Here is a 114,875-nt window from a genome sequence, read left to right on the forward strand (position 1 = left end):
AAGTCACCGGCTACGGCCTTGAAAACGACCCGGACAATATTGCCGAGTGCGTGGCCAAGGGCATCAACGTGATCGAACAGGACCTGGACAAGGGCCTGGGCAACTTTGCCAGCAACAGCTTCGATATCGTGGTCATGACCCAGGCCCTGCAAGCCGTGCATTACCCGGACAGAATCCTCGACGAAATGCTGCGTGTCGGTCGCCAGTGCATCATTACGTTCCCGAACTTCGGTCACTGGCGCTGCCGCTGGTATCTGGCGAGCAAGGGCCGCATGCCGGTGTCCGAGTTCCTGCCTTATACCTGGTACAACACGCCGAACATTCACTTCTGCACCTTTGAAGACTTTGAAGAGCTGTGCCGCGAACGCGAGGCACAAGTGATCGACAGGCTTGCCGTCGATCAACAGCATCGTCACGGGTGGGCCAGCAAGCTATGGCCTAATCTGTTGGGTGAAATCGGCATTTACCGGGTCAGTAGCCCCGGCCTGCTCGACCATCAGATCGCTGTCTGATTCATGGAATGTGAAGGAGAACGAACATGAGCCGCCTGGCTATTTTCCTGCTGACTGCCTGTCTGGGCCTGCCTGCACTGGCAGCCGATGCCATCAAGGGTGAGCGACAGGAAAAGTTTGGCGACATCACCGTTCACTACTCCACCTTCAACTCGACCTTCCTGCAGCCGGAGATCGCCAAAGGCACCGAGCTGATCCGCAGCAAGAATCAGGGCGTGATCAATATCTCCGTGCTGAAGGATGGCAAACCGCAGGCGGCACAGGTCAGCGGCACGATCAAGGACCTGACCAGCGCTTCGATCCCCTTGAGTTTCAAGCAGATCACCGAGCGCGGCGCGGTCTACTACATTGCGCAATACCCTGTGCCACAGCAGGAAAACCGAACCTTCGACATCCACGTTAAAACTGGCAGCGATACCAATAGCTTCAGTTTCAACCAAGAGCTTTTCCCGGGCCAATGATGAACCTCACGCAACTTGTATTGGCCAGCCACAACGGCGGCAAACTCAAAGAACTCCAGGCCATGCTGGGCGACAGCGTGCAGTTGCGCTCCGTAGGCGAGTTCAGCCACATCGAGCCGGAAGAAACCGGCCTGTCCTTCGTCGAGAATGCGATCCTCAAGGCCCGCAACGCCTCGCGCCTTTCCGGCCTGCCGGCACTGGCCGACGACTCGGGGCTGGCAGTGGATTTTCTCGGCGGAGCGCCAGGCATCTATTCGGCACGCTACGCCGACGGCAAGGGTGACGCGGCCAATAACGCCAAGCTGCTGGATGTGTTGAAAGACGTGCCCGACGAGCAACGCGGCGCACAGTTCGTTTGCGTACTGGCGCTGGTTCGCCATGCCGACGACCCGCTGCCGATTCTCTGCGAAGGCCTGTGGCACGGGCGCATCCTGCATGCGGCCAGCGGCGAACATGGCTTCGGTTACGATCCGCTGTTCTGGGTGCCTGAGCGCAACTGCTCCAGCGCCGAACTCAGCCCGACCGAGAAAAACCAGCTCAGCCATCGCGCCCGCGCCATGGCCATACTGCGTCAGCGCCTGGGTCTGCAATGATCCACGATCCACCTGCGCAGCCCCTGTTTCTGGGTGAGGCTGGCTTTTCGTCCGAAAGCCCAAGGGCTGCCCTGCCGCAACTGCCACCGTTGTCGCTGTACATCCATATCCCGTGGTGCGTACGCAAATGCCCGTACTGCGACTTCAACTCTCACACTGCCAGCCCGGTGTTGCCGGAGCAGGAATATGTCGATGCGCTGCTGGCAGACCTGGATCAGGACCTGCCTCACGTCCATGGCCGGGAACTGCGTTCGATCTTCTTCGGCGGCGGTACGCCGAGCCTGTTCAGCGCCGAAGCCTTGGGCCGGCTGCTGGCCGGTGTCGAGCAGCGCATCCGCTTTGCCAGCGATATCGAAATAACTCTGGAAGCCAATCCAGGCACCTTCGAGCAGGTCAAGTTCAGCGCCTATCGCGGGCTGGGCATCAACAGGCTGTCCATCGGCATCCAGAGTTTCCAGGAAGCAAAGCTCAAGGCTCTGGGACGGATTCACAACGGTGACGAAGCGATTCGTGCTGCCGACATGGCGCGCATGGCCGGTTTCGACAACTTCAACCTGGACCTGATGCACGGCCTGCCGGACCAGTCTCAGGACGAAGCCCTGAACGACCTGCGTCAGGCCATCGCACTGGCACCGACACATCTGTCCTGGTATCAGTTGACGCTGGAGCCCAACACCGTTTTCTGGAACCAGCCGCCAGTCCTGCCCGAAGACGACATCCTCTGGGATATTCAGGAAACCGGTCAGCAACTGCTGGCTGACAGCGGCTATGCGCAGTACGAAGTCTCTGCCTATGCCCAGCCCGGCAAGGCAGCGCGACATAACCTCAATTACTGGAGTTTCGGGGACTTCATCGGTATCGGTGCAGGCGCCCATGGCAAACTCAGCCATCCGGACGGTCGCATTGTCCGCACCTGGAAAACACGCCTGCCCAAGGATTATCTCAATCCGAAAAAGCCGTTCCAGGCCGGTTCCAAGCTGTTGAGCGTCGAGGAATTGCCTTTTGAGTTCCTGATGAATGCACTGCGCCTCACAAATGGTGTGGACGCTGCATTATTTCGCGAAAGAACAGGTCTAAGCGTCGATTCACTGGCCAGCGCCCGCCGACAAGCCGAACAACGCGGCCTGCTGCAAGCCGACCCGACACGTCTGGTCGCAACCCCGCAAGGCCAGCTTTTTCTCAATGACTTGCTGCAATACTTTCTGACCTAAGGACCCTGCATGGATCTCATACTCGATCTGCTCGCCACCGTCTCGCGATGGAGTCGCAACAATCTGTCAGAAATTGCACTGGCACTTGTGGGCTGTTTGTTGGTGCTGTTCGGTTCGGACTTCAAGGTATGGATCGAGCAACGTATCAGCAGCATGACAGGCGCATTGCGCATCCCGCTTCTGGCGCTGCTGTGTACCATCGGCAGCGGCCTGGCGCTGATCTATGCAACACCCTGGGTCGTGCGTGGCCTGAGCCAGTTCAACAATTACAGTCTGGCGCCGGTCTTGTTGGTGGTGCTGGTGTTGATCGGTGTGATTGCGGATCGTAAATAGCTTTTCTTCGCGAATGAATTCGCTCCCACATCAGTCTGTGGAAGCGAATTCATTCGCTAACCGGTTTTAAGCCAGCTTCTCGAACTTCAGATCCCACACACCATGCCCCAGGCGCTCACCACGGCGCTCGAACTTGGTGATCGGGCGTTCGGCCGGGCGCGGGACATACTGGTTGTCTTCTGCCTGATTGCGATAACCAGGTGCAGCACTCATCACTTCCAGCATGTATTCAGCGTACGGGCCCCAGTCGGTAGCCATGTGGAACACGCCACCGACCTTCAGCTTGCTGCGCACCAGTGCCGCAAACTCGGGCTGCACGATGCGGCGCTTGTGGTGACGGCTCTTGTGCCATGGGTCCGGGAAAAACAGCATCAGGCGGTCGAGGCTGTTATCGGCGATGCACCGGTTCAGCACTTCGATCGCGTCGCAATCGTAGACCCGCACGTTGGTCAGGCCTTGAGTCAGCGCGCCATTGAGCAACGCACCCACACCCGGCGAATGCACTTCGACACCAATGAAGTCGTGCTCAGGCGCAGCCGCCGCCATTTCCAGCAGCGAGTGGCCCATGCCGAAGCCGATCTCCAGAGTACGCGGCGCTGAACGGCCAAACACCTGATCGAAATCCACAGGGGCGTCAGTCAGCTGCAAGCCGAACTTCGGCAAGCCCTGGTCCAGACCGCGCTGCTGGCCTTCGGTCATGCGACCGGCACGCATCACGAAGCTCTTGATGCGGCGGTGATGGCGCTCTTCGCCTTCTTCGGTAGCAGGCGACTCTGGGTGTGGAACGTGCGAATCAATCATCAACGGGCTCTTACTTGATCAGGCCATCCAGCGGCGAAGATGCGCTGGCATAGAGTTTTCTTGGCATACGCCCGGCGAGGTACGCCAGACGACCGGCAATTACAGCGTGCTTCATGGCCTCGGCCATCATGACCGGCTGCTGAGCATGGGCGATGGCCGAGTTCATCAGCACGGCTTCGCAACCCAGCTCCATGGCGATGGTTGCGTCGGAAGCAGTACCGACACCGGCATCCACCAGAACCGGAACCTTTGTTTCTTCCAGGATGATCTGCAGGTTGTACGGGTTGCAGATCCCCAGGCCACTCCCGATCAGACCCGCCAGCGGCATGATCGCGATACAGCCGATCTCCGCCAGTTGACGGGCGATGATCGGATCGTCGCTGGTGTAGACCATCACGTCGAAACCGTCCTTGACCAGCACCTCGGCAGCCTTGAGGGTTTCGATCACGTTAGGAAACAGGGTTTTCTGGTCAGCCAGCACTTCCAGCTTCACCAGATTGCGCCCGTCGAGCAGCTCGCGGGCCAGACGGCAGGTACGCACAGCTTCGACGGCATCGAAGCAACCGGCCGTGTTAGGCAGAATGGTGTAGCGATCCGGCGGCAGAACGTCCAGCAGGTTCGGCTCGCCCGGGTTCTGACCCAGGTTCGTGCGCCGCACGGCTACCGTGACGATTTCTGCACCCGAGGCTTCGATAGCCAGGCGGGTCTGTTCCATATCCGCGTACTTGCCAGTGCCTACCAGCAGACGCGACTCAAAGGTCCGACCGGCCAGGATGAATGGCTTGTCGCTGCGAACATTGCTCATCGGAAATCCTCTTTAACTAGCACAAGGGGTCATTGCTGTGCCGGGGCTAGCCGCCGCCGATGGCATGGACCACTTCGACCTGATCGCCTTCGCGCAGGACTGTGGATTCATGCTGGCTGCGGGGCACGATATCCAGGTTCAGCTCGACGGCTACCCGGCGTCCGGCAAGATCCAGACGAGCCAACAAAGCCGCGACGGTTTCACCATCGGGCAATTCAAAGGATTCACCGTTCAACTGAATGTGCATGCGAGACAGCAGCCATCATTTTAGGGGCCAGCATTCTAGCCCGATCAGCCGGTATGACCAAGGCAAAGCCGCGCCATTCGTCTCAAGCGCGGCTCGCGATCACTGGGATACGCCACCCAGACGCCAGGCCGCAACGCCCAGGGTCAGCCAACCGATCAGAAAGGCCAGCCCGCCGAAGGGCGTCACGATCCCCAGCTTGCTGATGCCGCTGAGGGTCAGCGCGTACAGGCTGCCGGAGAACAGCACGATACCAACGGCAAAGGAGAAACCGGCCCAGGTGACCAGCCGACCGGGAATCTGTGCCGCGAGCACAGCCACGCCGAGCAAAGCCAGTGCATGGACCAGTTGGTAAAGCACGCCGGTATGGAAAATCGCCAGATATTCGGGGCTCAACCGACCTTTCAGGCCGTGGGCAGCAAATGCACCGAGGGCCACGCCGGTAAAGCCGAAAAAGGCAGCAAGCATCAAAAAGCTACGAAGCATCAAGGATCTCCAGTCAAAAATCGTCCAATGGCGCACGGTCTGTATAATGGCCCGCTCAACGGGTTCGGCCAAGCCATCTCTATGCTGCGTTTTCTCTTGCATCGTGTCGCCAAAACCCTGCTGTGGTTTGCAGCAGGCAGTTTCATTCTGGTTCTTGTCCTGCGCTGGGTCCCGCCACCGGGCACGGCGTTGATGGTCGAGCGCAAGATTGAATCATGGATTGATGGCGAGCCCATTGACCTGCAGCGCACCTGGCAGCCGTGGAACAGGATTTCCGATAGCTTGAAAGTCGCGGTCATTGCTGGCGAGGACCAGAAATTCGCCGAGCACTGGGGTTTTGATATCAGCGCCATTCAGGCAGCGATCCTGCACAACGAGCGTGGCGGCTCGATACGCGGGGCCAGTACGCTGAGCCAGCAAGTTTCGAAAAACCTGTTTCTGTGGTCGGGCCGCAGCTATCTGCGCAAAGGGCTTGAAGCCTGGTTCACGGCCCTGATCGAGCTGCTGTGGTCCAAAGAGCGCATTCTTGAGGTGTACCTCAACAGCGTCGAGTGGGATGAAGGTGTATTCGGCGCACAAGCCGCAGCGCAGCATCACTTCGGCATCAACGCCAGCGCCCTGTCGACGCAGCAGGCCAGCTACCTCGCCGCCGTACTGCCCAACCCGCGCCAATGGAGCGCCAGCCATCCCAGCAGCTATGTCTCGCGCCGTGCGGGCTGGATTCGTCAGCAGATGCGTCAGTTGGGTGGAGACAGTTATCTGGCGGGGTTGAACAGTAGTCGCAAGCTGTAATTACTGCCTTCGCGAATGAATTCGCGACACAGATACAAAAACGCCCTGAGGTTATCAGGGCGTTTTGCGTATTACGCGGCTATCGATGTCTTGAGCTTGTTCATCGCGCTCTTTTCGAGCTGGCGAATACGCTCGGCGGAGACGTTGTACTTCTGCGCCAGGTCGTGCAGCGTGGCTTTCTCTTCTGCCAGCCAGCGCTGGTAGAGGATGTCGCGACTACGCTCGTCCAGTACGTCCAGGGCCTGATGCAGATTGGCCGTGGAGTTGTCGCTCCAGTCGGAATCTTCCAGCTGACGCGCAGGATCGTAACGGTGGTCTTCCAGGTAGTTGGCTGGCGACTGGAATGCGCTGTCGTCGTCAGCTTCCGACGCCGGATCGAACGCCATGTCCTGGCCGGTCAGACGGCTTTCCATCTCGCGAACTTCACGCGGTTCAACGCCAAGGCTTTCAGCCACACGATGTACTTCATCGTTGTTCAGCCACGCCAGACGCTTTTTCTGGCTGCGCAGGTTGAAAAACAGTTTGCGCTGGGCCTTGGTCGTGGCGACCTTGACGATACGCCAGTTGCGCAGGATGAATTCGTGGATTTCCGCCTTGATCCAGTGAACGGCGAACGACACCAGACGCACACCCATTTCCGGGTTGAAGCGCTTTACAGCCTTCATCAGGCCGACGTTACCTTCCTGGATCAGGTCGGACTGGGCCAGACCGTATCCCGAATAACTGCGTGCGATATGCACGACAAAACGCAGGTGGGCGAGGACCATCTGACGAGCCGCATCCAGATCCTGTTCATAGTAGAGACTCTCAGCCAGTTCACGCTCCTGCTCAGGCGTCAGCAAGGGAATGCTGTTCACCGTGTGCACGTAAGCCTCCAGGTTCGCACCCGGGACTAAGGCATATGCAGGTTGCAAAGAAGTGGTCATACGGGAAAAACCTCCAACTCATGACTCGTGCAGTTCAGCACTGCGAAATTGACCGGGAACCGCTAGACAAGTTCCCTGCGCTGAAAAGTCAATTGGTTAAACAAAATTCACTTTAACGTGGCGCCAGCTCTCGCAAATGGCGGGCGACCGCAATCCAAGCACCGATATACCCTAACAAGACCGCTCCAAGCAAGAGCGACAGACCATCGGCCAACGGAACACCCGCCAGCGCGAAGTCGCTGCCGTACAGGCCTGCCAGCCCGACGACCGAGTCATTCAGCCAGTCCAGACCGAACGCCAGCACGCCCCAGGACAGGAAACCCGCCCCAAAACCATACAGCGCGCCCATATAAAGGAAAGGCCTGCGCACATAGCTGTCTGTACCGCCGACCAGTTTGATGACTTCGATCTCGGTACGACGGTTTTCGATGTGCAGACGGATGGTGTTACCGATCACCAGCAGCAAAGCGGAAACCAGCAAGACCGTCAAGCCGAAGACAAAGCGGTCACCCAGCTTGAGAATCGCCGCCAGACGCTCCACCCAGACCAGATCGAGCTGGGCCTGTTCCACTTTAGGCAGGCCGGCCAGTCGGGAGCGCAGGGCTTCAAGTGCAGGCTTGTCGACCTCCGTTGGAGTGACAAGCACTACGCCCGGCAACGGGTTCTGCGGCAACTCCTTGAGCGCCTCGCCCAGGCCGGACTGCTGCTGGAACTCGCCCAGCGCCTGCTCGCTGCTTATGTACTCGGCATCGGCAACGCCCGGCATGGACTTGATTTCGTCACGCAAACGGGCGCCATCCGCCGCATTGGCGTTCAGATGCATATAGATCGATATCTGCGCCGCACGCTGCCACGACCCACCCAGACGCTCGACATTGCTCAACAGCAATGACAGGCCCATGGGCAGACTCAATGCAATGGCCATCACCAGACAGGTGAAGAAACTGCCGATTGGCTGTTTGCCCAGACGGCGCAGGCTGTCGAGCAGGCTGGAGCGATGGCTTTCCAGCCAGGCGGCCAGCAAAGTGCTGAAGTCCGGGCCATCATCATCGTGATCCTGGCGTTTATTCTGCTTCGGCGGGGAAGGATCGGCGGCCTTGGGCGCGACACGATCCGATACCTTGCGAGTGGCACTCATGCTCCGGCCTCCCCGTCACCGATCAGACGACCGCGTTGCAGGGTCAGCATGCGATGGCGCATACGCGCGATCAGTGCCAGGTCGTGACTGGCGATCAGCACGCTGGTCCCCAACCGGTTGATGTCTTCAAACACGCCCATGATTTCTGCGGCCAATCGAGGGTCGAGGTTACCGGTCGGTTCATCGGCCAGCAGCAAGGCCGGGCGATGGACGATGGCACGTGCAATACCGACACGCTGCTGTTGGCCTGTGGACAAGTCGCCAGGGTACAGATCCGCCTTGTCGGACAAGGCCACACGCTCCAGTGCCGAATCCACACGTTTGGCGATATCGACCTTGGACAGACCGAGAATCTGCAAGGGCAGCGCGATGTTGTTGAAAACGGTGCGGTCGAACAGCAACTGATGGTTCTGGAACACCACACCGATCTGACGCCGCAAAAACGGAATCTGGGCGTTGCTTATCTGCCCCAGATCCTGACCGGCCAGCATCAATTTGCCAGTTGTCGGGCGTTCCATGGCCAGCAACAGGCGCAGCAAGGTGCTTTTACCGGCACCGGAGTGGCCGGTAACGAACAGGAACTCACCGCGACGTACTCGAAAGCTCAGTTCATGCAATCCGACATGTCCATTCGGATAACGCTTACCGACCTGCTCGAAACGAATCATGTACGCTCCCGCTCCGCAAACAGAGCCTGAACAAAGGGTTCAGCTTCAAAGGTACGCAGATCGTCGATACCTTCACCCACGCCGATATAACGGATCGGCAAGCCAAACTGCTTGGCCAGAGCGAAGATCACACCGCCTTTTGCCGTGCCATCGAGTTTAGTGAGCGCCAGACCGGTCAGGGAGACCGTCTGGTTGAATTGTTTGGCCTGATTGATGGCGTTCTGACCGGTGCCGGCATCGAGTACCAGCAGGACTTCATGCGGCGCTTCGGCATCCAGCTTGCCGATCACACGACGAACCTTTTTCAGTTCTTCCATCAGGTTGTCTTTGGTGTGCAGACGGCCCGCAGTGTCAGCGATCAGCACATCGATGCCACGGGCCTTGGCGGCTTGCACGGCATCGAAGATCACCGAGGCCGAGTCGGCGCCCGTATGCTGGGCGATGACCGGAATATGGTTACGCTCGCCCCAGACCTGCAATTGCTCGACTGCCGCAGCGCGGAAGGTGTCACCCGCCGCCAGCATGACTTTCTTGCCTTCGAGTTGCAGCTTCTTGGCCAGCTTGCCGATGGTCGTGGTCTTGCCCGCGCCGTTGACGCCTACCACCAGAATCACGAACGGCTTGTGCTCGGCCTTGATAACCAGAGGCTGCTCGACAGGCTTGAGCATCGCCGCCAGTTCGCCTTGCAGCGAGGTGTACAGCGCCTGAGCGTCGGTCAACTGCTTGCGCGCAACCTTTTGGGTCAGGCTCTGGATAATCACCGATGTCGCTTCGACACCCACGTCGGCCGTCAGCAAACGGGTTTCGATTTCTTCAAGCAAGTCATCGTCGATTGCCTTTTTACCCAGGAACAGGCTGGCCATGCCCTCGCCAATGCTGGCGCTGGTTTTCGACAAACCCTGCTTGAGGCGGGCGAAGAAACCGACCTTGGGTGCTTCGGCCTGTGGCTCGGCGGGTGCGGCTTCAACAACAGGCTCGGCAACCTCGGCAACTGGCTGCTCCACTACAGGCGCGGCAACCGGCGGTATAACCGGGACAGGCTCAGGTACCACGGCTGGCACAACTTCCAGCACCGGCGCGGGCTCGATCACAGGCTCGGGAGCCGCATGCACGGGTTCCGGAATCGGCGGCGTGACATGAGCCTCACGCTCATCGGTCAAGGCCACCGGCTCTTCGGCCACAGGCAAGGTCAGCCAGGGCTGCGGAGCAGGCTCACCTGGTTGCACAGGAGCATGCACTTCTGGCGCGTGGGCTTCGAGAGAGGGCTCAGGAACTGGCGGCGCGAGTTGTGGCTCGACAGGCAGCGGCGCTTCGGCGACCGGCTCAGGCTGGGCTGTGGATAACTCTTGCGCCGGTTCTGCGGCTTCCTGCGGTTTTTTACGCAGCCATCCGAACAGGCCTTTCTTTTCTCCAGCCGCGGCTGGGGTCTTCTTGTCGTCGTTGGAACCAAACATGGAGGACGGCTATCTCAAGGTAGCGAAACGCCATAGGGCGCTTCGGAAAATTCTGACATGTACCAAGACTGCTTTTAGGGCTGCTTGTTCATTAGGCCGTTCTTTAATGGCCTGGTGTTTAACCGCGATTTGAACAGGTTTCACTCGCACTTGGCTAATGAAGGCTGTTTCTGTCGCAAACGGATCAGTATCCTAACACCCCCGCGCCCGCCGACGCTAAGTTCAAGCGGGCAGTCCTACAGGTTCAAATTACGAATGAATGCTCTAGCCCGCCGCGCCGCTGGCCTGCTGCTCAGCACGATTTGTCTGCCCCTGACAGCATTGGCCGCCGATCCACAGCCTACTCATGAATTCATGCTGGACAATGGCTTGAAAGTCATCGTCCGCGAAGACCACCGCGCACCGGTCGTGGTATCCCAGATCTGGTACAAGGTCGGCTCCAGCTACGAGACACCGGGCCAGACAGGTCTGTCCCACGCCCTTGAGCACATGATGTTCAAAGGCAGCAGCAAGACAGGTCCCGGTGAGTCTTCATTGATCCTGCGCGATCTGGGGGCCGAAGAAAACGCCTTCACCAGCGACGACTACACCGCCTATTACCAGCTTCTGGCCCGCGACCGCCTGAGCGTGGCCCTGGAGCTGGAAGCCGATCGCATGGCGACCCTGAAGCTGCCGGCAGACGAGTTCAGCCGCGAAATAGAAGTCATCAAGGAAGAGCGCCGCCTGCGCACCGATGACAAGCCCATGAGCAAGGTCTTCGAGCGCTTCAAGGCCATGGCCTACCCGGCCAGCGGCTATCACACGCCGACCATCGGCTGGATGAAAGACCTGAACCGCATGCAGATCGAGGATCTGCGCCACTGGTATCAATCCTGGTATACCCCGAACAACGCCACTCTGGTGGTGGTAGGCGATGTGAAGCCAGAAGAAGTCAAAGCCCTGGCCGAGCGCTTTTTCGGCCCGATCCCGCGCCGCGACGTGCCGCCTGCGAAAAAACCGCTGGAACTGGCCGAGCCTGGCGAGCGTCGCATCAGCATGCACGTCAAGACTCAGCAGCCGAGCCTGATTTTCGGCTTCAACGTGCCGAGCCTGAGCACTGCTGAGGACCAGCGTTCGATCAATGCCCTGCGCCTGATCTCCGCGCTGCTCGACGGCGGCTATAGCGCCCGCATCCCGACTCGTCTGGAACGCGGCGAAGAACTGGTTTCCAGCGCATCCTCCATGTACAACGCCTTCGTCCGCGGCGACAGCCTGTTCATGATCAGCGCGACACCCAACGTGCAGAAGAAAAAGACCCTGGCCGATGTCGAGGCTGGTATCTGGCGTCTGCTCAATGACCTGAAAACCAAGGCGCCTTCGGCAGAAGAGCTGGAGCGCGTACGGGCACAGGTCATTGCCGGTGTGGTCTACGAGCGCGATTCGATCACCAGCCAGGCCACCACCATCGGCCAACTGGAAACCGTCGGTTTGTCCTGGAAGCTGATCGACGAAGAACTGGCTGCTCTGCAAAGCGTGACCCCGGAAGACATTCAGAAAGCCGCCAACACCTACTTCACCCGTGAACGCCTCAGCGTTGCACACGCTCTGCCTGAGGAGAAAGCCAAATGATCAAGCGCAACACTCCCCGCAACGCCCTGCTGGGCCTGGCACTGAGCGCTTCGCTCGGCGCGTTCGTTGCCCAACCGGCTCTGGCAGACAATGCCGCAGGCAACGATGCTGCGCAGGCCACCCCGCAACTGGGCAGCCAACTGCAGACCCTCAAGGAACTGGACGGCAAAACCCCGGCCCGCCGCACGCTGAATATCCAGACCTGGAACACCGCCGAAGGCGCCAAGGTACTGTTCGTCGAGTCCCGCGAGCTGCCGATGTTCGACCTGCGCCTGATCTTCGCCGCAGGCAGCAGTCAGGATCAGGCGTCACCCGGCATCGCGCTGCTGACCAACGCCATGCTCAATGAAGGCGTCAAGGGCAAGGATGTCAGCGCCATCGCTCAAGGCTTTGAAGGCCTGGGTGCCGACTTCGGCAACGGCTCCTACCGCGACATGGCCGTGGCCTCGTTGCGCAGCCTCAGCGCAACGGACAAGCGCGAGCCTGCCCTGAAGCTGTTTGGCGAAGTCGTGGGCAAACCCACCTTCCCTGCCGACTCGCTGGCCCGAATCAAGAACCAGCTGCTGTCCAGCTTCGAGCAGAAGAAACAGAACCCTGGCGCCATTGCCGGTCAGGAACTGTTCAAGAAGCTGTACGGCGACCATCCTTACGGGCACCCAAGCGACGGCAATGCCAAAAGCATCAACGCCATCACCCTCGCGCAACTCAAGGCTTTTCACGCCAAAGGTTATGCGGCTGGCAACACGGTGATCGCACTGGTCGGCGACCTGTCACGTGACGAGGCGCAAACCATCGCCGCACAAGTCTCGGCCTCGCTGCCCAAAGGCCCGGCACTGGCGAAGATCGCCAAGGCTGTCGACCCCAAGCCCGGCAGCACGCACATCGAATTCCCGTCCAACCAGACACACCTGATGCTGGCGCAGATCGGTATCGATCGTAACGACCCGGACTACGCGGCACTGAGCATCGGCAACTCGATCCTGGGCGGTGGCGGTTTCGGCAGTCGCTTGATGACTGAAGTCCGCGAAAAGCGCGGCCTGACCTACGGCGTGTCGTCCGGGTTCTCCCCGATGCAGGCGCTGGGGCCTTTCACGATCGGCCTGCAAACCCGCGCCGACATGAGCGAAAACACCCTGAAACTGGTGCAGGACATCGTGCGTGACTTCCTCGCCAACGGCCCGACCCAGAAAGAACTCGACGACGTCAAACGCGAACTGACCGGCAGCTTCCCGCTGACGGCCGCCAACAACTCCGCGATTGTCGGCCAGTTGGGCTCCATCGGTTTCTATGACCTGCCGCTGACCTTCCTTGAGGACTACATGACTCAGGCCCAGAGCGTGACGGTCGAGCAGGTCAAGACCGCCATGAACAAACACCTGAGCGCCGACAAGATGGTGATCGTCACGGTCGGTCCGACCGTGCCACAGAAGCCACTGCCGCCTCCCACCGACAAACCCGTTCAACGACCTACAGGGGTTCCGGAGCACTAATGGCCAATCCACGTCCGAAGACCCATAACGGTCTGGGCCAACTTCGTATCATCGGGGGAGAATGGGGCAGCCGCCGCCTGACCTTCCCCGACGCCCCCGGCTTGCGCCCGACACCCGATCGCGTGCGTGAAACCCTGTTCAACTGGCTCGCGCCTTATATTGCAGGCGCCAAGGTGCTGGATGTCTTCACTGGCAGCGGCGCACTGTATTTCGAGGCCCTGTCGCGTGGCGCCAGCATGGGCCTGGCACTGGACAGCAACGCTGCTGCAATCGCCAGCCTGCGCCAGAACCTGAACCTGCTGAACTGCACGACAGGCCAGATCGCCCAGGCCGACGCCCTGCGCCACCTGGAAACAGCTGCCGCAACGCCGTTCGACGTAGTCTTCCTCGACCCGCCATTCCACCAGGGTCTGCTGGCCTCGGCCTGCACCCTGCTGGAATCCCGTGGCTGGCTGGCAGACAACGCCTGGATCTACACCGAAAGCGAAAACGCCCCCTCCACCACCGGCCTGCCGGGCAACTGGAGACTGCATCGCGAGAAAAAGGCCGGACAGGTTTATTACGCGCTTTGGCAGCGGGGGTAGGCCCCCGCTCGCGAATGAATTCGCTCCTACGCGGGATTGTGTAGGGGCGAATTCATTCGCGAAGTCCACCCAACCACTCAGCCAAAAACCCCTTACATCTCGCATCACTTAATGGCAACTTACGGATCTGCATTCATTGATGAGCAAGACCGTGTCAGCCAGCCCTATTCACAGTTCCTTCGCGAATCATTTCGTCCCGGCTTCAGGTCTGGGTAATCCGCACCTGCAAACATTGTGGGGGCCGTTATGGCGCAGGCGGACATTGCTTGCTCGTACGCGGGAGCGCATGTGGCTGGAGGATGGGGATTTTCTCGATATGGACTGGCATGGTCCGCATGAAGCTGATGCGCCATTGGTGCTGGTCCTGCACGGGTTGACCGGGTCCTCGAATTCGCCTTATGTGGCAGGTTTGCAAAAGGCGCTGGCCGCACAGGGCTGGGCCAGTGTGGCGTTGAACTGGCGTGGCTGTTCCGGCGAACCGAATCTGTTGTCGCGCAGCTACCATTCTGGCGCCAGCGAGGACCTGGCTGAAGTCATTGCCCACCTACGGGCCTTGCGCCCGCTGGCTCCGCTGTATGCCGTGGGTTATTCGCTGGGTGGCAACGTTCTGCTCAAATATCTGGGCGAATCAGGTTCAGAGAGCGGATTACTGGGTGCGGTGGCGGTCTCGGTGCCCTTTCGGCTGGATGAATGCGCCAACCGTATCGGTCAGGGGTTTTCCAAGGTCTATCAACGGCATTTCATGCGTGAAATGCTGGCCTACATCCGGGACAAGCAACGACGCTTCCAGCATGAGGGGATGAGCGAAGGGCTGGCAGAACTGGCTGCTCTGGGCTCGCTGGAAAACATGCGCACGTTCTGGGATTTCGATGGCCGGGTCACAGCGCCTCTGCATGGTTTCGCCAATGCAGAGGACTATTATCGCAAGGCGTCGAGCCGGTATTTTCTGGGGCAGATTCGCACACCGACGCTGATTATCCAGGCGGCCGACGACCCGTTCGTATTTATCCACAGCCTGCCGGAGCCCGATGAGCTTTCAGCGTGCACGGAGTTCGAGTTACAGGCCAGGGGCGGCCATGTGGGTTTTGTCGATGGTTCGCTGAAGAATCCCGGTTACTACCTGGAGCGGCGCATTCCGCTCTGGTTGGGGATGGCCTATGAACGGGACAAGGCCGTTCGCGGATGAATCCACTCCAGCAGACTGGCCTGCGCAGGGTTCGAGCGGATTCATTCGCGAAATCTCAAGCGCCGGTCGCGACCTCGCGAGCAGGATCGGTGATCCACTCACTCCAGGACCCGGCATACAAAGTGCCCAGTGGATAACCCGCCAGGCACAAGGCGAACAGGTTATGGCAGGCCGTCACACCCGAACCGCAATAGGCAACCAGGTCCGTCGCAGAGCGGCCCTGTAGCGCCTCGGCAAAACGCTGCTTGAGTTGATCGGCTGGCAGGAAGCGCCCGTCCGGCCCCAGGTTTTCATTGAAGGCGACGCATTGCGCACCCGGAATATGGCCCGCAACCGGGTCGATGGGTTCGACTTCGCCACGAAAGCGGGCTTCGGCGCGAGCATCGATCAGCGTCATTTCCGGGCGTCCGAGGCGGCCCTGCAAGCGGCTGGCGCTGAGCAGCAGCGACATGTCGGGCTCACCCGTGAACGTGCCCGGTTTGTTGCCCGGCGAATCGAGGCTCAGCGGCAGACCCGCCGCATGCCAGGCCTTCAAACCGCCATCGAGCAGATAAACACCATCGCGCTTGCCCAGCCACGCCAGCAGCCACCAGGCACGAGCGGCAAAAGCTCCGGGACCGTCGTCATACAGCACGATTTCACTGTCCGGGTTGATGCCCCATGCCTGGAAACGCTGCAACAAGGCTTGCGGGTCGGGCAAGGGGTGACGCCCGGTCTTGCCCTTGGTGACAGGGCCACTGAGATCACGCTCCAGATCCGCGAAAGACGCCCGGTCGATATGGCCTTGAGCGTAACTGCGTTGCCCATGATCGGGATCTTCAAGGGCAAAACGGCAATCGAGGATCACCAGCCCAGGCTCTCGTTGGCGGGCAGCCAATTGCTGAGGGCTGATCAGTTGCGCAATGGACATGACTCACTCCTGTAGGCAGAAAACCGAATATGGATTGCTGATGATTGCTCTCAGCCGCTTTCCCCAAGCACCTTGGGCAGGGGCGTGTAGAAAGCCTCACACAAGACACTGAACTCGTCGCGGGCCTTGGCGCTGATATAGCCGGACTCCAGCATAAGCACCTGATAGACGCCACGTCGAATGGCATCTTCATTCAAGTGCGTGGAATTTTCTCGCGAGGTACACAGAAAACGTACCCAGGATGTCAGGATGATCCAGGTATTGAGGGTCAGCGACTCGACCTGCACCTTGTCCATATTCAGGACACCGGCCTCGACGAAAGCACTGTAAATCGCCATGGCCTGAGCCAGGCAACGCTGGGAAAAACGCCGATAGCGGGTCGCCATTTCAGGGTCGCAAGCCAGCAGGTGCTCAAGGTCGCGATGCAGAAAACGGTAACGCCACATACCGTCGAGTATCGCCAGCAGGTAATCACGCTTGTCCTGGACTGTTGGCTCGCGCCCCTTGGGAGGAAACAGAAAGCTATCCACCAGCGCTTCGTACTCGCTGAACAGCGAGGCGATGATCGCCTGCTTGTTGGGGAAGTGGTAATAGAGATTGCCCGGCGAAATTTCCATGTGCGCGGCAATGTGATTGGTACTTACGCTACGCTCACCCTGCTGATTGAACAGCTCCAGACTGACCTGCACGATACGTTCACGGGTTTTGATACGTGGAGCCATACTCAGCTCGATCCCTCGGGTATGTTGGTATGGAATGTTAGCGCAAGCGGTCGGCATAGATGCAGTGATGTGCATGAAACCTTGAAGACAGAGGGACACGAGCCATTTGACTTTATAGAGCAACAGCTCTAAAACACTCAAAAAATCCCAGCAAGGAACGCATCACATGCCTGACGCCCCGCATTCTTCCAGCGAACTGGAGAACACGTTCGCTCTGCAGCGTCAGGCGTTCGCAGCCAACCCGATGCCCTCGGCAGCGCAACGCTCCCAGTGGCTCAAAAGCCTGGGAGAACTGCTCAGCGACCATCGTCAGGCACTGATCGACGCTATCAGCAGTGATTTCAGTCATCGCAGCGCCGACGAAACCCTGCTGGCCGAGCTGCTGCCAAGCCTGCTGGGGATTCGGGATGCGCGTAAACAGCTCAAACGCTGGATGAAACCTTCACGCCGTCGCGTCGGCCTGGCCTTTCAGCCGGCCTCGGCCAGAGTGGTTTATCAGCCTTTGGGGGTGATCGGGGTTATCGTGCCCTGGAATTATCCGCTGTTCCTGGCCATAGGCCCGTTGATTGGTGCTCTGGCCGCTGGCAATCGGGTGATGCTCAAGCTCAGCGAGTCCACACCTGCGACGGGCGAACTGCTCAAGCGCCTGTTCGCCCGAGTCTTCCCGGAAGACCTGATTGCGGTGGTGCTGGGCGAAGCCGAGGTCGGCATGGCGTTCTCCCGCCTGCCGTTCGATCACCTGTTATTCACCGGCGCGACCAGCATCGGCAAGCATGTCATGCGCGCTGCTGCCGAGAACCTCACACCCGTCACTCTGGAGCTGGGCGGCAAGTCGCCCGCCATTGTGTCCCATGACGTCCCGCTCAAGGATGCCGCCGAGCGTATTGCATTCGGCAAGACCCTCAATGCCGGGCAAACCTGTATCGCGCCGGATTACGTGCTGGTACCGCAGGATCGTGTGCAAGGGTTTGTCGACGCCTACAGGCAAGCGGTTCAGGGTTTTTACCCGACACTGGCTGACAACCCGGATTACACGGCGATCATCAATCAGCGACAACTGGCGCGGCTGAATCACTACCTGGACGACGCCGCGGGCAAGGGCGCGCAGGTCATTGCCCTATACGATCAGGGCCAGGCCCAGCGTATGCCGTTCAGCCTTTTGCTCAACGTCAGCGATGACATGCTGGTCATGCAGGATGAGATCTTCGGGCCGCTGCTGCCCATCGTGCCCTACAAGCATATTGATGAAGCCTTCGCCTACATCAATCAACGCCCTCGCCCACTGGCGCTCTATTACTTCGGCTACAACAGGACCGAGCAGCAACGAGTGCTGGAACAGACCCACTCCGGTGGCGTATGCCTGAACGATACGCTGATGCATGCGGCTCAGGATGACTTGCCATTCGGAGGCATAGGCCCTTCAGGCATGGGGCATTACCACGGGCGGGAAGGTTTTCTGACCTTCAGCCAGGCCAAAGGCGTGTTCATCAAGCAACGTTTCAATGCCGCGCGTTTAATTTACCCGCCGTACGGTAAAGCTATTCAAAGACTGGTCTATAAAGTGTTCCTGCGCTGAATATGGCCATGCATCCGGGCACAGAGATGCCATCAGCCTGATAAAAAATCGCCGATAATCGGCACAATAAGACCATTGCCTGCTACACCTCGACTTGGCCCACCGGGGCGGCTGCGATAACATCCGAGTCCCCAACCGGACTCCGACCAGGACGACGCGATGAACCGAGTGTTGTACCCAGGAACCTTCGACCCTATAACCAAGGGCCACGGCGATCTGGTCGAACGCGCCTCGCGCCTGTTCGACCAAGTGGTCATTGCCGTTGCTGCCAGCCCGAAGAAAAACCCGCTGTTCCCTCTGGAACAACGTGTAGAGCTGGCACGAGAGGTCACCAAACACCTGCCCAACGTCGAAGTCGTAGGCTTTTCGACCTTGCTTGCCCAATTCGCCAAGGAGCAGAACGCCAATGTCTTTCTGCGCGGCCTGCGGGCGGTTTCGGATTTCGAGTATGAATTCCAGCTGGCCAACATGAACCGACAACTGGCACCGGACGTCGAGAGCCTGTTTCTCACTCCGTCGGAACGTTATTCGTTCATTTCATCGACGCTGGTCCGTGAAATCGCGGCACTTGGCGGCGATATCAACAAGTTCGTACACCCGGCCGTGGCCCAGGCACTGACCGATCGCTTCAAACGCTCGTAACGCCGAGGTGCATCGAAAGCGCTAATGCGGCACAATTCGCCGCATTGGTTTTCATACGCCCCGGTACGACCCGCGGCTGGAGTGCTTCATGTCCCTTATCATCACTGACGATTGCATCAACTGCGACGTCTGCGAACCCGAATGCCCGAACGAGGCTATTTCGCAGGGAGAGGAGATCTACGTGATCAACCCGAACCTGTGTACAGAATGCGTCGGTCATTACGATGAGCCGCAATGCCAACAGGTCTGCCCGGTGGATTGCATCCCGCTGGACGAAAATCGCGTCGAAAGCAAAGACGAGCTGATGACCAAATACCGCCTCATCACCGGCAAGGCATAGCCTTTATCCGCCGGTGAACGAAGCGCTCTGCATCACTCCCGCTTGCCATAACCATCGCCGGTGCAACCCAGGCACCTGACGAATGCGGCCTTGCCCGGATCGACCACCAGCGCCTTGCCGGTTGCGCCCAGGTTGCCGCCAGCGGCAGCAAAAGGTGCAGCGATCACGAACAGACCAGTACCGATGATGGTCGCGGCAATCAGCAATGGGCGGGCGATGATCAGGTCACCGATCATGGCGAAAGCGGGTGGGGTCTGGATCTCGTAGGCCGGATCACCACTGCCCGGAGGCAGATCGGCAGCCACGGCAGGTAAAGCCTGTAACCCGATCAACAGGGTCAGAGTGGCGGCGATAATACGAAACGGGCGCATGGCTTGGTCCTTCAGGTGTCGCAGATTGGAGTGCTGATAACTATAAACAGCACTGGGGCTTAAGCAAGCGGCGCAGTATTTCAAGTATTGCACCGGACTACCCGATCAAGTCTGGCACTTGGGACAATAAACGCTCGCCCGCTGGCCCAGCTTGATCTCACGCAAGGTCGTGCCACACACCTTGCACGGCTGCTCACCACGCCCGTAGACAAAAAGCTCCTGCTGGAAATAGCCCGGCTTGCCGTCACCACCGATGAAATCGCGCAAGGTCGTACCGCCTCGCTCGATGGCATGGGCCAGGATGCGTTTGATCTCGATGGCCAGCTTCAGATAACGCGCGCGGGAAATACCCTTGGCCTCGCGGCGCGGATCGATACCGGCGGCGAAGAGCGCTTCGGTCGCGTAGATATTGCCCACCCCGACCACCACCGCGTTATCCATGATGAAAGGCTTCACGGCTATCGACTTGCCTCGGGAACGCTCATAAAGACGCTCACCATCGAACAGATCCGTCAGCGGCTCCGGCCCCAGACGGATCAGAAGTTCATGAGTGTGGGGCTCCAGGCTCCAGAGCATTGCGCCAAAGCGACGCGGATCGGTGTAGCGCAACGCCAGCCCTGACTCCAGCTCGATATCCACATGCTCATGCTTGAGCGCCGGCAACCCGGCTTCGACCAGCCGCAGATTGCCAGACATGCCCAGATGACTGATAAGCGTCCCGGCTTCAGCCTGGATCAAGAGATATTTGGCTCGCCGCCCGACCTCCACGATCCGCTGCCCGGAAAGGCGTACATCGAGGTCTTCGGGAATGGGCCAGCGCAAACGTCGATCCCGCACGATCACGCGGCTGACGCGCTGCCCTTCAAGGTGAGGGGCAATGCCTCGGCGCGTGGTTTCGACTTCAGGTAATTCAGGCATGGATAACTCGGTGGGGCAAAAGAGAAAAGCAGACGGCGGGCGTGATCAATTCGCGCCCAGCTCACGGATGCTTTCCTTGAGGTATTCAAAGTCGTATTCGGACAAGCCGACATAATCCAGCACAAGATGGCCAATGCTGTTCCACTCGTGGTCTTCGTCCTGATTGCCCAGCACCCGGCAGGACTCACAGATATGCTCGGCCATTTTCAAGGGCGCCAGAAGATTCTTGAGCGCGGCATTGCGGCTCGTATCATCCTCGAAGATTGCCAGGGCATTGTGGTGATTGGCGATGGCATTGCAGACATGTTCCGGCAAACGCCAGGACTTTGCAGTGAAATAGCCGACAACGGCATGGTTGGTGTCGAACCTGCTGTTTTCGGTGTCCACAACCCGGCAATCGGGACCGGCCTTGGCGTAGGACTCTTCCAGCACCGGCATGTAATCCGGGAAACGCTTGAGCATCAGCGGAATCCCGCAATCATGGAACAAGCCCAGCGCGTAGGATTCATCCACCGTTTGCGAGCCGATTCGCTTGGCCAACGTCAGACTGGTGATTGCAACGTCCTGGGCGCTGTCCCAGAAGCGGTTGAGCGTCACGATGGTTTCGTCGCTCATCTCGCCCTTGATCGACTGCGCGTTGATCAGGTTGATGACGGTGCGGCTGCCCAGCAGATTCACAGCCTTCTGGATAGAAGCGATCTTGTTGGACAAGCCGTAATGCGGAGAGTTGACGATCTTGAGCAGCGCGCCGGACAGTCCCGGATCCTGGGAAATCAACCGCGCAATCACCGCCAGATCAGGATCAGGCATGTACTGCTCCATTTGCAGATCCACCATGATCTGGGGCTGCGGAGGTACGCTGATACCCTGAAGGGCTTGCTGGATCTGCTCGGGGGTCAACTCTTCGGACATAGGTGCTTACTCAAGGCCATATAAAGATTTTGCCCGCTTAATGAGAATCGGTCCACCAACACTTGGGCACAAGGCTATGACTTTAGCCAACTTTCATGATTCACATCGATTGATCCGGTTAATTGACGGGATGATCCTCCGGCAGCCCAATCACAGGCTATAATCCCGCTCTTTTTTCCGGAGCGACGTCATGTCCCTGCCTAGCTTGCGCCTCAAAGCCAACGCCGACCGTCGCCTGCGCGCCGGTCACCTGTGGGTCTACAGCAATGAAATCGATGTAGCCGCCACCCCACTGAACGGTTTTGCGGCAGGTGATCAGGCGCTGCTCGAAGCCGCTGGCGGCAAGCCATTGGGCATCGTCGCCATGAGCCCGAACAACCTGATTTGCGCACGCCTGCTGTCGCGCGACATCAAGCTGCCGCTGGACAAGTCGCTGCTGGTACATCGCCTGAACGTGGCACTGTCATTACGTGACCGCCTGTTCGACAAGCCGTTCTATCGCCTGGTTTACGGGGACTCGGACTTGCTGCCGGGCCTGGTCGTCGACCGTTTCGGTGACATTCTGGTGGTGCAACTGGCTTCCGCCACCATGGAAAACCACAAGGAAGACGTGCTGGCCGCCCTGATCCAGGTGCTCAAGCCAAGCGGTATCCTGTTCAAGAACGACTCGGCTGCACGCGATGCGGAAGGCCTGACCCGCTACGTCGAAACCGCATTCGGTGTCGTGCCTGAGTGGGTTGCGCTGGAAGAAAACGGCGTGAAGTTTGAAGCTCCGGTGCTCAACGGCCAGAAGACCGGCTGGTTCTATGACCACCGCATGAACCGCGCACGCCTGGCACCTTACGTCAAAGGCAAGCGCGTACTCGACCTGTACAGCTACATCGGCGGCTGGGGTATTCAGGCAGGTGCCTTTGGCGCCAGCGAAGTCACCTGCGTCGACGCCTCGGGCTTTGCCCTTGACGGCGTGGAGCGCAACGCAGCACTGAACGGCTTCGCCGAAAAGGTCACCTGTATCGAAGGCGACGTGTTTGAAGCACTGAAAGAGCTGAAAGCCGGCGAAGAACGCTTCGACGTGATCGTGGCCGACCCGCCCGCTTTCATCAAACGCAAGAAAGACCTGAAAAACGGCGAAGGCGCCTACCGTCGCCTGAACGAACAGGCCATGCGTCTGCTCAGCAAGGACGGCATTCTGGTCAGCGCCTCGTGCTCGATGCACCTGCCGGAAGACGATCTGCAAAACATCCTCCTGACCAGCGCCCGCCACCTGGACCGCAACATCCAGTTGCTGGAACGCGGCGCCCAGGGCCCGGACCATCCGGTACACCCGGCAATCGCCGAAACCCGCTACATCAAGAGCATTACCTGCCGGTTGTTGCCAAACAGCTGACCTGCCGCCCTGTCGTCGGATTGCTGCCAAGGCAAATGCGCGCCTCCTGATTAGCTTTTCAGGAGGTGTCCGCAAGCCCGTCGACCCGTGTAGAATCGACGCTATTCATCGCCAGTCATCCCCGGCGGGTTTATGAGCTCAGGCCGAGTGCACGGCGATCCCGTGGCGTTCGGTTTCTTCGCTGCGTCCGGTCACTGCCGTTTGCGTGTAGCGTCAATAGAAGCTCACTCCCCTTACTGATTAGCCTGTTTTGCCGGAGTGCTCCAATGCCTGATTACCGCTCGAAAACGTCCACCCACGGCCGCAACATGGCCGGCGCACGTGCCTTGTGGCGCGCCACGGGCATGAAGGACGAAGACTTCAAGAAACCGATCATCGCCATCGCCAACTCGTTCACCCAGTTCGTACCAGGGCATGTCCACCTCAAGGACATGGGCCAGCTGGTCGCTCGTGAAGTCGAACGCGCAGGCGGCGTGGCCAAGGAATTCAATACCATCGCCGTGGATGACGGTATCGCCATGGGTCACGATGGCATGCTGTATTCACTGCCGAGCCGGGAGATCATCGCCGACTCCGTGGAATACATGGTCAACGCCCACTGCGCCGACGCCATCGTCTGTATTTCCAACTGCGACAAGATCACCCCCGGCATGCTGATGGCCTCGTTGCGCCTCAATATTCCGGTGATCTTCGTTTCCGGCGGGCCGATGGAAGCCGGCAAGACCAAACTGGCCAGCCACGGCCTGGACCTGGTCGATGCGATGGTCATCGCCGCCGACTCTACCGCCAGCGACGAAAAAGTTGCCGAGTACGAGCGCAGCGCCTGTCCGACCTGCGGTTCGTGCTCGGGCATGTTCACCGCCAACTCGATGAACTGCCTGACCGAAGCACTGGGCCTGGCATTGCCGGGTAACGGTTCGACGCTGGCGACCCACAGCGACCGCGAGCAACTGTTCCTGACAGCCGGTCGTACCATCGTCGAGCTGTGCAAACAGTATTACGGCAACAACGACGAGTCGGTTCTGCCGCGCAATATCGCCAACTTCAAGGCGTTCGAGAACGCCATGACGCTGGACATCGCCATGGGCGGTTCGACCAACACCATCCTGCACTTGCTGGCTGCCGCCCAGGAAGCCGAAGTCGCCTTCGACCTGCGCGATATCGACCGCCTGTCGCGCAAGGTTCCGCAACTGTGCAAGGTTGCGCCGAACATCCAGAAGTACCACATGGAAGACGTCCACCGTGCGGGCGGTATCTTCAGCATCCTCGGTTCACTGGCCCGTGGCGGTCTGCTGCATACCGACCTGCCGACCGTACACAGCAAGACCCTGGCCGAAGGCATCGCCAAATGGGACATCACCCAGACTGACGATGAAGCCGTGCATACCTTCTTCAAGGCAGGCCCGGCAGGCATCCCGACGCAAACGGCTTTCAGCCAGTCAACCCGCTGGCCGAGCCTGGACGACGACCGTGAAAACGGCTGCATCCGCAGTGTCGAGCACGCCTACTCCCAGGAAGGTGGCCTGGCCGTGCTGTACGGCAACATCGCTCTGGACGGCTGCGTGGTTAAAACCGCAGGCGTGGACGAGTCGATCCATGTCTTCGAGGGCAACGCCAAGATCTTCGAGAGCCAGGACAGCGCCGTACGCGGCATCCTCGCTGACGAAGTGAAAGCTGGCGACATCGTGATCATCCGTTACGAAGGGCCGAAAGGCGGTCCGGGCATGCAGGAAATGCTGTACCCGACTTCGTACCTGAAATCCAAAGGCCTGGGCAAAGCCTGCGCCCTGCTGACCGACGGTCGTTTCTCAGGTGGCACCTCGGGCCTCTCCATCGGCCATGCTTCGCCGGAAGCCGCTGCGGGTGGTGCAATCGGTCTGGTGCGCGATGGCGATAAAGTACTGATCGACATCCCGAACCGTTCGATCAACCTGCTGCTCAGCGATGAAGAGCTGGCCACGCGCCGTGCGGAACAGGACAAGAAAGGCTGGAAGCCGGTAGAAGTGCGCCCACGCAAAGTGACCACCGCCCTCAAGGCCTACGCCCTGCTGGCGACCAGCGCCGACAAGGGCGCTGTACGTGACAAGGCACTGCTGGACAAGTTGGTGCCATAAAAGCTGCAAGCTACAAGTCAAAAGCTGCAAGTCAAAAGCTTGCGGCTTATGGCTTGCAGCTTATAGCTACGTTTCCCCTTACTGAATCTCCTCCGGCTTGACGATCACCCAGTTCTTGTCGGCAGTCACCGGCAATCCTTCCCTGGCCTGAGCTTCGGCGTTGCTTTTGATCATGCCTTCCATCTGCTTCATGTACTTGTCTTTGCGGTTGACCCACAGGTGTACACCGCCTTTATTGACGTCCACGCCATGGAACAACATGTAGCCGTCACTGGTTGGTGTATCTCCAGCCACCAGAACCGGTTTCTTCCATTGGTCGATGTAAGTCAGGATTGCCGCCTGCTTGCCTGCCATCCAGGTGGCCGGCGTCCATAGATAAGGCGTCAACTCCAGGTCCAGATTGCCTTTCTCGTCATATTTGCCAGCGGTGATCTGTTTGCGGGCAGTGGTCAGCTCGCCGGTCTTCCTGTCCTTGAGCAGCATGGTCACGCCAATGACGTTCTGCGGTTTGACGTTGTAGCCGTACTTGGGATCGGAAGCGACCATGCGCACCAGTTCTTCGGAAGCGGCGGTCATGACATAGACCTCGATGCCGTTTTCCATCAGCTTGTTGAACAGTTCTTTCTGACCGGTGAAGATCCGTGGCGGCTCGACATCGAGCTTCTTGACCACATCACCTTCGTAATAAGTCGCCGGAACCGGCTTGCCCGATGCCATCAACTCGTCGACGTAACCTTTCAGTTCCTTGAGCGTGAAGCCCGAGAACACTTGCGCCACCCATGGGTAGCAGACCATGTCATCCAGTTCGCAAAGGCGGTAGTAGTAACTGAACAGGCTTTCCTTGTGGTCGGCGGTGTCCTTGAACGGAATCAGCTTCAGGGACGGGTCCAGTTTCTCGCGGGTGATAAGGCCCTTGTTTTCCATGTACGGCAGCAGCGACTCTTCGAGATCGAAGCGATAGCTGGTGTTATCCATGTCAAAGACTGCGTAATTACCCTTGTTGGCGTTGGCGGCGATCATGGTGTCCAGTGCCTTGGCGGCAGGCTCTGGCCAGTGTTTCAGATCGGTGGCGAAAGCCTGACTGGCAAGACCCAGGCACAACGCGGCGGCAAGCAGTTTTGGCGCGAACTTCATCAGTGGTTTCCCCTTTGAAATGTATAGGGTCGACCGTAACAAAATGATGTGACTATTAACGTGCGTCAGCGACCCCGCGTGTTCTGACGGCGCCATGTCATGGATAGTTCGCGACACGAGGATTTGATTGCGACATATTGGGTGGCTTCGCGAATGGATTCATTCGCGAAAACCGGTTTACCGCCGCTCCCAAACCTCAAAACTGTAGGCAGGCTTGTCATCCTGCGCCGGGATCGGATTCTCGGACACCAGCGCCCATTCGGCGGCATCGAACTCCGGAAACCAGGCATCGCCTTCAGGGCTCAGCGCCACTCGGGTGAGGTAAAGACGGTCGGCATCAGGCAGGCCTTGCGCATAAAGCTGCGCCCCGCCAATCAGCATCACTTCATCGACGCCCTTTTCCTGCGCCCATTGCTCGGCACGCACCACGGCGGCTTCCAGGGAAGGAAAGACTTCAGCGCCTTCGAGCTGCAAGTCAGCCTGACGACTGACCACCAGATTCAACCGGCCAGGCAGCGGCCGCCCCAGCGAATCCCAGGTCTTGCGCCCCATGATGATCGGCTTGCCAAGGGTCGAGGCCTTGAAATATTTGAAATCCCCCGGCAAATGCCAGGGCATGGAATTGTCGACGCCGATCACCCGGTTTTCACCAAGGGCGGCAATCAGGCTGAGAGGGAGATTTTTTTTCATGGATGCGAGAATAACAGAGCAACGGAACTGATAGACACCGCATAAGCCCTAAGCTTCACCGCAACGGTTATGCTTTGTGCCTAATTCATCGAAGAGACGCTGTGTGACTGCTCTGACCCCACTCGACACCCTCTGGCTGACCGAAGCTGTACGCCTGCGAGAAGAACAGGCAGGCCTTCTTGAAGACCAGGAAGCCAACCGCCGCGCCCGCGCAACCGAAGGCAGCCTGAGCAGCCGGATCAAGCTGCGCGCCCTGTGGCTGGCCGAACGTGATGGCATGGTCAACGCCCTGCACCACTGGAAGCAAGGCGCTCGCCTGGCCTTGATCGCCTTGGCCGTTATCGCGGTGTTCAGCGGCGCGGGCCTTGCTTTTGCCGCCATGGGCAACGGACAGGCACCGGTCAATGTGTTCTGGGCGCTGGGCAGCCTGCTCGGTCTGAACCTGGTGCTGTTGATCAGCTGGGCGCTGGGGCTGATGTTCACCGGGCGCAGCAGTTCGGGCCTGGGTCGACTCTGGCTGTGGGCCAGCGAAAAACTCGCTCGCGACGCACAGGCCGCCCAACTGGCGCCTGCCCTGATTCTGCTGCTGCAACGCCAACGCCTCAACCGCTGGGCTCTTGGCCTGTTGGTCAACGGCCTCTGGCTGGCGGCCTTGCTAAGCGCCATGGTCATGCTGTTGATGCTGATGGCGACAAGACGTTACGGCTTTGTCTGGGAAACCACCATTCTGGGCAGCGAAACCTTCGTCAGCCTGACGCAGACACTGGGCATCATTCCGGCCATGCTGGGTTTCAGCACACCCGATGAACTGATGATCCGCGCCAGCGGCAATGGCGTATTGAGCCTGGAAAATGCCCGTCAGGCCTGGGCTTCCTGGCTGGTGGGCATCCTGCTCGTATTTGGCATCGTACCGCGCCTTATTCTGGCGCTGTTCTGCCTGTGGCGCTGGCAGCGTGGGCGCGCGACCTTGAAGCTGGATCTGGAGCTACCCGGCTACCTTCAATTGCGCGAGCGCCTGATGCCTAGCAGCGAACGCCTGGGCGTCAACGATGCTGCACCGCCACAACTGCATCAGGTAAAACCCAACGCAGGAACCGCCGATAGTGAAGGCGCCTTGCTGGTCGCCATCGAACTGGACGATCAATACCCGTGGCCCCCACAACTGCCGTCCAGCGTGGCTGACGCAGGTGTGCTCGACAGCCGCGAATCACGGCAAAAGCTGCTGGAGCAACTGGCCCACTACCCGCCTGCCCGCCTGCTCATCGCGTGCGACCCACGCCGCTCACCGGATCGCGGCAGCCTGGCCTTGATCGCCGAGCTGGCCAGATACGCCAGCCAGACCCGCATCTGGTTATTGCCAGCGCCAGCCGGTCAAACGCTTGATCCGCAGCGCCTCAATGACTGGCACGCCGCCCTGCAACAACTGGAACTGACGTGGAGCGAGCACTCGCAGGTGAACTGGCTGGAGACAGACAATGACTGAGCTGAGCAAACCACGCGCACTCAAGCTGGCCGTTGTGGGCCATACCAATGTCGGCAAGACGTCACTGCTGCGCACCCTGACCCGTGATATCGGTTTCGGTGAAGTCTCCCATCGCCCCAGCACTACACGCCATGTAGAAGGTGCGCGCCTTTCGGTCGAAGGTCAGGCTCTGCTTGAGCTTTACGATACGCCGGGCCTGGAAGACGCCATTGCCCTGCTCGACTATCTGGAACGACTGGACCGTCCCGGCGAGCGGCTGGACGGCCCCGCCCGGCTCGCGCGCTTTCTGGACAGCAGCGAAGCTCGCCAGCGCTTCGAGCAGGAAGCCAAGGTGCTGCGTCAGTTGCTCGACTCGGACGCGGGTCTGTACGTGATCGATGCCCGCGAACCGATCCTGTCCAAATACCGTGACGAACTGGCGGTATTGGCAAGCTGTGGCAAGCCGCTGTTGCCGGTGCTGAATTTCGTCAGCAGCCCACAGCAGCGGGAGCCGCAGTGGCGCGAATCCCTTTCGCGTCTTGGTTTGCATGCGCTGGTGCGTTTCGACAGCGTGGCACCGCCTGAAGATGGCGAGCGTCGGCTTTATGAAAGCCTGGCGCTGATGATGGAAAGCGCCCGCCCGCAACTGGAGCGGCTGATCGAGGATCAACAGGCCCAACGCAAAGCACGGCGGCATAGCGCAGCGCGGCTGATTGCAGAAATGCTGATCGATTGTGCGGCCTGTCGGCGTAGCGTGGAAACCGATGCGCAGCAGGAACAGAACGCCATCAATGAACTGCGCAAGACCATTCGCCAACGCGAGCAGCGTTGCGTCGAAGCACTGCTCAAACTGTATGCCTTTCGTGTGCAGGACGCTTCGGCAGCCGACTTGCCGTTGCTGGATGGTCGTTGGGGTGATGACCTGTTCAACCCCGAAACCCTCAAGCAACTGGGTGTACGGGTGGGTGGTGGCGTGGCGGCAGGTGCAGCAGCCGGAGCGGGTGTCGATCTGCTGGTCGGCGGAATCACTCTGGGTGCAGCGGCGCTGGTCGGCGCCATTGCCGGTGGCGCGCTGCAAACGGCGCGCAGTTACGGAGGACGACTGCTTGGCAAACTCAAGGGGCAGCGGGAACTGACGGTGGACGACGCCGTGCTGCGCCTGCTGGCTCTCAGGCAACAACACCTTTTGCAGGCGCTGGACGTGAGAGGTCATGCAGCCATGGACAGCATCGAACTGAGCGAGCCGCAGGACAAGGCCTGGCGTGAGGGCAAGCTCCCCGACGCGGTACACAAGGCACGCGCGCACCCGCAGTGGTCATCGCTCAATCCTGGCGCGAAATTGAGTCAAGCCGAGCGACAGGAGCAGATCGAGAACCTGGCAAACTCGCGAATCGTGTAGAGCCCGTCGCGGCCAAGGCCCCTCCCACAAACCAGTGAAGGGGCACCGACAGTCGCTTCACTCATTTTTGCCTACGCTAAACCCGCAAGCCCCGGTATGATCGCGCGCCCGATACACCCGGAAGCCTGAAAAGAAATGAAATCCACCTTGATCGCAGCCGCAGAGATCGATCGTCTCGATACCTGGGCCAAGTATTCCAGCCACATGTGCGGAGGCTGCATTTCCAGCTGCTGCACCTTGCCGGTAGAAGTGAAGATCAAGGATCTGATCCGTATCGGCATCGTTGACGAGTTCGAGAAAGACGAACCAGCCAAGAACATCGCCAAGCGTCTGCAGAAGGAAGGGATTGTCGAGCGCTTCAACCAGAAGTCCGGGATCTTCACCTTGCAGCGCATGAGCAACAACGACTGCCTGTATCTGGATCGCAAGAGCCGCCTGTGTACCATCTATGAAAAGCGCCCGGACACCTGCCGCAACCATCCGAAGATCGGTCCGCGCCCCGGATATTGCGCATACAAGCCAAAGGCCGTCGAGCGTCAGAACAGCGGCGCACTGAACTCGAACTCAGGTCGGGTGCCGCTGAAGTTCTGATCAACAGCTTTCGTAGAAGCGAATTCATTCGCGAATGAATTCGCTTCCAGCGCCAGACACCAGGCATAAAAAAACGCCCCCGGCCTTTCGACCGGGGGCGTTTTTCATTCAGCCGGGCTGGTTATCAAGCCTTGGCTTTCTTGGCAGCGCGGGTACGCTCGCTTTCGTCGAGGATCTTCTTGCGAAGACGGATCGACTTCGGCGTCACTTCGCACAGCTCGTCGTCCTGGATGAATTCCAGAGCCTGTTCCAGAGTGAACTTGACAGGTGGAACCAGAGCGATGGTTTCGTCTTTACCCGAAGCACGCATGTTGTCGAGCTTCTTGCCTTTGGTTGGGTTGACGCCCAGGTCGTTGTCACGGCTGTTCAGACCAACGATCTGACCGTTGTAGATCTCCTGACCGTGCTCAACGAACAGCTTGCCGCGCGCTTGCAGGGTTTCCAGGGAGTAGGTCAGAGCCTTGCCGGTTTCAACCGAAACCAGAACGCCGTTCTGACGGCCGGACATGTCGCCGGACTTCATCACGTCGTAACGGTCGAAGATCGAGGTCAGGATGCCTGCACCGGAGGTCAGGGTCAGGAACTCGTTACGGAAACCGATCAGGCCACGAGCCGGGATGTTGTACTCAAGGCGAACACGGCCTTTGCCATCCGGAACCATGTTGGTCAGGTCGCCTTTACGCAGACCCATTTGCTCCATGATCGCGCCTTGTGCATCTTCCGGCAGGTCGATGGTGACGTTTTCGTACGGTTCGTGTTTCACGCCGTCAACCAGACGGATGATCACTTCCGGACGACCTACGGCCATTTCAAAGCCTTCGCGACGCATGGTTTCGATCAGAACCGAGAGGTGCAGCTCACCACGGCCGGAAACCTTGAACTTGTCAGCCGAGTCGCCTTCTTCAACGCGCAGTGCAACGTTGTACAGCAGCTCTTTGTCCAGACGTTCCTTGATGTTACGGCTGGTGACGAACTTGCCTTCTTTACCGCAGAAAGGCGAGTCGTTGACCTGGAAGGTCATGGCAACAGTTGGCTCGTCGACGGTCAGCGGCTTCATTGCCTCTACTGCAGTCGGGTCGCACAGGGTATCGGAGATGAACAGCTCGTCGAAACCGCTGATGCAGACGATGTCGCCGGCAGCTGCTTCTTCAACGTCGATGCGGTGCAGACCGTGGTGACCCATCAGTTTCAGGATACGGCCGTTGCGCTTCTTGCCATCGGTGTCGATAGCAACAACCGGAGTGTTCGGCTTGACGCGACCACGAGCGATACGGCCAACACCGATAACACCCAGGAAGCTGTTGTAGTCCAGAGCGGAGATCTGCATCTGGAACGGACCATCGCGGTCAACCGACGGCGCAGGTACGTTGTCGACGATCGACTGGTACAGCGGGGTCATGTCTTCAGCCATTTCGGTGTGGTCCAGACCGGCAATACCGTTCAGGGCCGAGGCGTAGACGACTTTGAAGTCCAGCTGTTCTTCGGTGGCACCCAGGTTGTCGAACAGGTCGAAGATCTGGTCCAGAACCCAGTCAGGACGCGCGCCTGGACGGTCAACCTTGTTGATGACCACGATTGGACGCAGGCCGGCTTCGAAAGCCTTCTTGGTCACGAAACGGGTTTGCGGCATAGGGCCGTCTTGAGCGTCAACCAGCAGCAGAACGGAGTCGACCATCGACATCACGCGCTCTACTTCACCACCGAAGTCGGCGTGGCCAGGGGTGTCCACGATGTTGATGTGGTAGCCATTCCAGTTGATCGCGGTGTTCTTCGCGAGAATGGTAATACCGCGCTCTTTCTCCTGGTCGTTGGAGTCCATGACGCGCTCGTCGTTGAGCTCGTTACGCTCCAGAGTGCCGGACTGACGCAGAAGTTTGTCTACCAGGGTAGTTTTGCCATGGTCAACGTGAGCAATGATGGCGATGTTACGTAGATTTTCGATCACTTGTGTATCTCGATCAGAGGATTCGGTGAGCTGACTGTTGTCAGGCAGCAATTAACATTGAGTCGGCAAAAGCCGTTACGGCTTGACGACTGGTGTCGGGGGGCCGGTGACGCAAGCCACAGGCAAACAGCCCCGGGCACTTAGCTCGGTCGATAAACGCGCACATTGGCATGCCCCTCACTGAGCAGATGGTGAGCATGCAGGCGACTCATGACGCCTTTGTCGCAATACAACAGGTACTGGCGCGTGTTATCCAGTTCCTTGAAGCGGCTGTTCAATGCATAGAACGGCAGCGTCTGTATTTCTATGCCCGGCACTTCCAGCGGCAGGTCTTCCTGGGCATCCGGGTGACGGATGTCGATGATGACCTGGCTGGCCAGCGCCTGGCTGACTTCCTCTATTTCGACATTCTGGCTCAGATCGTCGATCACCCGATCGATGGTCACCAGCCTGGCACGCTCGAGCGCTCGCTCGAGAACAGCCATGTCGAACTGCTTCTCTTCGTACTCAACGCGGTTACGCTTGGCGTTGGTCTTGGGGTTGACCGAAATCACCCCGCAATATTCAGGCATGTGCCGGGCGAATTCGGCAGTGCCGATTTCAGTCGCCAGATCGACGATGTCCTGCTTGTGGCTGGCAATCAGTGGCCGCAGCACCAGTTTGTCGGTAGCCGAATCGATGACCGAAAGATTGGGCAGCGTCTGGCTGGACACCTGCGAAATCGCTTCGCCGGTCACCAGCACATCGATTTCGAGACGGTCGGCAACAGATGAGGCAGCGCGTAACATCATACGCTTCAAAACTACACCCATATGACTGTTATCGACTTTCTGCAGAATTTCTCCCAGAACTTCCTCGAAAGGCACGCTGACAAACAGCACTCGCTGGGAACTGCCGTACTTCTTCCAGATGAAATGGGCGACTTCCATCACACCCAGCTCATGAGCGCGGCCACCCAGATTAAAGAAGCAGAAGTGTGCCATGAGGCCACGACGCATGATCTGGTAAGCCGCAACGGTCGAGTCGAAACCGCCCGACATGAGGACCAGGGTCTGCTCCAGCGCGCCCAGCGGATAACCGCCCATGCCCTGATGCTGGTCATGAATGACAAACAGACGCTGGTCGCGGATTTCCATACGCACGACGAGTTCGGGCTTTCGCAGCTCGATACCGGCAGCGCCGCACTGCTGGCGCAACTTGCTGCCGACGTATTTTTCGACGTCCATGGAGCTGAAATCATGCCGCCCTGCACGCTTGCAGCGCACCGAAAACATCTTGCCGGGCAGCAGGTCGCCGTAATGCGTCCTGCATCTGGCAACGATGTCATCCAGATCACCCAGCGGATACTCGGCAACCTGCAGGAAATTGGCGATACCCGGCATGCAGCTCAGGCGCTCGGTGATGCCCTGCAGGACTTTGGGATCGGTCAGCCTTGTTTCGACCTCAAGATTGTCCCATACGCCACCCACGACAATGTCCGCGTCCAGTTCCCGGAGCACGGTACGAATGTTCTTGGCCAGCTGGCGGATGAACTTCTTGCGCACCGGCGGGCTTTTGATGGTGATTTCGGGAAAAACTTTAACGATTAGCTTCATGGAAACGGTACGTGAGGTGCCGGCCGAAAAAGGGGGGCGCGGATTATAGCGGAAATTGCTCAAGGTTTAACCAGTTATCGTACTACCAATCATCGTCGCACCAAAAAAGCACGCCAATGCATTTTAAAGCCCCATAAAGGTGCGTCATTTTGCCGATAAATCCGTTTTTGACTCCGAAAAGGCTCTGTTTGGGGCGAAAAACCCAACTCGGGGCACTGGCATGCAAATTGCTCCCTTGTGAGGCAGGTTGCCTTGGCAGAGTATCTGCGCCGGCATCACCCAAATTTAAGGGGCCATAACCATAACCAGGCCCTAGCCACCCGGAGGACACCATGTCGAAGTCGGTTCAACTCATCAAAGATCATGACGTTAAATGGATTGATCTGCGCTTCACTGACACCAAAGGCAAGCAGCAACACGTCACGATGCCTGCTCGCGACGCGCTGGACGACGACTTCTTCGAAGTCGGCAAGATGTTCGACGGTTCCTCCATCGAAGGCTGGAAAGGCATCGAAGCTTCCGACATGATCCTGCTGCCGGACGACGACTCCGCCGTGCTGGACCCGTTCACCGAAGAGCCGACCCTGATCCTGGTCTGCGACATCATCGAACCTTCGACCATGCAAGGCTACGATCGCGACCCACGCGCCATCGCTCACCGGGCAGAGGAATACCTGAAGACTACCGGTATCGGTGACACCGTATTCGTCGGTCCGGAGCCTGAGTTCTTCATCTTCGACTCGGTCAAATACAAGTCCGACATCTCCGGCTCCATGTTCAAGATCTTCTCCGAGCAAGGCTCGTGGATGACTGACCAGGACGTGGAAGGCGGCAACAAAGGCCACCGTCCAGGTATCAAAGGCGGCTACTTCCCGGTTCCACCGGTCGACCACGACCACGAAATCCGCACCGCAATGTGCAACGCTCTGGAAGAAATGGGCCAGATCGTCGAAGTTCACCACCACGAAGTGGCAACTGCCGGCCAGAACGAAATCGGCGTCAAGTTCAACACCCTGGTGAAGAAAGCTGACGAAGTTCAAACCCTGAAATACGTTGTTCACAACGTAGCCGATGCCTATGGCCGCACTGCGACCTTCATGCCGAAGCCTCTGTACGGCGACAACGGTTCGGGCATGCACGTTCACCTGTCCATCGCCAAAGATGGCAAGAACACCTTCGCTGGCGAAGGCTATGCCGGCCTGTCCGACACCGCTCTGTACTTCATCGGCGGTATCATCAAGCACGGTAAGGCTCTGAACGGCTTCACCAACCCGTCGACCAACTCCTACAAGCGTCTGGTCCCAGGTTTCGAAGCTCCGGTAATGCTGGCCTACTCGGCTCGCAACCGTTCCGCTTCGATCCGTATTCCTTACGTCTCCAGCCCACGCGGCCGTCGTATCGAAGCCCGCTTCCCGGATCCAGCAGCCAACCCGTACCTGGCATTCGCTGCACTGTTGATGGCTGGCCTGGACGGCATCCAGAACAAGATCCACCCTGGCGATGCAGCTGACAAGAACCTGTATGATCTGCCACCTGAAGAGGCGAAAGAGATCCCACAAGTTTGCGGCAGCCTGAAAGAAGCCCTGGAAGAGCTGGACAAAGGTCGTGCGTTCCTGACCAAAGGCGGCGTTTTCAGCGACGACTTCATCGACGCTTACATCGACCTGAAAAGCGAAGAAGAAATCAAGGTACGTACTTTCGTACACCCACTGGAATACGAGCTGTACTACAGCTGCTAATCCAGTTGCGCCAGCATTGATGGCGTAAATGAGGCCTCCTTCGGGAGGCCTTTTTCATTCCCGCGCTTTTTTACTGACATGTAGTAAATACTTAGCACCTTGCTGCCCGAGCTTTTTGGAATCCTTGCGTTTCGCCTTGAAATCTATCAATCGCAAAACCGGGGGTCTCCATGAACATCAAAATCCTGCTGGTCGTCGCCAGCTTGTTATTGGGCAACATGGCTTTCGCTGACAAAAGCATGCAGGGCACAAACCAACCCACATCCCGGGCATTGCTCGAAGCCACCCAGTCATGGGACGGAACGCTCTATAAGGCTTATCCCGAGGGCCAGCCGGAACTGAGCATTCTCAAAATCACCATCCCGGCGAACAGCACGCTGAAATGGCACCAGCACCCCGTTCCAAACGCAGCCTATGTCCTTTCCGGCGAACTCACGGTCGAAGCAAAGGAGGGAGGCAAGTCCATTCATATCAAAGCAGGTGACACCCTGGCCGAAATGGTGGATATCATTCACCGTGGCAAGACCGGCAATACACCGGTCGAACTCGTTGTGTTCTATGCTGGAGCCGCTGGAACACCGTTATCCCGGTAAAACGGCCATGCCTCGTATTGTCACTGGAGCCTTCATGCGTCTTTGCCTTGTCTGCCTGTTGCTGATGATCAGTTGGCCCGCCGCTGCGCAGATCTACAAATACACCGACGCCAATGGCAATACGGCCTACAGCAATCAGCCGCCGGATGGCACCAAGGCCGAGGCCGTCGTACTGCCACCACTCAACAGCGTCGATACGTTACCGGCACCCAGAAATCCCGCTCCCGTCCAGCAAGAGCGGCAGGCCTCGCAGCAACCCGCAGTCGCCTACCAGACCCTTGAACTCACCGACCTGCCGACGGACGAAGCGTTGCGCGCCAATAACGGCACCTTCACGATTGGCGTGCAGATTCAGCCGCGCCTGCAATCCGGCCACAGGCTCCAGTTACTGGTGGACGGCAATCCTTACGGCACACCCACCAATATCCCACGCCTTCAAGTGGTGAATATCGACCGGGGCGAACACAGCTTTGCGGTAGTGGTGCTGGACTCTCAGCGCATCATCCAGCAAAGCCCGACACAGACCCTCACCGTGCAGCGCGTCCATGTCAACGGGCCTTGAAATGCGCCTGATTCATGGCCTGCTGATGTCCCTGCTACTGCTGACAACCCTGCCAGCAACGGCTGACGTCTATACCTACATCGACGCCAATGGCAATCGGGTGTTTACCGATCAGCCACACAAGAACGCCAAGCGCGTAGAGATCCCGCCCAGCAACAACATGACGGGCACGCCTCCCGCACCCACCCGGCAGGCAACGCCTGCAAAACCCAAGGCCAGGGCGATGTTTCGCTATCAACTGCTGCGGGTTCTGGTACCCGAACCTGACGGGACAGTGCGCAGCACAAGTGGCGATGCGATCGTGACCGTCACCAGCGAACCGGCCCTGCAACCCGGCCATAACTATCGACTGCTCCTGGATGGGCAACCTGTAGGCCAGCCCGGACGCAGCCCGGTCTTTGCGCTGAGCAATATCGACCGGGGCACGCATCAGTTGTCGGTCGAGATCTTCGACGAGTTTGGCCGCGTACTTGAAAAGACGCCCAACCAGCCCTTCCACATGCTGCGTATCTCGCTGGCACAAAAACGTGCCGCCAACCCCTGCAAGCTCAATGAGTACGGCGTACGTCCCGAATGTCCGCTCAAGGACAAGCCCAAAGAAGAAAACAGCATCCTGCCTTTTTTCTAGGCCGGAAAAAGCATCTCGCCAACAAAGCACCTTAATGGTGCATCATGCTATCTGCTACGCATCAAGACAGCCCATTCTGGTTCAGAAATAGCCATCAGGCGGCGCTTTATGCGAGCACCGATCCCAAAAAAGCCCGATTTTGCGAATTAAAACGCTTCTTTTCGGAGCCTTGGTTTGGTTCTTGCAACTTCGCTGATACAGCACCCCATTAAGCACCCGTATCAGTGGCTTTGCTGATGCTGACCAGAACGGCTCAGCCCTGCACCTCCGCGATTGCAATGTGCCAAAAGAGGTCAACAAGATTCATGACTATCAGCGACGCGCTGCACCGTCTGTTACTGGACAACCTGACCACTGCCACCATTCTGCTCAATGCCGATCTGCGCCTTGAGTACATGAACCCGGCAGCTGAAATGCTGCTGGCCATCAGTGGTCAGCGCAGCCATGGGCAATTCATCAGCGAGCTGTTCACCGAGTCCGCCGAAGCACTGAGTTCGCTTCGTCAGGCTGTGGAGCAGGCTCATCCTTTCACCAAACGTGAAGCCATGCTTACCGCACTGACCGGCCAGACCCTGACCGTCGACTATGCGGTGACGCCTATTCTCAACAAGGGCGAAACCCTGTTGCTGCTTGAGGTTCATCCACGTGATCGCCTGCTGCGCATCACCAAGGAAGAAGCCCAGTTGTCCAAGCAGGAAACCACCAAGATGCTGGTGCGTGGCCTGGCTCACGAAATAAAGAACCCCCTCGGCGGGATTCGCGGTGCCGCTCAGTTGCTGTCCCGAGAGCTGCCTGAAGAAAGCCTCAAGGACTACACCAACGTCATCATCGAGGAAGCCGATCGCCTGCGCAATCTGGTGGACCGGATGTTGGGGTCCAACAAGCTGCCCTCACTGGCCATGACCAATGTTCATGAGGTGCTTGAGCGGGTCTGCAGCCTGGTCGAGGCAGAAAGTCAGGGATGCATCACCTTGGTGCGCGACTATGATCCAAGTATCCCCGACGTCCTGATAGACCGTGAACAAATGATCCAGGCTGTGCTCAATATCGTGCGTAACGCGATGCAGGCCATCAGCGGCCAGAACGAGCTGCGCCTGGGACGAATCACCTTGCGTACTCGCGCCATGCGTCAGTTCACCATCGGGCACATTCGCCATCGTCTGGTGAGCAAGATCGAAATCATCGACAACGGCCCCGGTATTCCGGCCGAGCTTCAGGAAACCATTTTCTACCCCATGGTCAGTGGCCGCCCGGATGGTACGGGACTCGGTCTTGCCATTACCCAGAACATCATTAGCCAGCACCAGGGCCTGATCGAATGTGAGAGCCATACCGGCCACACCACTTTCTCGATATTCCTGCCGCTGGAACAAGGAGCCGCTTCGACATGAGCCGTAGTGAAACTGTCTGGATCGTAGATGACGATCGTTCCATCCGCTGGGTACTGGAAAAGGCCCTGCAACAGGAAGGCATGACCACACAAAGCTTCGATAGCGCGGATGGGGTGATGAGTCGCCTGGCCCGTCAGCAACCGGACGTGATCATTTCCGATATCCGCATGCCGGGTGCCAGTGGCCTCGATCTGCTGGCGCGCATTCGCGAGCAGCATCCGCGCCTGCCGGTCATCATCATGACCGCCCATTCGGATCTGGACAGCGCCGTAGCGTCGTATCAGGGCGGTGCTTTCGAGTACCTGCCCAAACCTTTCGACGTCGATGAAGCTGTCTCGCTGGTCAAGCGCGCCAACCAGCACGCCCAGGAACAGCAAGGCCTGGACGTTGCACCTGCCCTGACCCGCACCCCGGAAATCATTGGTGAAGCGCCAGCGATGCAGGAAGTGTTTCGCGCCATCGGGCGTTTGAGCCACTCCAACATCACCGTGCTGATCAACGGCGAATCGGGTACCGGTAAAGAGCTGGTCGCCCACGCCCTGCACCGCCACAGCCCGCGCTCGGCTTCGCCGTTCATTGCACTGAACATGGCAGCGATTCCAAAGGATCTGATGGAGTCGGAGCTGTTTGGCCACGAAAAAGGCGCCTTTACCGGCGCGGCCAACCTGCGGCGCGGCCGCTTCGAGCAGGCCGATGGCGGCACGCTGTTCCTCGATGAAATCGGTGACATGCCAGCCGATACTCAGACGCGCCTGCTGCGCGTACTGGCTGACGGCGAGTTCTATCGGGTCGGCGGTCATACGCCGGTCAAGGTCGATGTGCGCATCATTGCCGCAACTCACCAGAACCTCGAAACACTGGTGCAGGCCGGCAAGTTCCGTGAAGACTTGTTCCACCGCCTGAACGTGATCCGTATCCACATTCCACGCATGTCGGACCGTCGCGAAGACATCCCGACCCTGGCCAAGCACTTCCTGAGCCGCGCTGCGCAGGAACTGGCGGTAGAGCCCAAGCTGCTCAAGGCCGAGACCGAGGAATATCTCAAGCATCTGCCATGGCCGGGCAACGTCCGCCAACTGGAAAACACTTGCCGCTGGATCACGGTCATGGCTTCAGGCCGTGAAGTGCATATCAGCGACCTGCCGCCCGAACTGCTCAGCCTGCCACAAGACGCCGCGCCAGTGACCAACTGGGAACAGGCATTGCGTCAGTGGGCCGATCAGGCACTGTCTCGCGGCCAGTCCAGCCTGCTGGACAGCGCCGTACCGACCTTCGAGCGCATCATGATCGAAACCGCGCTCAAGCACACAGCCGGTCGCCGTCGCGACGCCGCCGTGCTGCTGGGCTGGGGCCGCAACACCTTGACCCGCAAGATCAAGGAGCTGGGCATGAAGGTCGATGGCGGGGATGACGATGAAGGGGATGAGGGTTAAACCCCCACTCCCCCCCATTCATGATGTGATCTGCAGGAGCGAATGAATTCGCTCCTACGCAGTTATTGGGCCAGCGAAGGCTTGGCCCAGAGGTTGATCCCGCCTTCCACGGCAAAACGATCGATCTCGGCCAGTTCCTCACTGCTGAACTCAAGGTTCTTCAACGCGCCGACGTTCTCGATGATCTGCTCCGGACGGCTGGCACCAATCAGGGCAGAGGTCACACGCGGATCACGCAGCGTCCAGGCCAGAGCCATCTGCGCCAGGCTTTGACCACGACGCTTGGCAATCTCGTTGAGCGCCCGCACATGGGCGATGTTTTCTTCGGACAAATGCGAAGCCTGCAACGAACCGCCACCCGGGCGATTGACCCGAGCGTCCTGCGGCACACCATTCAGATACTTGTCCGACAGCAGCCCCTGAGCCAGAGCGGTAAAGGCAATCACGCCAGTGCCCAGCTCTTCGGTTGCATCGAGCAGATCTTTCTCGACCCAGCGATTGAGCAGGTTGTAAGCCGGTTGATGGATCAACAGCGGCACCTTCCACTCTTTCAGCAGCGCGGCAATTTCGCGGGTTTTCGAGCCTGAGTAGGAAGAAATACCGATGTACAACGCCTTGCCCTGCTGCACGGCAGTGGCCAGTGCGCCAGCGGTTTCCTCCAGCGGAGTATCAGGGTCGAAGCGATGGGAATAGAAGATATCCACATAGTCGAGGCCCAGGCGTTGCAGGCTCTGGTCGAGGCTGGCCAGCACGTACTTGCGTGACCCGCCACCCTGCCCGTAAGGCCCAGGCCACATGTCCCAGCCTGCCTTGGTGGAGATGATCAGTTCATCGCGGTACTGCTTGAAGTCTTCGCGCAGCAAACGACCGAAATTGACTTCGGCACTGCCATAGGGCGGGCCGTAGTTGTTGGCCAGATCGAAATGATTGATCCCCAGATCGAATGCCGTGCGCAGCATGGCGCGCTGGGTTTCGATGGGCGTGGTGTCACCGAAGTTGTGCCAAAGACCAAGCGAGAGAGCCGGCAACACCAGCCCACTGCGGCCGGTACGGCGATAAGGCATGTCGTTATAGCGGTTTTCGGCAGCGATGTAGGTCATTGAGTCCTCTCTTGTAAGGTGGTTTCGGATGGCCTTCGCGTGAATGAATTCATTCGCGAACGCCTCCCTTCAATACAGCCTGCTGTACATCGACCCGCTTGGGCACCAGTCGGTTCTCGTAGAACAGATCGGCGGTGGCCTGTTGGGCGCGGATGATTTCAGGCGTGATCGGCAGGCTGGGTGATTCTGGACGATGGTCGATGTACTGACCGATCACCGCTTCAGGCAAGCCCATGCTGCGCGACAGTATCTGGATACTCTCGGCACGCTGGCTACGGGTCAGCGCGTCGGCGGCGCTCAGTTCGTTCAATACCTGCTGAACGAAATCACCGTTGCTCTCGGCATAGGCTCGACGAGCCGTGTAGATCGGACCGGACAACCCAAGCCCTTCGCCATTGGCCAGCACACGGCTGTGCCCTTCATTGATGGCGATGGAGTAATAGGGGTCCCAGATGGCCCAGGCATCGACGCTGCCGTTTTCAAACGCGGCACGGGCATCGGCCGGAGTCAGGTAGATCGGCTGGATATCCTTGAAGCTCAGACCGGCCTTGTTCAAGGCACGCAACACCAGATTGTGGGCGCTGGAGCCTTTCTGCAACGCGACCTTGCGGCCTTTCAGGTCAGTCACGCCTTTGAGCGGGCTGTCGTTGCGCACCAGTATGGTTTCAGCTTGCGGCTTGGCCGGCTCGGCGCCGATGTACACCAGATCGGCGCCTGCCACCTGAGCGAAGATCGGCGGGATATCACCGGTCGAAGCGATATCCAGACTGCCGATATTCAAGGCCTCAAGCATCTGCGGCCCGGCTGGAAACTCGATCCACTTGATCTGGGTATTGGCGAAGCGCTTTTCCAGCAAGCCGTGTTCCTTGGCCAGTACCAGTGTGATGGAGCCCTTCTGATAGCCGATGCGCAGGGCGTCCGGCTCTTTGGCAATCGCGGTGTTGAACACCCCGCACAAGGTCAGGACGGCGGCGATGAAGGCCTGTGGTTTCATGGGAGTTTTCCTTATGAATAGGATTGCACTGCAAAACCATCGCAGGAGCGAATCGGGCGGCGCTCCGCTCATTCGCGAGAGGCCGGTACATCCGCAGAAGATCTGTCGCCTTCAATGGCGTCTCGCGGATGAACCCGCTCCTACAGTCGTCAGTTACTCAAACCGGTTCGATGGTCTTTGCAGCCCGAGGTTTTCACGCAGGGTCGAACCTTCGTATTCGGTGCGGAACAATCCGCGGCGTTGCAGCTCAGGCACCAGCAGGCGGGCCACATCTTCCAGACCGCCCGGCAGATGCGGTACCAGCACGTTGAAGCCGTCCGCAGCACCTTGCTCGAACCAGGTCTGTAGCTCATCGGCGATCTGCGCTGGCGTGCCGATCAGGCTGTAATGCCCTCGGCCACCGGCGATGCGACGTCCCAGTTGCGCAAGGTTCAGGTTTTCCTTCTCGGCCAGATCGGTCAGCAGCTTTTGCCGACTGCGCTGGCCGCTGTCGGTCAATGGCAGTTCCGGCAACGGTCCATCAAGCGGATAGCCCGACAGATCGAAGTTGCCCAGCATGCGGCCCAGCAACGCCACGCCCACATGAGGGTCGACCAGATCCTGGAACGACTCGAATTTTGCCTTGGCCTCAGCCTCGGTTTCAGCCACCACGATAAACACGCCAGGCATGATTTTCAGCGACTCGGCACTGCGCCCGTATGCCTTCAGTCGCCCCTTGATATCGGCGTAGAACGCCTGGGCATCGGCCAGTGAAGTCTGGGCCGTGAAGACCACTTCAGCCGTTTGCGCCGCCAGATCACGCCCGACCTCCGAAGAACCCGCCTGCACCACGACAGGCTGGCCTTGTGGAGAGCGCGCCACATTCAGCGGGCCTTTGACATTGAAGTGTTCGCCGTGATGGTCGAGCACATGCAGCTTGGCGGGGTCGTAATATTCCCCGCTGGCCTTGTCGCGGATAAAAGCGTCGTCCGCCCAGCTGTCCCAGAGCCCGGTCACTACCTGATGAAACTCCCGGGCACGACTATAGCGCTCGGCGTGTCCCACATGTTCTTCACGGCCGAAGTTCTGAGCTTCGGCGGCGGCATCGGAAGTCACCAGATTCCAGCCAGCCCGCCCGCCGGACAGATGATCCAGCGAGGCGAACTTGCGGGCGACATGGTAAGGCTCGTTATAGGTCGTGGTCGCCGTTGCAATCAGGCCGATGTTATCGGTCACTGCGCTCAGGGCCGACAGCAGCGTCAGCGGCTCGAAATGATCGGAGCGCGCCATGTGACTGGCGATATCTCCGGTCGCGGCCGCCACACTGTCAGCCACAAACAATGCGTCGAACCGCGCATCTTCCGCCACCCTGGCCAGATGCTTGTAGTGCTTGATATCAAGCCCTGCATTGGCCGGAACATCCGGGTGACGCCAGGCCGCCACATGATGCCCGGTGGCCATTAGAAACGCGCCTAACTTCAACTGACGAGCGGACTCGCTCATAACCAACTCCTTACCGATTCATTGAGGGTTGTTGCACGCAACGGCTCAAAAATCCTTACGCAACTGCACACCGAAATAACGCTCGTCATCACGTGGTACTGCACGGTAGATGTAGTTACCGCCAGTGGCCAGCATCGGCGAGTAAGACTTGTCAGCCAGGTTCTTGCCCAGCAACGCTACACGCCAGCCTGCGTTGTAATCCGCCAGGGCAACGCTCGCATTCCAGATGCCGTAAGCGCCTTGTTTGGTGTCGGCGTTCTGGCTGATGTCGTACTGCACTTCGCTCTGCCAGCTGTAATCGGTACCCAGCTCGATGTCCAGGCCGTTATCCAGCGGGATGGTGTAGTCGGCACGAACGTAGCTTTTCCAGTCAGGGCTGTATGGCAGAGTCTTGCCATCGACGTTGCAGGACGCCGCCGCACCGGCCGGGCATGCGAAGCTGTCGATACGCGCCTTGGTGTAAGCCACTGCACCGGAGATTTTCAGGTTGGTGGTGGCCTGCAAGGCGTAATCGAGTTCGACACCTTCAGTGCTGACACTACCGGCGTTGATCAGGCGCGTTACCACCTGCCCGGCCACGCTGTCGAAGAAGTTCGCCTGATAGTTGTCGTACTCGCTGCGGAAGACCGCCAGGTTGGTGGTCAGGCGATTGTTCCAGCTGGTGGCCTTGATACCGACTTCCCAGGTGTTGGAAGTTTCCGGTTTGAGCGCATCGGTATCACGCGGCTGCATGTTGAAGAACACGTTATAAGCCGGGCCTTTGTAGCCACGCGAGTAAGTGACATAAGTGGTCACCGCATCGCTGAGATCGTATTGCAGACCCAGACGACCGGACTTGCCATCTTCATCCACGGTGCCCGAGCTGCTGGTCGCCGGCTGGATGCCGCTGACCGTAGTGGCCGAGGTGGATACACGACGGTGGTCATATTCCAGCTTGTCGTGGGTCCAGCGCAGGCCGGCGATCGCACGGAAATCAGGCGTGAAGTTGAAGGTGGTTTCACCAAATACCGAGTAGCTTTCACTGGTAGTGCTGTAGTCGGCGATGCCACGGTCCTGGGTCGTTGGCGTGATCAAGGTGCGCTGATAGGTTTCATCGCTCTTGCCATGCATGTAGAACAGGCCGCCGACATACTCCAGGAACTCACCTTTCGGCGAAGCCAGGCGCAGTTCCTGAGAATACTGGTTGTACTCCAGCTGGCCCTTGTCTTCGGTGCCGGGGAACGCAGCGGTGATGGTGCCGAGACGGTCGCCATCCTGATACTGGGTGTTGTCCCAGCCGCGCCAGGCGGTGATGGAGGTCAGGGTGTAGTCGCCCAGCTTCCAGTCCAGTTGGCCGGACAAGCCTTTGTTGATGTCATCGACATGGCTGCGGTAATCGCTGTTCACATCGCGGTTGTCGCTGTCGGCCCGCACAGGCGACAAGGCACTGCTGAACGCTGGCGTCAGCGACTTGCTGACCACGCCGTTGGGCGCATCGTCATGAGCCTCCATGTAGTCGGCGGTCAGGGTGAACTTGATGTCGTCATTCGGGGTGAACTCCAGCTTGCCCCGTGCGCCCTTACGGTTATAGCCGTTGACCTCCTGACCGTTGAGCTTGTTGTCGACGTTGCCGTCGTAGCTGCCGAACAGGGTAGTGATCGAGCCCTTGAGGGTCTGCGGAATCAGGCTGCCGCCGATACCGAAGCGCGTGCGGCTTTCGTTACCGCTGAAATAGGACTGATCGATATAGCCATGTGTCTCTTCGGTCGGAGCCTTGGTGACCACGTTGAGCACACCGGCCGAAGCGTTCTTGCCGAACAACGTGCCCTGAGGGCCGCGCAGGACTTCGATGCGCTCCAGATCCAGCAGGTCCAGGGTTGCCTGGCCGGGACGACCGAGCACGACACCGTCGATGACCGTCGCAACGGTCGGCTCGACGCCCGGCGATGTGGAGATAGTGCCCACACCACGGATGAACAGCGAGGTGTCCTTGTTGGAAGCGCCGGTGCGGAAGTTCAGGGTCGGAATCTGCTGCACGATGCTGGAAACACCATTGCGGTTGTCGCGCTCCAGTTGCTCGCCTTCAACCACGGAAACCGCGACAGGCACCTTCTGCAACGACTCTTCGCGGCGCGTGGCGGTAACGGTGACCGCTTTGAGCGTGGGCGCCTCGGCGTTCTGCGTGGCTTCGGTTTCGGCCATCGCCGGAGCCAGCGGCAAAGCCGCCAGGCCCATCAGCAGCATGCCGCAACGACGTCCGCGCGCCGTGTTGGCCTGGCCGACGGCTTGCGCCAGAAGGTTGTGTTTGACGCTATCCCCAAGTGTTGTGTGCATCTGCGTGCCTGCCTGATATGTGCCCTGGTCGGTCAGTGTTCAAGCACTGACGTCTGAAATTGCTGGCTAACCGGGTTCGGGCATTCGCGGTGGCGAGTAGCAGACAAACCAGTTTGTTAGCGCTAACATCGCCAGTATCAGTAACCGACACATAGATCGTCAAATACTGAAAAATTACCTTTATATTCTTTTTTCTTTTATACGAAGTGACTGCACATGGCTGACGAGATTCCTGCGACACGCAAACGCCGAGGCGCAGGCCGCGTGACCATCACTGGCGTGGCAAAGCAGGCAGGTGTTTCGGCCATTACCGTGTCGCGTTATTTCAACCAGCCGGATCAGGTTTCCCCCGAACTGCGCGAACGCATCGCCGCAGCGGTCAATCAACTGGGCTATGTACCCAATCTGGTGGCAGGAGGCCTGGCATCGGCGCGCAGCCGGGTCGTGGCCATGGTGATTCCCAACATTTCCGGCCCGATCTTCGCCAACACCATTCAGGGCTTCAGCGATACCTTGAGCAAGCACGGCTTCCAGTTGCTACTGGCCTCCAGCTACTTCTCCACCGAACAGGAAGAAAGCGCGGTACGGGCATTTCTGGGCTGGTCACCGGCAGCGCTGGTGCTGACCAGCCGCTTTCACAGTGCTGCCACAGAGAAAATGATCGAGCAGGCGGATATCCCGGTGATCGAAACCTGGGACCACCAACCTGGTCGCAGCCCGATCCAGATCGGGTTCTCGCATTACGAAGTGGGCGTCACCGCTACACGTTATCTGCATGACAAGGGCTACCGACGAATCGCCTTCGTGCAGAACAGCATGGCAGGTGACTTCAGTGCTCTGGAACGTCGTGACGGCTACATCGCCACCCTGGAAACATTCGGCCTGAAACCCACAGTCTTCGTCCCGGATGAAGGGCTGGCACCCTTCGAGGCAGGCAAACAGGCGATGGATGCGCTCATGAGCCGCGAAACCAGGCCCGACGCCATCTTCTTCGCCAACGACAACCTGGCCGCCGGTGGACTGCTCGCCAGCCAGCGCGCAGGCCTGCAAATACCGAAGGACTGCGCGGTCATGGGCTTTGGCGACTACGCCTTCGCACAAATGATGATGCCCAGCCTCAGCACCATCAAACCACCCGCCCTGGAAATCGGCGTCCTGGCTGCACAGCGCGTACTGGAAAGCCTGGGCGTACTGCCGCTGGAAGGGGAAATACAAAGGCTGAACCTGCTCGATTGCAGCCTGATTGAGAGGGAAAGTACGTGAGAATGTAGCTGCAAGTTACAAGCCGCAAGCTACAAGCTACAAGCTACAAGCTACAAGCTACAAGCTACAAGCTTTTGACTTGAGGCTTGAGGCTTGCAGCTTGCCCCTTGCAACTTGCAACTTGCCCCTACCTCACCAAATGCAAGAACTGCATATGCCGTTCGTACTGGTCCAGTATGTCGTTGATGACCTGTTCCTTGGTGTAGCCCACCAGATCGTAGTCCTGGCTGCCTTCGCTCAAGTGGACTTCGGCTCGGTAGTAACGACGGTTGTTCAGTTGTTTCGAGCCCATGCCGCCGCGGGCGAATGACGGGGTGAAGAAGCCTTTCATCTGCACCTGGTAAATGAACGGTCGTTCTTCGCCGTGGCCGATTTCCAGGCTGACGGAGTCGTTGGATGGATCGGGTTGAGTATCGACACTCAGGCCTTTCTCAACGAACACCGCAGTCACTTCTTCAATCGCAGGGCGCACGGTCTGGTCGAGGAAGCGATAGACCTCGTCACGCGATGGATAGTGCACGGCCTGGCTAAGGCGTTGTCGCCAGCCTCCACGTCGCGCACCGGAAGCCGGAGCCAGCGAGTAGGTCTGGGCGATCTGGCGCTGGCTCTCCATGAAGAACGCCTTGTGCAGCCCCCACATCATCAGCAGCAGAATCAGCGAGAACGGCAGCGAGGTCAGCACGACGGCGGACTTCAGCGCATCGATGCTGCCGGAGAACAGCAACCCGCTGGTAATCACCGCTGTCGCCACACCCCAGAACACACGCAGCCATTTCGGACCGTCTTCGTCCGGGCCGCCGCCCTTGGCCGACAGGGTAGACAGCACTACAGTGCCCGAGTCCGCCGAGGTGACGAAGAAGACAAAGCTGATGAACACCGTCACCGCAATGACAGTCTTGCTCCATGGATAGGTTTCCAGCAGCAGGTACAGGGTCATCGACGGATCATCGATGGCTGACTGTCCCAGCGCAGTCATGCCGTGGTTGAGCACTTGCTCGATGGCGCTGTTACCGAATATCGACATCCAGGCGAGGGTGAAACCCAGCGGGATCAGCAGCACGCCAAAGACGAATTCGCGAATGGTCCGGCCACGAGAAATACGCGCAATGAACAGGCCTACGAAAGGCGCCCATGCAATCCACCAGGCCCAATAGAACACTGTCCAGCCGCCCAGCCAGCCATTGGCGTCGCTACTGTAGGCATAGACATCGAAACTCTTGGTCGGCAGCGCGCCCAGATAGTCGCCGATGTTCTGCACCAGCGTGTTAAGCAGATGTTGAGTCGGGCCGGCGAACAAGACGAACAGCAGCAGTGCGCAGGCGAGCAGCATGTTGATGTCGGACATGACTCGCACGCCCTTGTCGACGCCCGAAACGGCTACCAGAATTGCAGCGCCCATCATCAACGTGATCAACCCGACCTGAATCCATTGGGTATGGGACACGCCGAACAGGTAATCCAGCCCCGAGTTCAGGTGAAGCACGCCGAATCCCATATCGGCGCCAAGACCAAAGATGGTCGCGATGATGCCAAAACCATCGACGGCATAACCGATAGGGCCGTTGATACGCTTGCCGATCAGCGGGTACAGCGCCGAGCGCAAGGCCAGCGGCAAGTTGTGCCGATAGGCGAAGTAGGCCAGTGCCATGCCGACAAAGGCAAATACGCCCCAGCCATGCAAGCCCCAGTGCAGGAACAGCAACTGCATGGCCTGACGCGCAGATTCAGTGGTTCCGCCCTCGCCCTGCGGCGGTTGCAGCATGTGGGTCAGGGGCTCGGAGACACAGAAGAAGAACAGCGTGATGCTGATCCCGGCGGCAAACAACATGCCCGCCCATGACAGATAGCTGAACTCGGGCTCGTCGTGGTCGGCACCGAGCTTGATCTTGCCGTAGCCAGACAAGGCGGTGACCACCACGAAGACCAGATACAGCGTCATGGCCAGCATGTAGTACCAGCCGACCGTATTGGCCGCCCAGTTCTGCGCTGCCAATAACCATTCGCCGCTGGCTTGCGGGAAAGCAATTACGGTGACGCCAAAGATCAGGATGACACTCGCGGCAAAGTAGAACACCGGAGCATTCATGCGGACCTGGCCGCTGGATGGGGAAACGGACGTACTCATGAACGGCACGCCTCTGCTTCAAGACAAAAAGCGCCATAAAAAGAGGGGAACACGGGAAGGACTCCTGGTATGAGCGGGCAGAAAACTACCTGCAAAAAACAAATCGCATACAGGGGAATGCGGGCTCAGACCGGGATATGACGCACGATGGCGCAGGATCGTTCCCTACGCCAAGGAGCAACAGTGGCAAGCGGCAAGCCACAAGCTTGAAGCTTGAAGCTACCAATTCTCTTACTTCTGAGTTCCATCATCCTGCTGCAGCAGGTTGGCCTGGGTCAGGTTGCAACCGGCCGGGACGCTGCGGGTCAGCCAGACGTTGCCGCCGATGGTCGAACCCTTGCCAATGGTGATACGCCCCAGAATGGTCGCACCGGCATAGATCACCACGTCGTCTTCGACGATCGGGTGACGTGCATGGCCTTTCTGCAACTGGCCATCTTCGTCTGCCGGGAAACGCTTGGCGCCCAATGTCACCGCCTGATAGATCCTGACCCGCTCCCCGATAATGGCCGTTTCGCCAATCACCACGCCCGTGCCATGGTCGATAAAGAAGCTCGGCCCGATCTGTGCGCCAGGGTGAATGTCGATGCCGGTGGAGGAATGGGCGATTTCCGAACTGATACGCGCCAACAGAGGCAGGCCGGCACGATACAGGTGATGCGCCAACCGGTGATGGATCACCGCAAGAATGCCCGGATAGCACAACAGAACCTCATCGACACTGCGCGCCGCCGGATCGCCATGATAGGCAGCCAGCACGTCGGTATCGAGCAGCAGGCGAATGGCCGGCAAGGCAGTGGCGAAATCCTGGATCAGTTCCAGCGCCCGTTCGTCGATCCCCTGAGTCTCGCCGCCCTGTTGATGCGCCACGTAACGCAACTCCAGCCGAGCCTGGGCCAACAGCGCATTGAGCGCCACATCCAGGGTATGACCGACGTAGAAATCCTCGCTTTCTTCGCGCAGATCCACCGGTCCCAGACGCATGGGAAACAAGGCACCGCTCAAGGCTTCGAGAATCTCGCCCATGGCCGCCCGGGAAGGCAGCTCCCGACCACCATGTTCACCGCTCACCCGCCTGTTGCGAGTACGCCAGTCTTCACGCGCTGTGCGCAACTGGCTGACGATCCGCTGCAACTGCCAATGGCTGGAGCGGCCTGGGGCAGGTGCTTCTGGAATATCGCTCACGCTGAACTCTCCTTGATTCAAAGAAGGCAACCCGATGATGGTGGCCACTGCGGCCTCCACTCTACGGCAAACATTTGTGCGGAAAAAATAACAATTTGCGTAGGGCTTTAACCCCCTTGTCATAAAACATCGTGGGTTGCCGTGCAGGAAACCTCTGCATATAGTCCGATAACTCCCTTCTCGGCTTATCTACCACGATGATCAAAAAACAGCTGGCACGTTTCAATCGCCTTGACCTGATCGGCGCTCCCACCCCGCTGGAAAAGCTTGAGCGCCTGTCGACCTGGGCGGGCCGTGATATCTATATCAAGCGCGATGACACCACGACCCTTGCGCTGGGCGGCAACAAGGTACGCAAACTGGAATATCTGGCGGCCGACGCACTGGCTCAGGGTGCCGACACACTGATCACAGCCGGCGCAATCCAGTCCAACCATGTGCGCCAGACCGCAGCATTGGCCGCTCGTCTCGGGCTGGGTTGCGTTGCGTTGCTGGAAAACCCCATCGGCACTGAAGACACCAACTACCTGCACAACGGCAATCGCCTGCTGCTGGATCTGTTCGACGCCAAAGTCGAACTGGTGGAAAACCTCGATAACGCCGATGAGCAACTGCAAGCCCTGGCCGCCCGCCTGCGCACCAGTGGCAAGAAGCCTTACCTCGTACCGATTGGCGGCTCCAGTGCCGTAGGCGCACTGGGCTATGTGCGTGCCGGGCTGGAACTGGCCGAGCAGATCAAGCAGACCGGCCTTGATTTCGCCGCCGTGGTACTGGCCTCCGGCAGCGCTGGCACCCACAGCGGTCTGGCCCTGGCGCTGGCTGAGCAGTTGCCCGAACTGCCCGTGATTGGCGTCACCGTTTCCCGCAGCGAAGAAGCCCAGTTCCCCAAGGTCCAAGGCCTGGCCGAACGTACCGCCGAGTTGCTTGATGTCGCACTCCCCCCCGCCTTCAAGGTGCAACTGTGGGACGAATACTTCGGCCCGCGCTATGGTGAACCTAACGCAGGCACGCTCTCGGCAATCAAACTGGTGGCCAGCCACGAGGGGCTGCTGCTTGATCCGGTCTACACCGGCAAGGCCATGGCGGGCCTGCTCGATGGCATCGGGCGTCAGCGCTTCAATGACGGTCCGCTGATCTTCCTGCACACCGGTGGTGCGCCAGCGTTGTTTGCTTATCCGGGTGTGTTCAGCAGCTAATGAAGCGGCGCTGACGCATATACCGAAAGAAAAACTGAAGATGCTTTTTAGTTCTTTTTGTTTATAAGCAACTCGATTTATATTCGCGACCGCCACACGCTGTCGCCAGGTCTGACTTGCCTGACATCTCATACAAACAAGGGGCTCGCATGAACATTTCCGCTATTCGTCGCACGTTTCTCTTCTCGGCTCTGAGCCTGGTGCTCGGCACCGGTATTGCGGGGCAAGCCATGGCAGGTGAACAACTGCAAAAGATCAAGGACAGCGGTACCCTCAATGTGGGTCTGGAAGGCACTTATCCGCCGTTCAGCTTCGTGGACGAAAACGGCAAACTGACCGGCTTCGAGGTCGAATTGTCCGAGGCTCTGGCCAAGGAGCTTGGCGTCAAGGCCAAGGTGCAACCGACCAAATGGGACGGCATCCTCGCCGCTCTGGAGTCCAAGCGTCTGGATCTAGTGATCAACCAGGTCACCATTTCCGACGAGCGCAAGAAGAAGTACGACTTCTCCCAGCCCTACACCATCTCCGGTCTTCAGGCGCTGACCCAGAAGAAAAACGAAGACACTATCAAGACCCCTCAGGATCTGGCGGGCAAGAAAGTCGGTGTCGGTCTGGGCACCAACTATGAGCAGTGGATCAAGACCAATGTCCCGACTGCCATCGTCAAGACCTACGACGATGATCCGACCAAGTTCCAGGACCTGCGCGTAGGCCGTATCGACGCCATTCTGGTCGACCGTCTGGCGGCTCTGGAAATTGCAGCCAAGACCAAGGATGCCTTTGGTGTAGCGGGTGCTCCGTTCTCCCGCCAGGAATCCGGTATTGCCCTGCGCAAGGGCGAGCCTGAATTGCTGGACGCCATCAACAAGGCACTCGACAAGCTGCGTGCCGACGGCACTCTGGGCAAACTGTCGCAAAAGTACTTCAACGCTGACGTGACCAAATGATCGAAGAGGGTCTGAAACTCGTAGCAGACTCTGCGCCCTTTCTGCTCAAGGGCGCGTACTACACGGTCATTCTCAGTCTTGGCGGGATGTTTTTCGGATTGCTGCTGGGCTTCGGCCTGGCACTGATGCGCCTGTCGCGTTTCAAGCTGGTGAGCTGGACGGCACGTATCTACGTGTCGTTCTTCCGTGGCACACCGCTGCTCGTGCAATTGTTCGTGATCTATTACGGCCTGCCTCAACTGGGAATCGAACTGGACCCGCTGCCTGCAGCGCTGATCGGTTTCTCGTTGAACATGGCTGCCTACGCCTGTGAAATCCTGCGCGCTGCCATCGGTGCCGTAGAGCGCGGGCAGTGGGAAGCGGCGGCCAGTATCGGCATGACCCGCTGGCAGACCATGCGTCGGGCGATCCTTCCGCAAGCAGCACGTACTGCCCTGCCACCGCTGGGCAACAGTTTCATTTCTCTGGTCAAGGACACGGCCCTGGCCGCTACGATTCAGGTGCCGGAGTTGTTCCGTCAGGCACAACTGATCACCGCCCGAACCTTTGAAATCTTCACCATGTACCTTGCCGCCGCGCTGATCTACTGGGTCCTTGCATCGCTGCTCGCGCACCTGCAAAACCGTCTCGAAGCGAGGGTCAATCGGCATGATCTGGAGTCTTGAAGCATGATCGTGGTTGAAAACCTCACCAAGGAGTTCAAGGGCCAGCAAGTGCTCAAGGGCATCGACCTGCGCATTGAAGCCGGGGAAGTCGTGGCAATCATCGGCCCCAGCGGCTCGGGGAAAACCACGTTGCTGCGCTGCCTGAATCTGCTTGAAACACCCACCAGCGGGACGATCAAGGTAGGTGACATCCAGATTGATAGCAGTCGCACCTTGAGCCAGCAACAGAACCTGATCCGCCAGTTGCGCCAGCAGGTCGGGTTTGTGTTCCAGAACTTCAACCTCTTCCCCCATCGAACGGCGCTTGAAAATGTCATCGAAGGCCCGGTGGTGGTCAAGAAGGTTGACCGGGAAAAGGCCATTGCTCTGGCCCGGCAGCTGCTGGCCAAGGTCGGGCTGTCGGGCAAGGAAGATGCCTATCCGCGTCGTCTGTCCGGTGGGCAGCAGCAACGGGTCGCGATTGCCAGGGCATTGGCAATGGAACCCCAGGTCATCCTCTTCGACGAACCCACCTCTGCGCTGGACCCGGAGCTGGTCGGCGAAGTGCTGACGGCCATTCGGGCACTGGCCGAAGAAAACCGCACCATGGTTATCGTCACCCACGAGATGAGCTTTGCGCGGGATGTCGCCAACCGGGTGATTTTCATCGACAAGGGCGTGATCGTTGAGCAAGGAGAAGCCAAGGCCTTGTTCGCCAACCCGAAGGAAGAACGTACCAGGCAGTTTCTGGAACGAACCAGAACCTGACCCTGAAAGCAGCCCACCACACAAGCAGCGTCCCGATGGCGCTGCTTTTGCCGACATTACATTTCCACACGAATTGATCGATCAACATCCCTGGCAGGTGAACGCCTCAAAGCCCGGGAAAAATATCGAATTGATTTCTTGAACCCTCCCCGCCTCACGATCAGCCCTTCATCCTGCCCCGACACGCACAAATCTCCCTCCTGCGCCTGCTCATCAGGTAGTTGTTGTTCATGTAACGAACATTACAGGGCACATCTTTGTAGTAGGACGTTAGTTTGTTTAAAAGTAAACAGCCTCGGTATATCGATGTAGGAATTATCTATTTTTTCAAAAGCTCCTCATCGCCCTCCATTCGCATATTGACACTCGCACACAAAACCCATTAGCTCACTCCAAATAACAGATATGGCATCACTGCAAGTTTCAAGTACGGTCTTACAACACCTTGCAATGTTTGCCACAGCTCCAAACTTCAAGGTACTTATCAACTCATACTTTCAGACCATGCGACCACAGAAAAACCGCACAGGCGATAACAACCCGTTACTGGCACTTCTGTTAACCAAGAGTATTCGGACATGAGCCACACCTATTGCAACCCCGCTTCCTCGAAGCTTTCACCCCCCTTCATTCCCCAGGCCAGCCGTCACGGCATCGGGGTGCGGATAGCGTCTCATTTGATGGTTCATATTCATCCCTATAACGATATGGATGAAGGTGACCTGATCGAACTGTTCTGGGATGGCTGCTACGTCGCGTCGAAAATCCTTACGGCCTCCGACATCGATCAGAACATCGCCCTGCGTGTACCGGAAAGCTTTCTGCAAAACGGCAAGGCACGTACCTATTACAAGATGATGAAAGTGGGCGGGGCTCCTGTCACCTCGCCCACCCGCAAGATATGGGTCAAGCTGGATGCACCTGGCGGTCAGTTGCTGGACCCCATCGAGGAAGAAAACCAGGGGCTGGCTCCGTTGTCCCTGCCACCTTCGGTCGTACGTCGCGGCTTGAGCAGCAGGCACATGAACAGCGGACTACCGATCACGATCGAGCCCTACCTGAACATGGCTCCCCATGACGAAATCACCCTGCGCTGGGGTGACCTGCGCATGGATCTGCCACCTCTGACTCTCGAAGACATTGGGGAGCCCATCGATCTGGTCGTACCTGCAACATTGATACGCGAAGCAGGCTGCGAAAAACTGGAGGCTACTTATTGTGTCATTGACCGTGTAGGAAACAACTCGCTTTGGGCACCACCACGCGAAATAAAAATCCGGACTTCAGGTGAACTTGTCCGGTGATGTTGAATAACGCCTATCTTACTGTACGCCAGCCTTACATGATTCGGACTCTGATCATGGACCGCTGGCGTCTTTCACATACACTCTATTTTCTGAAAGAGTGCTGAATGATGAAAACCTGTTCATCCACTCATTACAAAAACACATATAAATACATACAACTAACATGGAGTAATATTTCCACATGGCCTGACTGACAAGTCAGTACTTGTGACGCCACCCAAGGGGTCAGCCAGCGCCTTCTGAATCGCCAACATTTGCCATCTATGCTTATTCCAAAAAGCACGTTTTAAAAAAATTGATACAAGATTAGGGTATATAAACCGGACCACCGGACATCGTGATGTTTTCTTGCTGCCCCTTGGGCGGCGCCCCCGTAACGAGGTTCCGATGGTTTCTTTCACAATTACCCCCGTGGATAACACCAGGGCATTACCTAAAAACACTGCCCAGCACACCTCGGCTCCACAAGAGCCAGATGTTGCGCCCTTGCTACTACCGGCCAAGGTGTTGCACAACGACGCCCAGGCCATTGCCGCCGCCCATGAGCTGGCAGGCATCGCACGCCTGAATGCAGCCAGAAGGGATCAGGAACGCAGGCTGCCCTGGTCGGAAATCGAGCAGTTCACCCGTAACGGGCTGGGCAGCATTTCCGTTCCCAAGGCTTATGGCGGCCCGCAGGTTTCCTTCGTGACCATTGCCGAAGTATTCCGGATCATCTCGGCTGCCGACCCTGCACTCGGGCAGATCCCGCAGAACCAGTTCGGCATCCTTCATCTGCTGCAGGACGGTGCCAACGAACAGCAAAAGAAGTCCCTGTTTCAAAGCGTCCTCGATGGCTGGCGCATCGGCAATGCCGGGCCCGAGCGGGGTACGAAAAACACGCTGGAACTCAAGGCACGCATCACTGCCGACGGCGACCGTTTTGTCATCAATGGCCAGAAGTTCTATTCCACTGGCGCCCTGTTCGCCCACTGGGTAGCGGTCAAGGCCCTGGACGACGAAGGACGGCAGGTCATGGCCTTCGTGAAACGCGGCGCGCCGGGCCTGAGCATCGTCGATGACTGGTCAGGCTTCGGCCAGCGCACCACGGCCAGTGGCACGGTATTGCTCAATAACGTACCGGTGGAAGCCGAGCACGTGATCGACAACTGGCGCCTGGCGCTGACTCCGAATATTCAGGGCGCCGCCTCACAACTGATTCAAGCTGCCATTGATGCAGGTATCGCTCGCGAGGCCATCGACGAGGCCATCACCTTTGTGCGCGAGCGTGCTCGTCCATGGGTCGATGCCAACGTCGAGCGAGCCAGTGACGACCCTTATGTCATCGCTGATATCGGCAAGCTGAAACTCGACCTGCATGCCGCCGAAGCCCTCTTGCGCAAGGCCGCCCAGACCCTCGACGAAGTGAATGCTGCGCCAATCGACGAAGACTCCGCAGCCCGCGCCTCCATTGCAGTGGCCCGCGCCAAGGTACTGACCACGGAAATCTCGTTGCTCGCCAGTGAAAAGCTGTTCGAGCTGGCTGGCAGCCGCGCCACCCTGGCGCAGTTCAATCTCGACCGCCACTGGCGCAATGCCCGCGTCCACACCCTCCATGACCCGGTGCGCTGGAAATACTATGCCGTCGGCGCCTGGCATCTGAACGGCACCCTGCCCGCACGCCACTCCTGGATTTGAACCAGACAACTGGAGAACATCGTTATGAGCTTCACTCCACCCCCTGTCGTGATCACCAGTGACGCGCAGGCCCTGCAAGTGGCCAGCGAACTGGCGCAGACATTCACCACCGACAGTGCCCTGCGTGACCGCGAACGCCGTCTGCCGAACCCCGAACTCGACCTGTTCAGCCAGTCCGGTCTGTGGGGTATCAGTGTGCCAAAAGCCTTTGGTGGCGCGGGCGTGTCCAATGTCACCCTGGCCAAGGTCGTACAGATAATCGCCCAGGCTGACGGCTCGCTGGGGCAGATCCCGCAGAACCACTTCTACGCCCTTGAAGTGCTGCGCGTGAATGGCAGCGAACGGCAACAGGCACGCCTGTATGCCGAAGTGCTGGCCGGGAAACGCTTCGGCAATGCTCTGGCAGAACTGGGCACCAAAACCGCCAGCGAGCGCACCACACGTCTGGAGCGTGATGGCGACGGTTATCGCATCAACGGTCGCAAGTTCTACGCCACCGGAGCGCTGTACGCACAGCGGATTCCGACCTCAGTCATTGACGACCAAGGCATTCAGCAACTGGCTTTCGTTTCTCACGACAGCGCCGGTCTTGAAGTGATCGACGACTGGAGCGGCTTCGGCCAGCGCACCACCGGCAGCGGTTCGGTGGTGTTTGAAAATGTGTATGTCAGCGCCGAGGATGTCATCCCGTTCCAGAGCGCTTTCGAGCGCCCGACCACAGTCGGCCCGCTGGCGCAGATTCTCCATGCGGCCATCGATACCGGCATTGCCCGTGCAGCCTTTGAGGACGCGCTGGCATTCGTGCGCACTCGCACACGCCCGTGGATCGACTCCGGCCTGGAAAAAGCCGTGGACGACCCATTGACCCTGCACAGCTTCGGCAAGCTGGGCATCCGCCTGCATGCAGCCGAAGCCTTGCTCGAACGGGCTGGCGAGTATCTGGACACAGCCCAGGCCGACAGCAACGACCAGACCCTGGCCGCTGCATCCATCGCCGTAGCCGAGGCCCGTGCCATCAGCACGGAAATTTCTCTGGAAGCAGGAAGCAGACTGTTTGAACTGGCCGGCAGCCAGTCGACGCTGGCCGAACACGGGCTGGACCGTCACTGGCGCAATGCCCGCGTACATACCCTGCATGATCCGGTGCGCTGGAAGTATCACGCCATCGGTAATTACTACCTCAATGAGATCAACCCTCCACGCCGGGGGACCATCTGATGGCCAAGAAGAAAATCCTGCTCAATGCGTTCAACATGAACTGCATCGGCCATATCAACCATGGGCTGTGGACACATCCACGGGACAACTCCACCCAGTACAAGACCCTCGAATACTGGACCGAGCTGGCACAACTGCTGGAGCGCGGCCTGTTCGACGGGCTGTTCATCGCCGATATCGTCGGCGTATACGACGTGTATCAGAACTCGGTCGACGTCACCCTCAAGGAGTCGATCCAGTTACCGGTCAACGACCCGTTGCTGCTGGTGTCGGCCATGGCAGCAGTCACCAGAAACCTGGGCTTCGGCCTCACTGCCAACCTGACCTATGAAACGCCTTATCTGTTCGCGCGACGCATGTCGACGCTGGACCATCTGAGCCGTGGCCGGGTGGGATGGAATATTGTCACCGGCTATCTCGACAGCGCGGCCAGAGCCATGGGCCTGACCGAGCAGGTCGAACATGACCGCCGCTACGATCAGGCCGACGAATACCTGGAGGTGTTGTACAAGCTCTGGGAAGGCAGTTGGGAGGACGGCGCGGTCATCAATGATCGCGAACAGCGCATCTATGCCCGGCCAGAGAAGGTCCACAAGGTTCGGCACAAGGGCGAGTTCTATCAGGTGGAGGGTTATCACCTCTGCGAACCGTCACCGCAACGAACGCCGGTACTGTTTCAGGCTGGCAGCTCGGAACGAGGCTTGCAGTTCGCCGGACAGAATGCCGAATGCGTATTCATCAGCGGCCAGAACAAGGCCGCGACACGTGAGCAAGTGGACAAGGTCCGCGCCAGCGCCGTAGCCGCCGGACGCAACCCCGACAGCATCAAGGTGTTCATGGGCCTGAACGTGATTGTCGGAGCCACCGAAGCCATTGCCCGGGAGAAATACGACGAATACCGCAGCTACGCCAGTGCCGAAGCCGGCGTGGCACATTTCGCGGCCTCGACCGGCATCGACTTCGCCGAGTACGAACTGGACGAGCCTATTCAGTATGTGAAAAGCAACGCCATCCAGTCCGCGACGAAAAACCTCAAGAACAACGACTGGACCCGCCAGCGCCTGCTCGACCAGCACGCCCTGGGCGGCCGCTATATCACCTTGGTCGGCTCGCCTGAACAGGTCGCGGACGAACTGGAATCCTGGATCGAGGAAACTGGTCTGGACGGCTTCAACCTGACCCGCATCGTCACCCCGGAAAGCTATGTGGACTTCATCGACCTGGTGATCCCCGAACTGCAACGCCGTGGCTCGTACAAGACCGCTTATGAAGACGGCAGCCTGCGCAAGAAGCTGTTTCCCGAAGGCAATGCACACCTGCCAGACAACCATGCCGGATCAAGACACCGACTTCGCGACTGAAGTCGCTCCTACACAATCCCCGTAGGAGCGAATTCATTCGCGAAAAGGCTAACCACACGCTCCCCAAATTTTTCAAAACAACGGACAACACCATGAAAAAACCTTTTATCGCACTGGCCCTGAGCCTGTTGACCCTCACCGCTCACGCCGCTGATGCGCCGTTGAAAGTCGGCACCACCGCCGCTTTCGCCATCCCGCTGGAAGCTGCTGTAGAAGAAGCCGCCAAGCAAGGCCTGAAGGTCGAACTGGTGGAGTTCACCGACTGGATCGCCCCCAACGTCACCCTCGCGGCCGGTGATATCGATGTGAACTACTTCCAGCACATCCCGTTCCTGACCAACGCCAACGAGGCCGCCGGTTACAACCTGGTGTCCTATGCGCCGGGCATCATCAATAACGTCGGGCTGTACTCCAAGAAGTACAAAAGCTTCGATGAACTGCCCACCGGTGCCACCGTGGCCATCGCCAACGACCCGATCAACAGCGGTCGTGGCCTGCAACTGCTGGCCAAGGCTGGCCTGATCACCCTCAAGCAAGGCGTGGGCTACAAAGCCACCGAAGAAGACATCACCGCAAACCCGAAGAAGATCAAGATCATTCAGGTCGAAGCCGTGCAACTGGTGCGCGCCTACGATGATGCCGACCTGGTCCAGGGCTACCCGGCCTATATTCGCCTGGCCAAGACCTTCCCGGCCGACTCGGCCATTCTGTTCGACGGCCTGGATCACCCGGAATACGTGATTCAGTTCGTGATCAAGCCTGAGCGCAAGGACGATCCGCGCCTGGCAAAGTTCGTCGATATCTATCAGCACTCCCCGGTGGTGCGCGCCTCTCTGGACAAGGTCAACGGCAAGCTCTACCAGCCGGGCTGGAAGGAATGACATGAACGCACTCGCGCAACGGCAACAGCCGACCGCTCCCGGACATTCGGCCAGCCAGGCCGAATTGCACCCGGACCTGAATCACGCCCATGTGCGCTTCAGCAACCTGGGCAAGACCTACCACGGCCAGCAAGGCCCGGTGCAAGCGCTGAGCAACATCGAACTGGCGATCCAGAAAGGTGAAATCTTCGGCATCATCGGGCGCAGCGGTGCAGGCAAGTCATCGCTGATCCGCACCATCAACCGCCTGGAGCAACCCAGCATCGGCCGGGTGCTGATCGATCAGGTGGACATTGGCGAGTTCAATGAAGACAAGCTGGTAGAACTGCGCCGACGCATCGGCATGATCTTCCAGCACTTCAACCTGATGTCGGCCAAGACCGTGTGGCAGAACGTCGAGCTGCCACTCAAGGTCGCAGGCGTTCCCAAAGAGCAACGCCATCGCAAGGTCACTGAATTGCTGGAGCTGGTTGGCTTGCAGGACAAGCACAAGTCTTACCCGGCTCAGCTCTCCGGCGGGCAGAAACAGCGTGTCGGTATTGCCCGGGCGCTGGTACACGATCCGGCCATCCTGCTGTGCGACGAAGCGACCTCGGCGCTGGACCCGGAAACCACTCAATCGATCCTGGGCCTGCTGCGCGAGATCAACCAGCGCCTGGGCCTGACCATCGTGCTGATCACCCACGAGATGTCGGTGATCCGTGATATCTGCAACCGTGTGGTGGTGCTTGAAAAAGGCCAGGTGGTCGAGCAAGGCCCGGTGTGGCAAGTGTTTGGCAACCCGCAGCATGAGGTGAGCAAGACCTTGCTCGCGCCCCTGCAACTCGGCTTGCCGAAAGCCTTGCTGGAGCGCCTGGCACCGCAACCGGCTCACCCGGACGCCGCGTTGCTGCTGGATCTGAGCTTTACCGGCGTCAGTGCCGAAGAGCCGGACCTGGCTGCATTGTTCACAGCCCTCGGTGGTCAGGTGAAGTTATTGCAAGGTGGCGTGGAGCGTATTCAGGAGCGTGCCGTCGGGCATCTGATCCTGTCGATTACCCGTTCGCCACACAGTCGAGACGAATTGCTGGCTCGCGCACGTCAACATGCGCCCCAAGCGGAGGTACTGGGTTATGTGGGTTGATCGTTTGCTGCAAGGCGTGCTCGATACCTTTCTGATGGTCGGCGTATCCTCATTCGTAGCCCTGCTGCTGGGCATTCCGATGGCGGTGATTCTGGTTACCAGCTCCAAGGGCGGCATCTACGAAGCACCGGTACTGAATCAGGTGCTGGGCGCCTTCGTTAACCTGTTTCGCTCGATCCCGTTCCTGATCCTGATGGTCGCGCTGATCCCGTTCACCCGCCTGATCGTCGGCACCAGTTATGGTGTCTGGGCGGCCGTGGTGCCGCTGACCATTGCAGCAACCCCCTTCTTCGCCCGCATTGCCGAAGTCAGCCTGCGCGAGGTCGATCATGGCCTGATCGAGGCCGCACAAGCCATGGGCTGCCGCCGCTGGCATATCGTCTGGCACGTGCTGCTGCCTGAAGCGTTGCCGGGAATCGTCGGTGGCTTCACCATCACTATCGTCACGATGATCAACTCATCAGCCATGGCAGGCGCCATCGGTGCCGGCGGGCTGGGCGATATCGCCTACCGCTACGGTTATCAGCGCTTCGACACACAGATCATGCTGACCGTGATCGTATTGCTGGTGGTGCTGGTTGCCGCCATTCAACTGGGTGGCGACCGGCTGGCGCGGGTTCTGAACAAACGCTGAGTAATTGCTTCGCACCGGGCTGGAGGTATATTGACGACCTCCATTGCCCGGACAACCGCTCGCCATGAAGCTCGACGCCCAAGACCTCGCCCAAATCACCGCCATTACCGTCGGCCATTACAACCAGGTGGCCGAAGACTTCCGTGAAGGCACCCGCGATCACGACGTCAGCCAGAATATTGCCGCTCTCTTGCGACATATCCAAGCGCCGACGCCCTGGCAGATTCTGGACTTTGGCTGCGGACCGGGCCGTGACCTGAAAACCTTCAGCGCCATGGGGCACATTGCCGTCGGCCTGGACGGCAGCGAACGTTTCGCGCAAATGGCTCGCGCTGACAGTGGATGCGAAGTGCTGCAACAGAACTTCCTAGAGCTGGACCTCCCCGCCGCTCGATTCGACGGCATTTTCGCCAATGCGGTGCTGTTTCATGTGCCCCGCCAGGAGTTGCCCAAAGTCCTGCGTCAATTGCACGCCACGCTCAAGCCGGGCGGCGTGCTGTTCAGCTCCAATCCAAGAGGCCAGAACCAGGAAGGCTGGAAAGGCGAGCGCTATGGCTCGTATCACGATCTGGAATCATGGCGCGAACTGCTGAACGAGGCGGGTTTCGTGGAGCTTGAGCATTACTACCGTCCGACCGGCTTGCCAATGGAACAGCAGCCCTGGCTGGCGAGTGTCTGGCGCAGAAATTGAGCACGCCATCGACTTGACGAAAGCATTCAACTCCTATTGCGTGCCTTGCGTGACTGGCATTTTTGTCAGTATCAGCGCAGCAGCATGGCGCTTAGGATGAGCTCCAGAAAAAGGTGTTCGCACCCAATTAATCGGACCCGAATGTTAATCGATCAAGGAGATGATCATGGCAATTCAATATATTCAGAACGGCAATTTCAAAGACGATTTCAACTATTGGAAAGGGCCAGTGGGTTTTGACCCCGGCCTTGAGCGTTACGGCTTCGGACAAAGCATCCTGTTACCGGTTGCGACCAATATCAGCCAGGCCCTGCCGGACTTGCCGGGTAAGGCCCTGCTTATCGAGTTTGACGCACTCAGCGCAGATGCAGCCGTGGAGGACGCCTCGTTTGTGGTCAGTGTCGGAGGCTTCAGGGCTGACGGTGTAATAATGGTTTCGCCTGTCACCGGCATGGCGACAGCGGACTGGCAGCGTTTCTCGGTCAACATGTATTTCGAGGACGATCTGACTTCCTGCTTCCTGAACGTATCGACCCCTCGCCCGGCCATATCCGCCAGCTCTCCAGGCGTCAGCCAGACCATGAGCCCTGTGCGGTTTGGCGACTTCAGCCTGGTTGAAAGCGATATCGGCTGACGCGGGACAAGCCGTGGGAGTATTGCTGACCAGTTAAGGTCATAAATCACTTTGTGGGATGCAGCTTGCTGGCGACTTCACGTACAGACACAGAATATCTGCCGGTTTTCAGGCCTTTTTCGCCAGCAAGCTGCCTCCTACAAGTTTGTGTATTGCCTTGACTGATCGGCATTAATCTACGCGGGCTCCTTGATCCGGTACCAGGCCACATACAGGGCTGGCAGGAACAAGAGGGTCAGCAAGGTGGCGATGATGATGCCGCCGATCATCGCGTAGGCCATCGGCCCCCAGAACACTTCACGTGCGATGGGGATCATGCCCAGGCTGGCCGCAGCCGCCGTGAGCAGGATCGGCCGGCGGCGGTGCTCGGTGGCCTCGACCACCGCATTCCATGGCGAGTAGCCGCTTTGCTCGTAGGCATCGATCTGGGTCACCAGAATCACCGAGTTGCGGATGATGATACCGATCAGCGCCAGCACACCCAGAATCGCGACAAAGCCCAATGGCGTTCCGGTCGGGATAAGCGCCAGCACCACGCCGATCAACCCCAGCGGCGCGACACTGGCCACCAGAAACATCTTCTGAACGCTGTGCAACTGGATCATCAAAAAGGTCGCCATCAGGAACAGCATCAACGGCACGACACTGGCAATCGGCCCTTGAGCCTTGCTGCTTTCTTCCACCGTCCCGCCGGTCGCCACCTTGTAGCCCACAGGCAATGCGGAGGCGAACTTGTCGATTTCCGGCTTCAGTTGATTGACCAGGTCAGTCGGCTGAATCTCGTCGCGCACCGCACCTTTCACGGTGATGGTCGGCTTGCGGTCACGCCGCCAGACCAGTGGCTGCTCCAGCTCGTAACCCACCGTGGCAAAGGCCAGCAGCGGAATCGAGGTTCCGGCAGGCGTGACAATCTGCAGGTTTTGCAGGGTTTCCGGCGTGCCGCGCTCGGCGTCCTCGGCACGTCCTACCACGTTGATCAGGTAGATATCGTCGCGCACCTGAGTCACCGAAGAGCCGCTGACCACGCTGTTCATCAGTTGAGCAACGTCTTCGGAGGACAACCCCAACTGCCGCGCCTTGTCCTGATTGATATCGATGCGCAGCACCTTGCCCGGCTCGTTCCAGTCGTAGATCACTTCACCGACATGAGGGTTCTTGCCAAGCAGCGTGGCCAGTTCGATGGCGTGCTGGCGAACCTTGTCGATGTTCTCGCCACTGACGCGATATTGCAGCGGACGCCCGACCGGCGGCCCCATTTCCAGCGGCTGCACGTAGGAGCCGATACCGACATATTCATCGCGCAGGCGCTTTTGCAGGCGTGCAGTCAGGGCACCACGCTCCTCCAGCCCTTTGCTGACAATGACCAACTGGGCGTAGAACGGGTTTTCCAGTTGCTGATCCAGCGGCAGATAGAAACGCACCGCGCCCTGGCCGATGTAGGTGCTCCAGCGCTCGATATCGGGATCGTCCTTGAGGCTGGCCTCAAACCGGTCCACCACTCTGCGCGTCTCGTTGATCGAGGCATTCTGCGGCAGGTTCAGGTCGACCAGAATCTCAGGTCGGTCCGATGACGGAAAGAACTGGTTCTGCACGAACTGCATCGAAAACAGCGACGACGCAAACAACAGCAGCGTAATGCCAATCGCCAGCCAGCGATGACGCATGGCCCACAGCATGCTGCTGTTGAACGCCCGCCCCACGCGCCCCGGCTCTTCGGACTTGGGTTTGATGTTGCTGCTCAGAATATGCACGCCGATAACCGGCGCAAACAGCACGGCCACGATCCACGACACCAGCATCGCTACGGCAATCACGGCAAACAGCGTGAAGGTATATTCCCCCGCTGAGCTGTTGTTCAGGCCAATGGGCACGAAACCGGCCACCGTCACCAGCGTACCGGTCAGCATCGGGAACGCCGTCGAGGTGTAGGCATAAGTCGCCGCCTGCTCCTTGGTTTCCCCCATTTCCAGCCGTGTGACCATCATTTCCACGGTAATCATGGCGTCGTCCACCAACAGCCCGAGGGCGATGATCAACGCCCCGAGAGAAATACGCTGCATGGTGATGCCGCTGTACTCCATGAACACGAACACCATGGCCAGCACCAGCGGGATGGAACAGGCCACCACCAGACCGGCGCGCACTCCAAGGCTGACAAAACTGACCACCATCACAATGATCACGGCCTCGAACAACGCACTGGTGAAACCGCCCACCGCCTTGTCCACCACTTCGGCCTGATCCGACACCTTATGCACACCGACACCCACCGGCAGTTCAGCGGTGGAGATGTCCATTCGATCATGCAACGCCTTGCCGAACTCCTGAATGTTGCCGCCCTTCTGCATGGCGATGGACAGGCCGATGGCGGGTTTGCCGTTATAACGGAACAGCGGTTTGGGCGGGTCGGTGTAGCCTCGGGTGATTTCGGCGATATCGCTCAGGCGGTAGAAACGATCATTGAGCCGCAGATTGACCGCCGCCAGATCTTTCTCCGAAGCGAACTGCCCGGAGGTGCGCACGGAAATCCGCTCCGGCCCGGCTTCGATCACGCCCGCAGGCGTCACCGCATTCTGGGATTGCAGGCTTTGCACCACCTGACGCTGATCCAGCCCGAGGGCCGCCAGCTTGCGGGTGGAGAAGTTCAGGTACAGCACTTCATCCTGCTGGCCAATCATCTCCACCTTGCCAAGGCCTGGGACTTCGCGGATGTCGGCGCGGACCTTCTCGACATAATCGCGCAACTGACGCATCGAGAAACCATCGGCGGTAAAGGCATAGATCGAACCGAACACATCGCCGAACTCGTCGTTGAACGCAGGCCCTTGCAGGCCTTGGGGGAACTGCCCGCGAATGTCGTCGATCTTCTTGCGCACCTGATACCAGATCTGCGGTATCTCTTTGGCATTCGTGGTGTCGCGCAGGTACACGAAAACCGTGGACTCGCCCGGCCGGGTGTAGCTTTTCACGTAGTCCAGGGAATCCAGCTCTTCGAGCTTCTTCTCGATGCGGTCGGTCACCTGTTTCAGGGTTTCGTCCACCGTCGCACCGGGCCAGCGGGTCTGGATGACCATGGTCTTGATGGTGAAGGACGGGTCTTCTTCACGCCCCAGCTTCATGTAGGAAAACACGCCCATCAACAGGGCGACGAACATCAGGTACCAGACAAACGACTGATGCTTGATGGCCCACTCGGACAGATTGAAGCTTCCTTTCATCGTGGGCTTTCCTCATCGACTTTGACTTTCTGCCCCGGCTTGAGGCTGTTGACGCCCGCACTGACCACCTTCTCACCGGCATTGACCCCGCCTGCCAGCAGGAAGCTGTCGTCCTCACGGCTGACGACATTCACTGCTCTGGGGTTTACCGTCTGGTTTTGTGAGTCGACGATCCAGACTTGAGTTTTGCCGTCGGTTTCCTGCAAGGCATTGATGGGCAAGCGTATGCGCGGTGCGATGGTCGAGCTGAGGGTCACGCTGATCGCGGTGCCAAGCCGAAATGCCTGTGGCGTTTCAGTCAGAGACAATCGCGCCCGGCGCGTGCGAGTCGAGCGGTCGGGTTGCGGCTCGATTTCCCGCAGCGTGGCCGTGGTATTCACCTGAGGGTCAAGCTGGCTGGCCACGGTGAACACCACATCGACAGGCAACTGATCGGCCAGCGAAGCAGGAAGGTCGATCACTGCTTCCTTGATATCAGGTCGCGCCAGAGTCACGACTTCCTGCCCGGCAGTGACCACCTGCCCGGCTTCGACTCTCCACTCGGTCACCACGGCATCGTCGTCACTGCGCAATTCGCTGTAACTCAACTGATCGCGGGCCTGCTGCTCTGCTGCCCTGGCCTGATCCAGTGACGAGCGCGTGGTTTTCAGCTCGGTCAGGGCATTGTCCAGTTGCGCCTGCGCACCGACGCCACGGTCGAACAACTCCTGCTGACGGCGGGCATTGGCCTGGGCATTGATCCACTGCGCTTCGATACGGGCCAGATCGCCCTGGCGAGCGCGCACGTTATTCTGCTGATCGGTCGGGTCGAGGGTCGCGAGCAGGTCGCCTTTCTTCACTTCACTGCCCACGTCCACATCGCGGCGGGCAATCCGGCCCGACACCCGAAAGCCCAACACACTCTGGTAACGCGCCTGGATATTGCCGGCGAAACGTCCGAACTCCAGCTGCGAATCAGGCCGGGCCTCGACAAAGACCACCGGCCGTACAGGTTCGGGCGGTGTTTCATCCTTGCCGCAACCACTCAACAACAGGCCGCCCAACAACAGGCAAGACAAACGCTTCATGGTTGCACCTGAGCATTGTGACGCTGTGGTTGATCGGCGATTTCGACCTGCATGTCCGGGTGCAATAACTGTCCACCAGCGACCACGACTTTCTCTCCACTTTTCAGCCCGTCACCGATGATGACTTTGGAGGTCAGGTAACGAGCGACCTGAACCTTGCGCAGATTGACCTTGCCCTGTTCGTCCACCACCCAGACGGCGGGCCTGCCCAGGTGCTCGCCAAGGTCCTTGGTCAGGGCCGACCACGGCAGCTCGACGCTGGCATTGGCCGGTGCGCTCAAGGCCACACTGACTACAGAGCCCAGGTCCATGCCCTCGGGCAATGGATCAAGCGCGACCTTGACCTGCAAGGTGCCGGTTTGTGCCGAGACCGCCGGAGTCACTTCTCGCACCTTGCCGCTGACCTTGATCGCCGGGTTTTCGAGCAGGGTCACTTGCACGGGATGGTCAGTCGGAGGCTGAACGAACAGCGACTCGTAAACGTTGAACACCGCATCGCGCTCGCCGTCACGGGCCAGATCGAAGATCGGCACAGTCGCCTGCACCACCTGCCCGACCTCGGCCTGACGTGCCGTGATCACACCCGACGTATCGGCGACCAGTGCGGTGTAACTCAACTGCTCGCGGGCATTGGCCAGTTGCGCCTGCGCGGCTTTCAACGCGCTCTCGCTGCCGCGCAATGCGGCTTGGGCAGAATCGTATTCGCTGCGGCTGGTGTAACCCTTGGGCAGCAACTTTTGCTGACGCACGAAAGCGGCACTGGCCTGCGTAACACGCGCCTGCTCGGCGGCCACCGACGCGAGGGCCGAATCGACATTGATCTGCAGGTCCTTGGGATCAAGCCGGGCCAGCACCTGCCGGGCCGTCACGCGGTCACCGACATCTACATTGCGCTGGATGATCTTGCCGTTGACCCGAAACGACAGCCGGGTCTGCACCCGTGCCTGGATATCACCGGTCAGGGCAACGCTGGCAGCAAAGTCAGCGGTTTTAACCGTCTGAACATAAACCCGCGGCAGATCGGGTGCTGCCGGCTTTTCCTGACCACAGCCAGCCAGTAACCCCATGGCCACGGCAAGGCCGAGCATAACCAGTCCAGAAGAACGAGCAGGCATGCAGACTCCTTTTACGGCTGCCAGGATGCGAGATTGATATCACGAGAGAGGAACGTGAACATGCGACTGCGCGCAGGCGGGAGGGTTCCTTGAGGGGGGATGTCTTGAGGCATGATTGATGACTCACTTCAAACGTTCACGCATCAATCTTTGTCGCTCTCGAGCCGCCTCAAACCAATGATGTCTCGCGCTTATTTCCTCTAGACATGTATACCCATCAACATTGGTAATATGCGGAATTTCACGGGGGTCTATGCCTGTTTTAATAAGCTGTGCCGGTGTCGTACCGGGAGCATTTCCAGACGCAATATCCCGGGCGGTACGAATCAGATTGGCTCTTCCCTCCAAAGCCGAAGCGCTTTTGATGCCATCGAGCATCTGATCAATAGGCTTCAATGAGCCGTTCACAACCGCATTGATTCTTCTTGATGCCATGCTAAGCGCCAATAAGTCATTGGCAGATAGCATCCTGACTATTCGCTCAGTGACATGAGGCACGCCCTCAAAAACCTGAAAATCCCCTAAACCACTCATCTGTTTTGCTGCATTGATGGCACCCTTACCACTCAATCCATGCGCAAAGCTTCCTGCAAGTCTGTTCGCTATTGACTGAAATCCTGCAGCCGCCCCAAACCCTATTGAGGCAATACCTAACCCGCCCCCTATCAGGCCTAGTACAGAACTGGTCTCTGGGCTCATTTTTTCGGTGACAATCTGCGCAACACCGGCTACCCCCGAGGCAATGCCTGTCGCCCCCCCTGCAACCGCCAAAAGAGTGGCTGCACCAAAGGTTGCAATGCTTGCCATGACTCCAAATATACTTAAACCCAAGCCAAGACCGGCCTGCCAAGAAAAATGCCCTGAGGGATCAATACGGTTGACCGGATCGCCCAGGCAATAGCCATACGGATTCAAGCCGCCCCCCGAAAAAGGGCTCAGACTGTCAGGGCTGTTGAAACGCATCAGTACTGGGTTGTAGGCACGATAACCGTTACCCAACAGATAATGGTCCGTCACAGAATCGGGCTGCTCTCCATTGAAACCTGGCAAGCCTCCAAACAAAGCGGTCTCACGATGGCCGTAAGGCGAATAAGCAATGTCGGCTTGCCGGCTGCCTGTCGTTGCATATAAGACACTCTCTTGCCTATCACCTGCAATCAGGGTACTGGAGGTCCCGTTGCCATCACTCCTGTACTGTGCCAACAGATGTTTTTCAGCCCGAAAAAACGATAGAGAACTGTCAACGTGCAACTCTGTTACTAACTGTTCACGACGGTAGAAACGTCTGAAGTAGCCCTGCTCAAGTGGAGTAAAAGAAGCCACGCGGTCTAATGGGTCGTAGGTATATTTGCAGAGAATTGCCATGGCATCATTTATCCTTAGCTCCGAATAACTGCAGCTGGACTTAACGCCCTGGGCATCTCGTCCAATTCGATGGGGGCGCTACTGAGTAGCTTCGGTGCTACAGCACTCTGCAAATTCGCCAGATTCTTCGGATTCCGAGCCGCGATCACCGTACCAACCCGTGTGCTGGCAGCAACGACACCAATCGCCAGAGCGGCCCATCCCATGGGCTCCAGCAACGGAGAATCGGGGGCGACTTCAGCCACGATTTGCCGGGTTACACCAAGTACACCACCTGCCACCGCACTCGTCCCGGTAATCATGGTGGACAGGCTACCCGCACTGAAAAAACCGGCTTGGGCGGCCTTCACGGATAACAGGAAAGGTAGCGAAGGAAGCAGAGTGGCGGCGGCCGCTGTCAGTGCGGCCACGCTGAGTACTATGCCGACGATGAATTGCCAGGACACATGCCCCGTAGGGTCATAGTGGTTGACCGGATCCCCCAGGCAATAGGCATAAGGATTCACGCCACCCTCGCCAAACGGACTCAGACTGTCAGGATTGTTGAAGCGCATCAGCACCGGGTTATAGGCACGATAGCCTTTGCCCAATAGATAATGGCCAGTGACGGGGTCTGGGCGTTCGCCGTTGAAACCGGGCAGATTCTTGATCGGATCGTGATAACCGTACGGGGTATAGGCGATGGCCGTGCGTTGCCCTGATGTTGTCGTGCCGAGCACACTGCCGGGCTGATCAGTAGCGGCCAGCGTCTTACTGAGAAGCTGGCCTGTTAACGTTTGCAGTGCCAGCAGTTGACTCTCCCGATAGAGAAAACTGCGCTGCTCGTCTCCTTGAATTTCGTTGGCCAGCCTGTCGGCGCTATAGAAAGAGCGAGTAACGGCATCTGCCAGCGGCGTGCGAGTCGCAAGGCGATCCAGAGGGTCGTAGTCATAGCGACACAAGACGATTCCATGAGACATGGCGAGGGACCATTTCGAGCAATATGCGCCCCTCACAATGCCCCCCCACGTGACTGTTGGCTACTCGTAGAAATGACAGTCACGCTCGCGAATGAATGCGCTCCGCTGCAGGACCGAATTCATTCGGGAAGGCGGTTTGTCAGCTACCCGAGCCGCCATGGGCTTCTTCGAAGAAGTAGTCCTTCCAACTTGCCGCCTTGTTCTTCAGCACGCCCAGTTCATGCAGCTTCTCGGCATAGATGAAAGTGCGCTGTGGCGTGACCGTGAAATCGATTTCCGGATCGGAGACGATTTTTTCTACAAACGGCAGCGGCAGTTTGGACTGCTCGACGCGGATATAGGTCTTGGCCGCTTCCGCCTTGTCAGCCTTGATGATCTTCTCGGCCTCCGCCAGCGCGTCGTAGAACGCCTTGTAGGTCTTGGGGTTTTCGTCATGGAATTTTTCGGTGGTGTAGAGCACGTTGAAAGTGGCCTGACCGCCCAGTACGTCGTAGCTGCTCAGCACTTTATGAACGTTGGGGTTTTCCAGCGCCTGGTATTGGAAAGGCGGGCTGGAAAAGTGCGAGTTGATTTCCGAGCCACCGGCAATCAGCGCCGAGGTAGCATCAGGGTGCGCCAGGCTGACGGAGATGTTGTCGAACTTCTTGAAGTTCTCGTTACCGAACTGCTTGGCCGTCTCGATCTGCAAGGTACGCGACTGGAAGCCCACGCCCGCCGCTGGTACCGCGATGCGGTCCTTGTCGGTGAAGTCTTTCAGGGTTTTGACATTCGGGTTGTTGGTCAGCAGGTAGTTGGGCATCGAGCCCAGCGAGGCAATGGCCTTGACGTTCTGCTTGCCCTTGGTGCGGTCCCAGATGGTCAGCATCGGAGGAACGCCTGCCGAAACCACATCCAGCGCACCGGCCAGCAGCGCTTCGTTCATGGCGGTCGCGCCGGAAATGCTGTTCCAGTCGACCTTGATATCCAGGCCCTGTTCTTTGCCGTGCTTTTCGATCAGTTTCTGATCGCGCACCACATCCAGAATCAGGTAACCGATACCAAATTGTTGAGCAATGCTGATCTTGCCTTCGGCTTGCGCGCCGCCGCTGAGCAGAGTGCCTGCCAGCCCCAGTGCAGCAGCCAGTGCGGTCAGTGCAGGACGTTTGAAAGAAGTAACCATGAAACCCTCACAGAAAAATCGAAAGACGATAAGAGACCCAGCGCTCCATGCACTTAGCGCTGCATGCCCCAGCGCTTGACCGTCAGGCGCTCGATGTTGGCAAACAGCAGATTTTCCACCAGTAGACCGATGAGAATCACCGCCGCCAGCCCCGCAAAAACCTTGTCGGTATACAGCTCGTTACGATTCTGGAAGATGTACCAGCCCAGACCGCCCTTGCCCGAAGACGCGCCAAATACCAGTTCGGCAGCAATCAGGGTGCGCCAGGCAAAAGCCCAGCCGATTTTCAGACCAGCGAGAATCGAAGGCAGCGCGGCCGGGATCAGGATGTGCCAGACAAAGCGCAAACCCTTGAGGCCATAGTTGCGACCGGCCATACGCTGGGTTTCCGAAACACCGAGGAAACCGGCATAGGTGTTGAGCGCCAGCGCCCACAGCACCGAATGCACCAATACGAAGATCAGGCTGTTCTGCCCAAGCCCGAACCACAGCAGTGCCAGCGGCAACAGGGCAATGGCAGGCAACGGGTTGAACATCGCGGTGAGCGTGCTGAGCAGGTCACGGCCCAGTTGGGTCGAGACCGCCAGGGTTGTCAGACCGAACGCCAGGACAATGCCGATCAGGTAGCCCTGAATCAGTACCGTCAGGGAAATCCAGACCTTGCCCGGCAATTCGCCACTGATGATGCCGTCATAGAACGCCACAGCGGTTTGCAGAAAGCTGGGCAGCAGAAGATCGTTGTTCTGGATGCGTGCTGCGACTTCCCAGAGCACCGCCAGCAGGACCATGATCACGCTTTTGCGCACCCAGCTCAGTTGCCAGATGCGTTGGGCCAAGGGGATATCACGCGCCAGATCTTCCTGGGTGAAAGGCTCCAGCGTGACTTCGTATTCTTCACGAACGGGGGGTGAAAGGCTCATGTCGGGTTCTCTGTTGTCATGTTGAGGCGCTGAACAGGCCTCAATAAGCGATGCGGATATCCTGGAAATTCAGCTCGGACTCGGCCTGACCGCCGGTTTCGTTTTCATTGAACAGCAAGCGGTGAATACGCTGTGCCGTCTGCTGAAAACCGACGCCGCCCAGGCTTTTCAGGTCGTACTGATGGCTGTTGATTTCCGCACGCACGCGGCCCGGATGAGGGGACAACAACAGGATACGATTGCCGACCACCAACGCTTCTTCGATGGAGTGAGTCACGAACAGCAGTGTGAAACGTACTTCTTCCCACAGCTCCAGCAGCTCTTCCTGCATCTTGCGTCGGGTCAAGGCATCGAGCGCAGCAAAGGGCTCATCCATCAGCAGGATTTTCGGCTGCATCGCCAGGGCACGGGCAATCGCTACACGGGCCTTCATGCCACCAGACAAGGTGTGCGGGTAAGCGTCGGCAAATGCACTGAGGCCGACCTTTTCCAGGTAATAACGCGCACGCTCCAGGGCTTCGGGACGCTTGAGAGTGCGCGAAGCCAGCAACGGGAACATCACGTTTTCGATAACGGTTTTCCAGGGTGGCAGTTGATCGAACTCCTGGAACACCACAATACGGTCCGGGCCAGGTTCCTTGACCTGTACGCCAGTCAGACGAATCTGCCCTTCACTGGGCTGAATGAACCCGGCCACGGCCTTGAGCAAGGTGGACTTGCCGCAACCGGACGGGCCAAGCAATACGAAGCGATCCGCCGGATCGACTTCAAAACTGACTTGATGGGTCGCGCGCACTACCCGCTCGGGAGTACGGTATTCAATACTCACGTCCTGAACCTTCAACAAGGCCTCAGTGGCATGCTGAGTGGCCTGTTGCGTAATCGTACCTTCGCTAGCCGTATGGCTTTGCACTACAGCATTCATGACCAATTCCCCTGAATCAAAACGGCGCATCGCCTTGAATGGTGGTGCGATACAACTTGCGTCGCAGATGAGTCGGGCAACCGGCTGCCAGGTGGGTCAGGGAACGGTTATCCCAGAAGACCATGTCATGCGGCTGCCATTTGTGGCGGTATATATGTTCGGGGCGCGCGCAGTGGGCATAGATCTCGGTCAGAATCCTGCGGCTTTCTTCTTCCGGCAGACCCACGATGCGAGTCGTGAAATTTTCGCTGACGAACAACGCCTTGCGCCCGTTTTCCGGGTGGGTACGCACGATCGGGTGCGTCACTTCCGCAACCTGAGCCAATTGCTCGGGTGTCAGGGTCGGACGCCAACTGGCAGCGTTATCACCATCCAGATAGCGGGAGGTGTAGCTGTGAACAGCGGAACGACCTTCGACCGCTTCGCGCAGATGCTGCGGCAGGGTTTCCCAGGCCAGATGCATATCGGCGAACAGAGTGTCACCGCCTTCGCTTGGCAATTCCTGGGCATACAGCATCGAACCCAGGCTTGGCAGCTCCTTATAGGAAAGGTCTGAATGCCAGTACTTCCCGGCATCACCCAGGCCCACAGGCTGACCGTTCTCGACAATGTTGGAGACGATCAGGATTTCCGGGTGGTTGGCCAGCAGGAACTGCTTGAGCACATGGATCTGCAACACGCCGAAACGGCGGCTGAAATCGATCTGCTGCTGCGGGGTAATGTGCTGGTCGCGGAAAACGATCAGGTGGTAATCGAGATGTGCTTTGTGTACGCGAGCAAAATCGGCGTCATTGAGGGTTTTGGACAAATCCAGCCCGACGATTTCCGCGCCCACATTGCCGGTGAATGGACGCACCTCAAACTGTTGCTCGGCGGCTTGGGTAGACGATGAAGCGAGGGCGGCTGCGGACATATAGGCTCCGACTCCAAAACATGTAGATGAATATAGAGACAGAACTTTATAGGTATAAGAAACTAAATTTAAATACCGTTATGGCATATTCATAGCGCGGAATGAGCTAGCAGACTTCGCGGCTGAAGCCGCTCCCACAGAGAACTCCATAGAAGCGGCAGCCGGGAAAGGGGATTAACCGTACCCGATCGGCAATCAGAACGCTGGCAATACCGCGCCATCGTACTTCTTGAGGATGAATTCCTTCACTTCAGGGCTGGTCAGTGCTTTGGACAGCTTCTGGATAGCGTCGGTGTTGGCGTTATCTTCGCGGGTCACCAGGTAGTTCACGTAAGGCGAATCGGAACCTTCGATGATCAACGCATCCTTGCGCGGGCTGAGCTTGGCTTCCAGCGCGTAGTTGGTATTGATCAGCGCAAGGTCAACCTGACTCAGCGAGCGAGGCAGCAAAGCCGATTCCAGTTCGCGGAATTTCAGTTTTTTCGGGTTGGTGGCGATGTCCTTGAGCGTCGACAGCGCGTTGGTCGGCTCCTTGAGGGTAATCAGGCCGCCCTTTTGCAGCAGAAGGAGTGCGCGACCGCCGTTGCTGGCTTCGTTCGGAATGGCAACGGTTGCGCCCTCAGGCAGATCCGCCAGGCTCTTGTGCTTGGAGGAATAAGCGCCGAACGGTTCAACGTGAACACCGACGCCGGTCACCAGTCTGGCGCCCTTGCCTTTGTTGAAGCCATCCAGATAAGGCTTGGTCTGGAAGTAGTTGGCGTCCAGACGCTTCTCGTTGAGCTGCACGTTAGGCTGCACGTAATCGGTGAATTCCTTGATTTCCAGATCCACGCCTTCCTTGGCCAGGGTTGGCTGGATCAGCTTCAGAATTTCAGCGTGTGGAACAGGGGTAGCACCGACCACCAGTTTTTCGCCAGCCTGAGCCAGGCCAATGGAAAGCGCGGCCGCCAGAGCGGTCAACAACAAGGTCTTCTTCATGCAATGTCCTTAGGAAAATCAAAGTCGTGGAAAACGACAGCTCACCAATGTGTTGCCCCCGATGCAGTGCTATCAGGGGGCATGGCATGGACATTACCGGGCTTTTTTATTCCAAGAAAATATCTTTTTCGTAAGTGCTTATGCCTGAATGAATCAAAACAGCAGCACATAGAACAAAAAACGCCCCCAGAGGGGCGCGCAGGATCAAACAAAGGTGAACGTTTTTTCAATCCTTGAACTGAATACGTTCCAGCAGGCGTTTTACGGCCAGCAGTTGTTCCTCTTTGGCATCTACCAGGATCCGCCCGACAAGCCGCTCGACCTCTGCAATCGGGTTAGTGCTTTGCGGCAGGTTCAGATGCTCCGGCAGAATCTCTTCGCCACTGCTGACCAGCAGCGCAAAGTGAATGACGTTTTCCAGCTCACGTGTATTGCCAGGCCAGTTATGGGCCTGGAGGGCAAGCTGCGCCTCATCGCTGAGCAACTGCACCGGCAGGTTCAGGCGCTGGCTGTAGATACCCACAAAATATTCCGCCAAAGGCACGATGTTGCCGGGCTGTTCGCGCAGGGCCGGCAGGTCCAGGCGTCCTTCGCTCAGGTAGTGGTAAAGCCGCTCGTGAAACTTCCCGGCCTCCACAGCCTGCGCCAGATCGATACTGGTCGCGGCCACCAGACGCACATCCACCGGGCTTGGCTGATGAGCACCAACACGGGTGACTTCGTGATTTTCCAGAGCCGACAGCAGCTTGATCTGAATCGGCAGCGGCAAGTCACCGATCTCATCCAGATACAGGGTGCCGCCATTGGCCGATCCGAACCAGCCGGCACGGCTACTGCCCGATACGCTGTGGGCGCCAGCAGCATAGCCGAACAACTCTGCATCGGCGTAGGAAGGGCTGATGGCACCGCAGTTGACCGACACAAACAGCCCGGAGCGGTCACTGCCACGGTGAATATGCCGCGCCAGCAATTCCTTGCCGGTGCCGGATTCGCCGCGAATCAATACTGGCAGCGAGCGAGGCGCCAGTTGTTCCATTTCTTCGCGCAACTGACGAGAACGTGGATCGATGAAAACCAGCGCTTTGGCGCGGATACTAAGAGGACTTTTGTCCGCTTCGGGAAAAGTCAGCAGCGGCTGACCGAAAGCTTCAAGGCTCATGACAAACTCCCGCCTGAGCCCTTGCGAGGCTCAAGCGTTAAAAAACAGGCAGGCCGAATGACCTGACGAAAACATGATGGTGTCGGTACTCATGCCCGACGACGTGCGTGCTGTTCCAAACGGTTCTGCAAGCGGTACAGGTAAGCGAAACCCTGTTCCCAGCGTTGATGGCCCGACTTGACATTGATATGCCCCGCCTGACTCAGGAACCCGACATCGGCGCCCCAGTTGCGGGCCATTTCCATGGCGCGCTGGGAGCTGACGGCAGGGTCGTTGTCAGAGCTGACGATCTGCGTCGGGAACGGCAGGAGGTCTTTGGGGATCGGTGCAAAATTACGCAAGGCCGGAGGGCAGTTCGGGCGTTCGACATCGGCCGGAGCCACCAGCAGCGCACCATGCACCTGACGCAAGGATTCCAGCGGGGCCAGTTGTGCCCAATGCGCAACCGTGATGCAACCCAGGCTGTGAGCGATCAGGATCACCGGCGTGTCCTGCGAAGAAATCATTCGCTGCAACTCGCCAATCCAGTCTTCACGTCGCGGCTTGAGCCAGTCGTACTGCTCCACGCGCGCGCTGTTGGGCAGACTGGCCTGCCAGTGACTTTGCCAATGATCCTCAGGCGACCCTTGCCAGCCTGGCACGATCAGGTAACGGATCGACTCGTTATGCATGGGTTCGCCTCCTGCATGTGGGCACTCATGGAACGAGTATAGGGACGAAACATATATCCGATAAGGAATAAGTAGCTATTTATTAATACCCATAAAGAATATGAAGCGCAAAAAAAAGGGACCGCCCCCTGTCTCAAGGACGATCCCCCTAAAAATCGCTTTCACAAGAGAAGATAAACCCGACGGGTTACAGCAAAGCTACAGAGAATGACGATGTGAGAGCGCAATGCTCATGTGCCTTATATGACCGCTATGCATTCAGTCAGGGAACACTTGCACAATTGTCATAAATGCTTTCATGCTCTGACATCGGTATCGGGCAAAGGAGTTGCCATCGGTACCTGTCGGCACTACCCCGACCTTGAGCAGCAACCTATGACAGGAAGGGTCGTTCATATGCCCGAGTCAAACAGCCTCACCACCTGGACCCGCGCCCTGCGCAAACAACTCGATGCCCTGAGCCTGGACAGCCTCGCGCTGTGCAAGACAGCCGGGCTCGATCCCCGGCTCATTGACGCTCCCAACGCCGAGTACTCACCCGTCGCAACCAACCGGCTCTGGCAACTGGCAGTACAGGCCAGCGGCGATTCGGCGCTGGGCTTGCGGGTTTCACGCTTCGTCAGCCCGACCACCTTTCATGCCCTGGGCTACACCCTGGTGGCCAGCGAGTCATTGCGCGAGGTATTCGAGCGTATCGTGCGTTACCACTCGGTCGCCAATGATGCGCTGGTTCTAGACTTCAAACGGGTCGGTGAACATTATGAATTCCGCTTCAATGCACCGACGGACTCTGCGGCCCCGGCCCATGAAGTGCTGGATGCCTTTGCCGCCATTTATGTACGCACTTGCCGCAACCGGCTGGGCCGCAGCTACGCGCCGCTGAGTGTCCACCTGCAGCGGCCCGCCCCCGTCAATCCACAATCCTGGCAGGACTTCTTCCGCGCGCCCCTACACTTCTCGGCAACAGAAAACCTGCTGGTATTTGCCTGCGCCGACTTCGACAGCCATCTGGACGACAACCCGTCGCAACTGAGCGAACCACCTCATAACGGCGAACAACTCCAGCCACTGATCTGGGAGCAGCGTGTACGCTCAGCCATCGAGAGCCTGCTCCCGGACGGCGAACCCTCGGCCGAAAGCATCGCCGAAGCCTTGCACCTGAGCCCACGCAGTCTGCAACGGCACCTGGCCGACGAAGGTTGTCGCTATGACCTGCTGCTCAAGCAATGCCGCCAGAACCTGGCCCTGCTACACATGAGCGACCCGCAGGTTTCCCTGAGCGAAGCCGCTTACTTGCTGGGTTTTGCCGATACCGACAGCCTGAACCGCGCCTTCAAACGCTGGACGGGGCAGACACCGGAGCAGTATAGAAATGAGTTGGGACGATAAGTGGCCTCGGTCAACTCAACACCCTGGCCCGCGAGAAATTAGCCGCCTTGCGCAATCCGACCACATCGAAGACTTCCACATGCTCATCGCCAAGACGCACGATCTTGCGTTGATGCAGATCTTCGAGCGCTTCCAGCAAGTCAGGTAGGGTCAGCGCCAGGGTATCCGTGGCCAGGATATCGTCCAGTGTGACCAGGCGCCGTGCATGGCTCAAATGACCATATCCCTCGCATAGCAACAACAAGCGCCAGGCCACTCTGGCACGGGCAGGCAACTGCTTAACTTTCGCGGAGCCGGGCAAGGCCAGGCCCAGCTTATGACTGAGCAGTGCCTCGAAATAACGCCAGTGCTGTGGGTTCTTTTCCAGCCATTCAACAAGTGTTTCATGGGGAATCTGCAGGAAGATCGTCTGATCCACCGAGTAGGCGTCCAGCATGCGGGGCATGCCGTCGAACAGCGAAACCTCGCCAAACCAGTAGGGCGGCCTGACTTCCTTCAGCCGTGGCGACAAGCGCTGCTCATGAACAGCCCCCATGCGCACAGAGCCTTCCAGCAGGACATAAAGCCCGCACGGAGGGTCGCCCTTTTCAAACAGCAGTTTGCCGGGTGTCTTGCGACGCTGCCGAGCGGCGGCAAGCAGGCTATCCTGCAAATCGGCAGGTAAATAGGAAAACCAGTAATCGGACAGTAATCGTGACCGCCATCCCGCTCCATTTGTCATGTTTGCTCCCTTTTTTCACCAGCGCCCGTATTGCAAAAGCGATACGGTAGCTCAACCCGATAATCGTCTCAGGCAGGAATAATAATGAAAAACCTTGTCGATCATCTCAGCCAATACGCGGCCTATCACCGTGATTCGCGCAATATCGTGACCCACTTCGTAGGAATCCCCCTGATTGTGCTGGCTGTGGCGGTATTGCTGTCACGGCCGGGCTGGGACGTGGGCGGGTTCTGGCTATCGCCTGCAGCGCTGGTTACGCTGGCATCGATCATTTTCTATCTCAAGCTTGATAAGGCGCTGGGGCTGGTGATGACGGCCCTGCTCGGGCTTTGCATCTGGGCAGGCGCAAACCTGGCGCAGCAGACCACCATGGTCTGGCTGAGTGCGGGAGTCGGGCTGTTTGTGATCGGCTGGATCATCCAGTTCATCGGCCATTACTACGAAGGCCGCAAACCGGCATTCATCGACGATGTGACAGGCCTGATCATCGGCCCATTGTTCGTAGTCGCGGAGCTGGCGTTTCTGGCCGGGATGCGCAAGCCGTTGCAGCATGCCATCGAAGAGCGTGTCGGACCGGTGCGGCGCAACACACCAAAAGAAGCGGTGTAACGCTGTGTAGGAGCGAATTCATTCGCGAACAGTTCGCGAATGAATTCTCTCCTGCCGGGGTACTAGACGCCCGAAACCTTCTGCCAGACCTTTGGCTTGAAGAACAACGTCTCGCCACGCGCAAGGCCTACCAGGCTGTCGTGATCCTTCACCACTTCAACCTCAATCAGATCGCTCTGGCCTTCGGCCTTGAGGGTTATCCGCGTGGTGGCGCCCAACGGACGAATGTCGCGGACTTCAGCAGCGTGGTGGTCTTCCAGCTCCTGACGTGACAGCGATACTTCGTGCGGACGGAACAGCACGTGACCGTCGCTCAGGCTCAGGCGGTTCGAGTCGCCGAGGAAGTGGTAGACGAAGTCGTTGGACGGTGCCTCGTAAACCTCGCCCGGCGAACCGATCTGCTCGATCACGCCCTTGTTCATCACCACGATGCGGTCCGCCACTTCCATGGCTTCTTCCTGGTCGTGGGTCACGAAGACCGACGTCAGGTTGATGTCTTCGTGCAGGCGCGCCAGCCAGCGACGCAGTTCTTTACGCACCTTGGCATCCAGCGCACCGAACGGCTCGTCCAGCAGCAGTACCTTGGGCTCCACCGCCAAGGCACGCGCCAGGGCGATACGCTGACGCTGACCACCGGAAAGCTGCTCTGGGTAACGGTCGGCCAGCCAGTCCAGTTGCACCATGTTCAACAGCTCATGAACCTTGGCGGCGATCTGGGTTTCGTTCGGACGCTGATTCTTGGGCTTCATGCGCAGGCCAAAGGCAACGTTGTCGAACACGGTCATGTGCCGGAACAGCGCATAGTGCTGGAATACGAAACCGACATTGCGGTCACGGACATCGTGGCCGGAAACATCTTCACCGTGAAAAACGATGCTGCCTGCATCCGGGGTTTCCAGACCGGCAATAATGCGCAACAAGGTGGTCTTGCCGCAGCCTGACGGGCCGAGCAAGGCAACCAGTTCGCCACTCTGGATATCCAGATTGATGGTGTTCAGGGCCTTGAAGGCGTTGAAGTTCTTGCTGACGTTACGGACTTCGATCGACATGATTTATTCCTCCGCCGCGCTTTGGCGCAGACGGTTAATGCGGGACTCGCTCCACTGCTTGAGCAGCAGGATGAACAGCGCCAGGATCAGCAACAAGCTTGCCACGGCAAAGGCTGCGACGTGGTTGTACTCGTTGTAGAGGATTTCGACGTGCAGCGGCAGGGTGTTGGTTACGCCGCGGATGTGGCCGGACACCACCGACACCGCGCCAAACTCACCCATGGCCCGTGCGGTACAGAGCACCACGCCGTAGATCAGACCCCATTTGATATTGGGTACCGTAACGTGCCAGAACATCTGCCAGCCGTTGGCGCCCAGCAGACGTGCAGCTTCTTCTTCCTGCGTGCCCTGCTCCTGCATCAGCGGGATCAGTTCACGAGCCACGAAAGGCACCGTCACGAAAATGGTCGCCAGCACAATGCCCGGCAAGGCAAAGACGATCTGGATGTCGTGGTCCTGTAACCATGGCCCGAACAGGCCCTGAGCGCCGAACATCAATACATAGACCAGACCGGCAATGACCGGCGATACCGAAAACGGCAGGTCGATCAGGGTCACCAGAATGCTCTTGCCACGGAACGAGTACTTGCTCACGCACCACGCGGCGCTGACACCGAAGACCAGATTGAGCGGAACCGAGATCAGCACCGCGATCACCGTCAGCTTGAGGGCCGACAGCGCATCAGGCTCAAGAATCGCGGAGAAGAACGCACCCAGGCCGTTCTTCAACCCCTGAGACACCACGATGAACAGCGGCAAGCCCAGAAACAGAGCAAAGATCAGCCAGCCAAGACCGATCAGAATCCGGCGTGCGGTGGAATTACCACGGCGTGCAGCGTTGGCATCGGCGGCGGCAGAAACAGATGAATAAGACATGCGCGCCTCCTCAGGATGGGGTTTCGATGCGCCGCTGCAACAAGTTGATCAGCAGCAGCAGAATGAAGGAAACCACCAGCATCATCACGCCGATAGCCGTCGCGCCGGTGTAGTCATACTGGTCGAGCTTGACCATGATCAACAGCGGCAGGATTTCGGTTTTCATCGGCATGTTACCGGCGATGAAAATCACCGAGCCGTACTCACCGACACCACGGGCAAAAGCCAGGGCAAACCCGGTCAGCCACGCGGGCAACAAGGCTGGCACCAGGATGTAGCGAAACACCTGCAACGGGCGAGCGCCCAGACAGGCAGCCGCTTCTTCGACCTCACGGGGAATATCAGCCAGCACGGGCTGCACGGTACGCACCACAAACGGCATGGTCACGAACGTCAGCGCCAGGGTGATACCCAACGGGGTGTAGGCGATCTTGAAACCCAGATCCGTGGCGAACTGCCCGACCAGACCATTGGGTGCGTAAAGCGCGGTCAGCGCGATACCGGCAACGGCGGTTGGGAGAGCGAACGGCAGATCGATCATCGCATCGATGATCTTGCGACCGGGGAAGGTATAACGCACCAGCACCCAGGCCAGCAGCGTACCGATGACGCCGTTGATCAAGGCTGCGTAGAACGCTGTACCGAAACTCAGCTTCAAGGCCGCTATCACGCGCGGAGCGGTGATGATGTTCCAGAACTGATCCCAGGTGAGCTGCGCGGCATGAACAAACATGGCCGCCAGCGGTATAAGCACAATCAGACTGAGGTACACCAAGGTGTAGCCCAGCGTCAGCCCGAAGCCGGGTATGACGGGGGAGATACGACGCGACATAAAAGTCCTTGGTTCCGCTTGCACAAAGCCCGGAAACGAATCCGGGCTAATGAACGTGTCCTGGACGGCACTGCTTTTGGGGCAGTACCGCCTGGTTGCACAGATTACTGCGCTTGGTAGATCTGGTCGAACACACCGCCGTCATTGAAAAATTTCGGCTGCGCAGTTTTCCAGCCGCCAAAGTCTTTGTCGATAGTTACCAGCTCCAGTTTCGGGAATTGCTTCTCATACTTGGCGGCAACTTCCGGGTCACGCGGGCGGTAGAAGTTCTTGGCTGCGATTTCCTGGCCTGCCTTGCTGTACAGGTGCTTCAGGTATTCGGTAGCGATTTCGGTGTTGCCCTTCTTCTCGGCGTTCTTGTCGACGACCGCGACAGGCGGCTCGGCCAGGATCGACAGGGAAGGTACGACGATATCGAACTTGTCGTTGCCACCGTCTTCCTTCAGAGCCAGGAAGGCTTCGTTTTCCCAGGCCAGCAACACGTCACCCTGACCGTTGTTGACGAAAGTAATGGTCGAACCGCGAGCGCCGGTATCCAGGATCGGCACGTGCTTGAACAGAGTCTGCACGTATTCCTTGGCCTTGGCTTCGCTGCCACCGGATTTCAGACCATAGGCCCAGGCTGCCAGGAAGTTCCAGCGCGCACCGCCGCTGGTTTTAGGGTTCGGAGTGATGACCGAGACGCCCGGCTTGATCAGGTCGCCCCAATCCTTGATGCCTTTAGGGTTGCCCTTGCGTACCAGGAACACGATGGTCGAGGTGTAAGGGGTGCTGGCATCCGGCAGGCGAGTCTGCCAGTTCTCTGGCAGGGTCTTGCCCAGCTTGGCGATTTCGTCGATGTCACCGGCCAGAGCCAGGGTCACGACGTCAGCGCGCAGACCGTCGATGACCGCACGACCTTGCTTGCCCGAACCGCCATGGGACTGCTTGACGGTGTCGTCCGGATGAGCTTTTTTCCAGTAACTGGCGAATTCTGCGTTGTACTCCTGATACAGCTCGCGTGTCGGATCATAGGACACGTTGAGCAATTCATAATCCTTTGCAACAGCGGAACCTGCAAAAACAGCGCTGGCCAGAGCAGCCAAGGCAAAACGGCGAATTGACATAAGGTGGAGCTCCTGGAAATTCTAAGTGTTGGCTTTTTTGAATTCTTCTTGGCGCTTCAAAACCGCATTCGGAATGGAGCGCTGCTGTTCACGGGTGTATCAGGAGTCAAAGTGAAGCCCTCCGGTTAACCAGTCGGGTGCGGAATCAGCTCGGCTTGGCGCCGGAGTTCTGCAAACGAAACTTTTCCTTACGCTCGATCTGAACCACTTGGGCGTTATGCACAGTGATTTCGACGGCGCCAAAACGCAGGTCACGCAGCGCACTCTGAATTTCACGCAGAATTGCTGCTTCGTCCTGACCGTCAACACTACGTAGAGATGCGCTCATAATCGTATTCCTTGAAATTTGAGAGGCCTGCCTGTCGCGACTGGGGGCGATGGCTTGTGGCGTTGGGACAATATTAGATACGCAGAGTTATTCTTAAAAAGACTATTTAAGAATGCAGATATAACCAAAAGTCATTTGGCGTTACAGCCTACAGCCAGAGCGCGTTGCACGCCCCGGCAGGCCTGGATTCCACAGCCAGAAATCTTTCAGATCACAGGCTGTCGAAAGTCCGGCGCTCGTAACCAATCGATCTTTTCGGCAGGCATCGGCCGGGCAAACCAATAGCCCTGCCCAAGCTGACAGCCATTTTCCAGCAGGAAACCCGCCTGCTCGGCATGCTCGATCCCTTCGGCCAGGACCCGCATGCCCATGCTCCTGGCCAAAGCGATGATGATGCGCACAATCGCAATGTCGTCGTCATCGCCGGGTAGACCGGCGACAAAGCCCTGATCGATTTTCAGCTTCTGGACCGGCATGCGCTTGAGCCGCAGGAGCGACGAATAACCCGTGCCGAAATCATCGATGGCCAGGCTCAGCCCCAGATTGCGCAATCGATGCAGTTGTTCGATCGCCTGCTCGGGATCGTCCATCACCGCGCTTTCAGTGACCTCCAGCTCCAGAAAGGCAGGGTCCAGCCCGGTATCGCGCAGCACCTGGGCCACTCGCAAGTCCAGATCACCATGGCTGAACAGCCGGCTGGAGATATTCACCGCAACAAATGACAGGTTCACGCCCTCCTCCAGCCAGACACGCATCTGCCTGCACGCCGTATTCAACACCCAGGCATCGATATCGGCGATCAGCCCGCTTTGCTCGGCAATCGGGATGAACTCTCCCGGCGAAACCATGCCACGCCTTGGATGCTCCCAACGCACAAGGGCTTCGACGCCCTTGATATGGCTGTTCTCCAGGTCATGGATCGGCTGGTAGAACACCCGCAGTTCCTTCTGCTCGATGGCCCGGTGCAACTCACTGGCCAGTTCGACCCGCTGCTGGGCATGCGCCGTGAGTTCTTCGGTATAAAGCGCATAGCCTTCACGCCCGTCGCTCTTGGCCTTGAACAAGGCAGAGTCTGCGTTGCGCAACAATTGCACAACCGTCAACGCATCACTGGGAAACAGGCTGATGCCAATACTGGCGGTGATGAACAACTCATGCTCGTCGAGCAGAAAAGGCTTCTTGAAGCTGTCGATGATCTGTTGCGCCAAGGCTGCCGCCTGCACGGCCTGCTGACAGTTTTTCACCAGCAGCGCGAACTCGTCGCCGCCAAGCCGCGCCAGGGTCAATTCGCTATCGAACAGACTCTTGAGGCGTTCAGCCACTGCCTGGAGCACCTGATCGCCAACGCTGTGGCCCAGGCTGTCATTGATGTTCTTGAAATGGTCGAGGTCGATGAGCAGCAATGCGCAACCACGCTTGCTGGAGCGGGCATGGGCCAACGCCTGAGTGGCGCGGTCGCTGAACAGCAGGCGATTAGGCAATTGCGTAAGGCCATCGTAGTGAGCAAGCTGGGTCAGCTCCTGCTCGGAACGCTTGATGGCCGTGATGTCCGAGAACACCGCCACGAAATGCCTGATCTGGCCATCCTGATCCTTGATGCCACGGATACTCTGCCACTGAGGATAAATGTCGCCGCTTTTGCGCCGGTTCCAGATTTCTCCGCTCCATTGCCCGGCGCTGAGGATGGAACGATACATCTGCCGATAAAACTCGGGGCCGTGGCGACCCGACTTGAACTTGCTCGGGTTGAAGCCCAGTACTTCCTCGGCCTGATAACCGGTGATTTCCATGAAGGCGCGATTCACATGAACGATCAGCCCCTTTTCATCGGTCACCAATACCCCTTCGCGGGTGCTGTCGAACACCGCCGAAGCCAGCCGCAAACGCTCCTGATCTTCCTCCTGCTGACGACGCAACTGCGCATCGACGCCCATGAACCTGAGCAATCGTCCACGAACGATAAAAATCATGGCCGCACTGAGGACAACCCAGAGGTAACCCCCTGTCCGCTGCCAGAAGACCAATTGAGCCGGTTCTTCGATCAAATGGGGCAGGAGATAATCACACGCCACAAACCACAGAAGAGAGCACACCCCATACAAAATGGCTGTCCGCAGGGCTTCATAAGAAGAATTGGTCATAAGAATGCATAAAACCTTACAAAATGGCCGGATTATAAAGCAAGAAACATCCTGCGACTCTTATCTAAAAGAGCGACTGGTTTTCTGTGAAGGCTAAGTGATAATGCGCTCTGTTACTTTTTTCTTCACACGTGTCTCTACGAGGGCCAAACAGCCTATGTGGTACAACGGTTTGCTCGACCTTTCCGTCTGGCAGTTAATAGCAGTCACGCTGGTAATGACCCACGTGACCATCGTCGGCGTTACGGTTTACCTGCATCGCTACTCCGCCCATCGCTCCCTGGAACTTCATTCGGGGCTCAAACACTTCTTCCGCTTCTGGCTGTGGCTGACCACTGCGCAGAACACCCGCGAGTGGACTGCCATCCACCGTAAACACCACGCAAAATGCGAAACCGTCGATGACCCCCACAGCCCGGTCGTCAAGGGGCTGTCCACTGTCCTGCGCAAGGGTGCGGAACTGTACCGTGCCGAAGCGCAGAATCAGGACACCTTGCGTATCTACGGCAAGAACTGCCCCGAAGACTGGATCGAGCGCAATCTGTATTCGCGCTACAAGATGCTGGGTATTGCCCTGATGGCCGTTATCGACCTGGCGCTGTTCGGTGTACTCGGCATCACCGTCTGGGCCGTGCAGATGATGTGGATTCCGTTCTGGGCCGCTGGCGTGGTCAATGGCCTGGGCCATGCCGTGGGCTATCGCAATTTCGAGTGCCGGGATGCGGCAACCAATCTGGTGCCGTGGGGTATCGTGATCGGTGGCGAAGAACTGCACAACAACCATCACACCTATCCCAACTCGGCCAAGCTGTCGGTCAAGCCATGGGAGTTCGACATGGGCTGGGCCTGGATCAAGCTGTTCAGTGCGCTGCGTCTGGCCAAGGTCCAGCGGGTCGCGCCGATTGCCCACCGGGTCGAAGGCAAGGGCCACATGGACATGGACACCGCCATGGCGATCCTCAACAACCGCTTCCAGATCATGGCCCAGTACCGCAAGCTGGTCATCGGCCCGCTGGTAGCACAGGAACTGGCCAAGGCCGATGCATCGGTTCGTCATCAGTTCCACCGCGCCAAACGCCTGCTTTCCCGGGAGACCAGCCTGCTGGAAGACAAGCATCACATACGCATCCAGGCCATGCTCGAACACAGCCATGCCCTGAAAGTCATCTACGAGAAGCGTCTGGCTCTGCAACAGATCTGGCTCAAGACCAGCAGCAACGGCCATGACATGCTCAGTGCCATCAAGGATTGGGTTCAGGAGGCCGAGGCCAGTGGTATCCAGTCACTTCGCGACTTTGCAGACCAGCTGAAAACCTACTCCCTGCGCCCTGCCCAAGCCTGACGCCGTTGATCGGCGCGCCCCTCACGGGCGCGTCGATACCGGAACTTCCCCTCTCAAAATCAATCTCAATTGCTTTCCCATAATCCGTTTGGGTAGATGCTGCGGCCCTGGCCGCACGTCATTTGAGATGTAGCACCATGGAAAAGCAGACAGCCATCGCTCTACCCACCGCCACACAAATGGCCGAGATGCCAGCCGCAGCAGAAACCCTGCTGGCATTGATGCATGCCCAGGCAGAAGTCGCTCGCTTGAGCGAGCGCGAACAACTTTTCAGTTCACTGCTGGTGAGCGTCAACGCCGTACTTTGGGCGTTCGACTGGGAAACCCAGCGCATGATCTACGTCAGCCCCGCCTACGAGAACATCTTTGGACGTTCGGCAGGCCTGCTGCTGGCCGACTTCGCGGAATGGCGCGACAGCATCTATCCGGACGACCTGAACTACGCCGAGCGCAGCCTGAGCGACGTCATCGAAAAGGGCTCCATTGAAGACCGCGAGTACCGGATCATCCGTGCCGATGGCGAGATTCGCTGGCTGAGCGACAAATGCTTCGTCAGCCATCGGACAGACCCCAGCCAGCGCCTGATAGTGGTCGGTATCGCTGAAGACATCACCGAGAAAAAGCATCTTGAAGACGAACTGCAACGCCTGGCTACCACCGACGTGCTGACCCAGAGCAGCAACCGTCGCCACTTCTTCGAGTGCGCCCAACGCGAATTCGAGCTGGCCCGGCTGAACGGCACGCCAATGGCTTTCCTGCTGCTGGATGTCGATGACTTCAAGCTGGTGAACGACACGTACGGCCACCAGGAAGGCGACGTGGTGTTGCAGCGCATTGCCGAGAGCGGTCGCTCGGCGCTACGTCGTGGAGACCTGTTCGGGCGCATTGGCGGGGAAGAGTTCGCGGCAGTGTTTCCTGGCTGCGCCCCCGAAATGGCCATGCAGATTGCCGAACGCCTGCAACGCGAAATCCAGCGCCAAAACTTCCAGTGCGGCAACAAGACGTTTGGCATCACCGCCAGCCAGGGTCTGACCAACCTCGGCCCGGACGACGCCAGCCTTGAAGTGCTCTATGCAAGGGCGGATGCGGCCATGTATCAGGCCAAGCGCCAGGGCAAGGACCAGATTGTTCTGGTGTAACGGCGTAGATCACTTTGTGGGAGGAGGCCCCTCCCACGGATTGACACCCCAGCCAGCCGCTTTTTGAAATCAGCCTCTGAACGGGCTGACATCAGGGTTTGCCAGTCGGGCAGTCATTTGCGAAAAGCACTCACCCCTTGGGCAAATCCTGAACCCCGACGCCCGGATCTTCCGCACTGGCAACACCTGGGTCCACAGGCTCTGACGTGATATCCAGCAGATCCGTATCAGCTTCCTTTTCAGGCTCAGGCTCTGCCACTTCAACCGCAACCGGCGCCAGCAGGCTTGGATCGGTCACGCCAGTCAGCTTCTTGCGCAGACGCTGCAAGTCTCCCACGCTCAACTTCAGCAACTTGGCAGATTTGGTCTTGACCAGCGTCGTCACTGTTTCGTGCTCCCCAAGACGGGCCATTTGCCCGGCAAGGTTCATGGCAAGCACTTCGCGCGTGTAGATGCCGGTGTTGTACTGATACACCGCGGCAATCAGCTCACGCAGCTCAAGGGGCAGACGCCAGCGGGTGCGCAAAGCTGAACCGTAAGCGGCGGAATACTGCTCAAGGGATTGCCTGATGACTTCTTCGTCCAGATGACCGCCTGCCAGCAACCACTCCTGCAGACAGCCCAACACCGCCAGATCCCCCAGCGATTGCAGCAAACCGGCGCAGAAACAGCGCTCGACATCCAGCTCCAGCATACCGCCCAGAATACGAGCGTAGTCGGCCGTGCGCTGTGACATTGTCCAGAGCTGGTTGGCCTGGAGCAGCAGCGCATCGTTGGTCAACACCGCCATGCGTTTTTTCGCAAGACCGCTCACGATATTGGAAGCCTGCACCGCTCCCAGTACACCCATGGCCCCAGTCAGCGTCTGGACAGGCTTGCCAAGATGTTGCGCAGCGCTGTTGGCCGCTGCAATCAGAACTGCCGTGATGTGTGGATCGTTACGCAACTCCTGCTCAAGCAGGGCCGCATCGACGGAGCCCGAACCCTGACTGAGCTTGATCGCCGTTGCGACATCCACAAACAGCGGCGCACCATCAGCAACATCACGCCGTTTTTCGAGAAACTTGGTCAGGGTCAGCCCTGGCGTCAGAGCGGGCATCTCACCGGGCACCGGCGCACGTCGCTCAAGCAACAGGCCCTCAAGGCGCTGGCGCAGCCCTTCGGTATTCAGGGGTTTGGTCAGGTAAGCCGTGGGCGCAAGCGGCAGGACTTCACGCACGCTGGCGCTATCGTTACGGTTACTGAGCAGAATGAAAGGAATGGGAGGCTGGCGACGCAATGCGCGAATACCGCGCAACAGGCTCAAACCATCGATAACAGGCAACTCTCTGGCAGCCACCACCAGATCCGGCAGATGTTTCTTGATCCATTCAACAGCCTGCTTGCCGTCGCTGCACATCTCCAATTCGACGTCAGCCCGCACGCTCAGCACCAGATCACTGAGCGTTTCACGAACCCACGGATCAGACTCAGCAATCAATACGCGAGGTATCGCAGGCAAATCTACAGCTGTCATCAGAACTCTCCGACATCGATTCGCTCACCTTAGCCAAAGCCTTCGTCCGGATATATAGCTATAAGCGAGAAAACCGGTCATCGACACGAAAAAACCCTGCCGAGGCAGGGTTTTTTCTGTCTGTCTGGTCACAAATCATTCAATTTGTGACCACACTTTCTCATGCAATCTCTGCGAAACACTCTTCCAGAATCGCCAGACCTTTGCTCAACAGCGCTTCATCGGCAGTCAAAGGCACAAGAACGCGCAAGACGTTGCCATAAGTACCGCACGACAGCAGGATCAGGCCCTTTTCACGCGCCTTGGCCACAACCTGCGCCACCGCAGCAGCGTTTGGCTTGTGGGTATCGCCGTCTTCAAAAAGCTCTACAGCGATCATTGCACCCAAGGCACGCACTTCACCGATTACCGGGTATTTGGCCTGGATGGCTTTCAGACCGGAAACCAGACGCTCGCCCACTGCCTTGCAGCGTTCCAGCAGGTTTTCCTCTTCAAACACGTCCAGAACCGCCAATGCCGCAGCACAGGCGACCGGGCTACCGGCATAGGTGCCACCCAGACCGCCTGGAGCGATGGCGTCCATGTATTCGGCCTTGCCGCATACGCCCGCCAGCGGGAAGCCGCCTGCGATGGACTTGGCAAACGTGGTCAGGTCGGCAGCAACGCCCATCTGTTCCATGGCGAAGAACGTACCGGTACGGCCTGCACCTGTCTGGACTTCGTCAGCGATCAGCAGGATGCCGTGCTTGTCGCACAGCTCGCGCAGACGCAGCATGAACGCCTTCGGCGCCACGTAGAAACCACCTTCGCCCTGCACAGGCTCGATGATGATGGCAGCGATGTCTTTAGGCTCGGCATCGTTCTTGAAGATGCGCTCGATGCTGGCGATGGAGTCATCCACGCTCACGCCATGCAGTTCGCACGGGTAAAGGGCACGGAAGATACCGCCTGGCATCAGGCCCATGCCTGCCGAGTAAGGCACGACTTTACCGGTCAGGCCCAGGGTCATCATGGTACGACCATGGTAAGCGCCCGTGAACGCAATCACGCCAGCACGACCAGTGGCTGCACGAGCGACCTTGACGGCGTTTTCCACAGCTTCGGAACCGGTAGTCACCAGCAGGGTTTTCTTGGCGAAGTCACCAGGAACCTTGGCGTTGATTTTTTCGCACAGCTCCACATAGGGCTCATAAGCCAGTACCTGGAAGCAGGTGTGAGTCAGCTTGGTCAGTTGCTCTTGCACGGCCGCGATGACTTTCGGGTGCAGGTGACCGGTATTAAGTACCGCGATGCCGCCGGCGAAGTCGATGAACTCACGGCCCTCAACGTCAGTCACGGTGGCATTCTTGGCCGAAGCGGCAAAGATCGGGTGGATCTGACCAACGCCACGTGGCACAGCGTTCTGACGGCGTTGCATCAAGGATTCGTTTGTATTGCTCATGTATTCCTCATTCGCCGCTCATCGGTCGGCGTAGTTCAAGGATTAAGCAGCCGGGGTGAGTTGCAGCAGCATACGATGATCGACTGCTGCAACGCCCGGCTACCGGTCAAGCCTGCGGCGTCAAACGCTCAGGCACAGGTATTTGATTTCCAGATAGTCTTCGATGCCGTACTTGGAGCCTTCACGGCCCAGCCCCGAGGACTTGATGCCACCGAACGGCGCCAGTTCGTTGGAGATCAGGCCGGTGTTGATACCTACCATGCCGTACTCCAGCGCTTCAGCCACACGGAACACGCGGCTCATGTTCTGAGCATAGAAGTAAGAAGCCAGACCGAACTCGGTATCGTTGGCCAGTGCGATCACTTCAGCCTCGTCCTTGAAGCGGAACAGCGGTGCCAGCGGGCCGAAGGTTTCTTCCTTCGCCACCGCGGCATCCTTGGGCACGTTGACCAGAATGGTCGGCTCGAAGAAAGTGCCTTCCAGGCTATTACCACCCGACAGCACTTTTGCACCTTTGCTCACCGCATCGGCAATGTGTTCCTTGACCTTGGCCACGGCTTTTTCGTCGATCAGCGGGCCAGTGGTGATGCCCTCTTCCAGGCCGTTACCGATCTTGAGCTTGGCAACTGCGGCCTGAAGTTTCTCGGCAAACGCATCGTAAACCGCGTCCTGCACATAGATACGGTTGGCGCAAACGCAGGTCTGGCCGTTGTTGCGGTACTTGGAGATGATTGCGCCGTCGACCGCCTTGTCCAGGTCAGCATCGTCGAACACGATGAAAGGCGCGTTACCGCCCAGTTCAAGCGACACTTTCTTGATGTCTTGCGCGCACTCAGCCATCAACTGGCGACCAATTTCGGTCGAGCCGGTAAAGGAAAGCTTGCGCACGATCGGGTTGCCGGTCAGCTCGCTGCCGATATCGCCAGCACTGCCCGTCACCACGCTGAATACGCCAGCCGGAATACCTGCACGTTCGGCCAGCTCAGCCAGCGCCAGGGCAGAGTACGGAGTCTGCGAAGCAGGCTTGAGCACCATGGTGCAACCGGCGGCCAGAGCCGGACCGGCCTTGCGGGTGATCATCGCCGCCGGGAAGTTCCACGGCGTAATGGCGGCTGTCACACCAATCGGCTGCTTGAGCACGATCAGGCGCTTGTCCGGCTGGTGGCCCGGAATCACATCGCCATAAACACGCTTGGCTTCTTCGGCAAACCATTCTATGAAGGAGGCAGCATAAGCGATCTCGCCCTTGGCCTCGGCCAGCGGCTTGCCTTGCTCCAGCGTCATCAGGCGGCCCAGATCATCCTGGTTTTCGATCATCAGCTCGAACCAGCGACGCAGCTTGTTGCCACGCTCCTTGGCGGTCAGGGCACGCCAGGCCGGCAACGCCTTGTCGGCAGCTTCGATGGCACGGCGGGTTTCGGCAGCGCCCATCTTTGGCACAGTACCGAGGATTTCATTGGTCGCCGGGTTATTGACCTTGATCGTCTGACCACCGTCCGCATCCAGCCACTGGCCGTTGATATAGGCTTGCTGGCGGAACAGTTTGGAATCTTTGAGCTGCATGTCGGCCTCCTAAACAGCACCGCACGAGGGCGGAGCGAACTATTGAATATCGATGCACCCCATTTGGAAGCCATCGCCAGGAAAACATTCCATCGGCCTCAGCGACGCATGTCGCGGAAAAACGGGAGGACCGAACAAGAGCGTTTGAAATCTCAAACGAATCCTAGGGACTGCTGGGGTAAAGGACAATAGGCTGTTCAAAAAAAAGAACGGGGGACGACCGGAAATACGAACGTTCCGGTCTACTCAAAGCTTTTGAGTACCGTCAGCAGGCTTTTGAGGTTGTCAGGTGCTCCCGACTGGCCAACGGCTTCGGTCGCCTTGGCAGCAGAAGCAGTATCTACGTTATAGATCTGCATGACTCCCTGATTGGTAGCAGCCTGAGGCAACGTATTCTGTTGCTGTTGCGCGGCCACCTCGTTCTGAAACAGAATCGCCGTTGCCTGGGCCATCGATTGATACAGAGTGCTCATGGCCATGGGCGGGGACTCCCCCAGTACCTTGACGTTGGACTGGGTGACAGCATCGGTAATCTGGGGACTAACGATTGAGTAGGGCATGGACATCTTCTCCTGAGGAACCGCTACCGTTACGCCACAGCAGCATAGTTGTGAAACCGGATAATTTCCCGCCCGAAGCTAAAGCCAGCATGGACGCCCGCCCATCAGATGAGTATCATGGCGCCCGCGTTGCACTCGTAGCTCAGCTGGATAGAGTACTGCCCTCCGAAGGCAGGGGTCGTGGGTTCGAATCCCGCCGAGTGCGCCATCTTCCTTCCCTTGGTTCCAAGGGTTGTCGCTTCAGCCGAAAAACTCTCTTGCACCCAACCCAAACCGCCAAGGCTGACGGCAAGTTGTCCTGCATGTCATTTAATGACCCAGCGCATACCCCACCTTGAAACGGGTGGGGTATGAAGTCACTCAAGAAAACATGACAGCCTTCAGGCCTGCTTGGCCGCGCTCACCCCAGTGAAGTTTTGAGCATACCGGACAGCAGTACGACGCTTGTGGAAAATATAGAGCGCCGTGAGGATCCAGAAAGAAATCATGGTTTCCAAAAAGCTGAACACCTGATTATTCGCCGGAATGTACAAGAACATGATGGCAAATAGTGGGAGTAGCATTTTCGCAAAAAAGTCGTCATTGATGACAACCGAAAGATAAACGTTTGCGAAATACCAGCCCAGAACAAGCATGACAATCGAGACACCGAAGAAGCTGACGTCATTTGCTATATAGCTATAAAACGAATGCCAGTAGACATTTTCGTCCCAACGCGCGGTTATCTTGCGCTGGAATGTTTTATCCCTTACATCGATGCCCAGATGCTCAGCGAAGACTCTTTGCAGGAAGACGGAATGCCCGATTCCATATGAGCTATCGAATTTTTCCCCAAGGGAGATCGATACGCCCTGATAGCCCTGAACCAGATAGACTGTCAGCTTCTCATAAAAGTCGGTAAGTTTAGACTTCTCAGGAACAACGGCCACTGCAACCTGAGCAGGCACGTCTGCAATCTTGGCAATCTCTGGCAAGGCGGCGTTGTTGGCCTTCACAGACAACTCCGGAGCACTCGCTTTTTCTGGCAAAGCAGCACTATGACTCTTCGCTGCCGCGCCCTTGTGATCAACAGTCGCCGGCAAGGCAACAACATTGGTCTTCGCAGGAAAAACCGCAATATCAACGTTCTTTGGCAAGGCTGGAGCAGTGTCTTTTGCAGGGGCGTCTGCAACCTTGGGGGTTTTTGCCGGTTCCAGATCGCTTTTGAATACACTTCCCGTTTCGTTCAAATAACTGAACGAAACAGGTTTCTGGTCTTCAAAAAGAACCTTGTATGGCGACACGCCGGATTTGACACTATAAAACTGCCAGAACGAGAACAGGAATATAAAGCCCAGGAAAAACAGAAAAGTCTTGCGCCTTCCAAGCTCGACAAAAAAACCAGCAGATTTATTTGAAACCACAACGCCAAAAAGGCAAACCGACACGACAAAAAGATAGTAGAAATTTATCGCGCTCAAACTGGCAATGATACCCGTACACAACGGAATCATGACCACCGTGAAGCCCACCAGCTTGCGTGCCGTACTCAATCGGTCCCAAAAAAACACAAGGCCTGGTAGCAATATGTATTTAAAGACTCCGAAAAACAGGAGCAACCCTGTTACATATGGATTCCCCGAAAAGCCCTCTCTTGAAGCAGAGGAAGCATAAAAGCTGCGCACCTCTGCAGGCGCCAACAATCCCTTCAGTAACTCCGAGAAAAAGCCGGTAGGGAGATACGACCTGGACAGAGTCGTATTGCGGTGGAGGATGACCATTGCAATAAAAGCAAAAAGGATCACCACCCAGTAATATCTCAAGAACAGATTATCGCCATTCGATTCCACAGCCTTGAGCGGCTGCTTGGTCGAGAAGCGACAAGACAGGAGATACCCGGCTATGAAAAACGCATGGTACAGAGAAATAACAAAGAGGAATTCTTTTTTGTTCTCGACAGGCCAAAGCACCGGGCCGAAAAAAAACAGCCACAGCGTGAAAAGCAGGTAGCTTTCAACAAGTAAAAGCGGTATGTAGAATTTAGCAGTTTTCATCCAGCCCACCGAAGAAGGTTAAACTTTTTCCAATATCCAGAAACTCGAAGCTCACCCACTGCTCACTCATGGCTTGCCGTGCCCTGCATGAAAATCAGATGCCCTTTTACTGACCATTTCATAATGGGACTTGTAGCTCGACACATCCGGGATCGATTCAGAATAACGCTTCCAGGTGGGCACAAGCCTTGTCATCAACCGGAACAGGTAAACGTAGTAGTTCAGATTAAGCAACTTTTTCAAAATCCCGTCATCGCGTTTGTAGCAATACAGCCGATTCTTCAAAAGAAAACGCCCGAACCAGCTTTTCTCCAGAGACAGCATATAATTAAAAATATTCAGCTTGTCCTTGTCAAAGTCCGACCCCCTGACAAGATAGGTCGATCCAGACGTGCGCCGATAATAAACATACACTTTACTTGACTGATGAAAGCTGACATCACCATAAAGCTCGGCAGTTTTCACCAGCATCGGAAAGTCTTCAGTGACGCTATAGCTATTAATGAACGTTGAAAGCTCATCATTCAGGAAAAACTTTTTATTGCAGAAAAGATTCGGCGTATTGATGCTGCTGATGTTTTTCAATCGCGCCATGAACGGCTTGTCTTTATAGATGACATCAGAAGCCAGGATATGCAAAATAGTCGAGGGCGACTTGATGATTTCACCATCGATCAACAGCAAGGGCAGACCAGAAAAATAGTCATTCGCGCCTAACTGCTCGGCCTCTTCAAAAATATTCACGCACGAATAGACATCATCACCGGCGGTGATTTTAAATAACTCACCCTCAACATGAGTCCAGATGCGGGTATAGTTGAAGCAGGTGCCATTGTTTACAGTGTGGTCCAGAATCTTGACATCATGAAACAAGCCGCCATGAACAGACAGCCAGCGGTTTACCAGCTCAATGGTATTGTCCCGGGAACAGTCATCCGCGATCACCAGGCAAAAATCGTAGTCGGCACCGAAGCTTTCTATCAAGAATCTTATGCTTTCGAGGTGCTCGATAATATAAAGCTCGTGATTATAGGTCAAAACACCAAACGTAAATTTTTTCTTAACCACGAGAAACACCTTCACTCAATTTCTTTGCCAAGACTCTGTACAAGAAGATAAAAGCCTTAAAACCAACCATTTTGAAGCCGAGTACAAAAAAATCGACTTTCCATTTCAAGCTGTACTTTCCATCAGACAAAGACTCACTGGCCACACCTCTTTTATTGATGTCGATCGGCAAGTCATACTTCTTCAGTACCGGTGTAATAACGCTAGGCACCCACTTCCCTCGGCGGATGGCGCCGCCAAGCGTGTAGTTGTAGACAAACGTATCTTCCTTGCCTGTCTGGGCACAGTAAAAGATGTCGCCGCCGCCATAAGTTCGCGCACTACCGAAAAATTCCCATGCCCAGGGCGAATCAACTTCACCGGTGAACTCGACCAGCTTACGGGTTCTCCAGAGGGCGGGCGCAGAGTTCAAGCGGTAGTCATCTCGCGCTCCGACCACTTCAAAGCCGTCAAGGTCGCCCTCAACCCTGTTGACGCCAGGAATGTTGCTGAAATAAAAAACAGCGATTTCGGAGCGTTCTTTCATCGCCCGGACACAGTCAGCTATTTTCAACTGATTGACGGGTGATTCCAGAATGAAATCATCAAACAGGGTGATAACGAATTCCGTTTCAACCAAGGCCAGGGCCTTGCGTAACCGCCAGCCCCAAGGTCGCTTGGCTTCATCAGCCGACAGCTTCAATGTACGAACCTGAAACCCGTCAAACTCGAAACTTTTACGCTCCGTATTCAATATGACCCGACAGTCACAGTCAGGCCACATCTCCTTGAGTGAATAGAAAAAAGGGAGCCACACATCTTCATAACTGTCGCAGGAGTTAACAATGATTGTGCAATCCTTCCCACTCACCCTGCCAACGTTATCACTCATGACCCACTCCAACGTAAACCGCCGGGGAGAGCCTGAAATATCCATGCATTTCTGACTGCTGCCCCTGATTCTCAAAGCAGCAAATCTATCCATGTGGATAGTTTCCGCTCAATTCTGTTTTTCAGCTATGAGGCGCATCTTGCAGCGGACGCACCTGCGCCCTGCTCCAGAGCAGGGCGCATGAATGTTTCTGGCATCGACGGTATGCATAGCGAGATCCTGGGCCAAGAAAGCCCAAGATCTCCAAAGACCTGTTCATTTAAAAACTAACGAACAGCACAACACACGGACTCATAAGAGCCATACCTTACCACCGTTCCACCTTCAACCTCGATAACAGTATCACAGGTCTCCAGAGTGTTAAGCCGGTGTGCAATGACGATCAGCGTGGTGCCATCACCCAGATCATCAACGGCGCGCATGACTTCCTGTTCGGTTTTACTATCCAGCGCACTGGTCGCCTCATCCAGAATGATAACGCTTGCCTCTTTATAGAAAGCACGGGCTATCGCGATGCGTTGGCGCTGTCCGCCGGAAAGAAAAACACCTCGCTCTCCTACCGGCGTGTCATAGTCGGCAGACCACGATTCGATGACATCGGAAATTTGCGCCTTGGCTGCGGCTCGCCGCACACGATCGAAATCGATGTTTTCGTAAGACACCCCAAAAGCGATGTTTTCAGCCACTGAGGCGTCGGACAGGAATATCTGCTGCGGCACATGGGCAATGTTTCTTTGCCAGTTGCGGCTGTTGCCCGTATTCACTTCAACACCATCAACCGAAAATGCGCCTTCCGTTGGAGTCAGCAAGCCCATCAACGTGTCGATCAGTGTACTTTTTCCGCTCCCCGTGGCTCCCATCAGGCCAACTCGCGAACCCTTGGGAATGCTCAGGCTTATATCTTTCAACACCCATGGAGCATCCTTGCCGTAGCGATACGACACATGATCCAGCGACAGGCAGTCATTAAAATCCAGAGGGGTCGGCGTCGACTCGACTTCGACCTCGTCGCGCTTCTCTGGCAGAAGGTCCAGGACATCTCGTAACGAGTCTTGCGCGCCACTGATACAGGCCCAGGCCGCATAGGATTGCTGCAACACCGGAAGCAGGCGTTGTGCCGCAAGCGCCAACGCGCCCAGCATCGGGATCGATGCAAGCAGCCCACCGGGTTGCTGCGCAAGCCAGTACGCAAAAACCGCAATCATCAACATACCGAACGATTCGATAGCGAAGCGTGGCGAGTTGGCGATGATCTGGATATTGGCTCTGGCACGACGCAACGTGTAATCGGTGCGATCAAAGTCCTTGCGATAGGTCTGCTGAGACGAGTCAATAATAACGTCTCGAATACCTTCAAGACTTTCACTCATCAACTTCAGTTCTTTATCGGAAGTGACACTCACCACCAGGCTGTCTTTTTTCAGTTGCTTTCTTGTCACCAGCACAACCGCCAGGTAGACGCCACCAAAACTCGCAAAGGCGAGAAAGGCAACGATGGGCTGGATGACCAGCACAATGACAAGAATTGCCAACATCATGAAAGCCGAGCTGACAATGGTCAGCGACGGAAATAGAAACTCCCGCACCACCGTGTCGACCTTGTTGAAAATAGCCGTTATGACTTCGCTGCTATTCCTGGAGATGTGCTTGCTGTAAGGCTGATGAATGACTGTCTTGTATATATCGCTTGCCAGATCACTCCCCACTGCCGAACTCAATCTGTTCTGCGCCCACATCAAGACAAAACGACTGACACCGGAAAATATGGCGGCCACTGCAAAAATGACGGTCAACGGCAACAAGAGCCCGTTGGCAGAGTCAATATTCATCGCAGCAAAAACATCACCAACGAGCGGCTGACTCAGAAGTTTCTCGGGGTTGATCAAAACCGCCAGGAACGGAACGATTGCCCCGATACTGACGATTTCTGCAAGCGATGCGACCACCATGAGCCCGAGGATCACAAAGAACTGCAGCTTTCTTTTGAGTGTAAAACACTTCCAAAGACGGCCTAACAACTGAATCATTGAGTCACTCTTCGCCAGAAAAATTATTAACAGCTGCGATGACCGCCTCGACTTCAGACGAGGTCATTTCAGGACTCATGGGTAAACTCAGAACCTGCTGATGGATCGTCTCGGTCAACGGGTAGCTTTTCCCGTTCAGCTCTTTATATGCCTGCTGCTGATGAACCGGAATAGGGTAGTGGATGATGGTTTGAATGCCCTGATCAGCCAGATGCTGCTGCAATGCATCACGCTGCTGGCATCGAACAACGAACAGATGCCAGACATGGCTCTGCAGCGACAGAGGGCAAACGCCAGCAGAAAGCGGCAGCTCTACGGCGGGGTTGCTGATGCCCTCCATGTACATTTTGGCGATTTCCCTGCGGCGCGCAGTCTGGTCATCCAGATACTTGAGCTTGACGCTAAGCATGGCGGCCTGAATCTCATCCAGGCGGCTGTTCACGCCCTGATAAAGGTTCTTGTATTTTTCATGGGAACCATAGTTGCGCAGTGCGCGCAGGACTTTCGCCAACTCGTCATCGTCGGTAGTTACCGCGCCGGCATCGCCCAGAGCACCAAGGTTTTTCCCTGGATAGAAGCTGAAGCCCGAGGCATTTCCCCAACTGCCTGCCCTTCGGCCATTGAAGCTCGCACCATGAGCCTGGGCAGAGTCTTCAAGAACCAGCAGTCCCTTTTCCTCAGCCAGCGCCATCAACGCCGTCATGTCGGATAATTGCCCATACAAGTGGACAGGCATGATGACGCGGGTTCTGGAGGTCACCGCAGCCCGGGCATTGGCAGGGCACAAGTTATAGGTGGCGGCATCAGGCTCGACCAGCACTGGCACCAACCGGTTTTCGGTGATAGCCAGAACACTGGCGATGTAGGTGTTGGCAGGCACGATGACTTCATCGCCATCCTTGAGTTTCCCCAACTCTTTCCAGGCACGCAGCGTCAGGTTCAGCGCATCAAGACCATTCGCAACGCCGATGCAGTGCCGACTGCCGCTATAGGCTGCAAAACTTTCTTCAAAGTTTGAAAGTTCATTACCGCCGATGTACCAACCCGAATCGATGACGCGGGTGCATGACGCTATCAACTCGTCGCGCATCGTCGAGTTGATTTTCTTTAAATCCAGAAAACTGATCATTTGTCCAGGTACCTGATAATTCTTGCCGGGTTGCCAACTACAACAGCGCTGTCGGGCACGTCTTTAGTGACCACAGAACCTGCCCCTACCATTGCATTGCTACCGATGGTGATCCCCGGCAGTAATGTTGCATTGGCACCAATACTTGCTCCGGCCTTGACCGTTATCCCCTGAAAAGCATCAGGGTATACTTTTGACCTGGGCATCGGATCGTTGGTAAAAGTTGCATTTGGGCCAATGAACACGTTGTCTTCTATCCGCGTGCCGCTCCACAGGAAAACACCCGACTTGACGGTAACATTGTCCCCTACGATGACATCGCCTTCGATCAGCGTATGGGCACAGATATTACAGTTACGACCGATAACCGCTCCCTGCAGAACAACGGAGTATTGCCAGATACGTGTCGAACTACCAATGTCTGAACTTTTAACATCGGCCAGAGCGTGAATCTCAGACATTATTTATCTCCGCGAGAAAGCGATCATAATTCCTGATGTAATCCGACTCGTCATAATGTTCGCTGGCCAGTACGAGCAATATGCAGTCATCACTAAAGTCATGCATTTCGCGCCAGACCATACTTTCGATCAAGAGCCCTCTGGTAGAACTGTCCATCCAGGTTTCTTCACGAACTTCGCCATTATCCAGCACCATGCGGCACTTTCCGGCCACACAGATGGCAACCTGCTTCAAGTTACGGTGAGCATGATAACCGCGACTGACACCCTCGCCGGTTCGATAAATGTAATAAACGCGCTTAATATCAAAAGGTATTGCTTTTTCCATACCGATTTCAAGAGCGACCAACCCTCCTCGTTCATCGCCCAGACTGGGAAAGTCAATCCATTTCATCATGCTCACTTAACATGCTCCGCTATATTTTCTGGTTGGCGCCGTATAAAAATTCATCGAGATCGGCCATCGATACGAAACCGTATGGCTCAGCCGTCACCATGCGTTCTGTACCAGAGGTGCATAATGCTTTTTTGCCATCCCTGCCCCTGCATACAACACGTCTCGGAGATTGTACACCGAGGCTGCGCGGGTACGCCCGAAACTAAAACACCGATAATACGCAGGGCAGGCCGCCAGTTATACCTTTGTTAGCCATGATTGATAAAAACGACCGTATGTCCGAAGCTATAGCGCAGACATGTTTTGCATCATGGCCCTGAAATACGGAGCCCGGAGTGCATGAAGGACCACGCTGGCTCAAGGATTTCTGGAACGCTCATGGCATTCCTGTCCACCCCGACCATGGATGGCTAAAACGCAATGAAGGTGAAAAAGCGATCAGCCAGATCGCAACGCATACGTGAGCAGCAGCGGGTCAACCTGCAACGTTATTGGCTGAATTTCTATCGCGCCCGCTATTGGGCCAAGGTCATGGGCGCCGTTTCAATGATGGTGCTGATGGCGGGGGTGTCGCTGTTCACAAAAAGCATGATGCCCATCTATCTGATGACCCCCATTGTGGTGGTCGGTCTGCTGATGCTCACCTGGTTCTGGCGCAAACGAATCGGGCTGGTTGCCGATGAACAGAACCAGCCCGAATGAAGCCAGGTCACCTCAAAACTTGAACCGACCCACACTCGCCTGAAGGCTGCCGCCCAGCCTTGCCAGTTCGGTGCTGGACATCGCGGTTTCGCCGCTGGCGACGAAAGTCTGCTCCGAGATCACCCGCACGTTCACCACGCGACGGTTGATTTCGTCGGCGACAATGCTCTGTTGTTCGGCGGCTGCGGCGATCTGGGTGTTCATCTGCTCGACGGTGGAAACAGAGCGACTGATGCTCATCAATGAGGTGCCGGCACGACGAGTCAGTTCCACACTGCTTTTGGTCAGGGAAAGGCTGTTATCGAGAATCGTCGCCACTTTCTGGGTGCCGTTCTGCAGGCTGCTGACCAGCCCTTCGATTTCTTCTGTAGAGGCTTGAGTGCGCTGAGCCAGGCTGCGGACTTCGTCAGCGACCACGGCAAAACCACGACCGGCTTCGCCTGCACGAGCCGCTTCGATAGCGGCGTTGAGGGCAAGAAGATTGGTCTGTTGGGCGACCGACTTGATCACATCCAGCACCGTGCCGATCTTGTCGCTTTCGCGGCTCAGGTCGTTCATTGCGTCGGTCGAGTGATGGACTTCTTCTGCCAGGCGCCCGATCTGGTCAATCGCCTGAAGCACGACCTCATCGCTTTTACGGGCCTCGTCATGGGCTGCGATGGCTGCGTTGGAAGCGTCCTCGGCATTACGGGCCACTTCCTGAACAGTGGCGGCCATTTCGTTCATGGCAACCGCGACCTGATCCGTCTCGCTCTTCTGGCTGGTAACCCCGGCAGTGGTTTGCTCGGTGACCGCCGAGAGCTGCTCCGAAGCGCTGGCCAATTGCACGACGCCATCGCGAATGCCACCAATCAACTCACGCAGGTTGACTGTCATGCGCTGCATGCTGGCTTGCAGAAGGCCAAGTTCATCCTTGCGATTGGCCGTGATATCGACGCTCAGGTCACCGGCTGCCACCCTTTCGGCAGCGAGCAGGGTTTCCTTCAGTGGGCCAACGATCAGACGGGTGATGAGCCAGGCTGCCAACGCACCGAGAATGAGCGCAAAAATCGCGGCAGCAACCAGAAGATTCTTGGCCTGATCGACATCGTTATCGCGTTTGGTGGTCTGGCTGATATGCAGTTGCCTGCTGTCCTCGAACAGGTTGGCAACCTCTGTATTCAAGCCATCCTGCGCCTTTCTGGCTTTCGCCTCATCGTGGGCCTGGGTGGCCTGAACAAAATCCTGGAAGTGAAGGCGATAGCGTCTGCTCGACTCCACGCCTTGGCTGAGCAGTTTCAGATCCGAAGGGCTGTGAAACATCCCGCGGATATCTTGATAATGAGCTTCCAGACTTTCGTTCGTGCTGAGTACTGCTGCGGCGCGGTCCGCACTGGCTTCAATCGTGTAGCTCAAACGCCCAATGCGCATGTCACGCACAATCTCATTGAGCTCTGCGATGGCCGTCAGCTTTTGGCCTCGTTCACGCAGGATATTGATCTCCACCCAACTGAAAGCCGCTATCAGAGTCGTCAACAACAAAACGCTTACAAAGCCCAGAGTCAGTTTCGATCTGACGCTGATATTGCCCAGTACAAGTGCGAGCCAATTGAACATTTCAGAGCACTCCGAGAACGTTTAAGTGCTGATGAGTGTCCCTAGGGCAATCACAGTTCCCTGTAAACGCTGGAGTTGATTCTGTTTGTGTCCGGTAAAACCCGTACAGGCAGGCGCCCCCCTTCACCCTACCTGTGAAATGTCTTCCCCAATGCCTCAAGACGCACTGCCAAAGGAGGCAGGCGTTGGCTGCTTTGCGACAGTACGTCGATGTTGGCGGCGGTATCTTCGGCGATGCTTTGCACCGAGCGCAGTTGGTCGGCGATTTCGCGACTGGCGGTGGATTGCTCATCGGTGGTGGTAGCAATCAAACCGTTCAGTTGGGTGATATGACCAATGCCGTCGCCCACGGCACGCAATGATTCGGATGCCCGCTGGCTGTTCTCGACGCAGCGCTCGACACCTTCAAGGCTGTCCTGCATGGCCGTGGCGGCTTCGCGGCTGCCTTGTTGCAGGCCATGAATGATGCCCTGAATTTCCTTGGTCGACGACGCCGTGCGCTGGGCCAGGTTGCGGACCTCATCGGCCACGACGGCAAAACCGCGACCCTGCTCGCCAGCGCGTGCGGCTTCGATGGCGGCATTGAGTGCCAGCAGGTTGGTCTGCTCAGCAATGCTACCGATCACGTCCAACACTTTGCCGACCTGCTCCGACTGCTCGGCAAGGGCCTGCACGGTTTCGTCGGTGGTATTGATACGCTCAGCCAGTCGGGTGATTTCGCTTTGTGCCCGGTCAACGCTTTCACGTCCGTGCGCAACCTGTTCGCGGGCATCGCCAGCCCGTTGCACCGCCTGTGCGACATGCCCTGAAATATCGTTCATGGCATCGCCCATGCGCTGCATCGCATCGGTCATGCGGGCAATTTCACTCAGTTGATGCTGAGCACCGGTTTCCAGCGTGCCGCTGGCCCTGGCCAGATCATGACCCAGCTCGCCCAGGCCGCGTGTGTCGCGCACCACGCCATCCACAAGCCCGGTGATCTGTGACAGGAAACTCTCGAAGCGCTGGGTAAGGGAAACATGCTTGCCTGCCCGTTCGTCAGCCTTTGTTTCAGTCGTGAGCTGCGAGGCAGTGGCGAGCATCTTGTCGAGCATGTCCTGATTCTCGACAGCCTCGGCCTGATTCTGGACGGCGAGGTACATCAGGATTACCGTTTCAACCACCACGTAGACCGCATGCACCATGACCATGCCCCAGCCACCGGCATGGTGCATGACATACACCGGGAACCCCGAATGCTGCAAAGCGTGGAATACCACGTGATGAACGGCGATGACTGCGGCCGCAACCAGGATAGGCAGCCAGTCGCGGTAGAAGGTCAGCACGGCCAGGAAGACAAAGATACCGAAGTGGATTTCCACCACCCCTTGAGCCTGATTGATATGCAGTGCGGCCATGACCATCAGGCCGACGCCAAAACAGCAGCGCATCAATCGGGTCCCGCCAATGGCGCGATACAGTGCCGTCAGCACCAAGGCAGTGCCACCGCCCACCACCATTGCCTGGGTAAAGGTGTCGTGCCAGAACGCCAGACCGACTGAATACACAAACAGCAGCCAGATCAAGCCAAGCATGATGCGGTCGGCCTTGCGGTAATGCTCAAGAAAACGAGGAGCTGAAAGCATCAAACACTTCCTTATGAGAGGACCAAACAACAGACAGCCAGCATCATGGACGAGCAAAAGCCCGGCCAAGTCATAGGATGACTCGAAGACACGCAAGAGAATGTGTCAAATCGGTGATCTTGCGCAACTGTGTTATTGGCGTTTAGCCATCAGTGACGCAAAAGCTTGCGTAAAGGCACACCGTCCTTCATGACCGGTGACTTGATGACGATGTAGCTGAAGTACTTGGAAATGCCGATATTCTTGTCCAGCAGCTCTTCGATCACTTCCTGATAGTGCTGAATACTGCGGGTCATGAAGCGCACCAGATAGTCGTAACCGCCACTGATCAGGTGGCATTCGAGCACTTCATCCACGTGACGGATATTGGCTTCGAACTTGGCAAAGTCTTCGCGCTTGTGGTCGCTGAGGGAAATTTCTGTGAAGACCGTGACCGATTCGGTGATCTTCGCGAGATTCAGGTGGGCCTTGTAGCTGGAAATATAACCGGCTGATTCGAGACGTTTGACCCGTTGCAGGCAAGGGCTGGCAGATAGCCCGACAGCGTCTGCCAGACTGACGTTGGTCATGCGACCGTCTTTCTGGAGCTCGACCAGGATGTTGATATCAATCCGATCCAGTTTGACCAAGCCTTCCATCACCTACCTCTTGATTGCCATTCACCAAAGCTCTCTTCTAGCAAAATCAGCGCCTTAAAGACAGCTGATGCTGCGCCACCAGGTCAGCCATGCTGTTGATGCACAGATCGGCAGTGCAAGGCTGGCGATGTTCGGCACGGTTGCGACGGATCAGACACAGGCCGCCGTTGCCCAGCGCTGACGCCGGAGGCCGGGACACCAGCAAGGTTTCACTGGGGGCCAGATCCATCCCGGCCAGCCAGCTCGTATCATCCAGCGGATGAGTGGTCAGCGACAACAAGCTGTCGGGCTCCAGCCCCAAACGCTCGCACAAGGCATTTCGATCCTGTGCATCGCGATCGGCATAAACCAGCAACCGGTAAAACTTGCGCAGGTACAACATGGCACCCGGCGCATCCTCGAACAAGGTCCAGGTGGCCACTGACCGCGCGAAAGCCATACCCTCCTCCCACGTGGCCCGGGCACCGAAACGCTCGGACAACTGGCGATGGGCAAAACACAGCAAACCGCTGAAACCCAGCTCGCCAAAACGCGGATAAAGCGCACTCACCACCTCACTGAATGCCGCCAGCACCTGCTCCTTGTCGGGTTTTTCAGCGCTGTGCTCCAACAATGGCTGCAACGCCGACCAGACACCGGAATCACGGTCCACCAGAACTTCATCGCAGTCGATCAACAGTGCTCGGTAATCAGTCAGCCCCATGACAGGTCAAGCCTCCATTAAACATTCAGTCCCAACGGCCGCGCAGTGTGCATATCTGCGCGACCAGGCTTGAGCGACTACTTGGACTTCAATACTCGTGCCAAGGCAGCATCGAGGATGGTCAAGGCTTCATCGATCTGAGCCTCAGTCGTCACCAGCGGCGCGAGGAAGCGCAAGACGTTGCGATAAACGCCGCACTTGATGACCAGCAGGCCGCCGACGCGAGCCTGATCGATCAGTTGCTGATTGAGGTCCGCGTCCGGGCTGCGCTCGGCGTCGTCCTTGACGATTTCCATCGCCAGCATGAAACCGGGGCCGCGTACGTCGCCAATGCAGGAATAACGGGACTGCAGCTTGAGCAGGCCGGCACGCAGGTATTGCCCCAGTTGTTCGCCACGCTCCAGCAGTTCTTCCTGCTCGTAGGTATCGATCACCGCCAGCGCTGCGGCGCAGGCCAGAGCGTTGCCGCCGTATGTGCCACCCAGGCCGCCCGGAAGCGGTGCATCCATGATCCCGGCACGGCCGACCACACCCGACAGCGGCAAGCCGCCAGCCAGGCTTTTGGCGACCGTGACCAGATCGGGCTGAATGCCTGCGTGCTGGAAGCCGAACCATTTGCCGGTCCGGCCGAAACCGGTCTGGATTTCATCGAGAATCAGGACAATGCCGTGTTGCTCGGTCAGGGCACGCAGCGCTTTGAGAAACGCCACCGGCGCGCTCAGAAAACCACCATCGCCCTGCACAGGCTCGATGATGATGGCTGCCACGCGATCCGGCGCAACCTGCGTGGCCAGCAACTCATGCAGCGCGGCCAGGGCCATTTCGCTGGTGAAACCACGGTATTCGTTGGGATACGGGGTGTGGAACACTTCAGGTGCCAGAGGGCCGAAGTTTTGTTTGTACGGCTGGCTCATCCCGGTCAGGGTCGTGCCCAGCAAGGTGCGGCCATGGAAACCGCCACGAAACGAGATGATCGCCGGGCGATTGGTGTGGGCACGGGCGATCTTCACAGCATTCTCGACCGCTTCGGCACCGGAGGTGAAGAACACCGCCTTGTGCTCGATAGCACTTTCACCTGCCACCAGATTGCTCAGGCGCCTGGCCAGATCAAGATAGGGCTGATAGGCAACGACCTGAAAGCAGGCATGGGTGACCTTCTCCAGCTGGCCCTGCACCGCTTTGACGACATTGGGATGGTTGTGGCCGATGTTCAACACACCGATGCCGCCAACGAAGTCCAGATAACGCTTGCCATCGACATCCCACAATTCGGAACCCTGGGCGCGCTCGATGACCAACGGGTGAGCGGTGACCACACCACGGGGTACGAACTGATCGCGCTGACGGAGCAGATGAGGTGTTTCGTCGACTTTGCTATTCATGACTTTACCTGTAGTGGACCGGGCAACCGGCAGGTGGTTGCGATGTTGTTCAGGTTAAGCGTTCAGCGAAACGATCTAAGCCGAACTTGCCGTCTCAGATGCCCATATCCACTGTTTTCACCCTTGCAAACGGCAGATTCCTTCTGGCCATGCAATCTGCCGCGCAACGCCCTGTTTACAGGCTGAGCCGCCCCTTTGCGGTGCCTCTTTCAACAGATCCTGCTCCAGCCTTGAGGCATGATGGAGGCCCACTTTCACGCTCAGGAAATGCCCATGCCCGCCCTGCTCTATAAAGCCGATCCTGCCCGCGGCGAACGCTGGAAAGCCTTGTTTGCCGAGCATGCTCCCGATATCGAATGGCGCGCATGGCCGGACATTGGCGACCCGCAGGACATCCACTATCTGGCGGCCTGGCTGGCTCCCGATGATCTGGAACAGGTGCTGCCCAATCTCAAGGTGCTGTTCGCCTTGTCAGCCGGTGTGGATCAACTGGACCTGAGCCGTATCCCGCAATCACTGCCAGTGGTGCGCCTGCTGGACCCCGGCATCAGTCAGGGCATGTGCGAATACGCCTGCTTCGCCGTGCTGAGCCTGCATCGTGAAATGCTGCGCTATCGTCAACAGCAGATCGAAGGCCGTTGGCAGGCTCATCCACTGATCCCGGCTCATAAAAGGCGCATCGGGGTCATGGGGCTCGGGTTGCAAGCGCAGCACATTCTGTCGAGCCTGAAAGGCTTTGGTTTTGCCCTGTCAGGCTGGGCACGCAGCGAGCATCGTATCGAAGGCGTCGACTGCCATGCTGGCACCGAACAACTACCTGCTTTCCTGACGCAATGCGACATCCTGCTGTGCGTGCTGCCCCTGACAGAACAGACCGAAGGCATCCTCAATCGCGACCTGTTCAAGCACCTGCCGCAGGGCGCGGCGCTGATCAATATGGGTCGCGGCAAGCATCTGGTGGAGGACGACCTGCTGGAGGCGCTGGACAGCGGCCAGCTCAGCGCAGCCGTGCTGGATGTGCTGCAAAAGGAACCGGCAGCAACCGATCACCCGTTCTGGAAACACCCGAAGATTCTGCTGACACCCCATATTGCCGCCATGACCCAACCGGAAAGCGCGTTTGCGGGGCTGCTGGAAAACATTCGGCGCTTTGAAAGAGGCGAGCCGATGGAGGGGCAAGTGGATCGCGGGCAGGGGTATTAGCCTTGGCGAATGAATTCACCCCCACACAACCTTAATCATGCCAATGCCACGCGGGTGCATCCAATGGCCTCTGGCCTTGCACTTCGGTCTGGCCCAAGGTCTTTTGCAGGACGATTTTCTGGCAGTCTTCATGGCGGCTCAGCTCTCTTATCAGGATGCTTGAGTGAGACACCACCCAGACCTGACAACGCTCCGAGGCGCGGATAATCAATCGCGCCAGGGCGGGCAACAGGTCGACATGCAGGCTGGTTTCCGGCTCGTTCAAGACCATCATCGACGGTGGTCGCGGTGTCAACAGTGCGGCCATGAGCAGCAGATAACGCAGCGTTCCATCCGAAAGCTCAGCCGCCGTCAGCGGTCGAAGCAGCCCGTGCTGATGAAGGAGCAAGCTGAACAAACCTCCCGGCGTGGCGTCGATTTCCAGACGGGTTCCGGGAAATGCATCGGTAAGTGCTGGCTGTAAATCCTCCACTTCGCCCACTTCGATGATGGTCTGCAAGGCCGCCGCCAGATTGCGCCCATCGTGATGCAGCACCGGTGTGCGGGTACCCAATTGTGGCTGGCGAACCGGGGCATCCCGATCTATGCGGAAATGGTCGTAGAAACGCCAGCCCTTTATGAGCGTACGCATTTCGGCGATTTCAGCAAAATTTCTCGGGCTGCCCAGTTGAGCGAACAGGCTGTCGAACGGCTGCCCATGTTGCTGGAGGATGTCCCATTCCCGGCCCTGACGTGCACGGATCATAGGCCCCTTGCGATCCACCAGCAGGGAAGCCGGCCGGTACAACGGCCCGGCCCAGATGCATTCCCGCTTGATCTCCGGGTCCAGCATGAAAGCGGTGGGATACGGCAGCGGTTCCGGCAAACCCAGGGAAATGGCAAAACCGAAGTCCTCGGTGGCAAACCCCAGGCGCAGGCGCTTTGCCTCTCGACGCACGGATGCCTCTAGAGGCACTTCGCCCTTTTTCATACGCTGGCTGACCACTTCAGGACCGGCCCACCAGGTCGAGTCCAGTCCGCCTTCATGGGCCAAGGCTTCCACCACACCGCCTTGAGCCGTCTCCGCCAATAGCCGCAAAGCCTTGTAGAGATTGGACTTGCCACTCCCGTTATCACCCGTAACAAGGTTGAGCCTCCCCAAGGGCACAACCAGATTATTGATCGAACGATAGTTGGCAACGGCCAGAGTTTTCAGCATCGGTGAAGCAGCTCCTGAGTCCATGGAGCCGCACTATCGCCCACCGGTCTGAAGCACTGCAACCGGTGTTCTGATCTGTAGAAGTACTTTATGGGAGGCAGCATGCTGGCGACTTCATTGAAGGTATCCACAGAATCACCGCAAATCCGGTAGGAGTGGCTTCAGCCGCAAAGCCATCTTTCGGGCGCTGAAATGTGTGCTGACTTCACCGGCCTCGTCGCGAGCAAGCTCCCTCCCACGATGGGTGCAGCTCAAAAAATGTGACGATTCCGAAAGACCAATCCATATCTTCTGCATGAAACTTCCCTGACAATCCAACCCGTTTGTGCCTGCCAGATACGGGAACGGCCAATGCGCTGGTGGAGCGACAGCCATCCCTTCACTGATCGGTATCAGGCCTACAACCCGCCCACATGAAACGCCTTCACTTCCAGATATTCGTCCAGCCCGTAGCTGGAGCCTTCGCGGCCCAGGCCTGACTGTTTGATCCCGCCGAAAGGCGCGACCTCCATGGAAATGATCCCGGTATTGAGCCCGACCATGCCGAACTCCAGCGCCTCACCGAAACGCCATGAGCGGCGCAGGTCCTGGGTGAAGTAATAAGCACCCAGCCCATACGGCGTGGCGTTGGCCAGGGCCAGCGCCTCGGCTTCGTCGGTAAAGCGCATCAGCGGGGCAACCGGGCCGAAGGTTTCTTCGTTCGCCAGCAGCATTCCGGCATGGGTATCGCCCAGCACGGTCGGTTGCACGAACTGGTTATCGCCATCCGGAAGACCACCGTACAGCAGCTTCGCGCCCTGGCTCAGGGCATCGTCGATATGTCGGGCAACCTTGTTCACTGCCGCCGTGTTGATCAGCGGCCCAATGGTGACACCCTCCTCCAGTCCGTTACCGACCTTGAGCTTGGCGACTTCTTCCACCAGCCGTTGGGCAAAGCGGTCATAGATACCGTTCTGCACCAGAATGCGGTTGGCGCAGACGCAGGTCTGCCCGGCATTACGGAATTTGCTGAGCATGATGCCCGCCACAGCCTGCTCCAGATCGGCATCGTCGAACACGATAAACGGCGCATTACCGCCCAGTTCCAGGCTCAGGCGCTTGATGTGCTCGGCGCTCTGGCGCATCAGCAGACGACCCACAGGCGTCGAGCCGGTAAAGGAAATCTTGCGCACTGCCGGGTTGCCGGTCAGTTCTTCGCCAATGCCGGTGGGCAAACCGGTAATGACGTTGAACACGCCTGCGGGAATCCCCACGCGCTCGGCCAACACCGCCAGCGCTAAAGCAGACAACGGCGTCAGGTCCGACGGTTTGACGATAATCGGACAACCCGCTGCCAATGCCGGGGCGCATTTGCGGGTGATCATTGCGTTGGGGAAGTTCCAGGGCGTGATCGCAGCGCAGACACCCACGGGTTGCTTGAGGGTCATCAAGCGACGGTCGGCACTGGGCGTGGGGATGGTTTCGCCATAAGAGCGGCGCGCCTCTTCGGCGAACCATTTGACGAAACTGGCGCCATAGCGGATTTCACCACGGGATTCGTTGAGCGGCTTGCCCTGCTCAAGGGTCATGATCAGCGCCAGGTCCTCAAGGTTGTCGAGCATGGCCTGACACCAGCGCTCCAGCAACACGGCACGCTCGGCGGCAGGACGTGCCCGCCAGGCTGGCCAGGCACGCTCGGCAGCTTCGATGGCGCGCCGTGTCTCGGCACCGTTCAGGGCCGGCACCAGCGCCAGACTTTCGCCCGTCGCCGGGTCTGTCACAGTCAAGGTTGCGCCGTCATCGGCGGTAATCCACTGCCCATCGACGTAAGCGCGTTCTACCAGCAGGCTGGGGTCTTTCAACTGATTCTTGAGCATGATCGAGTCCTGTTCCGGGATGACTGCCAGTCTAAGCAGCCGCCACAGTCCAGGATGCTGAAAGCGGCGAACCAGCAGCGTCGGATGCTGAAATTCGCCCTCTCACGGCAGCCTCTACTGCTTCAACGAGCCCAACAGGTTCTGCAAAAAGCGCTCGCCTGCCGTCATCTGGCTTACATCGATAAACTCGTCGGGCTTGTGCGCCTGCTCGATGGAACCCGGCCCACACACCACCACCGGTACATTGAGTCGCCCAGCGAACAAACCACCTTCAGTGCCATACGAAACCTTGATGTGCTGCGTGCCCGGCTCGGCGAAGGCATGCAACAGGCGCACGGCCTCAACGCTTGGGTGCGTCTCCAGCGCCGGGTATTCGTTCATGATTTCAATCTCGATGTCCGCCACGCCGGACAGCTGTTTGGCCTCGCGCACCAGCACTTCGGCCCGCTCACGCAATTGCGTCAGCAGCAGATCGGGATCATCGCCCGGCAAGTTGCGGTACTCGAACTCCAGGGTGCAGAGGTTCGGCACGATATTCAGCGCCTTGCCGCCGTCGATACGGCCGATATGCACGGTGCTGTAGGGAATGTCATAGCCGTCGTCCCGCGAGCCCTGCTGTTCGATCAGCGCCTGACTCTTGCGCAGCTCGGCAATGAAATCACTGGCCAGATGAATCGCATTGACCGCGCGCGGTGCCAGCGAGGAATGCGCTTCCTGGCCACGGCAAAAGGTCCGGTAGGAGCTTTTGCCTTTATGGCCGATGGCGAACTGCATCATGGTCGGCTCACCCACCACACACAGAAAGGGCCGCAGCGGCGCCAGATGCAAGACATCCAGTAAACGTCGCACGCCAACACAGCCAATTTCTTCGTCGTGGGACAACGCCAGTTGCAGCGGGCGGCTGAGGGTCATGTCCGCCGCATCGAGCATGGCGTCGATGGCCAGGGCAATGAAGCCCTTCATGTCGCAGGTCCCACGGCCATAAATCCGCCCGTCACGTACCGTCGCCTCAAACGGCGGCACGGTCCAGGCCTGC

General features: G+C 57.9%; 105 protein-coding genes and 1 tRNA gene (2 of these 106 cut by a window edge). 45 read left to right on the plus strand and 61 right to left on the minus strand.

Annotated elements, in window-relative coordinates; translation table 11 throughout:
• The 5 genes in view from metW to ACODS3_RS05605 are tightly spaced (at most 26 nt apart) and all read left to right on the plus strand, a layout consistent with a single transcriptional unit that may run on beyond the window.
• A protein-coding gene (gene metW, locus ACODS3_RS05585; protein WP_201003871.1) for a methionine biosynthesis protein MetW crosses the window boundary here: on the plus strand, positions 1–512 show its 3' portion. Its footprint begins 109 nt before the window's first position; the window shows 512 of its 621 coding nt (coding positions 110–621); the start codon falls outside the window, past its left edge; it ends in the stop codon at positions 510–512.
• A gap of 26 nt (positions 513–538) precedes the next feature.
• Positions 539–973 carry a DUF4426 domain-containing protein gene (locus tag ACODS3_RS05590; RefSeq protein ID WP_201018879.1) on the plus strand — a complete coding sequence of 145 codons (435 nt, stop codon included), beginning with the start codon at positions 539–541 and terminating at the stop codon, positions 971–973.
• Entirely contained in the window at positions 970–1,566 is a 597-nt protein-coding gene (gene rdgB, locus ACODS3_RS05595; RefSeq protein WP_304574721.1) for an RdgB/HAM1 family non-canonical purine NTP pyrophosphatase, read from the plus strand. The genes ACODS3_RS05590 and rdgB overlap by 4 nt, the downstream gene beginning before the upstream one ends.
• Positions 1,563–2,777 (plus strand): radical SAM family heme chaperone HemW, encoded by a 1,215-nt coding sequence (hemW, locus tag ACODS3_RS05600; protein ID WP_236124167.1) that lies wholly within the window; start codon positions 1,563–1,565, stop codon positions 2,775–2,777. The genes rdgB and hemW overlap by 4 nt, the downstream gene beginning before the upstream one ends.
• Positions 2,778–2,786: 9 nt before the next feature.
• A complete protein-coding gene (locus tag ACODS3_RS05605) occupies positions 2,787–3,110 on the plus strand; it encodes a DUF3392 domain-containing protein (protein ID WP_025262281.1) in 324 nt (107 codons plus the stop codon).
• A gap of 66 nt (positions 3,111–3,176) precedes the next feature.
• On the opposite strand, the gene trmB is transcribed toward ACODS3_RS05605, so the two are convergent.
• The 4 genes from trmB to ACODS3_RS05625 all read right to left on the minus strand — a co-directional run bounded on the left by trmB (position 3,177) and on the right by ACODS3_RS05625 (position 5,446).
• Entirely contained in the window at positions 3,177–3,824 is a 648-nt protein-coding gene (trmB, locus tag ACODS3_RS05610) for a tRNA (guanosine(46)-N7)-methyltransferase TrmB (protein WP_236124183.1), read from the minus strand.
• A 97-nt stretch (positions 3,825–3,921) separates the two neighbouring features.
• Entirely contained in the window at positions 3,922–4,716 is a 795-nt protein-coding gene (locus ACODS3_RS05615; protein WP_025262283.1) for a thiazole synthase, read from the minus strand.
• A 46-nt stretch (positions 4,717–4,762) separates the two neighbouring features.
• Positions 4,763–4,963: a sulfur carrier protein ThiS gene (gene thiS / locus ACODS3_RS05620; protein ID WP_117166447.1), complete on the minus strand. Its 201-nt coding sequence runs from the start codon at positions 4,961–4,963 to the stop codon at positions 4,763–4,765.
• A gap of 99 nt (positions 4,964–5,062) precedes the next feature.
• Entirely contained in the window at positions 5,063–5,446 is a 384-nt protein-coding gene (locus ACODS3_RS05625; RefSeq protein ID WP_489033650.1) for a DUF423 domain-containing protein, read from the minus strand.
• A gap of 81 nt (positions 5,447–5,527) precedes the next feature.
• Between ACODS3_RS05625 and mtgA the strand changes: the two genes are divergently transcribed.
• Positions 5,528–6,238, plus strand: a complete 711-nt coding sequence (gene mtgA, locus ACODS3_RS05630) for a monofunctional biosynthetic peptidoglycan transglycosylase (RefSeq protein ID WP_201003884.1) — start codon at positions 5,528–5,530, stop codon at positions 6,236–6,238.
• 71 nt (positions 6,239–6,309) lie between these two features.
• Here the strand turns inward: mtgA and rpoH are convergent, their stop codons facing one another.
• The 4 genes from rpoH to ftsY all read right to left on the minus strand — a co-directional run bounded on the left by rpoH (position 6,310) and on the right by ftsY (position 10,424).
• A complete protein-coding gene (gene rpoH / locus ACODS3_RS05635; RefSeq protein WP_025262287.1) occupies positions 6,310–7,164 on the minus strand; it encodes an RNA polymerase sigma factor RpoH in 855 nt (284 codons plus the stop codon).
• Between the two features lie 112 nt (positions 7,165–7,276).
• A complete protein-coding gene (gene ftsX, locus ACODS3_RS05640) occupies positions 7,277–8,302 on the minus strand; it encodes a permease-like cell division protein FtsX (protein WP_201003886.1) in 1,026 nt (341 codons plus the stop codon).
• Entirely contained in the window at positions 8,299–8,970 is a 672-nt protein-coding gene (ftsE, locus tag ACODS3_RS05645; protein WP_201003888.1) for a cell division ATP-binding protein FtsE, read from the minus strand. Before ftsE ends, ftsX begins: the two co-directional genes overlap by 4 nt.
• Positions 8,967–10,424 carry a signal recognition particle-docking protein FtsY gene (gene ftsY, locus ACODS3_RS05650; RefSeq protein ID WP_304574719.1) on the minus strand — a complete coding sequence of 486 codons (1,458 nt, stop codon included), beginning with the start codon at positions 10,422–10,424 and terminating at the stop codon, positions 8,967–8,969. The genes ftsE and ftsY overlap by 4 nt, the downstream gene beginning before the upstream one ends.
• Before the next feature lie 255 nt (positions 10,425–10,679).
• Here ftsY and ACODS3_RS05655 point away from each other — a divergent pair, with 255 nt between their 5' ends.
• The 4 genes from ACODS3_RS05655 (at position 10,680) to ACODS3_RS05670 (ending at position 15,292) form a co-directional block, all read left to right on the plus strand.
• Positions 10,680–12,032 (plus strand): M16 family metallopeptidase, encoded by a 1,353-nt coding sequence (locus ACODS3_RS05655; RefSeq protein WP_201003891.1) that lies wholly within the window; start codon positions 10,680–10,682, stop codon positions 12,030–12,032.
• Positions 12,029–13,522, plus strand: coding sequence for a M16 family metallopeptidase (locus ACODS3_RS05660; RefSeq protein WP_489033655.1), 1,494 nt, complete (start codon positions 12,029–12,031; stop codon positions 13,520–13,522). The genes ACODS3_RS05655 and ACODS3_RS05660 overlap by 4 nt, the downstream gene beginning before the upstream one ends.
• Positions 13,522–14,106 (plus strand): 16S rRNA (guanine(966)-N(2))-methyltransferase RsmD, encoded by a 585-nt coding sequence (rsmD, locus tag ACODS3_RS05665; protein WP_304574717.1) that lies wholly within the window; start codon positions 13,522–13,524, stop codon positions 14,104–14,106. The genes ACODS3_RS05660 and rsmD overlap by 1 nt, the downstream gene beginning before the upstream one ends.
• 139 nt (positions 14,107–14,245) lie before the next feature.
• Complete coding sequence (locus tag ACODS3_RS05670; RefSeq protein WP_201018886.1) at positions 14,246–15,292, plus strand: hydrolase; 1,047 nt, start codon at positions 14,246–14,248, stop codon at positions 15,290–15,292.
• A 55-nt stretch (positions 15,293–15,347) separates the two neighbouring features.
• On the opposite strand, the gene ACODS3_RS05675 is transcribed toward ACODS3_RS05670, so the two are convergent.
• The gene (locus ACODS3_RS05675) at positions 15,348–16,202 is read right to left on the minus strand and encodes a sulfurtransferase (protein ID WP_489033658.1); all 855 of its coding nucleotides are present in this window, start codon (positions 16,200–16,202) and stop codon (positions 15,348–15,350) included.
• Between the two features lie 50 nt (positions 16,203–16,252).
• Positions 16,253–16,924, minus strand: a complete 672-nt coding sequence (locus ACODS3_RS05680; protein WP_201018888.1) for a TetR/AcrR family transcriptional regulator — start codon at positions 16,922–16,924, stop codon at positions 16,253–16,255.
• 166 nt (positions 16,925–17,090) lie between these two features.
• Between ACODS3_RS05680 and ACODS3_RS05685 the strand changes: the two genes are divergently transcribed.
• From ACODS3_RS05685 to ACODS3_RS05695, 3 genes are all read left to right on the plus strand, one after another.
• A complete protein-coding gene (locus tag ACODS3_RS05685) occupies positions 17,091–18,500 on the plus strand; it encodes a coniferyl aldehyde dehydrogenase (protein WP_201018889.1) in 1,410 nt (469 codons plus the stop codon).
• A gap of 159 nt (positions 18,501–18,659) precedes the next feature.
• A complete protein-coding gene (gene coaD, locus ACODS3_RS05690) occupies positions 18,660–19,142 on the plus strand; it encodes a pantetheine-phosphate adenylyltransferase (protein WP_025258126.1) in 483 nt (160 codons plus the stop codon).
• A gap of 88 nt (positions 19,143–19,230) precedes the next feature.
• On the plus strand, positions 19,231–19,482 hold the full coding sequence (locus tag ACODS3_RS05695; RefSeq protein WP_025258125.1) for a YfhL family 4Fe-4S dicluster ferredoxin: 252 nt from the start codon (positions 19,231–19,233) through the stop codon (positions 19,480–19,482).
• A gap of 32 nt (positions 19,483–19,514) precedes the next feature.
• On the opposite strand, the gene ACODS3_RS05700 is transcribed toward ACODS3_RS05695, so the two are convergent.
• The 3 genes from ACODS3_RS05700 to ACODS3_RS05710 form a co-directional block, all read right to left on the minus strand.
• A complete protein-coding gene (locus ACODS3_RS05700; protein WP_201018890.1) occupies positions 19,515–19,853 on the minus strand; it encodes a multidrug transporter in 339 nt (112 codons plus the stop codon).
• 105 nt (positions 19,854–19,958) lie between these two features.
• Entirely contained in the window at positions 19,959–20,771 is an 813-nt protein-coding gene (gene mutM / locus ACODS3_RS05705) for a bifunctional DNA-formamidopyrimidine glycosylase/DNA-(apurinic or apyrimidinic site) lyase (RefSeq protein WP_201018891.1), read from the minus strand.
• A 45-nt stretch (positions 20,772–20,816) separates the two neighbouring features.
• A complete protein-coding gene (locus tag ACODS3_RS05710) occupies positions 20,817–21,683 on the minus strand; it encodes an HDOD domain-containing protein (protein ID WP_201018892.1) in 867 nt (288 codons plus the stop codon).
• A 190-nt stretch (positions 21,684–21,873) separates the two neighbouring features.
• On the opposite strand from ACODS3_RS05710, the gene ACODS3_RS05715 reads away from it, so the two are divergent.
• Together ACODS3_RS05715 and ilvD are read left to right on the plus strand one after the other, a co-directional pair.
• Positions 21,874–23,070 (plus strand): class I SAM-dependent rRNA methyltransferase, encoded by a 1,197-nt coding sequence (locus ACODS3_RS05715; protein WP_201003911.1) that lies wholly within the window; start codon positions 21,874–21,876, stop codon positions 23,068–23,070.
• Between the two features lie 266 nt (positions 23,071–23,336).
• Positions 23,337–25,184: a dihydroxy-acid dehydratase gene (gene ilvD, locus ACODS3_RS05720; protein WP_489033664.1), complete on the plus strand. Its 1,848-nt coding sequence runs from the start codon at positions 23,337–23,339 to the stop codon at positions 25,182–25,184.
• A gap of 78 nt (positions 25,185–25,262) precedes the next feature.
• On the opposite strand, the gene ACODS3_RS05725 is transcribed toward ilvD, so the two are convergent.
• Both ACODS3_RS05725 and ACODS3_RS05730 read right to left on the minus strand, forming a co-directional pair.
• Positions 25,263–26,318, minus strand: a complete 1,056-nt coding sequence (locus tag ACODS3_RS05725; protein WP_201018895.1) for an HAD family hydrolase — start codon at positions 26,316–26,318, stop codon at positions 25,263–25,265.
• 177 nt (positions 26,319–26,495) lie between these two features.
• Complete coding sequence (locus tag ACODS3_RS05730) at positions 26,496–27,008, minus strand: dihydrofolate reductase (protein WP_489033667.1); 513 nt, start codon at positions 27,006–27,008, stop codon at positions 26,496–26,498.
• A gap of 103 nt (positions 27,009–27,111) precedes the next feature.
• On the opposite strand from ACODS3_RS05730, the gene ACODS3_RS05735 reads away from it, so the two are divergent.
• From ACODS3_RS05735 to ACODS3_RS05745, 3 genes are all read left to right on the plus strand, one after another.
• Positions 27,112–28,491: a DUF2868 domain-containing protein gene (locus ACODS3_RS05735; RefSeq protein WP_304574712.1), complete on the plus strand. Its 1,380-nt coding sequence runs from the start codon at positions 27,112–27,114 to the stop codon at positions 28,489–28,491.
• Positions 28,484–29,869: a GTPase/DUF3482 domain-containing protein gene (locus tag ACODS3_RS05740; protein ID WP_304574711.1), complete on the plus strand. Its 1,386-nt coding sequence runs from the start codon at positions 28,484–28,486 to the stop codon at positions 29,867–29,869. Before ACODS3_RS05735 ends, ACODS3_RS05740 begins: the two co-directional genes overlap by 8 nt.
• Before the next feature lie 135 nt (positions 29,870–30,004).
• Positions 30,005–30,460 (plus strand): YkgJ family cysteine cluster protein, encoded by a 456-nt coding sequence (locus tag ACODS3_RS05745; RefSeq protein WP_025258115.1) that lies wholly within the window; start codon positions 30,005–30,007, stop codon positions 30,458–30,460.
• A gap of 124 nt (positions 30,461–30,584) precedes the next feature.
• On the opposite strand, the gene typA is transcribed toward ACODS3_RS05745, so the two are convergent.
• Together typA and thiI are read right to left on the minus strand one after the other, a co-directional pair.
• Positions 30,585–32,405 carry a translational GTPase TypA gene (gene typA / locus ACODS3_RS05750; RefSeq protein WP_201003925.1) on the minus strand — a complete coding sequence of 607 codons (1,821 nt, stop codon included), beginning with the start codon at positions 32,403–32,405 and terminating at the stop codon, positions 30,585–30,587.
• Between the two features lie 140 nt (positions 32,406–32,545).
• Positions 32,546–34,000, minus strand: coding sequence for a tRNA uracil 4-sulfurtransferase ThiI (gene thiI / locus ACODS3_RS05755; RefSeq protein WP_489033671.1), 1,455 nt, complete (start codon positions 33,998–34,000; stop codon positions 32,546–32,548).
• A gap of 332 nt (positions 34,001–34,332) precedes the next feature.
• Here thiI and glnA point away from each other — a divergent pair, with 332 nt between their 5' ends.
• The 6 genes from glnA (at position 34,333) to ntrC (ending at position 40,346) form a co-directional block, all read left to right on the plus strand.
• Positions 34,333–35,739: a glutamate--ammonia ligase gene (glnA, locus tag ACODS3_RS05760; protein ID WP_201003928.1), complete on the plus strand. Its 1,407-nt coding sequence runs from the start codon at positions 34,333–34,335 to the stop codon at positions 35,737–35,739.
• Between the two features lie 170 nt (positions 35,740–35,909).
• Entirely contained in the window at positions 35,910–36,332 is a 423-nt protein-coding gene (locus tag ACODS3_RS05765; RefSeq protein WP_489033673.1) for a cupin domain-containing protein, read from the plus strand.
• A 34-nt stretch (positions 36,333–36,366) separates the two neighbouring features.
• Positions 36,367–36,894, plus strand: coding sequence for a DUF4124 domain-containing protein (locus ACODS3_RS05770; RefSeq protein ID WP_304574709.1), 528 nt, complete (start codon positions 36,367–36,369; stop codon positions 36,892–36,894).
• On the plus strand, positions 36,878–37,522 hold the full coding sequence (locus ACODS3_RS05775) for a DUF4124 domain-containing protein (RefSeq protein WP_236250213.1): 645 nt from the start codon (positions 36,878–36,880) through the stop codon (positions 37,520–37,522). Before ACODS3_RS05770 ends, ACODS3_RS05775 begins: the two co-directional genes overlap by 17 nt.
• A 305-nt stretch (positions 37,523–37,827) precedes the next feature.
• The gene (glnL, locus tag ACODS3_RS05780) at positions 37,828–38,913 is read left to right on the plus strand and encodes a nitrogen regulation protein NR(II) (protein ID WP_201003932.1); all 1,086 of its coding nucleotides are present in this window, start codon (positions 37,828–37,830) and stop codon (positions 38,911–38,913) included.
• Complete coding sequence (gene ntrC / locus ACODS3_RS05785; protein WP_201003934.1) at positions 38,910–40,346, plus strand: nitrogen regulation protein NR(I); 1,437 nt, start codon at positions 38,910–38,912, stop codon at positions 40,344–40,346. Before glnL ends, ntrC begins: the two co-directional genes overlap by 4 nt.
• A 62-nt stretch (positions 40,347–40,408) precedes the next feature.
• On the opposite strand, the gene mgrA is transcribed toward ntrC, so the two are convergent.
• The 4 genes from mgrA to ACODS3_RS05805 form a co-directional block, all read right to left on the minus strand.
• On the minus strand, positions 40,409–41,446 hold the full coding sequence (gene mgrA, locus ACODS3_RS05790) for an L-glyceraldehyde 3-phosphate reductase (protein ID WP_201018902.1): 1,038 nt from the start codon (positions 41,444–41,446) through the stop codon (positions 40,409–40,411).
• A gap of 49 nt (positions 41,447–41,495) precedes the next feature.
• A complete protein-coding gene (locus ACODS3_RS05795) occupies positions 41,496–42,440 on the minus strand; it encodes a sulfonate ABC transporter substrate-binding protein (protein ID WP_304574708.1) in 945 nt (314 codons plus the stop codon).
• Positions 42,441–42,593: 153 nt separating this feature from the next.
• Positions 42,594–43,922, minus strand: a complete 1,329-nt coding sequence (locus ACODS3_RS05800; RefSeq protein WP_489033677.1) for an LLM class flavin-dependent oxidoreductase — start codon at positions 43,920–43,922, stop codon at positions 42,594–42,596.
• Between the two features lie 45 nt (positions 43,923–43,967).
• Positions 43,968–46,235 (minus strand): TonB-dependent receptor, encoded by a 2,268-nt coding sequence (locus ACODS3_RS05805; RefSeq protein ID WP_304574706.1) that lies wholly within the window; start codon positions 46,233–46,235, stop codon positions 43,968–43,970.
• A gap of 216 nt (positions 46,236–46,451) precedes the next feature.
• On the opposite strand from ACODS3_RS05805, the gene ACODS3_RS05810 reads away from it, so the two are divergent.
• The gene (locus tag ACODS3_RS05810; RefSeq protein ID WP_489033680.1) at positions 46,452–47,498 is read left to right on the plus strand and encodes a LacI family DNA-binding transcriptional regulator; all 1,047 of its coding nucleotides are present in this window, start codon (positions 46,452–46,454) and stop codon (positions 47,496–47,498) included.
• A 127-nt stretch (positions 47,499–47,625) separates the two neighbouring features.
• On the opposite strand, the gene betT is transcribed toward ACODS3_RS05810, so the two are convergent.
• Positions 47,626–49,584: a choline transporter BetT gene (betT, locus tag ACODS3_RS05815; protein ID WP_236124185.1), complete on the minus strand. Its 1,959-nt coding sequence runs from the start codon at positions 49,582–49,584 to the stop codon at positions 47,626–47,628.
• 270 nt (positions 49,585–49,854) lie between these two features.
• A complete protein-coding gene (gene epsC / locus ACODS3_RS05820) occupies positions 49,855–50,808 on the minus strand; it encodes a serine O-acetyltransferase EpsC (protein WP_201018907.1) in 954 nt (317 codons plus the stop codon).
• Between the two features lie 197 nt (positions 50,809–51,005).
• On the opposite strand from epsC, the gene ACODS3_RS05825 reads away from it, so the two are divergent.
• The 13 genes from ACODS3_RS05825 to ACODS3_RS05885 all read left to right on the plus strand — a co-directional run bounded on the left by ACODS3_RS05825 (position 51,006) and on the right by ACODS3_RS05885 (position 63,889).
• Positions 51,006–52,004: a D-cysteine desulfhydrase gene (locus tag ACODS3_RS05825; RefSeq protein WP_304574705.1), complete on the plus strand. Its 999-nt coding sequence runs from the start codon at positions 51,006–51,008 to the stop codon at positions 52,002–52,004.
• A gap of 149 nt (positions 52,005–52,153) precedes the next feature.
• Complete coding sequence (gene tcyJ, locus ACODS3_RS05830) at positions 52,154–52,951, plus strand: cystine ABC transporter substrate-binding protein (protein ID WP_201018909.1); 798 nt, start codon at positions 52,154–52,156, stop codon at positions 52,949–52,951.
• The gene (gene tcyL / locus ACODS3_RS05835; protein WP_201018910.1) at positions 52,948–53,616 is read left to right on the plus strand and encodes a cystine ABC transporter permease; all 669 of its coding nucleotides are present in this window, start codon (positions 52,948–52,950) and stop codon (positions 53,614–53,616) included. Before tcyJ ends, tcyL begins: the two co-directional genes overlap by 4 nt.
• A gap of 3 nt (positions 53,617–53,619) precedes the next feature.
• Positions 53,620–54,363, plus strand: a complete 744-nt coding sequence (gene tcyN / locus ACODS3_RS05840; protein WP_304574704.1) for an L-cystine ABC transporter ATP-binding protein TcyN — start codon at positions 53,620–53,622, stop codon at positions 54,361–54,363.
• 578 nt (positions 54,364–54,941) lie between these two features.
• Positions 54,942–55,667, plus strand: a complete 726-nt coding sequence (locus tag ACODS3_RS05845) for a hypothetical protein (protein ID WP_201018912.1) — start codon at positions 54,942–54,944, stop codon at positions 55,665–55,667.
• Between the two features lie 507 nt (positions 55,668–56,174).
• Positions 56,175–57,347 carry an SfnB family sulfur acquisition oxidoreductase gene (locus tag ACODS3_RS05850; protein WP_489033833.1) on the plus strand — a complete coding sequence of 391 codons (1,173 nt, stop codon included), beginning with the start codon at positions 56,175–56,177 and terminating at the stop codon, positions 57,345–57,347.
• A gap of 24 nt (positions 57,348–57,371) precedes the next feature.
• A complete protein-coding gene (locus tag ACODS3_RS05855; protein WP_304574702.1) occupies positions 57,372–58,565 on the plus strand; it encodes an SfnB family sulfur acquisition oxidoreductase in 1,194 nt (397 codons plus the stop codon).
• On the plus strand, positions 58,565–59,926 hold the full coding sequence (locus tag ACODS3_RS05860) for an LLM class flavin-dependent oxidoreductase (RefSeq protein WP_489033684.1): 1,362 nt from the start codon (positions 58,565–58,567) through the stop codon (positions 59,924–59,926). Before ACODS3_RS05855 ends, ACODS3_RS05860 begins: the two co-directional genes overlap by 1 nt.
• Positions 59,927–60,018: 92 nt before the next feature.
• A complete protein-coding gene (locus tag ACODS3_RS05865; protein WP_198724076.1) occupies positions 60,019–60,807 on the plus strand; it encodes a MetQ/NlpA family ABC transporter substrate-binding protein in 789 nt (262 codons plus the stop codon).
• A gap of 1 nt (position 60,808) precedes the next feature.
• Complete coding sequence (locus ACODS3_RS05870; protein WP_489033687.1) at positions 60,809–61,930, plus strand: methionine ABC transporter ATP-binding protein; 1,122 nt, start codon at positions 60,809–60,811, stop codon at positions 61,928–61,930.
• Positions 61,920–62,564: a methionine ABC transporter permease gene (locus tag ACODS3_RS05875; RefSeq protein ID WP_198724071.1), complete on the plus strand. Its 645-nt coding sequence runs from the start codon at positions 61,920–61,922 to the stop codon at positions 62,562–62,564. The genes ACODS3_RS05870 and ACODS3_RS05875 overlap by 11 nt, the downstream gene beginning before the upstream one ends.
• 64 nt (positions 62,565–62,628) lie before the next feature.
• The gene (locus ACODS3_RS05880; protein WP_489033689.1) at positions 62,629–63,255 is read left to right on the plus strand and encodes a class I SAM-dependent methyltransferase; all 627 of its coding nucleotides are present in this window, start codon (positions 62,629–62,631) and stop codon (positions 63,253–63,255) included.
• Positions 63,256–63,421: 166 nt separating this feature from the next.
• Positions 63,422–63,889, plus strand: a complete 468-nt coding sequence (locus ACODS3_RS05885; protein WP_489033691.1) for a hypothetical protein — start codon at positions 63,422–63,424, stop codon at positions 63,887–63,889.
• 176 nt (positions 63,890–64,065) lie between these two features.
• Here ACODS3_RS05885 and ACODS3_RS05890 read toward each other — a convergent pair whose 3' ends face one another.
• The 12 genes from ACODS3_RS05890 to ACODS3_RS05945 all read right to left on the minus strand — a co-directional run bounded on the left by ACODS3_RS05890 (position 64,066) and on the right by ACODS3_RS05945 (position 78,338).
• Complete coding sequence (locus ACODS3_RS05890) at positions 64,066–67,107, minus strand: efflux RND transporter permease subunit (protein WP_489033693.1); 3,042 nt, start codon at positions 67,105–67,107, stop codon at positions 64,066–64,068.
• The gene (locus tag ACODS3_RS05895) at positions 67,104–68,174 is read right to left on the minus strand and encodes an efflux RND transporter periplasmic adaptor subunit (RefSeq protein WP_489033695.1); all 1,071 of its coding nucleotides are present in this window, start codon (positions 68,172–68,174) and stop codon (positions 67,104–67,106) included. The genes ACODS3_RS05890 and ACODS3_RS05895 overlap by 4 nt, the downstream gene beginning before the upstream one ends.
• Positions 68,171–69,289 carry an efflux RND transporter periplasmic adaptor subunit gene (locus ACODS3_RS05900; protein ID WP_489033697.1) on the minus strand — a complete coding sequence of 373 codons (1,119 nt, stop codon included), beginning with the start codon at positions 69,287–69,289 and terminating at the stop codon, positions 68,171–68,173. Before ACODS3_RS05900 ends, ACODS3_RS05895 begins: the two co-directional genes overlap by 4 nt.
• Before the next feature lie 123 nt (positions 69,290–69,412).
• Positions 69,413–70,654 carry an RHS repeat-associated core domain-containing protein gene (locus ACODS3_RS05905; protein WP_489033699.1) on the minus strand — a complete coding sequence of 414 codons (1,242 nt, stop codon included), beginning with the start codon at positions 70,652–70,654 and terminating at the stop codon, positions 69,413–69,415.
• Between the two features lie 14 nt (positions 70,655–70,668).
• On the minus strand, positions 70,669–71,613 hold the full coding sequence (locus ACODS3_RS05910) for an RHS repeat-associated core domain-containing protein (RefSeq protein WP_304574694.1): 945 nt from the start codon (positions 71,611–71,613) through the stop codon (positions 70,669–70,671).
• A 139-nt stretch (positions 71,614–71,752) separates the two neighbouring features.
• Entirely contained in the window at positions 71,753–72,772 is a 1,020-nt protein-coding gene (locus ACODS3_RS05915) for an ABC transporter substrate-binding protein (RefSeq protein ID WP_489033702.1), read from the minus strand.
• A gap of 53 nt (positions 72,773–72,825) precedes the next feature.
• Entirely contained in the window at positions 72,826–73,692 is an 867-nt protein-coding gene (locus tag ACODS3_RS05920) for an ABC transporter permease (protein ID WP_201003983.1), read from the minus strand.
• 40 nt (positions 73,693–73,732) lie between these two features.
• Positions 73,733–74,617: an ABC transporter ATP-binding protein gene (locus ACODS3_RS05925; RefSeq protein ID WP_304574692.1), complete on the minus strand. Its 885-nt coding sequence runs from the start codon at positions 74,615–74,617 to the stop codon at positions 73,733–73,735.
• Between the two features lie 16 nt (positions 74,618–74,633).
• Positions 74,634–75,530 (minus strand): TauD/TfdA dioxygenase family protein, encoded by an 897-nt coding sequence (locus ACODS3_RS05930; protein ID WP_201018926.1) that lies wholly within the window; start codon positions 75,528–75,530, stop codon positions 74,634–74,636.
• 195 nt (positions 75,531–75,725) lie between these two features.
• On the minus strand, positions 75,726–76,508 hold the full coding sequence (locus ACODS3_RS05935; RefSeq protein ID WP_201018927.1) for a MetQ/NlpA family ABC transporter substrate-binding protein: 783 nt from the start codon (positions 76,506–76,508) through the stop codon (positions 75,726–75,728).
• Between the two features lie 226 nt (positions 76,509–76,734).
• Entirely contained in the window at positions 76,735–77,667 is a 933-nt protein-coding gene (locus ACODS3_RS05940; RefSeq protein ID WP_201018928.1) for a sigma 54-interacting transcriptional regulator, read from the minus strand.
• Positions 77,668–77,756: 89 nt separating this feature from the next.
• The gene (locus ACODS3_RS05945) at positions 77,757–78,338 is read right to left on the minus strand and encodes an alpha/beta hydrolase (protein ID WP_201018929.1); all 582 of its coding nucleotides are present in this window, start codon (positions 78,336–78,338) and stop codon (positions 77,757–77,759) included.
• A gap of 396 nt (positions 78,339–78,734) precedes the next feature.
• On the opposite strand from ACODS3_RS05945, the gene ACODS3_RS05950 reads away from it, so the two are divergent.
• Complete coding sequence (locus ACODS3_RS05950; protein WP_201018930.1) at positions 78,735–79,727, plus strand: AraC family transcriptional regulator; 993 nt, start codon at positions 78,735–78,737, stop codon at positions 79,725–79,727.
• Between the two features lie 10 nt (positions 79,728–79,737).
• Here ACODS3_RS05950 and ACODS3_RS05955 read toward each other — a convergent pair whose 3' ends face one another.
• A complete protein-coding gene (locus ACODS3_RS05955; RefSeq protein WP_489033707.1) occupies positions 79,738–80,448 on the minus strand; it encodes a Crp/Fnr family transcriptional regulator in 711 nt (236 codons plus the stop codon).
• Positions 80,449–80,532: 84 nt separating this feature from the next.
• Between ACODS3_RS05955 and ACODS3_RS05960 the strand changes: the two genes are divergently transcribed.
• On the plus strand, positions 80,533–81,057 hold the full coding sequence (locus tag ACODS3_RS05960) for an Mpo1 family 2-hydroxy fatty acid dioxygenase (protein WP_201018932.1): 525 nt from the start codon (positions 80,533–80,535) through the stop codon (positions 81,055–81,057).
• A 62-nt stretch (positions 81,058–81,119) separates the two neighbouring features.
• On the opposite strand, the gene ACODS3_RS05965 is transcribed toward ACODS3_RS05960, so the two are convergent.
• The 6 genes from ACODS3_RS05965 to dibA form a co-directional block, all read right to left on the minus strand.
• The gene (locus ACODS3_RS05965; RefSeq protein ID WP_489033710.1) at positions 81,120–82,106 is read right to left on the minus strand and encodes a sulfate/molybdate ABC transporter ATP-binding protein; all 987 of its coding nucleotides are present in this window, start codon (positions 82,104–82,106) and stop codon (positions 81,120–81,122) included.
• A gap of 3 nt (positions 82,107–82,109) precedes the next feature.
• Positions 82,110–82,982 carry a sulfate ABC transporter permease subunit CysW gene (cysW, locus tag ACODS3_RS05970; RefSeq protein ID WP_025258058.1) on the minus strand — a complete coding sequence of 291 codons (873 nt, stop codon included), beginning with the start codon at positions 82,980–82,982 and terminating at the stop codon, positions 82,110–82,112.
• A gap of 10 nt (positions 82,983–82,992) precedes the next feature.
• Complete coding sequence (cysT, locus tag ACODS3_RS05975) at positions 82,993–83,814, minus strand: sulfate ABC transporter permease subunit CysT (protein ID WP_117163651.1); 822 nt, start codon at positions 83,812–83,814, stop codon at positions 82,993–82,995.
• A gap of 104 nt (positions 83,815–83,918) precedes the next feature.
• Positions 83,919–84,920 carry a sulfate ABC transporter substrate-binding protein gene (locus ACODS3_RS05980; RefSeq protein WP_489033713.1) on the minus strand — a complete coding sequence of 334 codons (1,002 nt, stop codon included), beginning with the start codon at positions 84,918–84,920 and terminating at the stop codon, positions 83,919–83,921.
• Between the two features lie 145 nt (positions 84,921–85,065).
• Positions 85,066–85,248, minus strand: a complete 183-nt coding sequence (oscA, locus tag ACODS3_RS05985; RefSeq protein ID WP_025258055.1) for a sulfur starvation response protein OscA — start codon at positions 85,246–85,248, stop codon at positions 85,066–85,068.
• 206 nt (positions 85,249–85,454) lie between these two features.
• Positions 85,455–87,389, minus strand: a complete 1,935-nt coding sequence (dibA, locus tag ACODS3_RS05990; RefSeq protein WP_489033716.1) for a phosphodiesterase DibA — start codon at positions 87,387–87,389, stop codon at positions 85,455–85,457.
• Positions 87,390–87,546: 157 nt separating this feature from the next.
• On the opposite strand from dibA, the gene desA reads away from it, so the two are divergent.
• Both desA and ACODS3_RS06000 read left to right on the plus strand, forming a co-directional pair.
• Entirely contained in the window at positions 87,547–88,731 is a 1,185-nt protein-coding gene (gene desA / locus ACODS3_RS05995; RefSeq protein ID WP_304574688.1) for a delta-9 fatty acid desaturase DesA, read from the plus strand.
• Between the two features lie 137 nt (positions 88,732–88,868).
• Positions 88,869–89,870: a GGDEF domain-containing protein gene (locus tag ACODS3_RS06000; protein WP_307726211.1), complete on the plus strand. Its 1,002-nt coding sequence runs from the start codon at positions 88,869–88,871 to the stop codon at positions 89,868–89,870.
• A gap of 130 nt (positions 89,871–90,000) precedes the next feature.
• On the opposite strand, the gene ACODS3_RS06005 is transcribed toward ACODS3_RS06000, so the two are convergent.
• From ACODS3_RS06005 to ACODS3_RS06020, 4 genes are all read right to left on the minus strand, one after another.
• Positions 90,001–91,386, minus strand: a complete 1,386-nt coding sequence (locus ACODS3_RS06005; RefSeq protein ID WP_489033719.1) for an HDOD domain-containing protein — start codon at positions 91,384–91,386, stop codon at positions 90,001–90,003.
• A 160-nt stretch (positions 91,387–91,546) separates the two neighbouring features.
• On the minus strand, positions 91,547–92,827 hold the full coding sequence (gene gabT, locus ACODS3_RS06010; protein ID WP_201018937.1) for a 4-aminobutyrate--2-oxoglutarate transaminase: 1,281 nt from the start codon (positions 92,825–92,827) through the stop codon (positions 91,547–91,549).
• A gap of 120 nt (positions 92,828–92,947) precedes the next feature.
• A complete protein-coding gene (gene gabD / locus ACODS3_RS06015; RefSeq protein WP_201004011.1) occupies positions 92,948–94,390 on the minus strand; it encodes an NADP-dependent succinate-semialdehyde dehydrogenase in 1,443 nt (480 codons plus the stop codon).
• A gap of 242 nt (positions 94,391–94,632) precedes the next feature.
• Positions 94,633–94,956 (minus strand): RebB family R body protein, encoded by a 324-nt coding sequence (locus tag ACODS3_RS06020; RefSeq protein WP_374063426.1) that lies wholly within the window; start codon positions 94,954–94,956, stop codon positions 94,633–94,635.
• Positions 94,957–95,081: 125 nt separating this feature from the next.
• Here ACODS3_RS06020 and ACODS3_RS06025 point away from each other — a divergent pair.
• A tRNA-Arg gene (locus tag ACODS3_RS06025) sits at positions 95,082–95,158 on the plus strand.
• 172 nt (positions 95,159–95,330) lie between these two features.
• On the opposite strand, the gene ACODS3_RS06030 is transcribed toward ACODS3_RS06025, so the two are convergent.
• The 7 genes from ACODS3_RS06030 to ACODS3_RS06060 form a co-directional block, all read right to left on the minus strand.
• Positions 95,331–96,983, minus strand: a complete 1,653-nt coding sequence (locus ACODS3_RS06030) for a hypothetical protein (protein WP_201018939.1) — start codon at positions 96,981–96,983, stop codon at positions 95,331–95,333.
• Positions 96,984–97,049: 66 nt separating this feature from the next.
• Complete coding sequence (locus ACODS3_RS06035; protein WP_201018940.1) at positions 97,050–98,051, minus strand: glycosyltransferase family 2 protein; 1,002 nt, start codon at positions 98,049–98,051, stop codon at positions 97,050–97,052.
• The gene (locus ACODS3_RS06040) at positions 98,044–98,922 is read right to left on the minus strand and encodes a hypothetical protein (RefSeq protein ID WP_201004019.1); all 879 of its coding nucleotides are present in this window, start codon (positions 98,920–98,922) and stop codon (positions 98,044–98,046) included. Before ACODS3_RS06040 ends, ACODS3_RS06035 begins: the two co-directional genes overlap by 8 nt.
• A 266-nt stretch (positions 98,923–99,188) precedes the next feature.
• Positions 99,189–100,949, minus strand: coding sequence for an ABC transporter ATP-binding protein (locus ACODS3_RS06045; RefSeq protein ID WP_489033723.1), 1,761 nt, complete (start codon positions 100,947–100,949; stop codon positions 99,189–99,191).
• A 4-nt stretch (positions 100,950–100,953) separates the two neighbouring features.
• Positions 100,954–102,078, minus strand: a complete 1,125-nt coding sequence (locus ACODS3_RS06050) for a DegT/DnrJ/EryC1/StrS family aminotransferase (protein ID WP_489033725.1) — start codon at positions 102,076–102,078, stop codon at positions 100,954–100,956.
• Positions 102,075–102,539: an acyltransferase gene (locus tag ACODS3_RS06055; RefSeq protein WP_201018943.1), complete on the minus strand. Its 465-nt coding sequence runs from the start codon at positions 102,537–102,539 to the stop codon at positions 102,075–102,077. Before ACODS3_RS06055 ends, ACODS3_RS06050 begins: the two co-directional genes overlap by 4 nt.
• Positions 102,532–102,936, minus strand: a complete 405-nt coding sequence (locus tag ACODS3_RS06060; protein WP_236124188.1) for a sugar 3,4-ketoisomerase — start codon at positions 102,934–102,936, stop codon at positions 102,532–102,534. The genes ACODS3_RS06055 and ACODS3_RS06060 overlap by 8 nt, the downstream gene beginning before the upstream one ends.
• 426 nt (positions 102,937–103,362) lie before the next feature.
• Between ACODS3_RS06060 and ACODS3_RS06065 the strand changes: the two genes are divergently transcribed.
• Positions 103,363–103,638 (plus strand): hypothetical protein, encoded by a 276-nt coding sequence (locus tag ACODS3_RS06065; RefSeq protein WP_489033728.1) that lies wholly within the window; start codon positions 103,363–103,365, stop codon positions 103,636–103,638.
• A 12-nt stretch (positions 103,639–103,650) separates the two neighbouring features.
• Here the strand turns inward: ACODS3_RS06065 and ACODS3_RS06070 are convergent, their stop codons facing one another.
• The 5 genes from ACODS3_RS06070 to gabT (ACODS3_RS06090) all read right to left on the minus strand — a co-directional run bounded on the left by ACODS3_RS06070 (position 103,651) and on the right by gabT (ACODS3_RS06090) (position 109,582).
• Positions 103,651–105,234: a methyl-accepting chemotaxis protein gene (locus ACODS3_RS06070; protein WP_201018945.1), complete on the minus strand. Its 1,584-nt coding sequence runs from the start codon at positions 105,232–105,234 to the stop codon at positions 103,651–103,653.
• A gap of 128 nt (positions 105,235–105,362) precedes the next feature.
• On the minus strand, positions 105,363–106,859 hold the full coding sequence (locus ACODS3_RS06075; RefSeq protein ID WP_201004033.1) for a methyl-accepting chemotaxis protein: 1,497 nt from the start codon (positions 106,857–106,859) through the stop codon (positions 105,363–105,365).
• Between the two features lie 149 nt (positions 106,860–107,008).
• Positions 107,009–107,497 carry an Lrp/AsnC family transcriptional regulator gene (locus tag ACODS3_RS06080; RefSeq protein WP_002555947.1) on the minus strand — a complete coding sequence of 163 codons (489 nt, stop codon included), beginning with the start codon at positions 107,495–107,497 and terminating at the stop codon, positions 107,009–107,011.
• Positions 107,498–107,543: 46 nt separating this feature from the next.
• Complete coding sequence (locus ACODS3_RS06085; RefSeq protein WP_201018946.1) at positions 107,544–108,200, minus strand: HAD family hydrolase; 657 nt, start codon at positions 108,198–108,200, stop codon at positions 107,544–107,546.
• Between the two features lie 77 nt (positions 108,201–108,277).
• Positions 108,278–109,582 carry a 4-aminobutyrate--2-oxoglutarate transaminase gene (gene gabT, locus ACODS3_RS06090; RefSeq protein ID WP_201018947.1) on the minus strand — a complete coding sequence of 435 codons (1,305 nt, stop codon included), beginning with the start codon at positions 109,580–109,582 and terminating at the stop codon, positions 108,278–108,280.
• Positions 109,583–109,855: 273 nt separating this feature from the next.
• Between gabT (ACODS3_RS06090) and ACODS3_RS06095 the strand changes: the two genes are divergently transcribed.
• Entirely contained in the window at positions 109,856–110,785 is a 930-nt protein-coding gene (locus ACODS3_RS06095; protein ID WP_201018948.1) for a 2-hydroxyacid dehydrogenase, read from the plus strand.
• Positions 110,786–110,816: 31 nt separating this feature from the next.
• Here the strand turns inward: ACODS3_RS06095 and ACODS3_RS06100 are convergent, their stop codons facing one another.
• The 3 genes from ACODS3_RS06100 to argE form a co-directional block, all read right to left on the minus strand.
• Complete coding sequence (locus ACODS3_RS06100) at positions 110,817–111,983, minus strand: AAA family ATPase (protein WP_201018949.1); 1,167 nt, start codon at positions 111,981–111,983, stop codon at positions 110,817–110,819.
• A 398-nt stretch (positions 111,984–112,381) separates the two neighbouring features.
• The gene (locus ACODS3_RS06105) at positions 112,382–113,839 is read right to left on the minus strand and encodes an NAD-dependent succinate-semialdehyde dehydrogenase (protein WP_489033738.1); all 1,458 of its coding nucleotides are present in this window, start codon (positions 113,837–113,839) and stop codon (positions 112,382–112,384) included.
• Between the two features lie 114 nt (positions 113,840–113,953).
• A protein-coding gene (gene argE / locus ACODS3_RS06110) for an acetylornithine deacetylase (protein WP_489033740.1) crosses the window boundary here: on the minus strand, positions 113,954–114,875 show its 3' portion. The gene runs 236 nt beyond the window's last position; only the last 922 of its 1,158 coding nucleotides appear in the window; its start codon lies beyond the right edge, outside the window; the stop codon is at positions 113,954–113,956.

It is taken from the genome of Pseudomonas sp. FG43 (assembly GCF_057809175.1).

Coding starts and splice junctions, on each gene's coding strand:
- ACODS3_RS05590 (WP_201018879.1), top strand. CDS start 539: ATGAGCCGCCTGGCTATTTTCCTGCTGACTGCCTGTCTGGGCCTGCCT.
- ACODS3_RS06000 (WP_307726211.1), top strand. CDS start 88,869: ATGGAAAAGCAGACAGCCATCGCTCTACCCACCGCCACACAAATGGCC.
- ACODS3_RS05960 (WP_201018932.1), top strand. CDS start 80,533: ATGAAAAACCTTGTCGATCATCTCAGCCAATACGCGGCCTATCACCGT.
- ACODS3_RS05950 (WP_201018930.1), top strand. CDS start 78,735: ATGCCCGAGTCAAACAGCCTCACCACCTGGACCCGCGCCCTGCGCAAA.
- ACODS3_RS06055 (WP_201018943.1), bottom strand. CDS start 102,539: ATGTCTGAGATTCACGCTCTGGCCGATGTTAAAAGTTCAGACATTGGT.
- ACODS3_RS05905 (WP_489033699.1), bottom strand. CDS start 70,654: ATGGCAATTCTCTGCAAATATACCTACGACCCATTAGACCGCGTGGCT.
- ACODS3_RS05710 (WP_201018892.1), bottom strand. CDS start 21,683: ATGTCCGAAGAGTTGACCCCCGAGCAGATCCAGCAAGCCCTTCAGGGT.
- ACODS3_RS05895 (WP_489033695.1), bottom strand. CDS start 68,174: ATGAAGCGTTTGTCTTGCCTGTTGTTGGGCGGCCTGTTGTTGAGTGGT.
- ACODS3_RS05765 (WP_489033673.1), top strand. CDS start 35,910: ATGAACATCAAAATCCTGCTGGTCGTCGCCAGCTTGTTATTGGGCAAC.
- tcyJ (WP_201018909.1), top strand. CDS start 52,154: ATGAACATTTCCGCTATTCGTCGCACGTTTCTCTTCTCGGCTCTGAGC.
- coaD (WP_025258126.1), top strand. CDS start 18,660: ATGAACCGAGTGTTGTACCCAGGAACCTTCGACCCTATAACCAAGGGC.
- ACODS3_RS05910 (WP_304574694.1), bottom strand. CDS start 71,613: ATGTCTCATGGAATCGTCTTGTGTCGCTATGACTACGACCCTCTGGAT.
- ACODS3_RS05915 (WP_489033702.1), bottom strand. CDS start 72,772: ATGGTTACTTCTTTCAAACGTCCTGCACTGACCGCACTGGCTGCTGCA.
- ftsX (WP_201003886.1), bottom strand. CDS start 8,302: ATGAGTGCCACTCGCAAGGTATCGGATCGTGTCGCGCCCAAGGCCGCC.
- tcyL (WP_201018910.1), top strand. CDS start 52,948: ATGATCGAAGAGGGTCTGAAACTCGTAGCAGACTCTGCGCCCTTTCTG.
- ACODS3_RS06095 (WP_201018948.1), top strand. CDS start 109,856: ATGCCCGCCCTGCTCTATAAAGCCGATCCTGCCCGCGGCGAACGCTGG.
- oscA (WP_025258055.1), bottom strand. CDS start 85,248: ATGAGCGCATCTCTACGTAGTGTTGACGGTCAGGACGAAGCAGCAATT.
- ACODS3_RS06070 (WP_201018945.1), bottom strand. CDS start 105,234: ATGTTCAATTGGCTCGCACTTGTACTGGGCAATATCAGCGTCAGATCG.
- ACODS3_RS05655 (WP_201003891.1), top strand. CDS start 10,680: ATGAATGCTCTAGCCCGCCGCGCCGCTGGCCTGCTGCTCAGCACGATT.
- gabD (WP_201004011.1), bottom strand. CDS start 94,390: ATGCAGCTCAAAGATTCCAAACTGTTCCGCCAGCAAGCCTATATCAAC.
- ACODS3_RS06060 (WP_236124188.1), bottom strand. CDS start 102,936: ATGATGAAATGGATTGACTTTCCCAGTCTGGGCGATGAACGAGGAGGG.
- ACODS3_RS05935 (WP_201018927.1), bottom strand. CDS start 76,508: ATGAAGAAGACCTTGTTGTTGACCGCTCTGGCGGCCGCGCTTTCCATT.
- ACODS3_RS06080 (WP_002555947.1), bottom strand. CDS start 107,497: ATGGAAGGCTTGGTCAAACTGGATCGGATTGATATCAACATCCTGGTC.
- ACODS3_RS06075 (WP_201004033.1), bottom strand. CDS start 106,859: ATGCTTTCAGCTCCTCGTTTTCTTGAGCATTACCGCAAGGCCGACCGC.
- ACODS3_RS05865 (WP_198724076.1), top strand. CDS start 60,019: ATGAAAAAACCTTTTATCGCACTGGCCCTGAGCCTGTTGACCCTCACC.
- ACODS3_RS05825 (WP_304574705.1), top strand. CDS start 51,006: ATGATCAAAAAACAGCTGGCACGTTTCAATCGCCTTGACCTGATCGGC.
- dibA (WP_489033716.1), bottom strand. CDS start 87,389: ATGACCAATTCTTCTTATGAAGCCCTGCGGACAGCCATTTTGTATGGG.
- ACODS3_RS05940 (WP_201018928.1), bottom strand. CDS start 77,667: ATGAGCCTTGAAGCTTTCGGTCAGCCGCTGCTGACTTTTCCCGAAGCG.
- ACODS3_RS06085 (WP_201018946.1), bottom strand. CDS start 108,200: ATGGGGCTGACTGATTACCGAGCACTGTTGATCGACTGCGATGAAGTT.
- ACODS3_RS05855 (WP_304574702.1), top strand. CDS start 57,372: ATGAGCTTCACTCCACCCCCTGTCGTGATCACCAGTGACGCGCAGGCC.
- ACODS3_RS05810 (WP_489033680.1), top strand. CDS start 46,452: ATGGCTGACGAGATTCCTGCGACACGCAAACGCCGAGGCGCAGGCCGC.
- ftsY (WP_304574719.1), bottom strand. CDS start 10,424: ATGTTTGGTTCCAACGACGACAAGAAGACCCCAGCCGCGGCTGGAGAA.
- ACODS3_RS05695 (WP_025258125.1), top strand. CDS start 19,231: ATGTCCCTTATCATCACTGACGATTGCATCAACTGCGACGTCTGCGAA.
- ACODS3_RS05945 (WP_201018929.1), bottom strand. CDS start 78,338: ATGCATAACGAGTCGATCCGTTACCTGATCGTGCCAGGCTGGCAAGGG.
- betT (WP_236124185.1), bottom strand. CDS start 49,584: ATGAATGCTCCGGTGTTCTACTTTGCCGCGAGTGTCATCCTGATCTTT.
- ACODS3_RS05925 (WP_304574692.1), bottom strand. CDS start 74,617: ATGAATGCTGTAGTGCAAAGCCATACGGCTAGCGAAGGTACGATTACG.
- ACODS3_RS05660 (WP_489033655.1), top strand. CDS start 12,029: ATGATCAAGCGCAACACTCCCCGCAACGCCCTGCTGGGCCTGGCACTG.
- ACODS3_RS05800 (WP_489033677.1), bottom strand. CDS start 43,922: ATGAGCGAGTCCGCTCGTCAGTTGAAGTTAGGCGCGTTTCTAATGGCC.
- ACODS3_RS05890 (WP_489033693.1), bottom strand. CDS start 67,107: ATGAAAGGAAGCTTCAATCTGTCCGAGTGGGCCATCAAGCATCAGTCG.
- ftsE (WP_201003888.1), bottom strand. CDS start 8,970: ATGATTCGTTTCGAGCAGGTCGGTAAGCGTTATCCGAATGGACATGTC.
- mutM (WP_201018891.1), bottom strand. CDS start 20,771: ATGCCTGAATTACCTGAAGTCGAAACCACGCGCCGAGGCATTGCCCCT.
- mtgA (WP_201003884.1), top strand. CDS start 5,528: ATGCTGCGTTTTCTCTTGCATCGTGTCGCCAAAACCCTGCTGTGGTTT.
- trmB (WP_236124183.1), bottom strand. CDS start 3,824: ATGCGTGCCGGTCGCATGACCGAAGGCCAGCAGCGCGGTCTGGACCAG.
- mgrA (WP_201018902.1), bottom strand. CDS start 41,446: ATGACCTACATCGCTGCCGAAAACCGCTATAACGACATGCCTTATCGC.
- ACODS3_RS05775 (WP_236250213.1), top strand. CDS start 36,878: ATGTCAACGGGCCTTGAAATGCGCCTGATTCATGGCCTGCTGATGTCC.
- ACODS3_RS06030 (WP_201018939.1), bottom strand. CDS start 96,983: ATGAAAACTGCTAAATTCTACATACCGCTTTTACTTGTTGAAAGCTAC.
- ACODS3_RS05715 (WP_201003911.1), top strand. CDS start 21,874: ATGTCCCTGCCTAGCTTGCGCCTCAAAGCCAACGCCGACCGTCGCCTG.
- ACODS3_RS05770 (WP_304574709.1), top strand. CDS start 36,367: ATGCGTCTTTGCCTTGTCTGCCTGTTGCTGATGATCAGTTGGCCCGCC.
- ACODS3_RS05605 (WP_025262281.1), top strand. CDS start 2,787: ATGGATCTCATACTCGATCTGCTCGCCACCGTCTCGCGATGGAGTCGC.
- ACODS3_RS05680 (WP_201018888.1), bottom strand. CDS start 16,924: ATGGCTCCACGTATCAAAACCCGTGAACGTATCGTGCAGGTCAGTCTG.
- ACODS3_RS05740 (WP_304574711.1), top strand. CDS start 28,484: ATGACTGAGCTGAGCAAACCACGCGCACTCAAGCTGGCCGTTGTGGGC.
- ntrC (WP_201003934.1), top strand. CDS start 38,910: ATGAGCCGTAGTGAAACTGTCTGGATCGTAGATGACGATCGTTCCATC.
- hemW (WP_236124167.1), top strand. CDS start 1,563: ATGATCCACGATCCACCTGCGCAGCCCCTGTTTCTGGGTGAGGCTGGC.
- cysW (WP_025258058.1), bottom strand. CDS start 82,982: ATGTCTTATTCATCTGTTTCTGCCGCCGCCGATGCCAACGCTGCACGC.
- glnL (WP_201003932.1), top strand. CDS start 37,828: ATGACTATCAGCGACGCGCTGCACCGTCTGTTACTGGACAACCTGACC.
- gabT (WP_201018947.1), bottom strand. CDS start 109,582: ATGAATAGCAAAGTCGACGAAACACCTCATCTGCTCCGTCAGCGCGAT.
- cysT (WP_117163651.1), bottom strand. CDS start 83,814: ATGTCGCGTCGTATCTCCCCCGTCATACCCGGCTTCGGGCTGACGCTG.
- ACODS3_RS05885 (WP_489033691.1), top strand. CDS start 63,422: ATGGCAATTCAATATATTCAGAACGGCAATTTCAAAGACGATTTCAAC.
- ACODS3_RS05670 (WP_201018886.1), top strand. CDS start 14,246: ATGAGCAAGACCGTGTCAGCCAGCCCTATTCACAGTTCCTTCGCGAAT.
- ACODS3_RS06105 (WP_489033738.1), bottom strand. CDS start 113,839: ATGCTCAAGAATCAGTTGAAAGACCCCAGCCTGCTGGTAGAACGCGCT.
- ACODS3_RS06005 (WP_489033719.1), bottom strand. CDS start 91,386: ATGACAGCTGTAGATTTGCCTGCGATACCTCGCGTATTGATTGCTGAG.
- ACODS3_RS05795 (WP_304574708.1), bottom strand. CDS start 42,440: ATGAAACCACAGGCCTTCATCGCCGCCGTCCTGACCTTGTGCGGGGTG.
- ACODS3_RS05675 (WP_489033658.1), bottom strand. CDS start 16,202: ATGTCCATTGCGCAACTGATCAGCCCTCAGCAATTGGCTGCCCGCCAA.
- ACODS3_RS05805 (WP_304574706.1), bottom strand. CDS start 46,235: ATGCACACAACACTTGGGGATAGCGTCAAACACAACCTTCTGGCGCAA.
- ACODS3_RS05920 (WP_201003983.1), bottom strand. CDS start 73,692: ATGAGCCTTTCACCCCCCGTTCGTGAAGAATACGAAGTCACGCTGGAG.
- gabT (WP_201018937.1), bottom strand. CDS start 92,827: ATGAGCAATACAAACGAATCCTTGATGCAACGCCGTCAGAACGCTGTG.
- ACODS3_RS05725 (WP_201018895.1), bottom strand. CDS start 26,318: ATGAAGTTCGCGCCAAAACTGCTTGCCGCCGCGTTGTGCCTGGGTCTT.
- ACODS3_RS06100 (WP_201018949.1), bottom strand. CDS start 111,983: ATGCTGAAAACTCTGGCCGTTGCCAACTATCGTTCGATCAATAATCTG.
- ACODS3_RS06040 (WP_201004019.1), bottom strand. CDS start 98,922: ATGAGTGATAACGTTGGCAGGGTGAGTGGGAAGGATTGCACAATCATT.
- desA (WP_304574688.1), top strand. CDS start 87,547: ATGTGGTACAACGGTTTGCTCGACCTTTCCGTCTGGCAGTTAATAGCA.
- ACODS3_RS05860 (WP_489033684.1), top strand. CDS start 58,565: ATGGCCAAGAAGAAAATCCTGCTCAATGCGTTCAACATGAACTGCATC.
- ACODS3_RS05965 (WP_489033710.1), bottom strand. CDS start 82,106: ATGTCGATCGAAGTCCGTAACGTCAGCAAGAACTTCAACGCCTTCAAG.
- ACODS3_RS05730 (WP_489033667.1), bottom strand. CDS start 27,008: ATGAAAAAAAATCTCCCTCTCAGCCTGATTGCCGCCCTTGGTGAAAAC.
- ACODS3_RS05870 (WP_489033687.1), top strand. CDS start 60,809: ATGAACGCACTCGCGCAACGGCAACAGCCGACCGCTCCCGGACATTCG.
- ACODS3_RS05955 (WP_489033707.1), bottom strand. CDS start 80,448: ATGACAAATGGAGCGGGATGGCGGTCACGATTACTGTCCGATTACTGG.
- ACODS3_RS05700 (WP_201018890.1), bottom strand. CDS start 19,853: ATGCGCCCGTTTCGTATTATCGCCGCCACTCTGACCCTGTTGATCGGG.
- ACODS3_RS05845 (WP_201018912.1), top strand. CDS start 54,942: ATGAGCCACACCTATTGCAACCCCGCTTCCTCGAAGCTTTCACCCCCC.
- ACODS3_RS05900 (WP_489033697.1), bottom strand. CDS start 69,289: ATGCCTGCTCGTTCTTCTGGACTGGTTATGCTCGGCCTTGCCGTGGCC.
- rpoH (WP_025262287.1), bottom strand. CDS start 7,164: ATGACCACTTCTTTGCAACCTGCATATGCCTTAGTCCCGGGTGCGAAC.
- ACODS3_RS05615 (WP_025262283.1), bottom strand. CDS start 4,716: ATGAGCAATGTTCGCAGCGACAAGCCATTCATCCTGGCCGGTCGGACC.
- ilvD (WP_489033664.1), top strand. CDS start 23,337: ATGCCTGATTACCGCTCGAAAACGTCCACCCACGGCCGCAACATGGCC.
- thiS (WP_117166447.1), bottom strand. CDS start 4,963: ATGCACATTCAGTTGAACGGTGAATCCTTTGAATTGCCCGATGGTGAA.
- ACODS3_RS06020 (WP_374063426.1), bottom strand. CDS start 94,956: ATGTCCATGCCCTACTCAATCGTTAGTCCCCAGATTACCGATGCTGTC.
- rdgB (WP_304574721.1), top strand. CDS start 970: ATGATGAACCTCACGCAACTTGTATTGGCCAGCCACAACGGCGGCAAA.
- ACODS3_RS05930 (WP_201018926.1), bottom strand. CDS start 75,530: ATGTCCGCAGCCGCCCTCGCTTCATCGTCTACCCAAGCCGCCGAGCAA.
- ACODS3_RS05980 (WP_489033713.1), bottom strand. CDS start 84,920: ATGTCAATTCGCCGTTTTGCCTTGGCTGCTCTGGCCAGCGCTGTTTTT.
- ACODS3_RS06050 (WP_489033725.1), bottom strand. CDS start 102,078: ATGATCAGTTTTCTGGATTTAAAGAAAATCAACTCGACGATGCGCGAC.
- ACODS3_RS05875 (WP_198724071.1), top strand. CDS start 61,920: ATGTGGGTTGATCGTTTGCTGCAAGGCGTGCTCGATACCTTTCTGATG.
- thiI (WP_489033671.1), bottom strand. CDS start 34,000: ATGAAGCTAATCGTTAAAGTTTTTCCCGAAATCACCATCAAAAGCCCG.
- glnA (WP_201003928.1), top strand. CDS start 34,333: ATGTCGAAGTCGGTTCAACTCATCAAAGATCATGACGTTAAATGGATT.
- tcyN (WP_304574704.1), top strand. CDS start 53,620: ATGATCGTGGTTGAAAACCTCACCAAGGAGTTCAAGGGCCAGCAAGTG.
- ACODS3_RS06045 (WP_489033723.1), bottom strand. CDS start 100,949: ATGATTCAGTTGTTAGGCCGTCTTTGGAAGTGTTTTACACTCAAAAGA.
- ACODS3_RS05880 (WP_489033689.1), top strand. CDS start 62,629: ATGAAGCTCGACGCCCAAGACCTCGCCCAAATCACCGCCATTACCGTC.
- ACODS3_RS05745 (WP_025258115.1), top strand. CDS start 30,005: ATGAAATCCACCTTGATCGCAGCCGCAGAGATCGATCGTCTCGATACC.
- ACODS3_RS05625 (WP_489033650.1), bottom strand. CDS start 5,446: ATGCTTCGTAGCTTTTTGATGCTTGCTGCCTTTTTCGGCTTTACCGGC.
- rsmD (WP_304574717.1), top strand. CDS start 13,522: ATGGCCAATCCACGTCCGAAGACCCATAACGGTCTGGGCCAACTTCGT.
- ACODS3_RS05685 (WP_201018889.1), top strand. CDS start 17,091: ATGCCTGACGCCCCGCATTCTTCCAGCGAACTGGAGAACACGTTCGCT.